The following is a 111,228-nucleotide window of genomic DNA, read 5'->3' on the forward strand; positions in this document are numbered from 1 at the left end:
GGTGCGCGCAGCACATCCGGGGTTGCCGATCGTCGCGCTCGGCTCGCTCGCGCAGCCGGAGAGCACGCTGGCCGCGCTGCGTGCGGGCGTGCGCGACTTCATCGACGTGTCGGGTACCGCCGAGGATGCGCTGCGGACCACACGCGGATTGCTGTCACACGTCAGCGAGCCGGCGAGTCGGCACGGCAAGGTCGTCGCGTTGCTCGGCGCGCGTGCCGGCATGGGAGTCAGCACGCTCGCCGCGAATCTCGCGGTCTGGCTGCAGAAGCGCGCGCTCGGGCCCGGCGCGACGGGCAACGCGAACGGCGGCGCGCCAGCCGGCCGGCAGACCGCTCTGATCGACCTCGGGCTCCCTGCCGGAGATGGCGCTTTGTTCCTGAATACGCGCTGCGAATTCCACTTTATCGATGCCGTGCAGAATCTGCGTCGCATCGATCGCACGTTCGTGAACACTGCGCTGACCCGCCATCACAGCGGCGTTGCGTTGACGACGTTGCCACCTGACCTCAGTGGGTTGCGCGACGTGTCATACGCGTCGTGCGTCGGTTTATTGAACCGCTTTCGCGCGTTCTTCGACCAGCAGGTCGTCGATCTCGGCGGGTTCTCGAATCGCGAGTTCGTCACGCAGATCGCCGCATCGGCCGACGAGGCGTGGCTTGTCTGCGATCAGGGCGTCGCGTCGATCGTTTCGGCCGCCGACCTGCTCACCGGGCTGCGCGATGCGGGTGTCGATACCGATCGCGTCAAGCTCGTGGTCAACCAGTACGATTCCGCGCTGGACCTGATGCCCGGGCAGATCGCCGAGCGTCTCGGGTTGTCGCTGGTCGGCACCTTGCCCGCACGTCGCGTCGCGATCGGCCATGCGGCGAACCAGGGACGACTCATCGTCGACGCGGCGGAGCGCGACCCGTATGTGCGCGCACTCGAATCCCTCGCCACGCGGCTGCCGGGTATCTCGGGCATGGCGGGCGCGTCGCGCGCGGCGCCCGGCCTGTCGGCGCTCAAACGTTTCATTCAACCCTCGTCCAAGCGGTCATAACCGATGGCACACGACATTCAATTCGCCGACGGCGCAGCGCCGTTCTCCCAGACGCAGCAATTCCACGACATCAAGAATGCCGCGCATGAACACCTGCTGACGCGGATCGAGGAACTGGGCGCCGAGTTCGGCCGATGGTCGCGCCAGGCGATCAATCAGTTCGTCGATCTCGAGATCGACAGCTTCGTCCGCCTGCGCCGCATTCCGCTCAACGAGAACGAGGTGCGCGCGATCGCCGAGGCGCTGACGAAGGAACTCGCGGGCTTCGGGCCGATCGAGGATCTGCTCGCGGATCCTGCGGTCGAGGACATCCTGATCAACGGCTACAACGACGTGTACGTGTCGCGGCACGGGATCCTCGCGAAACTGCCGGTGCGCTTTACCGACAATGCGCACTTGCTGCGAATCGTGCGCCGGATCCTCGCGCCGATCGGGCGCCGTCTCGACGAATCGAATCCCATGGTCGACGCGCGACTGCCCGATGGCGGACGCGTGAACGTCGTGATCGAGCCGTTGTCGATCGACGGCCCGATCGTGTCGATCCGGAAATTCCGCAAGGATCCGCTCAAGCCATCGGACCTGCTCGGCAACGGCACGTACAACGAAGAGATCGGCGCGCTGCTCGAGGCGGCGGTCGAGGCACGCTGCAACGTGCTCGTGTCGGGCGGCACGAGTTCGGGCAAGACGTCGCTGCTCAATGCGCTCGCATTCCACATTCCGGAGGCCGAGCGTGTCGTGACGATCGAGGATACGGCGGAGCTGTCGCTGAATCACCCGCACGTCGTGCGGCTCGAAAGCCGCCCGGGCGGATTCGACGGTAGCGGTGTCGTGACGATTCGCGACCTGTTGCGCAACACGCTGCGGATGCGTCCGGACCGGATCATCGTCGGCGAAGTGCGCGGCGGCGAGGTGCTCGAAATGCTGCAGGCCATGAACACGGGCCATGACGGCTCGATGGGCACCGTGCACGCGAGTTCGCCGCGCGAATGTCTGTACCGTCTCGAGATGCTCGCGGGCTTCGCCGGCTTCCAGGGGACCGAATCGAGCCTTCGTCGCCAGATCGCGAACGCAATCGACTTCATCGTGCAGATCGGGCGCCTGTCGAACGGGCGACGCCGGATTCTTTCGATCACCGAAGTGACCGGTCTGTCCGACAACATCATCGCGACGCAGGAACTGTATCGCTACGAAGCGCGCGTGACGCCGGAAGGCGAGGAAATCGATCACTGGGAATCGCTCGGCATCCATCCGCATTCGCCGAAGCTCGCGCGCTTCCGCCAGACGCTGACGAACAGCGGATCGGGTGGCAGCGGGTTCGGCGGCGGCTTCGGCGGCGGCGGATTCGGCCGCGGCGGGGGCTTCAATGTATAGCGCAATGATCGGGGTGCTCGCGGTCGCGATGCTGTGCGCGGCGTCGGCGCTGATGCTGTGGCGACATGCGGAAACCCGGCGCGTGCGTACCGATGCGAAGCGCTTCATCGACAGTCGGCTCGAACCGGGCGCACGCGGAGCGGCGCCGGCCGCCAGGCCGGCGGCGTCGACTGCGCCTCGCGCCTCGTCGTCGACCAGCGTGCGCAACGCGGCATCGAGTGCGTTCTGGATACACTGGTACGGGGCGGTAAAAGAGCATCTGACCAATCTCGTGAGCCGTGCCGGGATCGAGGGTGCGCGTGGCAAGGCTATCGGCGCGCTTGCCGTGCTCGTCGCAATCGCGGCGATGGCGGGTAGCCGCGGTGGCGCGCTCGCATCGTTCGCCGCGCTTCTCTGCGGGAGCACGATTTTCGGCATCTGGCTCACTTCGCGAATCCAGCGGCGGCGATTAAAGATCGTCCGGCAGATCCCTTCGTTTCTCGACGGAATCGTGCGGCTGGTGACGCTGGGCAACAGCGTGCCCGCGGCATTTCAGGCAGCGTTGCTGACGACGGAGGAGCCTTTGCGAGGGTGTCTCGATCATGTTTCCCGGATGTTGCGGACGGGTGTCGAGATCGATCGCGCGATGCTTCACATCGCGAAAATTTATCGGACCCAGGAATTCGAACTTCTCGGTTCGGTGCTGCGTTTGTCGGTCAAGTACGGCGGTCGGGCGGACGTGATGCTCGATCGCATGGCCGTGTTCATGCGCGACCTCGAGCAGGCGGAGCGTGAACTGGCAGCGATGTCGGCGGAGACGCGATTGTCGGCTTTCGTCCTCGTGATGCTACCTATCGCGATTGGCAGTTTTGTCGTGATGACCAACCCGAAGTATCTGGAAGGCATGTGGAACGATCCGAGCGGTCGAATGCTCCTCATGTTTGCGTTTCTCGCGCAAGTGGCCGGCAGCGTATGGTTGTATCGAATGGCTCGACTCAGGTGATGCGATGACGGCAACTCAGATCGGATCGGTTGCCCTGGCGCTCGGCGCGCTGGGCGTGCTGTTGTTCGGAATGGTCGCGTTGCTGCGTGCGAGCGCAGCCTCGCGTGCCGAACGTGCGCTTGTCGATGCGCTCGACCGGCGCATGGCGGCACTCGATGCGGCCAAGGTGTGGCCGGCGACCGACGGCAGTACTGACACGCAACCGGCTACGCGTAATCGCCAGCGCCTTGAACGTGTGCTTGCACGTGTGTCGGAGGCGGGGATGCGCTGGCTCGATACCGGTTTCGGCAAGCACATCGTCGCGGAAGAAGATCGCCGCCTTCTTGAGCAATGCGGCTACGTCGACACCCGCACGCGCGGACTGTTCCTGAGTGCGCGGATCGCATGCGGGGTCGGGCTGCCGCTTCTCTTCGCGATTTTCGCCAGTGGGCGAATGACGGGCGGATACTGGACGACCGGTATGTTCGCTGCGTTCGCGCTTGGCTTCATGCTGCCGAAGATATTCTTGCAGCGCCGTGCCGCGGCGCGTCGCCAAAGCGTGGTCGATGAACTGCCGTTGTTCGTCGACATGCTGCGGCTGTTGCAGGGCGTCGGACTGTCGCTGGATCAAAGCTTGCAGGTCGTGACGAACGATTTTCGAGGAATGATGCCGGTGCTGTCGTCGGAAGTTGGGATCGCGCAGCGCCAGTTTGCGGCCGGTCGCACGAGAGACCAGTCGATGCAACGGTTGTCAGGCGGATTCGACAACGAGGACTTGCGCGCGATTGTCCGTTTGATGGTGCAGGTCGACAAGCACGGTGGCGCAGTGCAGGAGCCGCTCAAGCAGTTCGGCGACAGGCTACGCGAGACGCGCCGTGCGATGCTTCGCGAACGCATCGGTCGACTGACGGTGAAGATGACGGGGGTCATGATCCTGACGCTGCTGCCCGCACTGCTGATCGTGACTGCTGGCCCCGGATTTCTGGCAGTGATGCATGCGCTGTCGGCGCATCATTGATAGGTGGAAGGAATGACGATGAATCGGATCAGCAGGGCAGCAAGGCGCGCAGGTATGGCGACAGCGGTGCTGCTGCTTGGCGCTTGTGCGACCAAGGAGAGCGGATACGGCGTCGGCGTGCAAACTGAACGCGCGGCACTGATTCAGGCGGCTGAGCAGAAACAGGCGGTGCCGGACACGCCCGCGATGTATCTCGGCTTGATCCAGCGAATGCAGGCCCAAGGTCTCTATTACGCGTCGCTTGCACACATCGACGCTTATGACAAGGCATACGGCATCTCGCCGGATACGATCTTGCTTCGCGCGGACGCGCTTCGCATGACGGATCAGCCCGCCGCGAGCGCTGCCGCCTACACGCAGTTGCTGAAGACGCCACTCGCCGCTCGCGGGTACCGCGGACTCGGATTGATCGCAGGCGCGGCTGGGGATTTCGATCAGGCGGTACGGGCTCTCACACAGGCGTCGGAGCTTGCGCCGACGGACGCGTCGTTGTTGTCCGATCTCGCCTATGCGAAATTGCGTAACGGCGACGTGGTCGGCGCGCGGGTGCCCTTGATGAAGGCCGCGGAACTGGACCAGCGCAATCCGAAGATCGTCAGCAACCTCGCTTTGTATCTGATCGCTGCCGGGCGTACACAGGACGCACAGCGGCTTATGAGCCAGCAGCGACTACCCGCAGATATCCGCAAGGACATCGCGAGCGATGCCGCGAAGATTGCGGCCGTAGGACGTGCGCGGCAGCGTGCAGTTGCGATGCCACCGGTGGTGTCGCGGCACGCGCCGAACGCGCCCATCACACCGATGGCAAACAATTTCGGCTATGACCAGACCGTGCCGCTGCTGCAACGGTTTGCACAATGAACAAGGATGCGGGGATCGACATGAACAACAAACATTATCGAAACGCGCGTGCGAGTCGCATCATGATGCTCGCCGCGATCATGACGATGACGATGGGCACCGCAGTCGCGCAGGTACGACAGGAAATAACGCCGGCAGCTTCCGATGTTGACCGTTCGACAAAGGAATGGCTCTCGATCCAGCGAGACAACCGTGCTGCGGCACCAGCGCAACCGATGCTTGGTGACGTCGCGTCGCTGGTCTATCAGCGCTATCTCGATTCATTCAAGAACAAGATTCCGGTATCGATGAGCACGCAGCTGGGCAGTTCGTCGGGCGGCATGTCGGGTAGCGGGCAGAGTGCGCAGTAGGCGAGATGACGATGCGCGTAGATCAGACACATGAGTTCCCGCAGCGCGGCGCTCGCTGGTTGGGCAAGCGGCGTCAACGTGGCTCCATTGCGGTCATGGCAGCGATCTGGGTCATGGTAGCGATCGTGGTGCTCGGCGTGATCGACGTCGCGAATCTGTATTTGCAGAAGCGCGATCTGCAAAGGGTTGCGGACCTGGCTGCGTTGGCGGCAGTGCAGCCGATGACGAGTGATCCGACCAATTGCCTGAGCGATGCAAAGAACAATGTGACGACGAGCGCGAATATCAATGACAAGGGTTATGCTTTCACGCTGATAAGCGCCACGGCGACCGCAAGTCCGACCGTGGGAAACGACCAGATCGCCGTTAGCTGCGGGAAGTGGGACTCCTCGACCGCTTACGTGACGCCGGCGCCGACTGCTGCGAATGCGGCTCAGGTTACGGCGTACCGGCAGGTGAACTACTTCTTCCTGGGGCTGCTGAACCAGTTGAGCGGACGGCGGGCGGTGATCTCCGCGACGGCGACCGCACGTGCGGCCGCAATCGATACGTTTAGCGTGGGTTCGACGCTTGCGAACCTGAATACCTCTTCGTCCGCAATACTTGATCCCCTGTTGACCGGATTGCTGGGCGCTTCGACCAATGTCAATGTGGGCTTGGCCAATTACCAGGCGTTGGCCGGGGCCAACGTCACGCTGGGACAATTGGCGAGCGTCGCGACTCAACTCGGCACGGCAGGCATGTCGGGTCCAGCCAGCGTCGGGAAGTTGCTTGGTCTTAACCTGACTGTATCGGATATCCTGAACCTCGCCGCTACGGCGGTGGGCAGCAATACCACGGTCGGCACGGTCCTCACCGTACTGAAGAACAGCGTTGGCGCCAACGTCAATGTGAACAAGATCGCTTTGGGCAGCCTCCTGCAATACTCGGGCAGTAATCCGGAGGCGGCGGCGAATGCGAGCATCAACGTGCTTCAGTTGCTGCTGACGACGGCGCAGATCGGCGCATACAACAGCGCGCTGACTGTATCGATTGGGCAGGCCAACTGCCCCGGCAGTGCATTCTGTCCGCTTATTTCAGCGGTGTCGTCGCTGGTTCGAGTCAATAGCCTGCAATTGCAGGTGCTCGCGCCGCCGTCGATCGGAATTGGCGAAGCCGGACAGGTGAACGGCATCTGGCGCACGCAGGCGTCGCAAGCGGAGATCGGGCTCTACGTTGATGTGCAAGCGCTGTCGGATCCGCCGCCGCTGGGTATTCCCGGTCTGTTGACGCTTCAACTGACGGGACCGCATTTGCCCCTCTATATCATCCTTGGTGGCCCCGGTCGGGCATGGCTGGCCAACACGAGTTGCCAATCGACTCCGGCGGCGAGCACTGCGACGTTCGGTGCGTTGCCGGGTGTGGCTATGATTTGCGCCGGACAGAATACCGGCGGCACGGTGAATCTCAATTCCCCGAGCTGTGCGTCTAGTTCTGCCACGATTCCTGTTGCGAAATTGTCGGCGTCCGGAATACTCGGAAACTTTACCGCCCTGCAAGTTGCCTTGTCGCTGTCGAACCCCGTCGCGTACGTAGGGAGCAGTACCAGCACGCCTATCTATAGCGGGCCGCCATTGCCTTCGACTCCGGGGGCACTGAACGCCAGCCTGCCATTGACCGGGACGGGGATCGTTTATCCGAACAATTCGCAATACTCGTTCTGCAATACCAAGCCGAGCAATGGTGCGTGCGCGTCATCCGCATGGTCTCCGGGGCCTAACTGGACCACGTCGTCGACAGCAACCAACTCGCTCAACGTACAACTGACCAATCTGTTGAACGGAACGTTGCTCCAGCTCAATGTTTTAGGGATGGATCTATCAATTTTGACCCAGATTCTTCAGCCGCTCACGGGGCAGCTCATTCCTTTGCTGCTCGGGCTCGTCAATCCGTTGATCAACGTGTTAGTGACGCCATTGCTGACGGCACTAGGATTGCAAATCGGGCAACTGACCGTCATACAACACAGCCTGACTTGCAACGCCCCGCAAATCGTTCATTGAAAGCATCAACAATGAGAACCACTTCCGCAATCGCAGAACTCGACCTGTACGTCTGGGAAGGCAAGGCGGACATCGTCGACCGCGTTGCCCGCTGCATGGCGAGCTTCGACGTCGAAGTGATCCGCGCCGACAATGCGGAAATCTCGCCGGAGCGCGCCGCATTGCGGCCGTCGCTCGCGATCATCAGCGTGACGATGATCGAAACCGGCGCGGCATTCCTGCGCGACTGGCAGGCCAACATCGGCATGCCGGTCGTCTGGGTCGGCGCGGCGCGCGACCACGACGCGTCGCAGTATCCGCCCGACTATTCGCACATCCTGCCGCTCGACTTCACCTGTGCGGAACTGCGCGGGATGATCGGCAAGCTCGTCACGCAGCTGCGCGCGCATGCGGCCGATACGCTGCAACCTTCCGAACTCGTCGCGCACTCGGAGTCGATGCAGGCGCTGCTGCGCGAGGTCGATACGTTCGCCGACTGCGACACCAACGTGCTGCTGCACGGCGAAACCGGCGTCGGTAAGGAACGTATCGCGCAATTGCTTCACGAAAAGCATTCGCGCTACCGGAACGGCGAATTCGTTCCGGTCAACTGCGGCGCGATTCCGGATGGCCTGTTCGAATCGCTGTTCTTCGGGCACGCGAAAGGTTCGTTCACCGGCGCGGTTGTTGCGCATAAAGGCTATTTCGAACAGGCGGCGGGCGGCACGTTGTTCCTCGACGAAGTCGGCGACCTGCCGTTGTACCAGCAGGTCAAGCTGCTGCGCGTGCTCGAGGACGGCACCGTGCTGCGGGTCGGCGCGACGACGCCGATCAAGGTCGATTTCCGTCTCGTCGCGGCCAGCAACAAGAAGCTGCCGCAACTCGTGAAGGACGGCCTGTTCCGCGCGGATCTCTACTATCGGCTCGCGGTGATCGAGCTGAGCATTCCGTCGCTGGAAGAACGGGGCGCGGTCGACAAGATCGCGCTGTTCAAGTCGTTCGTCGCGGAGGTGGTAGGCGACGAGCGGCTCGCGCAGTTGTCTGACCTGCCTTACTGGCTCGCGGACGCGGTAGCGGACAGCTATTTCCCCGGCAACGTGCGCGAACTGCGCAACCTTGCGGAGCGGGTCGGGGTGACGGTGCGGCAAACGGGCGGCTGGGATGCCGCTCGACTGCAGCGGCTGATCGCCCATGCGCGCAATTCGGCGCAGCCCGTGCCGGTGGAGAGTGCGGCAGAGGTCTTCGTCGACCGCAGCAAGTGGGACATGAACGAGCGCAGCCGCGTGATCGCTGCCCTCGACGCAAACGGTTGGCGGCGCCAGGATACGGCTCAGCAGCTCGGCATCAGCCGGAAGGTCCTGTGGGAAAAGATGCGCAAATATCAGATATTCGACGAAGAGCCCGAGACCCGCGAAAGCGAGTAATTAATGAGATAAAATCGCGCTGAATTACAACGACACGGGCGGGGAATTGATATTCATGAGCCATATGACGGGGTTGGGGCGGGCGTGTGTGTTGCTCGCCATGATGGGAGGCATGCAGGGCGCGTTCGCGCAGGGGTTGGCCGGCAATGCATCGCCGGCGGTACAGCAGGCGTCGGCACCGGTGGCGGCGATTCCGGTGATCGACCAGCAGGTTCAGACGTCGGTGCAGCCGCAGGCGGGCGAGACGACCGGGCAGAGCACGGTCGACGAACTTCAGCGCCAGATCCAGGCGCATTCGCTGACGGAAATGCGCACCAGCTATAACGGCAGCTACGGCGCGAGCCTGCTGTTCAGCGTGAAGGACGGTTCCTATTTCGTCGCGCTGTTCCAGCAGAAGGCGTTCTGGCGTGTGATCAAGACTTACGACGAGACGCGGGCGGAAACGATCTATCGCGATTTCTCGCGTCAGGCGGAACGGCTGGCCGTCAACGAGCTGCGTGCGGCGAAGCTGGAATCGCAGAAGGCGCAGATGGACCGGCAGATCGAAGTCACGCAGGAGCGGGCGCGGCGTCTGCAGGCAGACATCTCGATCGCACGCGAGCAGCAGGCAACGGTTGCGGATCGCCAGAAGAGCGTCCGCGCCGAAACGGCGGCGTTGCAGGCGCAACAAGCGCAGCTTCAGTCGCAATTGCGCGCATTGCAGCAGCAGGTGCGTTCGCTGCAGCGCGAGGCCGACGCAGGCTTGCCGACGACGGCACACTGAGCGATCACGGCACGGCCGGTGCGGCGACATGCCGCGCCGACCCACCAGAAAAAAGGGCAAGCCATTTGGCTTGCCCTTTCGTTTTACTGGCCGTCCGGCACGATTCGCCGGCGGCGCGTAACGATCACCGGCCCATTGCCGCCGCGTGTGTCGGACGGCGACGTGTTGCCCGATGCGTCGCCGGCGTCGCGCGGTGTGCTGTAGCTTTCGCGCGGGGCGCCATAGCCTTCGCGGGGCTCGCGCGGCGCGCCATAACCGTCACGCGGTTCGCGCGGGGCGTAGCCTTCGCGCGGTTCACGGGAACCATAACCTTCACGCGGTTCGCGCGAGCCGTAGCCGCCGCCGTCGCCGCGCGATTCGCGGGCGCCGCCGTGCGAGCCGTACGGGCTGTGGCCGCCGCCTTCGCGGCCGCCCGGCCGACCACCGGTACGCGGGCCGCGGGGGCCGCCGCCGCCCGGGCGCGAGCCGCCGGTGTCGAGCTGGATCGTGGAAATCGCACGCTTGTAGATGCCTTGCAGACCCACGGGGGTGCGCAGCATCACCAGGTACTGGTCGAACGACTCGATACACCCCGTCAGACGAATGCCGTTGACGAGATAGATTTCAACACGCTTACGTTCCTTGCGCGCCGAATTGATGAAGTCGTTTTGCGGATGGGATTCTGCGGGATTGGCCATTGAGGTGCGGCAGGAGCCTGCGTCAGAGAATATGTTGTGCGTGTGTGGCGTGGTCGCCCACCAAGTGTTTGGCGGGATTTTACCCTGTTCGTTCCACCAGTGCGCAGTCGCGATTGTGTCGAACCGTAACCCACTATAGACGTTCCCGTGCATTTGCGCGATTCGGTCGAATGGCTAGTGCCGTTTCGTTACGTCGCGTTACGACTCTCGCAACGGCGTAGCACCTGGCGGTGCGCGGCGCGATTACATTCGACGCGCATGCCGGGCTGGCCGGCGGATCCGGGAAGGGGAACATGAACAAGCAGGGATTGGCGGTGTGGATCGGGAGTGTGGCGTTGCTCGCTTCCGGCAGTGCAATGGCGGGACACGTCGACCTGTCGGTGGGCATCGGCGTGCCGGTCGCACCGGTCTATGCCGAACCGGCGCCGGTCTATGTGGCGCCGCAGCCGGCGGTGGTCGCCTATCCGGGTTACGGATACGGCTACTACGGCGACGAGGACGACGACGGTTACCGGAGATGGCGCAGGCACGATCACAGGCATTGGCACAAGCATCACGACGATGACGACGATTGAGCGCGACCCGCGCGGCGCCGGTGACGATCAGAACGCGTAATCCGGATTCTTCGGGTCGAACGCGGATTCGTCGAGCGTCGCCGGCGCGATCTTCTCGATGATGATCCGTTCGAAGATCTTGCCGTCGTTGTCATAGGATTCGACAGTCCTGAAGTACGGCGCGTGCAGGTCGAGCCCGAGGGTTTCCTTCTTCGCATAGAACTGCGGGCGGCCGGTCGGCGTCTCATAGGTGAGCGCGACGACGCGCACCCCGCCGATCGTCTTCGCTTCCACCTGCGTCGGCCGCTGCACGCCGGCTTCCTGGTATTTCTTCCCTTCGGTCAGGTACAGGTTCGTGATGAACTCGGTGCCGAGATCCTTCACCTGGTGATTCGACTGCGCGCGTGCGAGTGCGCCGTCGAGCGCCGTCCACAGCGGAATCTTGCCCAGCAGGCCGCCGAGATGGCCGTACATCTCGTCCTTGCGCCGGGTCGTGTCGTAGATCGTCTCCTGTCCCGCATGCGCGCCGTCCGGCAGCCATTTCGCATACACCCGCAACGGTTCGCGGGTCGTCTTCACGAGCATGCGGTCGGGTGTGTCGGACCATTTCCCGCTGATGCGCTCCTGGCGCACCATCGTGAACTGGTACGACGGATAGCCGTTGGGACCATTGCGGATATAGAGCGGAACGGTGAGCGGATCGAGTGTCTTGAACAGCGCCGTGAGCGTCGCGTCGTCAAGTTGTGCGAGCGTGCCGCGCTGGGCGGCCGTGCGCAGCCAGCGCGCCGGCTGCGCGACCGGCTCGCGCGTGACCTTCGCCAGGTCCGCCGGCAGTGCGTCCTCCTGGACCGCGCTCGCGGCAGCGGCGGTTTCCTGCGCATGCAGGCCGGCTTGCGCGAGCGACAGCATGCACACAATGGCCGCGGCGGCGTGCCGCGTGCGGCGCTTCGTTCCTTCGTTCATCGACAGCGTCTCCCGGGGCGATGGATCGTTCAGCCTCGCTTCGCGGCGTTGAGCTTGGCGAGTTCCTCGTCGCGCAGCGCTCGGCGCAGGATCTTGCCGACATTCGTCTGCGGCAGCGCGTCGCGGAACTCGACGAACTTCGGCATCTTGTAGCCGGTCAGGTTCTTGCGGCAGTGCGCGAGCACGTCGTCGACCGTCAGCGTCGGGTCGCGGCGCACGACGAAGACCTTGATCCGTTCGCCCTGGACTTCGTCCGGGATGCCGATCGCGGCGGCTTCGCTGATGCCCGGATGCATGACCAGCACTTCCTCGATCTCGTTCGGATACACGTTGAAGCCCGAGACGAGGATCATGTCCTTCTTGCGGTCGATGAGGCGGATGAAGCCGTGTTCGTCCATCACGCCAATGTCGCCGGTGCCGAGCCAGCCGTCGGCGTCGATCACCTTCGCGGTCTCGTCGGGCCGCTGCCAGTAGCCGCGCATCACCTGCGGGCCGTGCACGCACAGCTCGCCGGGCTCGCCGATGCCGGCCCAGGTGCCGTCCTCGCGCCGGAAGCGCACGAGCGTCGACGGCGCGGGCAGGCCGATCGAGCCGCTGAATGCGGCCATGTCGTTCAGGTTCACTGGATTCATCGTGACGATCGGCGAGCATTCGGTGAGCCCGTAGCCTTCGACGACCGGCCGCCCCGTGACCTCGTGAAAGCGCTCCGCGACCGCGCGCTGCATCGCCATGCCGCCCGCCATCGCGAGCTTGAGCTTCGAGAAGTCGCGCTTGCGGAATTCCTCGTTGTCGAGGAACGCGTTGTACAGCGTGTTGATCCCGGTGATTCCGGTGAACGTTTCGTTGCGGATGATCTTCATCACCATCTTCATGTCGCGCGGGTTCGCGATCAGGATGTTGCGACCGCCGAGCCCCATGAAGATGAACGCGTTTACCGTCAGCGAATAGATGTGATAGAGCGGCAGCGGCGTCAGCACGGTCTCGACGTCGCCCGAGACCTGGTCGGCGATCCACGCCTTGGCCTGCAGCAGGTTCGCGATCAGGTTGCCGTGCGTGAGCATCGCGCCTTTCGCGACGCCTGTCGTGCCGCCCGTATATTGCAGGAACGCGAGATCGTCGCGCGTCGTCTTCACCGGTTGCGGTTTGCCGCGTGCGCCGAGCGCGAGGGCGGCGCGCAGCCGGATCGCCTGCGGCAGGGTGTAGGGCGGCACGAGCTTTTTCACGTGCTTCAGCACGAAATTGATCAGGCGCCCCTTTGCATTGAAGCCGTCTGCGAGCAGGTCGCCGAGCGCGGTGACGACGATGTTCTTCACCTGGGTTTCCGGCAACGCGTCCTGCAGCGTGCGTGCGAAGTTCTCGAACACGACGATCGTCTGCGCGCCGCTGTCCTTCAACTGGTGCGCGAGTTCGCGCGCGGTATAGAGCGGGTTGACGTTGACGACGATCGCGCCGGTTTTCAGCGTCCCGAACAGCGCGACCGGGTACTGGAACGTATTCGGCAGCATGATCGCGACGCGGTCGCCCGGTTTCACGCCGGTGCTTTGCAGATACGACGCGAACGCCTCGACTTTCTGCGCGAGCGTGCGGTAGGTCATCGATGCGCCTGCGCTCACGTAGGCGACCCGCTCGGCGAAGCGTGTCGTGCATTCGTCGAAGAATTGCACGAGCGATGCGTATTGCGTGACGTCGATCTCGTGCGGCACGCCGGGCGGATACGACGCGTACCAGATGCCATCGGTGTTCGGCGGGAGCTGGGCCGCTGCGGTTGCTGCGGATGATGACATGATGTGTCTCCGTTGTCGGTGAGAGTTGGCGCTTCAGCGCCTACTCTCACCCCATGCTTTGCGGTCGGTGAGAGTTGGCGCTTCGGCGCTTACGCTCACCCCATGCTTTACGTTCGGCGAGAGTTGACGCTTCTGCGCGATGTTCTCGCCATGCCTTCTTGTCGACGAGCGCAAGCCAGCGTCGGCTCCCGCCGCATGACATTCGTTCGGCCCGGGCCAGCGCATCAACGCCGGTCCGGGCCGCCAAAATCGTGAATCGCCGCCTGAGCGGCTCGGCGCGATCAGCTCGCCGAATGCACCGTCGCTGGATCGGCAGCCGACGCGCTCGAGGACAGCCCGAACGCCTCGCTCGCACCCGCATCGTCGAGCACGGCCGCGAAGATCGACAACTGCGCGCAGTCGGGCATCGGCGCCTTCAGTGCGGCGACGATCAGCGACGACAGCCGCGCGATCATCTGCACGTCGTTCATCGTGCGGCCTTGCGAGAATTCGTCGATCAGGCTTTCGGTTTCGGCGCCTGCCAGCGCGCCGGACAGCGCACCGATCGCGAAATGCAGCCGCCAGCCGAGCTCCGTGCGCGGCAGATGCGGCAGCGCGCGCTGGAACGCGTCGAAGAAGCGGCCGGCGACGCTCGCGTAGTGCGCGGTCAGGAAGTTGCGCACGAACGGCGACGGGTCGGTGTACGCGCGGCCGATCAGCCGCAGGAATGCGGGGCCGCCGCGGTCGGGGTCGCGCGACGCCTTCAGCGCGGGAATGAACATCGCGCCGAGCACGTGTTCGCAGGTGATATGCGCACCGAGCTGCGCATCGAAGCGGTCGAGGATGCCGAGGCGCTCCTGGTTGAGCTGGTCGAGCCGACGCGACAGCATCGCGTGGATCAGCGCTTCCTTGCTGCCGAAGTGGTAGTTGACCGCGGCGAGGTTCACCGCCGCGCGCGACGTGATCTGCCGCATCGACATCGCTTCGAAGCCGTGCTCGATGAACAGGTCCTCGGCCGCATCGAGAATGCGCGCCTTCGTCCCGCCGGTCTGCCGATTGCCGGATGACCGCGTCCCGGACGGCCGTCCCGCCGACGGTCGCCCCTCCTGACTGACTGCCATGTCCCGCCTCCCAATGCCGGTCGCCCGGCCGCGAACAGGTGATTTGATTATCTGATTCAAACAGCCGTTTTTATTAAGATAAAAAAACGCGGGCGGCACGGGCAAGCGAGGAATCTGGACAAATTCCTCTAGTTCGATGTGCAGATGCGGAAAGTATGTCGCGTGGCCCCGGCGGGACGGGGCACGCGTGATGGTGCGATGCGGCAATATGCAGGCTCACCCGACGGTGGTACGCGTATTGACCGATTGCGTCATGTCGATACCGCGCCGTTCGCGGCTGAACAGGATCAGCACGGCGATCACGACGGCTACGATGCCGGCCACGAGCGCCAGGGCGAAACCGTAGTTGTTGCCCTGGGAAACCGCGAGCGACGCCTGCATCGTCGCGTTGCCGGACGCGAGCAGGTTGCCGAGCTGGTAGACGACACCGGGGAAGGTCGCGCGAATCTCGTCGGGCGAGATCTCGTTCAGGTGAACCGGTATCACGCCCCACGCGCCCTGTACCGAGATCTGCATCAGGAACGCGCCGGCGGCGAGCGCGACCGGGCCGCTCGAGAACGCCCACAGCGGCAGAATCGGCAGCGCGATCAGCACGGCGATGAAGATCGCGCGACGGCGGCCGATCTTCTCCGAGATCGCGCCGAACGACAGGCCGCCGACGATCGCGCCGATGTTCAGCACGATCGTGATCCACGACACGGTATGCGGATCGAAGTGATGCTGTTCGCGCAGGAAGGTGGGGTAGAGGTCCTGCGTGCCGTGCGAGAAGAAGTTGAACGCGGTCATCAGCACGATCGCGTAGATCGTGAGTTTCCAGTTCTGCTGGATCGTGGTTACGAGACTCGGCCGCGCACGTTTTTCCATCTGCTTCCAGGCCGGCGATTCGGGCACGTGCGTGCGCACATACAGCACGAGCAGCGCGGGCAGCACGCCGACCATGAACATGCCGCGCCAGCCGATGTACTGGTAGAAGAGGCCGAACACGACAGACGCGAGCAGGTAGCCGCTCGGATAGCCAGCCTGCAGCAAGCCCGACACGAAGCCGCGCGCGTGGGTCGGCACGGTTTCCATCGTCAGCGCGGAGCCGACGCCCCATTCACCGCCCATCGCGATGCCGAACAGCGCGCGCAGCGCCAGCAGCGCGGCGAGGCTCGGCGCGAAGCCCGACGCGAGTTCGAGCAGCGAATAGCACGCGATGTTGACCATCAGCGTCGGACGGCGGCCGAAGCGGTCGGCGAGCCGGCCGAAGATCAGCGCGCCGATCGGGCGCATCGCGAGCGTGAGCGTCAGCGCAAATGCGACGGCGGGGATCGTCGACGCGAATTCGGTGGCGATGTCCTTCAGCACGAAGACCATCAGGAAAAAATCGAACGCGTCGAGTGTCCAGCCCAGGTAGGCGGCGATCGTGACGTTGCGTTGTTCGCGGGTCCAGCTCATGTCCGTGGTCTCCTCGTTGGCTTGCGCGCTCGCGATCCGCAGGCGGATGCCGGCCCGGCTTGCGCGCGGTGCGGGGGCATCTATCGAGTGTAGGCCGCGGCACCGTACGATGTGGGGTGCGATAACCGCGAATCGGGAATAATCCCTATGAAATGGGCTGTTGAGAAAACCGAAATGAACGTGCACGAGACAGGCGACAGGCGCCTGTATCATGCCGGAAGGCTTTTTGTATCACTTATGTAATGTGCGCGATGCGCATCGCCACCGAATCAGGAGTCCCGATGACCCACCCCTCCGTTGCCGCATTGCCCGTCCTGGAGACCGGGCGGCTGTGGCTGCGCCCGCGCGTGCTGGCAGATCTCGACGCGAGCATCGAGATGGATCGCGATCCGGAGGTCACGCGCTACATCTCGGGCCCGTGGCACGACCCGGACGAACATCGCCGCTTCGTCACGCACCGGATCACACGCGCGTATCCGCCCGGCCTCGGCTACTGGTCGATCTTCGAGAAAGCCGCGCCCGACGCCTTCATCGGATGGATCCTGTTGATTCCCGACTATGCGGGCGGCGCGCGCGACGTCGAGATCGGCTGGCGGCTCGTGCGCGCGGCGTGGGGGCGCGGCATCGCATGCGAGGCCGCCACGGCCGTCGCGCGTCATGCGTTCGACACCGTGCGGCTGCCGCGCGTGATCGCCGACATTGCCGAGGCGAACATGGGTTCGCTGAACGTCGCACGCAAGCTCGGGATGCGGCGCGTGAGCGTCGTTCATGACGGAATTCCCTACGTTCGTCATCGTCTCGAGCGCGACGACCTGCGTGCATAGTGTTGCGTTCCGTTGTCAGAGATAGTCAAGCGCATGCGTATCGAGGCCGCGACGTATTAACGGCTCGCAAGATCCGGAGTATCGTTGCCGGAAATTCGTAACATGGGGTACGGCCATGGCACTCGGCAACGACGTTCATCTCATTCCCGTCCGGCTCGACGCACTGCGTCCGACGCAAATGACGGTCGGCTATCGCGAAGTGAAAGCGAAGCGCAAGCACTGGAAGACGCTCGACAAGCGCGCACGCAAGGCCGCGATCGAGTCGCACTGGTTTCCGGCCGTCCTCGGCCCGGACGGGCTGCACTACATCACCGACCATCACCATCTCGGCCTCGCGCTGATCGAGGAAGGGGAGACGCGTGTGAACGCGATGCTGCTGAAGGATCTGTCCTGGCTCGACAACACGATCTTCTGGCGGATGATGGAACACAACCAGTGGGTGCATCCGTTCGGCGCGGATGGTTCGCGTCGCGAATACGCACATCTGCCGAAGGCGCTGACGGGGCTCGAGGACGATCCGTACCGGAGCCTTGCGGGCGAACTGCGCACGGCCGGCGGCTACGCGAAGGATGCGACGCCGTTCAGCGAATTCCTGTGGGCCGACTACCTGCGCCAGCACGTGACGCTCGACCAGATCCGCAAGAACTTCTCGAAGGCGCTCGACCTCTCGCTGCGCCGTGCGCATGAGCAAGACGCCCGCTATCTGCCCGGCTGGTCGGGTGTCATCGCCGTCAAACCCTGATACGCGCCCGGCGCCTGCCACTACATGACGACCGTCCCCCCCCATCCGGATGCCGGCCCGCAGCATCCCGGGCATTTCGCTGCACTCGATGCGGCAACGCCGTCGGCCACGCAGCGCATCGGTCTCGATGCGCTGGCCGGCCTGTCGATCGCCGGGCTGCTGATTCCCGAGGCGGTCGCGTACGCGGGTCTCGCCAACCTGCCGCCGCAAGCCGGCCTCATCGCACTGCTGTCGGGTCTCGTCGTCTATGCGCTGACCGGCAGCAGTCGCTTTGCGATCGTGTCGTCGACGTCGTCGTCGGCGGCCGTGCTCGCCGCGACCGTGCTGGCCGAGTCCGGGATGGCGCTTGCCGCGCAGCTCGCGCTGGCGGCCGCGCTCGTCACGATGACGGGCGTGCTGTTCATCCTGGCGGGCGCCGCGCGACTGGGCGGCATGTCGGATTTCGTCGCGCGTCCGGTCCTGCGCGGTTTCACGTTCGGCCTGGCGCTGACGATCGTCATCAAGCAACTGCCGAAGATTCTCGCGATCTCCGCGCAGCACGGTGACGCGCCGCATGTCGCGCTCGACCTCGTCACCGGCGCATCGCACGCGAACCTCGCGAGCGTCGCGCTCGGCACGACCGCGCTCGCGTTGCTGTTCGTGCTCGGCCGGCGCTCGCGCGTGCCCGCGACACTGGTCGTGATCGTGCTGTCGATCGCGGCCGGGTATATGGTCGACTGGCAGCAATACGGGATCGCCATCGTCGGACACATCGATTTCCGCCACATCGAATTCGGGCTGCCGCATCTCGACCGCAATGCATGGATGCAGACGGTCGAACTTGCTTTCGCGCTGATGCTGATCCTGTATGCGGAATCGTACGGATCGATTCGCAACTTCGCGCTGAAGCACGGTGACAGCGTGTCGGCGAACCGGGACCTCGTCGCGCTCGGCTGCGCGAACCTCGTGTCGGGGCTGCTGCACGGGATGCCGGTCGGCGCCGGCTATTCGGCGACGGCCGCGAACGAGGCGGCCGGTGCGCGGTCGCGTTTCGCGGGCTTGTGGGCGGCCGGCGTGGTCGCGCTGATCGTGTGGCTGCTGCTGCCGCAGCTTGCGCGCACGCCGGAGCCCGTGCTCGCGGCGATCGTGATCTTCGCGGTCAGCCACTCGCTGCATCCGTCGGTGTTCCGGCCGTACTGGGTCTGGCATCGCGACCGGCTCGTCGTGATCGCCGCGCTGCTCGCGGTGCTCGTGCTCGGCGTGCTGCACGGACTGCTCGCGGCCATCGGCGTGAACCTGCTGCTGACGCTGCGCAAGTTGTCGGAGCCGAACGTGAGCGTGCTCGGCCGGCTGCGCGACGGGCACGACTTCGTCGACGTCGCGAATCACGCCGATGCGAAGCCGGTACCCGGAGTGCTGATCGTGCGGCCCGAGGCGCAGCTATTCTTCGCGAACGCGGACCGGATGCTCAATCGCGTGCGTGTGCTGATGAAGGCCGCGCCCGATGCGCGTACCGTGCTGCTGAGTCTCGAGGAAACGCCGGACGTGGACGGCACGACGATCGAGTCGTTGCGCACGTTCGCGGCCGAATGCGCGGCCCGCGGGCTGCAGTTCGCGATCGTGCGGCTCAAGGAGCACGCGCTGCATGCGCTGCGCCGTGCGGCCGACGAGACGCTGCGCGACGACGCGATGTCCGAACTGAGTGTCGACGAGAGCCTGCAATTGCTGCAGGCGCGCGGCAATGGTGGCAATGGTGGGAAGGGCGCTCAGGGCGATGCGTGACGATGCGAGGCGAACGCGCCGTCCAGCGCGTTCCGGTGCTGCCTAGTGCGATAGCGCGGCGTCGGCCGATTCGGCGGTCGCCGGATTCGCGATGACCTCTGCCATCTCGGCAGCCGTGGGCGCATACGCGCCCGCATGCGCACAGGCGACTGCCGCGCAGGCTGCCGCGTAGCGCAGATGATCGGCGGCCGATGCGCCGGGGTGCACGAGCTGGCTGGCGAGCCAGCCACCGATGCTGGCGTCGCCGCAGCCGACGGTATCGACGATCTCGGTCGTGAACGCCGGCTGGAACAGTGCGGTATCGCGATGCAGAAGCTGCATGCCGGCCGCGCCGCGCGTGACGAGCAGGCTCGCATCGGGCGCCCACGCGCGCAATTGCGCGAGCGCGGCGGCTTCGTCGAGTTCGGGGAACAGGCCGCGCAGATCTTCGTCGGAGACCTTGATCCAGTCGGCGAGACTTGCCAGCCAGCGCAGTGTGTCGCGATACGACGGCGCGGCCATCGGTGCGCGATAGTTCGGATCGAACGAGATTCGCCTGCCGGCGGCGCGTGCCGCCTGCACGACTTCGATCAGGCGCGACGCAAGCGGCTCGCGCACGACGCCGAGCGAGCCGACGTGCACGATCTCGGCCGCGTCGAGCGCGCCGTCGGGCAAGTCGGCCGGATCGAACGCGAGATCGGCGCTGTTGTCGCCGATGAAGAAATAGTCGGGCGGCTGTTTCGACACGACCAGGTTGAGGCGAGGGGACGGGCAGGGCCGGGCGCCGCGCGCGGCGAGGCGGCCCGGCACCGCCGGGGATCGCGGTTGGTGTCGCGCGATCAGCGCGGGCTGCTCCAGCCCTTGTAGCCCTTCACGTTGTCGCGCGTGACGAGCATCGGCTCGATCAGGATCATCGGGTTGGCCGGCTTCTGGCCGTTCATGATCCCGTAGCCGACGTTGACGGCCTGCTGCGCCATCGCCCATGGGTCCTGGCTCGACGACGCCTGCACGAGCGTGTTGGACTTCAGCGCCACCTCGATGTCCGGCGCGCCGTCGACCGACGTGATCACGATGTTCGGGCGATTCAGCTGCTTCGCCGCGAGATCGCTGCCGATCGCCTGCGGGTCGTTGATCGTGAACACGCCGTCGAGCTTCGGAAAGCGCGTCAGGTAGCCCTGCATCGCGTTCATCCCGCCTTCGCGCGAGCCTTTGCCGTCCTGGTCGCTCGACAGCAGCTTGATGCCCGGGTTTTTCGCGAGCACGGCCTTGCAGCCGTTCACGCGATCGATCACGGCCGATACCTGCGGGCCGTTCTCGATGATCACGTTCCCCTTGCCGCCGAGTTTCTTCGCAAGGTAGTCGCACGCCAGCTCTCCGGCTTTCACGTTGTTGGTCTGCACGGTCGCGTTCGCGCCGGCAGCCGCGACGTCGACCGCGACGACCGTGATGCCGGCCGCCTGCGCCTTCTTCACCGCCGGCTCGATCGCCTTCGGATCAGTCGCGTTGAGCAGGATGATGTCGACGTGCGCGGAGATGAAGTTGTCGATCTGCGTGAATTGCTTGTTCAGGTCGTAGTCGGCAGAAACCGCGGTGACCTTCGCGTTCGGGTTGAGCTGTTTGGCGCGTGCTTCGGCACCTTTCACGATCGTGACGAAATAAGGGTTGCCGAGCGACCCGACCGTGACGCCGATCGATTTCAGCGGCTTGTCGGCTGCGTGGGCGGTGGCGGCGCCGAAGGCGAGCGCGCAGGCGACGGCGGTCAGGGCGGCTTTGTGCTTGAACATGTCGTTGTGTCTCCGGAAGGTCCGTTGGCGGACGGGCGCAGGAGGACCTGCCTGCGCCCTGATGGTTGAATGGTGAGAAATGCGCGGTGAGGAATGCGTGTCAGGTGCGGGCCGAATCGCGCTGGCGATAGCGGTCGAGCGCGACGGCGCCGATGATCACGAGCCCCTTGATGATGTATTGCCAGATGTCGGACACGCCGAGCAGCACGAGACCGTTGGTCAGCACCGCGATGATCAGCGCACCGATCAGCGTGCCGACGATCGAGCCGACGCCGCCGACGAAGCTCGTGCCGCCGAGGATCACCGCGGCAATCGCATCGAGTTCGTACGACTGGCCGAGCTGCAGGCCGTTGGCCGCATAAAGCCGCGCGGCCGACATCACCGCGCCGAGGCCCGCGAGCAGACCCGACGCGGCATACACGAACAGCTGGATCGCCCGCACGTTGATGCCCGACAGGCGTGCGGCTTCCGGGTTGCCGCCGACCGAATAGATCCGCATCCCGAGCACCGTGCGGCGCAGGATGAACCAGGACAGCGCGATCACCGCGCATGCGATCACGACGAGCCACGGCACGCCGAGGATCGTGCCGTTGCCGATGAACGCGAACGGCAGTTGCGGGTTGAAGACGGTCGTATCGTTGCCGATCAGGCGGGCGACGCCGCGCACGGCCGTCATCGCGCCGAGCGTGACGATGAACGGCGGCAGACGCAGGAACGAGATCAGGCCGCCGTTGATCGCGCCGAACACGAGGCCGACGGCGAGCGCGCTCGGCACGCCGAGCCAGCCCCAGCCGGGAATGGTCGACGCGAGCAGCGCGGCGACGGCCGATGCGGCGAGCACCGAGCCGACCGACAGGTCGATGCCGCCCGTCAGGATCACGAAGGTCATGCCGGCGGCGAGCACGATGTTGATTGAGGCCTGCTGCGTGACGATCGACAGGTTCTGCAGCGTGAAGAAGCCGTCGGTCAGGAATCCGAAGCCGATGCACAGAACCAGCAGCACCGGCAGCATGCCGGCGGTGCGCATCAGCGATTGCACGCGCGCGCGATGATCGGCGCCGCGCATCACGGGCGTACGGTTGGCCACCGGATGGGCCGTCGCGGAAGCGAGGTTCCGCTGCTTGGTCGGGTTGATCATGTCGGTACCTGGACGTAAGAGGGAGATGAAGGGGCCGTGGTCAGTGCGCGTCGGCGAGTTCGGCCTGCGAGCCGGTGGCGAGCGCGATGATCGCTTCCTGCGTAATGGGTGTGTGCATGTGGCCGCCGAGTTGGCCGGCGATCTCGCCTTCGCGCATCACGAGCACGCGATCGGCGACGCCGATGATTTCCGGCAGCTCGCTCGAGATCACGATCACGCCGACGCCCGCACGGGCCAGTTCGTTGATGATCCGGTAGATCTCGGATTTCGCGCCGATGTCGACGCCGCGGGTCGGTTCGTCGAGAATCAGCACGCGCGGCTTCGTCTCGAGCAGGCGCGACAGCAGCACTTTCTGCTGGTTGCCGCCCGACAGCGCGCCGACGTTTACGTTCGCGTTCGGCACGCGGATCGACAGCGAGGCGATCGCGTCGCGCGCGCGTTCGGTGCCGCGTGCGAGATCGAGCGCACCGAGCCGCGCGTCGCGGTTGCAGACGGAGATGTTGATGTTGTCGCGCACGCTCATGTCCAGGAACAGGCCCTGGCGCTTGCGGTCCTCCGTCAGGTAGACGAGGCCCGCGTCGATCGCGTCGCGTGGCGAATGTGCGCCGAACGTACGATCGCCCAGCTTCACGTCGCCGCGCGTGCGGGGTTCCGCGCCGAAGATCAGCCGCGCGAGCTCGGTGCGGCCCGCGCCGACGAGCCCGGCGATGCCGAGCACCTCGCCCGCATGCAGGTCGAGGCTGCAGCCGCGCACGCGGTTGTCGTCGGCAATGTCGCGTACCGACAGCAGCAGATGGCCGGGGTCGTACGGCGCATGTTCCTTCTTGTAGAAGCCGGAGATGTCGCGCCCCACCATCATCGCGACGAGCCGTTCGGCCGACAGCGATTCGCGCTCGAGCGTGCCGACGTACGATCCGTCGCGCAGCACCGACACGCGGTCGGACAGCTCGTAGATCTCGGCCATCCGGTGGCTGATGTAGATGATTGCGAGACCTTCCTCGCGCAGTTGGCGGATCAGGCCGAACAGGTGCTCGGTCTCGCGCGATGACAGCGGTGTCGTCGGTTCGTCCATCACGAGGATGCGGGCGCGGGTGTGCACGGCGCGCGCGATCTCGACGAGTTGCTGCTCGGCGATCGACAGCGTGCCGACGAGCGTGTCGGGCCCGAACGGGGCGCCGAGACGCGTGAGCACGTCCTGGCAGCCGCGCGCCATCGCCGCGCGGTCGATGGTGCCCCAGCGCCGGTTGCCGCGCCGCAGTTCGCGGCCGACGTAGATGTTTTCCGCCACGGTCAGGTTCGGCGCGAGGCACAGCTCCTGGTAGATCACCGCGACGCCCGCATCGCGCGCGGCGAGCGGGCCGTCGACGTCGATGCGCTCGCCGTCGATCAGGATTTCGCCGCCGGCGTCGGCGCGGTACGCACCCGACAGGATCTTCATCAGCGTCGATTTGCCCGCACCGTTCTCGCCCATCAGGGCGTGGATCTCGCCCGGATAGACGGTCAGGCTGACGTTGTCGAGCGCGCGTACGGCCGGGAACGTCTTGCTGATCCGGCGCATCTCGAGCAGCGGCCGGGGCGACTCAGAATGCGACATGATTGACCTCCTGCGATTCGGTGCGGGCGCCCTTGAGGATGCCGGCCCGCGGGGAGAAGTTGAAGAACATCGGCAGCGTCGCGGCGCCGATCGCACCGGCGTCGGCGCCGAACGTGCCGCGCACGAGCGTCGGCGTGCCGCGCGCTTCCGGCGCGGTGGCGACGAGCGCCGCGCGCAGGCGGGTCATCAGCGCATCGAGCAGGCCCGCGTCGGTATCGGCATCGAGCACGACCACCGGCGCATCGACGACGCACAGCACCGCGCGCAATGCCGGGGCGAGTGCATCGACGCAGTCGTCGATCCATTCGTCCACCGCCGGCAGGCCGCGCGCGATGCAGGCCTCGAGGTCGGCGCGGTTCTCGACCGTCTCGCCGTGATGGCGCAGGTGGCGTACGAGCGCGTGCAGCGATGCGCGGGCGAGGAGGATGTCCCACGGGCCGCGAGGCGGCGGCGCGGAGGCCAGCCGGCTCGGCGGCACAGGAATCACGGCGATGTCGCCGGCATTGCCGGTCACGCCGCGCAGGCAGTCGCCGTCGATCGCGATGCCGCCGCCGATCGCGGGACCGATGAACAGGTACACGAAGTCGTCGCACTGCCGGCCGTACCCGTAGAACAGTTCGGCGATCGCGGCCGCGTTGCCGTCGTTTTCGCCGAACACGGGCAGCGACAGCGTGCGCCCGAGGTCGCTCGCGAAGTCGACGTCTTCCCATGCGCGGAACGTGTCGGGCGCGAGGCCGAGCTCGCGCATCCATGCGCCGAGGTTATACGGCTGCGCGACGCCGACGCCCGTCAGGCGCGCGCGCTCATGCGCGGGGAGCAGATCCTGCATCGCATCGATGTCGTGCCGTACGATTTCAAGCACGTCGGCCGGCGGGGGGAGCAACGTGTCATGGGAGCGGCGGCCGAGCACGTCGCCCGCGAAATTGACGAGCGCCGTCTCGATGCGCATCCGGTCGAGATGGACGCCGATGCCGAACGCGCCACGCGGATCGAGGCGGATCAGTGAGGCCGGCTGGCCGCGCTGGCCTTCGGTGCGGCCGGCGAATGCGATCAGCTTTGCATCGGCGAGCGACGCGATGATGCTGCCGACCGCCGTGCCCGTCATGTTCGCGAGACGGGCGAGGTCGGCCTTCGACGCGCTACCCGCACGGCGCAGCGTCTTCAACAGCAGGCGCTCGTTGTAACGGCGCACGTTGGCCGAGTTGCTTCCCTGGCCGATGTGCGGGCTTCTCATGGCGTCTCCTTCCATGGGCGCGTCGGTTGCGACGCATTAAATAAATCACGTTGATTTATTTAACCGCGTGAGCGGCGGCGTGTCAGCCTAGGGAAATCCCGGTTTCGTTCTGGGGCGACGATGGAGGCGGCGGGGAGGCGGCAAGAGCGGAGCGAATCACCGAAGTGAGGCGATCCGCGTGCAGGAGGGCCGGCGTGGAACCCGCCCGGCACTCGGTTCGGATTGGCGGGCTGGTGCGAGTCGCGCTGCGGCTGCGGTGTATCCGCAAGGGCACCCGCAGTGATTCCGGAGCCGGAAATGAAAAAAGGCCGGCATAAAGCCGACCTTTTCAAAAACATATGGTGCCCAGGAGAGGACTCGAACCTCCACGATGTTGCCACCGCTAGGACCTGAACCTAGTGCGTCTACCAATTCCGCCACCTGGGCACGTTTCGCTTTGCTGCATCGCGAAAGAACGCAATTATAGCGTGCCCGAAGGGCGTGTCAACAGATTTTTGTACGATCGTTTGGATGGGTGTAAAAAAGGGCGCGCCTGGGTTGTCGCGTCTGAATGCCGTGGTCGGTCGATGCGGGTGTGAGGGAATCATTGCCGGAAAGGATCGAGCGAATTTCCCGAATGCACACTTACGTGTGTCGCCAGGGAAATTGTTGTCGATGGCATCCTGTCGTGCGCGCTGTCCTGCGGTTATGGGATGCGATCGCAGCGATTGTCCGCTCGCCTGGCGGGCCGTGTGCATGTAGATGTCGGCATGCAATGGCGCGTGCGACGCATGTGGGCGAAGTCGGTTGTATTTCGATCTTTTCTGTTACTATCGCGGTAACGCTTATTGCGGAACGATCCGCGCCGAGGAGTTCGTCATGTCAGAAATCGCAGTGGTTTTTCATAGCGGCTACGGCCACGCAGCCGTTATTGCCGACGCAGTTGCGCGCGGCGTCGAGAAAGTCGACGGCGCGTCGGTCAAGTTGATCCCCGTCGACGCGATCGACGAACACTGGGAGTACCTGGAGCGCGATGCGAAGGCGATCATCTTTGGCTCGCCGACCTACATGGGCAGTGCGTCCGCTCAGTTCAAGGGCTTCATGGACGCATCGTCGAAACATTGGGGCAAGTGGCGTGACAAGCTGGCGGCCGGTTTCACGGTGTCGGCTTCGCAAAGCGGCGACAAACTGTCGACGTTGCAACAACTGGCGGTCTTCGCCGCCCAGCATCAGATGCTGTGGGTCAGCCTCGGTCTGATGCCCGGCAACAACAGTAGTGCGGGTTCAGTCAACGATCTGAATCGGCTCGGGTCCTTCCTCGGTGCGATGGCGCAGGCAAATGCAGACGAGGGCGGCGATGCGATCCTGGAGAGCGATCGCAAGACGGCGGAAGTGCTGGGCGAGCGTGTCGCGATTGCCGCGAAACGCTGGAACGGCGCCTGAGGTCGGCGGCAGGGCGCTCTTGATGGCCGTTCGGCTGCCGGATCGATGAAGAGGCGAAGTGTTTGTCGCGTGTCCACCGAATTCGCTGGGCATCTCGAAATTCGCACCCTCCGATTCCGCTTCGTTGCTTGAGTCGGAAATGACGAAAGGCCGGGATAAGCCGCTCGCTTTTGGAAAGCGGATGGAGCACGGGAGGGGGGGGGCTTGGTAACGCGGGCGCGCCCCCGAGTTGCGCTTGAAAATGCAGCTTTTCGAGCCCTCACGCAAAGTGCGCAGCGCTTTGCCTCCTGAGGCTGATGTCAAGTCCTGGAATAAGTTGACAGTATCCAGGCGCTAGAACGCCCGATGCACCGCATCGGGCGTTTTGTATTTCAGCGCGGCATGTGGCCGTTCATAGTTGTAGATGTGTACCGACTGTTCGACCATCTTGGCGGCCTGTTCAAGGTCCGCAGGACGTTGCAACAGGAACTCCCCCTTGAGAATGCCGTTGACCCGCTCAGCCAGCGCATTCTGATAGCAGTCGTAGCCGTCCGTCATTGAACAGCGCAGGCCGTGATGCCGATGGATGTCCTGATAGTAGGTCGAACAGTACTGGACCCCGCGATCGGAGTGATGGATCAACGGCTGCCGGCTCCGGCGCTTGCGCAACGCCTTCTTGAGCGCCTGACTGACCTGCTCGGTTTGCAGGCTGTCGTGAACGTGATGACCGACGATCTTGCGCGAGAACGCATCCGTGACGAGACTCAAATACACAAACGGGCCAGCCGTCGGCAGATACGTGATGTCGGCCACCCACACTTGTTCGGGGCCGGTCGGCACGATTTGATCCGGCCCGGGTTTCAGTAGATTCGGATGACGCCGGAAGCGGTGATGGCTATGGGTGGTCTTGTGATACGCCCGGTGCGGTACGACCAGTAGGCGCGCGGCACGCAGCACGTCGAACAGCCGATCTCGCCCCAGCTTGATGCCGCGCTCGACCAATGCTGGCCCGAGCAGATGATGTAGCTTGCGTGTGCCCAGCCTCGGCTGGCGAAGCCGCACGTCTCGCACCAGCGCAGTGACGGTCTCGCTCTGCGAGCAACGGTGTTCCTCGCTGCGGCATCGCTTGTAATACGCTTGGCGGCTGATACCCATGTATCGGCAGGCCCGCTCGACGCTCAGCTTTTCGATCCGCTTTTGCGCGACGACCTGCCTGAAGGCTTTTTTACGGTGATCCCGTAATCCTTGCGCATCACGTCGATCACGGCTTCGAATAGCGCGGCTTTCTCCTGCGCCTGTCGCAACTGCGTCTCCAACTCCTTGATGCGCTGCTCCGGTGTGAGCGGCTTTGAGTCTTGCTTTGACATGGTGGAACCCGATCGCGCACGGCCGGATGGATCGGCCCAATCCTGCAAGCCGTGCTTACGTAACCATACCAGCACGGTCGAGCGCCCCTGGATGCCGTAGCGTCGCTGTGCCTCTTTGTACGTCAGTTCGCCTTTTTCGACCTGCACCACCACCGACAGTTTAAAAGCCAGGCTGTAGTCCCGCTGCGTCCGCTTGATCCCTTGCTCCATTTGGCACCTCTTCGTTTCGGCGAAAAAGTGTCAACCTATTTCAGGACGGGTCACTGAAAAAGAAAAAGGCCGGCTAAAAGCCGGCCTTTCTTAAATAAGTGGTGCCCAGGAGAGGACTCGAACCTCCACGGTGTTGCCACCGCTAGGACCTGAACCTAGTGCGTCTACCAATTCCGCCACCTGGGCACGTTTCGCTTGCTGCGATGCGAAGACCGCTATTTTAGCGTGTCTCGAGAGCCTGTCAATACAATTCGAGCGACGGCGATAAAAATTTCTTCGCCCGTCGCATGGTCGGAGCATCACGCGCCGATCGGAACCGCACGCTTTGCCGCGAAATTCCAGCGCCGCGATTCAGCCGTGTTGACGCGGGCAGGCAACGAAGCTACTGCGCGGAACGTATCGGCGATGTTCTGATGCCCACCGAAGTTCTGAGAGGCTGCGGAATCGGCACATCGGGATTCGCGTCGACCGATGCGACGTACGGATCCCGCGTGATCCATGCATCGACGCTTCCGCGTTCGAACGTCGCGCGGCCGTCCGCCGGCGTCAGGTAGTGGAATGCCGCGTCGTTGGGGGGGGCGAGCTTTATGTGTGCGAGGGCGGCAAGCACCCGGTAGCGGCTGCCGACAGCCTTCGTGATGGCGATGCGCTTGCTCTTGAGATCGGCCAAGCGTGGGCAGCGCGCTGTCGCGTTTGGCGATGATGGCCTGCGCTTTCGGTGACGGCGCTTGCTGCGCGACGTACACGAAGACGAAGCGCGCATGCGCGGCTTGCGCGAAGACGGGAGCCGTGTCGGGCACGTCGGCGCTGAAATCGACCGCGCCGACGTTGAGCGGTTCGGTCAGTGGCAAGCCGCTTGTGAATTCATGGCGCGACACGCGCAGGCCGAGCGGCGCGAGCGACTGCTCGAGCGTGCCGCGCGTCTTGAGCGTCGACGATTTTTGATGTCCGATGCGCAGCGTGGATGGGGTGTTCTCGGCGTGCACCGGGATGCGGGCCCGGCATCGCGCGTGCGAACGCGCGGCGGGTCATCGACGTCATGGGCCGTGTTCCTCGCTGGATTCGTTGAAAGCAAGGCGGCTGACGTACCAGCGGGGAGGGCAATCGATAACCGATCAATGCTGCTATCGATCGGTGCGATGGGCATATGGCGCGGCCAGAGCGCGTAATGCAACGCTTGAAATGAAAAAAGGCCGGCATGAAGCCGACCTTTTCAAAAACAGATGGTGCCCAGGAGAGGACTCGAACCTCCACGGTGTTGCCACCGCTAGGACCTGAACCTAGTGCGTCTACCAATTCCGCCACCTGGGCACGTTTTGCAGTAGCTGCTTGCTGCAAAGAAGTGGAATTATAGCGCCCCAATTAATTGTGTCAACATTTTTTTGCAATGCACTGCAAACCCGCCGCTGCGGCGCCTGCACGCGGCATTCGCGTCTTTTGGCAACACAGGCGGGTGATAGAATGATCCGCCGCCGTCACTATAGAACTGTCTGACGGACACTTCTATGTTGATGCCGTGCACCATCAGTCAACGCAACGAGAACAATCATCGACAAACCCTTGAGCAAATATCCGTACCCCATTCCGAGCCGTGAAGAAATTCTCGGCGTGCTGCGTACGAGCGACGCGCCGCTGGCAGCCAACGACATCGCCGAAGCGTTGTCGATCAAACGCCAGGAACGCGAAGGGTTCTTCCGGCGTGTCGCCGCGATGGAACGCGACGGCCAGATCCGCCTCGACAAGCGCGGCCACTATCAGCTCACCCATCCGTCGAATTTCGTCGCCGGCCGCGTGCAGGGGCATCGCGACGGCTACGGGTTCGTGATCCGCGACGACGGCCAGGACGACCTGTTCTTGCCGAACGGCGAAATGCAAAAGGTCATGCACAACGACCGCGTGCTCGCGCGGATCGTCGGCTACGATCGCCGCGGCCGTCCGGAAGGCCATGTCGTCGAAGTGACCGAGCGCGCCAACAAGCGCGTGATCGGCCGCCTGCTCAACGAGAACGGCGCGCTGATCGTCGCACCCGAAGACAAGCGCATCGGCCACGACATCCTGATCACGCAGAACGTGAAGAAGGCGAAGGTCGGGCAGGTCGTCGTCGTCGAACTGACCGACTTCCCGAGCCGCCATTCGCAACCGCTCGGCCGCGTCGTCGAGGTGCTCGGCGACATCGACGATCCAGGCATGGAAATCGAGATCGCCGTGCGCAAATACGGCGTGCCGCACGAATTCGGCCAGCGGGCGCTCGACGATGCCGCCGCGCTGCCCGACGCGGTCCGTCCGGCCGACCTGCGCTTCCGCGTCGATTTGCGCGACGTGCCGCTCGTGACGATCGACGGCGAGGACGCCCGCGACTTCGACGATGCCGTCTACTGCGAGCCGACCAAGGTCGGGCGCGGCGACGGCTACCGCCTGATCGTCGCGATCGCCGACGTGTCGCACTACGTGCAGCCGGGCAGCGGCCTCGACGCCGACGCGCTGGAGCGCAGCACGTCGGTCTATTTCCCGCGCCGCGTGATCCCGATGCTGCCGGAGAAGCTGTCGAACGGGCTGTGCTCGCTGAATCCGCAGGTCGACCGCTGCGTGCTCGTGTGCGACATGGTGATTACTGCGCGCGGCGAGATCAAGGCGTACCAGTTCTATCCGGCGGTCATCCATTCGGCCGCGCGCCTGACGTACACCGAAGTCGCGGCCGTGCTGTCGAACACGAAGGGGCCGGAGGCCGCGCGCCGCGCGGACCTGCTGCCGCACCTGCAGGATCTGTACGGCGTCTACAAGTCGCTGTTCGCCGCACGCCAGAAGCGCGGCGCGATCGACTTCGACACGACCGAGACGTACATCGTCTGCAACTCGCAGGGCAAGATCGAACAGATCGTGCCGCGTCAGCGCAACGATGCGCACAAGCTGATCGAGGAATGCATGCTGGCCGCGAACGTCTGCGCGGCCGATTTCCTTAAGCGCAACAAGCATGCGGGCCTGTACCGCGTGCACGCGGGGCCGACGCCGGAAAAGCTCGAGAACCTGCGCGCGTTCCTGCGCGGCATGGGCCTGTCGCTCGGCGGCGGCGAGAAGCCGCATGCGAGCGACTATGCGGCGCTGATGGCGCAGATTCGCGACCGGCCCGACGCGCAGATGCTGCAGCCGATGCTGCTGCGCTCGATGCAGCAGGCCGTCTACAGCCCGGACAACATCGGCCACTTCGGTCTCGCGTATGAGGCGTACGCGCACTTCACGAGCCCGATCCGCCGCTATCCCGACCTGCTCACGCACCGCGCGATCTACGCGATCCTGTCGGGCAAGAAGTACACGCCGAAGGCACCGGACGGCTTCGAGCTGAACACCGCGCTGTCGCCACGCGCCCGCGCGATGCAGCAGGCCGACGACGAAGCGCGCGGCCGTTCGCGCGTGAACACCGCGATCTGGGAAGAGCTCGGCCTGCATTGCTCGGCGAACGAGCGGCGTGCCGACGAAGCGTCGCGCGACGTCGAGGCCTGGCTCAAGTGCTACTTCATGCGCGACAAGCTCGGCGAGGAATACGGCGGGATGGTGAACGGCGTCACGTCGTTCGGCATCTTCGTGCAGCTCGACACGCTGTTCATCGAAGGGCTCGTGCACGTCACGGAACTCGGCTCGGACTACTTCCAGTACGACGAGATCAAGAACGAGCTGCGCGGCGAGCGCACGGGCATCCGTTATCGCCTGTCGGATCGCGTGCGCGTGCAGGTGAGCCGCGTCGATCTCGATGCGCGCAAGATCGACTTCCGCCTCGTGCGCGACACGCCGGTGAAGGCGCCGCGTCCCGCATCGGCGCCGGTTGCTGTCGGCAACGGCAACGATCGCGGCGGCCCGCGCGTGCGCTCGTTGCCGCCGGTGGAGGAAGCCGCGCCGCGTCGCAAGCGGACGGCCAGCGCACCGGCCGCCGCGGTAAACGACACGCGTGCGGCGAAGAAGAAGGGCGGCGCGCCGGCGAAGACGGCCGCGAAGAAGGTACACGCCCACAAAAAGTATTGAGCGTTTGGGGCAGCGCACGCGCGTGCCCCTGCAGTATCGAGAGACGCCGCGTTCTACCGGTCACCGGCCGGCAACGCGGCGCTTTCCTTTTCCATGGATCGCGGCTGCGCCCATCGCGCGGCCGCACGTTTGATCGAAGGTTGTTCCAGTCATGTCACGTCTGAAGGTTCTTTACGGTTTTCATGCGGTGACCGCACGTTTGCGGCACGATGCGTCGACGGTTGCGGAGGTGCTGTACGACCAGACGCGCCGCGACCGCCGCATGCAGGACTTCCTGCACGCCGCGAAGGAAGCGGGCGTGCGGCTGATCGCAGCCGATGAAACCCGCCTGTGGGGTCTCGCGCATACCGAGCGCCACCAGGGCGTCGTCGCGCGCGTCGAGGACGTTCCGCTCGCACAGAACCTGTCCGAACTGCTCGACGGCATCCAGGGTCCGGCGCTGCTGCTGGTGCTCGACGGCGTCACCGATCCGCACAACCTCGGCGCATGCCTGCGTGTCGCCGATTCGGCCGGTGCGCATGCGGTGATCGCTCCGCGTGACCGCGCGGTCGGCCTGAACGCGACCGCGGCGAAGGTCGCGAGCGGCGCGGCCGACACGGTGCCGTACATCACGGTCACGAACCTCGCCCGCGCGCTGCGCGAGCTGAAGGAGGCCGGCGTGTGGATCATCGGCACGTCGGACGAGGCGCCGGGGACGCTGTACGACACGAAGCTCGATGGTCCTGTCGCCATCGTCATGGGTGCGGAGGGCGAAGGCATGCGTCGGCTCACGCGCGACACCTGCGACGAAGTGATGAGTATCCCGATGGCCGGCAGCGTCGAAAGTCTGAACGTGTCGGTCGCGAGCGGCGTGTGCCTTTACGAAGCGGTGCGGCAGCGGCGCGTGAAGGGCTGATACACGGGCTGATATACGGGCTGACCCACGCGGCCTCGCGCGATGCGCGGGCCGTTACGCCCCGAACGACGCGTGCCGCCACTGCGCGCGGCACGCGGCTCCCGGAACTCGCGGACCATGACCCTGTTTCGCCTCGGCGCATTGTGCGCCATCCTCGGCCTGCTGGCCGCCTGTACATCGCCGTCGCTGGTCGAGCGCGGTGCCTACTACGCCGATACGCGCCTGCATGCGCGCGGCGCCGATTCGCGGATCCGCTTTCTCGTGATGCATTACACCGAAAGCGACGAAGCGAGATCGCTGAGCACGCTGACGGGCGATTCAGTCAGCGCGCACTACGTCGTGCCGCCGCAACCACGCGTCGAATACGGGATGCCAGTCGTCTACCAGCTCGTTCCCGAATCGAAACGCGCATGGCATGCGGGTATCAGCGAATGGCAGGGCACGACCGAGCTCAACGCGGCGTCGATCGGCATCGAGAACGTGAACCGCGGCCCGCTCGATCCGCAAGACCGCACGTGGCAGCCGTATCCGCCCGAACAGGTCGATGCGCTGATCCGCCTGTCGAAGGACATCGTCGCGCGCTACGGAATTTTGCCGACGCGCGTGGTCGGGCACAGCGACATCGCGCCACAACGCAAGATCGATCCGGGGCCGCTGTTCCCGTGGCACGCGCTTGCGCAAGCCGGCGTCGGCGCGTGGCCGGACGACGCGACCGTAGCCGCGCGACTAGGCGGTCGTGATCCGCACGCGCTCGTCGACGTGCGGGAATTGCAGCTGAAGCTTGCACGCTACGGCTATGACGTGCCAACCGACGGCGTGCTCGACGCGCGCACGCAACGCGTATTCTCGGCGTTTCAGATGCATTTCCGGCCATCCGACTATGCGGGCAACCCGGACGCCGGGACCGATGCGATCGCGCAAGCGCTGCTCGACAAGTATTTCCCCGCCACGCCACCTGCGGAGGACGGTGCCGCAACGGGCGCGCCCTGACGATCGATCAGGGCGCGCGGTGCCGCAACACGCACCGAAAAAGCCCGGGTCGTCATCCGAGTCCGGTAAACTGCCGGTTTTCCGCAATCCCGCTGTATTCCCACCCCATGACTCAAGACGAACTCAAACGCCTGGTCGGCCAGGCAGCCGCCGATTATGTGATCCAGAACGTGCCGGAAGGCGCCGTGATCGGCGTCGGCACCGGCTCGACCGCCAACTGCTTCATCGACGCGCTCGCGGCCGTCAAATCGCGCTACCGCGGCGCCGTGTCGAGTTCCATCGCGACGACCGAACGCCTCAAATCGCACGGCATCAAGGTGTTCGACCTGAACGAGGTCGAATCGCTGCAGGTGTACGTCGACGGTGCCGACGAGATCGACGCAAGCGGCGCAATGATCAAGGGCGGCGGCGGTGCGCTGACGCGCGAGAAGATCGTCGCGTCGGTGGCCGATACGTTCGTCTGCATCGCGGATGGCAGCAAGCGCGTGCCGGTGCTCGGCGCATTCCCGCTGCCGATCGAGGTCGTACCGATGGCGCGCACGGCGATCGGCCGGCGCTTGGCCGCGCTGGGCGGCGTGCCGGTGTTGCGCGTGACGAAGGACGGCGAGCCGTACATCACTGACAACGGCAACGAAATCATCGATGTGAAGGGGCTGCAGATCACCGACCCGCGCGGTTTCGAAGCGCAGGTGAACGCATGGCCGGGCGTCGTGACGGTCGGCCTGTTCGCCGAGCGCGGCGCGAATCTGTGCCTGCTCGGCACGGCAAACGGCGTTGAAACGATCGTTTATCCCGATTAATCGAAACTGAATGAGAAGCAGTCCGTAATGGCGTCAGGATGCCGTAATGGATTGCATGTTTAAATTCGACGGAAAGCCCGGCCCGGCAAGCGCAGCGCGCTTTCCGGGCTTTTTTTGAAGCCTTATAAATCACCACATCAGAAAGAGGGATAACCCTGTCAGGTGTTTACCAGATAGCGAAATATCCCCGAACTCATCAACTTATAGATCATAAGAACAGTAGTAACCAGGGCCGGCGGAACTGCGGAGCAGGTGTTCGCAAATCGACGCACGGGGAGGTGTCATGGAGCAGGGCAAAGACCGGTCACTGGTCGCCAAAGTGATGGATGGGCTTGTCTCGGGTATCGTCGAGGACAAGTACGGCGGCATCTTGCCGCCGCAGGACGTGCTGTCGAAAGAGTTCGACGTGAGCCGTACGGTGATGCGCGAAGCATTGTCGATGTTGCTTGCGCGCGACATGCTCGACGTGCGTCCGAAAGTCGGTACGCGCGTTCGACCGATGCGCGACTGGCGCATGATCGATGAAGACGTGGTGAGCTGGCGGTTCCGTGCAAAGCCGGATCCGCAGTTCATGCGCGACGTCATCGAATTCCGGATGCTGATCGAACCGCGCGCGACCGCGCAGGCGGCCGTTCGTGCGACGGCGGTCGACATCGCGGGCATTCGTGAGGCATTCGAAGCGTTCAAGGTGTTGCAGCCGGGCGACCCTGGATACGACACGGCGGACGAACTGCTGCACACGCGGATCGTTCAGGCGAGCGGCAACCAGTTTTTCCAGCAGATGGCGGCCATCGTGCGCGGCGCGGTTCGCCTGGTGAATCCGCGCGTTGCGCAGAAGGAGGGGGCGCACGACGTCGCGGTGAAGGCGCATGCGCGCGTCGTCGATGCGATCGAACGCCGCGACCCGCGCGAAGCCGAAGCGGCTTCGCTCGCGTTGATCGATTTCAGCGCCGACGAGATTTCGCGCGATTTCTCCGTCGACGTGCCCGTGCGCGCCTGAATCGACACGCGTCGCTTATCCGTGCGCCGGCGAGCCGTTTATCATGACGGCCGACCGGCAGCGTGCCGGCCACCGTCATACGACCGACACGGAAGATCCGGATGAACGACCTCGACAACCGCCCGGTGCGCTTCGGCATCGTCGGCGCAGGCAGCATCGCACGCCGATTCGCGCAAAGCCTCGCTCACGTGCCGGTTGCCACGCTCGCCGGCGTATGGGCACGCCGCGCCGACGCGGCAACCGCCTTTTGCGACAGCTGCGGCGGCGCGCCTGCCGCCAGCCTCGACGCGCTCCTCGCGAGCGACATCGACGCGATCTACATCGCGACACTCCACGACAGTCACGCGCACTACGCGCAAGCGGCGCTGGCCGCCGGCAAGGCCGTTCTGTGCGAAAAACCCGCGACGCTGAACGCGACGCAACTCGACGCCGTGCTGGATGCGGCACGCGTTGCCGGACGGCTCTTCATGGAAGCGATGAAGCCGCCGTTCTTTCCGCTGTATCGTCAGTTGCGCGCGCACCTGCACGACGACCCGATCGGCGAAATCCGGCTCGTGCGCGCGGGCTGCGCGTCGTCGTCGGTGCCGGGCGACCATTCCGTCTATCGACTCGACCGCGCCGGCGGCGCGCTGCTCGACATCGGGATCTACGAAGCGTTTCTCGCGGTCGACTGGCTTGGCGAGGCAGTCGACGTGCAGACGCTCGGCCGCATCGGCGCCACGGGCGTCGACGTGTTCGCGAGCCTGAACAGCCGTCACGCGAACGGCGGCATCGCACAGCTCTTTTGCGGGCTCGACGTGATGGGACGCGGTGACGCGCTGATCGCCGCGGCAGGCGGGCACGTGACGATTCACGAGAAGTGGTGGAACCCCGCGCGGGCGACGATTCGCTATGCGGATGGGCGCACGGTCGAACTCGATGCGCCGATCGATGGCGGTGGCCTGAACTACGAGACCGCGCATTTCTGCGACCTGCTGCGCGCCGGCGAACTCGAGAGCCCGATCATGACGCACGACCATTCGCGGCGAATGATTGCGATGACCGACGCGGCACGCGCGGCGCTCGGCGTGCGCTATTCGGGCGAGTAGGCGGGAAGGAAGGGAAGGCGGGAGCCGGGCGCGCAATCGCGGCCCGGCGGGAGGTGTTTCGTGATCAGTGCCGCGCGGGCAGCGACAGGCGCTTTTCGTACCAGCGCTGGACCCATTCGAGAATCTGGCACAGCACCCAGTAGACAGCGGCGGCGGCCAGGTACAGCGGCAGCGGCTGGTAGGTCGCCGCGATCACTTCCTGTGCGCTGCGCAGCAGTTCGGTCACGGTGATCACCGATACGAGCGACGTGTCCTTGATCAGGCTGATCAGGCTGTTCGACAGGCTCGGCACCGCGATGCGCAGTGCCTGCGGGCCGATCACGTAGCGCACCGTCTGCCCCCACGACAGCCCGAGGCTGTAGGACGCGAGCCACTGGCCGCGGTGAATGCCGTTGATCGCGCCGCGCATGCTTTCGGACATGTAGGCGGCGACGTTCGCAGACAGTGCGATCACGCCGGCCGGCGTCGGGTCGAGCGAGATGCCGAGGCTTGGCAGCCCGTAATAGATGACGAAGATCTGCACGAGCAGCGGCGTGCCGCGCATCAGGCTCACGTACGCGCGCGCGAGCCCCGCGAGCGCGTTGACCCAGATGCGTTCGAAGCCGTCGAGCGGCTCGCTTTGCCGGATGCCCATCATCGCGAGCACGACGGCGCCGAGCATGCCGAACACCATCGACAGCACGGCGAACTTGACGGTCAGCACGGCACCCTGGGCGAGCACCGGCAGCGATTGGACGAGCAGGGACGTTGTCGACATGGAATACGAAGCGAATGCGTGCGCGAAAGCGCAATCATAAACCGGACCGATAAAACAAAGGGCGGCATCGTTTCGGATGCCGCCCTTTCCGGCCCGCCGTCAGGCGGGAAACAGAGGCGTGCTTACTTGATCGGCTTCGTCACGTCGATGCCGAACCACTTGTCCGAGATCTTCGTGAACGTGCCGTCGGCTTCGAGTTGCGCCATCGCGTCGCCGATCGCCTTCTGGAACTTCGGGTTGCCCTTCTTGAACGGGATGCCCGACGGGTTCGCCGAGCCGACGTTCGCGCCCGGGCGCAGCGGCAGTTGCGAGTTCTTCGTCAGGTACGCGAGCATCAGGCGGTCGTTGAGCGCCGCATCGAGACGGCCGGCGGCGAGGTCGCGCAGGTACTCCGGCGCGCCCGGGTACGTCTTCACGTCGACGCCGGGCACCGACTTCGCCATGTCCATGTAGTTCGTGCCGAGCGCGACGCCGAGCTTCTTGCCCTTCAGGTCGTCGAGCGACTTGAACTGGCGCGTGTCGTCCTTGCGCTGGATCAGCTGAGCGGACGAGTACGTGTACGCGGGCGAGAAGTCGAGCGTTTCCTTGCGCTTGTCGGTGATGCCGACCTGATTGGCGATCACGTCGAACTTGCCGGCCTGCAGGCCCGCGATGATGCCGCTCCATTCGGTCGTGACGAACTCGGTCTTCACGCCGAGCTTCGCGGCGACGGCCTTCGCGATGTCGACGTCGAAGCCGACGAGTTCGCCTTGCGGATTCTTCGAGTTGAACGGCGGGAACGTACCTTCGAGGCCGACGCGCAGCGTGCCGCGTTGCTTCACCTCGTCGAGGAGGTCGGCCGCATGCGCGGTGGCGGCAGCGAACGACGTACCGATCAGGCCGGCGACCAGCAGCTTCTTCAGCAGCGAAATTTTCATCGTGTGGGCTTCCTTGCCCCAGCGGGGCGCTTGATTCTGAATGTGAGGCCGATCATAGCAAAAATGCAATCGGACTCTAAATATCGTTTGATTATGGCTATATTACGCGGCGCGTTCGTGCGCGATCGCCTTCACGCATTCGGCGACGAGCGCAGGGCCGCGATAGATGAAGCCCGTGTACAGCTGGACGAGCGACGCGCCGGCCGCGAGCTTCGCGCGTGCGTCCTCGCCCGAGAAGATGCCGCCGACGCCGATGATCGGCACCGCGCTGCCGACTTCGGCATGCAGCTTGCGGATCACTTCGTTCGATGCGTCGAACACCGGGCGGCCCGACAGGCCGCCGGCCTCGTCCGCGTGCGGCAGGCCCTGCACGGCTGCGCGCGACAGCGTCGTGTTGGTGGCGATGACCGCTTCGATCTTGTGGCGCAGCAGCGTATCGGCGATTTCCTTGACCTGCTCGTCGTCGAGATCGGGTGCAATCTTCAGCGCGAGCGGCACGAGCTTGCCGTGCAGGTCGGCGAGGCGCTGCTGCTTGTCCTTCAGCGCGGCGAGCAGCGCGTCGAGCTCGCCCGCGCCCTGCAGCTGGCGCAGGTTCTTCGTGTTCGGCGACGAAATGTTGATCGTCACGTAGCTCGCGAACGGATACACGCGCTCGAGGCAGTACAGGTAATCCTCTGCGGCGCGTTCGATCGGCGTATCGGCATTCTTGCCGATGTTCAGGCCGAGGATGCCGCGATAGCGGGCGGCCTGGACGTTCTTCACGAACTGGTCGACGCCGTGGTTGTTGAAGCCCATCCGGTTGATCAGCGCTTCGGCCTGCGGCAGGCGGAACATCCGCGGGCGCGGGTTGCCCGGCTGCGGGCGCGGCGTGACCGTGCCGACCTCGATGAAGCCGAAGCCGAGCGCCGCGAGGCCGTCGATGGCCGCGCCGTCCTTGTCGAGGCCGGCGGCGAGGCCGACCGGGTTGCGGAACGTGAGCCCCATCACCGTGCGCGGCGCATCGGGCACGCGGGCCGACAGCGCGCAGGCGAGGCCGGTGCGGCCGGCCGCGCCGAGCGCGCGCAGCGTGAGGTGGTGAGCGTCTTCCGCATCCATCTTGAACAGGGATGCGCGGGCCAGCGGATAGAGGGAACTGAACACGGGAATTGGGCGGACGGCCGGAATGAATGACAACCCGCTATTTTACCGGGAGTTGTGCGGCAAGGGCGGGCTTCGCTTCGTGGCGGCCCGCGGCGACGGTCGCCGTGCCGCGCGTCAGCCGCTTCATGACCGGGACGGACGCGCGCCGCTCTCGTGCAACCACGCCGGTGTCGCTCACGTCAGCCCGACCCGGAATGTCCACCGGGCAGCGGCGCGCGGGCGAGTGCCGCGTCGACCGGCGGCAGGTCGACCCGATCCGGATCGAGCACTTTCCAGCGGCCGTCGAGCAACCCTTCGAGCGGATGGAAGTTTGCCTTGTAGGCCATCTTCGGGCTCTCGCGGATCCAGTATCCGAGATACACGTACGGCAGGCCGAGGCTTTTCGCCTGTTCGATCTGCCACAGGATGTTGTACGTGCCGTAGCTCGTGTGCTGGTCGTCCGGCTCGAAGAATGTATAGACCGACGACAGTCCGTCGCCGAGGATGTCGATCATGCTGACCATGCGCAGCTTGCCGGGCTCGCCGCCCGGCGCGTCGAGGTCGCGGAATTCGACGAGGCGCGAATTGATCCGGCTCTGCAGCAGGAATTGCTCGTACTGGTCGCGGCTGTCGCGATCCATGCCGCCGCCCGCGTGGCGCGCCGACTGGTAGCGCATGTAGAGCGCGTAGTGCTCCTCGTCGTAGTGCAGCGGCGAGACCGTCGCGACGAGCGCGCGGTGCCGCTTCCACATCCGGCGTTGCGTGCGCGACGGCTTGAACGCGCTGACCGGCACGCGCACCGGCACGCAGGCGCGGCAGCCGTCGCAGTATGGACGATAGGTGAACACGCCCGAGCGCCGGAAACCGGCCTTCACGAGCTCGGTATAAATGTCGGAATTGATCAGGTGGCTCGGCGTCGCGACTTGCGAGCGCGCGACGCGGCCGTCCAGATAGCTGCACGGATAGGGCGCCGTTGCATAGAATTGCAGCGCCGAAAGCGGTGAAAGCGGCAGCTCAGTCGGGTGAGTCATGGGCAGCTCTCGATGCAGGGAGGGAGTGCCGCGCTAGCGCTCGATCCCGGAGGGGGCGGCCGGTTCTGCGGGGCCCGTCAGTGCGGCGAGCGCGCGCTTGTCGAACTGCCACGGAATCGGCGGTTCGGCTACCGCGCGGCGCACGTGAGCGACAAAGGCTTTGCGTGCGATCTCGCGGCCGCCGAGCGACGCTAGATGCGACGTATTCTGCTGGCAGTCTATCATCTCCAGCCCCTGCTCGCGAAGATGGGCGACGAGCGTTGCCAGTGCGATCTTCGACGCATCGGTGGCATCCGCGTACATCGATTCGCCGAAAAACATCCGTCCGAACGCGACGCCGTAGAGGCCGCCGACGCGGCGCCCGTCATGCCACGTCTCGATGCTGTGCGCGTTGCCGGAACGATAGAGCGATGTATACGCGTCGATGATTTCGGCCGTGATCCAGGTGCCGCGCTGCCCGCGACGCGGCGCCTGCGCGCACGCGCGCATCACGCCCGGAAAGTCGTGGTCGACGCGCACTTCCCACGCGGGGTCGCGCAGCACGCGCCTGAGCGTCTTGCGCAGCGACGGGGACACCTTGAATTCGGCTGGCACGAGGACCATCCGCGGGTCGGGGCTCCACCACAGCACGGGTTGACCGTCCGAATACCACGGGAAGATGCCGCGCAGGTAGGCCTCGATCAGGCGCGACGGTAGCAGGTCGGCGCTCGCGGCGAGCAGCCCCGGCGCGCCGGTCGCCGGACCGAGCGCGCGTTCGATGGGCGGAAACGGATCGTCCGGGCCGAGCCAGGGGACCATGGGGCGCGGGCTCAGCCGTTGCGCAGCGAGCGGAAGATATCGCCGGTATGCACGCCGTAGTCGCCGGCGGCGCGATCGGCGAAGAAGAAGCGCAGCGTCTGGCTGACGGTCGGGAACGCGATTTCGTCCCACGGAATGTCGGCTTCGTCGAACAGCTTGACTTCGAGGCTTTCCTCGCCGGCCTCGTAAGCCGGATCGGTGAGCCGCGCCAGATAGAACAGGTGGACCTGGTGCACATGCGGCACGTTGAGGAGCGTGAACAGGTTCTGCACCTCGACGCGTGCGCCGGCTTCCTCGAGCGTTTCGCGCGCGGCGGCCTCGGCCGTCGTCTCGCCCATCTCCATGAAGCCCGCCGGCAGCGTCCAGAAACCGTAGCGCGGTTCGATCGCGCGGCGGCACAGCAGCACCTGTTCGCCCCAGACCGGCACCGTGCCGACCACGTTACGCGGATTCTGGTAATGGATCGTGCCGCAGTGATCGCAGACGAAGCGCTCACGGTTGTCGCCCTGAGGAATGCGCGCGATGACTTCGTGACCGCAGACGGAGCAGAATTTCATGTCGAGTGGGAGGGACGAGGTGATGCGAGTGTATCACCGGGGCGGGGCATTCTTGAACGCGAGCGCATGCGCGCGGCGTGCGGTGCGAAGCACAACGTGTGATGCGCGGAATCGGGCGCCGAAAAACAAAAAGCCCGGCATTGAGCCGGGCTTTTTGCATGAATCGGGACGTTGGTTGCGGGGGTAGGATTTGAACCTACGACCTTCGGGTTATGAGCCCGACGAGCTGCCAGACTGCTCCACCCCGCGTCCGTCGAAGAAATGAATTATATGGTCTATCCGGAACGCTTGCAAGCACTTTCTGACAATCGCGTTGCAATCGCCGGCGGGGCGCTTGCAGGGCCGGTACGGCAGGCGCGTGAGCTAGAATCGAGCGGTTTGCTTGTGTCGTTCATTCCTGCAGCGGGGTCGCGCGCGAATTGCGTCGGTGCCGTTGCAACACTTGACTACTGCATCGACGGATTCATGGACATCGCTCACGATCTGCAATCGATCGGCGCGCAGGAACAGGCGCTTGTGTTTCCCCATTTCGACCCGGCTCGCGCCTGGGCGCTCGGCAACCGGATGCATGCGCTCGCGACGTCGCGCGGTCATGCAATCGCGATCGACATCGTCACGTTCGGCCAGCCGCTGTTTTATGCGGCGCTCGCCGGTGCGACCCCCGACAACGCCGACTGGGTGCGCCGCAAGCGCAACGTCGTCGCGCATTTCCGCCGCAGCTCGTATGCGATCGGCCTGCGCATGCAGCAGGCCGGCGTCACGCTCGCCGAGAAGCACGGACTGCCGATCTCGGAATATTCGCCGCACGGCGGCGCGTTTCCGCTGACTGTCGCGGGGGCCGGCGTGATCGGCTCGATCACCGCATCGGGGCTGCCGCAGCGCGCGGATCACGAGTTCGTCGTCGAAGCGCTGTGCGCCGAGCTTGGGCAGGACTACGCCGTGCTGGCACTTGCAAGGAGCTGAGCGATGCAGCTTCCGGGTTACGCATGGCTCGCGATCGCGATCGTCGCGGAAGTGGTCGGCACGTCCGCGCTGCGCGCGGCGGACGGTTTCACGCGCTTCTGGCCGTCGGCGCTCGTCGTGGCCGGTTACGGCATCGCGTTCTACTGTCTGTCCCTCACGTTGCGCACGATGCCCGTCGGCATCATCTATGCCGTGTGGTCGGGTGCCGGCATTGTGCTGATCACGCTCGTCGCGATGCTGCTCTATCGCCAGGTGCCGGACCTGCCGGCCGTGATCGGCCTCGGGCTGATCATCTCGGGCGTCGTGGTGCTGAACCTGTTCTCGAAGATGCAGGCGCACTGAGCGTGCGCCCGCGATACGCCGGATGACACACATGACCGATTCCACTTCCGCTTCCGCGGAATCCGCCCAGCCCGATGTCCGCGCGTATGTCGCGAACCGCATCGGCTATCTCGAACTGAACCGGCCGAAGGCGCTGAATGCGCTGTCGGTCGGGATGATCCGGCTGATGCAGCAGGCACTCGACGCGTGGCGCGACGACGCCGACGTGGTCGCCGTCGTCGTGCACAGCCCGCATCCTCGCGCGTTCTGCGCGGGCGGCGACGTGCGTTTCTTCCACGACGCCTGGCAGCGTGGCGACCGCGATGCGGTCGATACGTTCTTCATCGAGGAATACACGCTCAACCATACGATCTTCACCTATCCGAAACCGTACATCGCGTTGATGCACGGCGTCGTGATGGGCGGCGGCATGGGCATTTCGCAGGCGGCACGGCATACGGGCGGCCTGCGTGTGGTCACCGACTCGACGAAGATGGCGATGCCCGAAACGCGCATCGGCCTGTTCCCCGATGTCGGGATGAGCTGGTTCCTCGCGCGCACGCCGGGCGCGATCGGCGCCTATCTCGCGGTGACCGGCGCGACGCTCGACGCGGCCGGCGCACTGTATGCGCAGCTTGCCGACGCATACCTGCCCGACGCCGCGCTGCCGGCGCTGTTCGATACGCTGCGCAGCGCGCGCATCGACAGCGGCGCGCAGGCGGTCGCGTGCGTGGCCGACGCGGCCGCATCGCACAAGGTCGTGCCGACGCCCGACACGTCGGCGCTGGCCGACGCGCACGCCAGGATCGACCGGCATTTCGCGCAAGCCGATATCGGTGCGATCCTCGCATCGCTCGACGCCGAGCAGGATTGCGCTGCGGTCGACGGATGGGTCGGAAAGGCGACCGATGCGATGCGCAGCCAGCTGTCGCCGCTGTCGATGGCCGTATCGCTCGAAGTCGTCGAACGGGCGCGCGGGGCGACGATGGCCGATTGCCTGCGGCGCGACCTCGACCTCACGCGTTCGACGTTCGCGCACGGCGACGTGATCGAAGGCGTGCGCGCGCTGATCGTCGACAAGGACCATCAGCCGGCCTGGCGTTTCAAGTCGATCGCCGATATCGACCGCACCGACGTCCTCGCGATGTTCGACAGCCCGTGGACGCCCGACACGCATCCGCTGCGCAACCTGAAGGACTGACGCACCGCGGTATCGACGCGGAAAGCAAAAAGGCCGCCTGCATCGTGTGCAGGCGGCCTTTTCATTTGGGGATGCCGACCCGGCCTGGCGGCAGTGGGCCGGGGGCCTTGCCGCAAGACGTGCGTTATTCGTCGCCGGCGTCGTCCGACATGAACGCGCGCATGAACACGAGCGCGCCGAAGCCCCAGACCGCGTTCGCTGCGAAACCGGCGGCGAGCACCGGCATCATGTTGCCCGACGGCCAGATCCCGCGCAGCGGATCGATCGCGAATACGCGGGCGGCCGTCAGCACGATGCCGCCGAACACCAGCGCGCCGATCCACGGCGCCTCACGATCCGGCGTCACGCGCAGCAGCCACGCCATCGGAATCGCGCAGCACGCGCTGATCAATGCGTTCGCAACAAATTCAGGAATGCCGAGCGGCGCGAAAGGTTGCGTGGAGAACCCGGTGGCGGCGATCAGGTCGGCCGTATGCAGGAGCGCGAGCGTCGCTTCGCGAAAGAAGAGGGCGGCCAGGAAGCCGGACAGGAACGGCAGGATGACTTTCTGCATCGGTGAGTGCATTGCACGCGCGGCCGGCCGGGGCCGTCCGGGCGAAGTTATTCGGATAGGTGCGTCATTATAGGGCCCGGCCGACGCGATATTCGCTGGAGCGTCGTGCTAATCACGAAAGCGGAAAACCTAAGCTCAAAAAAATCGTTCCAAAGCCCTGCAGCGATCCATAGACTGATTTCCCAGAAACAGCCGTGCAATAGCGTACTCGCCCGCGGCACGGCCTGACCGGCGAGCCATCCCGATTCGAACGCACACCATGCATGCGTCGCTCATCCGCGACGCGAGCAGGGGCTCGTTTTATCCAGATTCCGGCAAGAACAGTCAAGCAGGAGCAGCAGATGAATGTTTTTTGGTTTATTCCCACACACGGCGACAGCCGTTATCTCGGCACCGCTGAAGGCGCGCGCGCCGCGGATTACGATTATTTCAAGCAGATCGCCGTCGCGGCCGACACGCTCGGCTATGAAGGCGTGCTGCTGCCGACTGGCCGTTCCTGCGAGGATGCGTGGGTCGTCGCGTCGAGCCTGATTCCGGCGACGCAGCGCCTGAAGTTCCTGGTCGCCGTGCGTCCCGGCATCGCATCGCCCGGCCTGGCGGCGCGGATGGCCGCGACGTTCGACCGTCTGTCGGGCGGCCGCCTGCTGATCAACGTCGTAACGGGTGGCGATGCCGCCGAGCTCGAAGGCGACGGACTGTTCGCCGACCACGACACGCGCTACGAAATCACCGACGACTTCCTGAACATCTGGCGCGGGCTGCTGTCCGCATCGCACGACAACGGCGGGTTCGACTACATCGGCAAGCACCTTCAATCGAAGGGCGGCAAGGCGCTTTATCCGCCCGTGCAGCGCCCGCATCCGCCGTTGTGGTTCGGCGGATCGTCGCCGGCCGCGCACGCGATCGCCGCCGATCACATCGACACCTATCTGACCTGGGGCGAGCCGCCCGAGGCCGTCGCGAAGAAGATCGCCGATATTCGCGCCCGCGCCGAGGCGCGCGGCCGCAAGATCAGGTTCGGCATCCGCCTGCACGTGATCGTGCGCGAGACCGAGGACGAAGCCTGGCGCGATGCCGAGCGCCTGATCAGCCGTCTCGACGACGAGACGATCGCTCGCGCGCAGAAGGCATTCGCGAACATGGATTCGGAAGGCCAGCGCCGGATGGCCGCGCTGCACGGCGGCAAGCGCGGCGGCCGCGAGGCGCTCGAGGTGTATCCCAACCTGTGGGCCGGTGTCGGTCTCGTGCGCGGCGGCGCGGGTACCGCGCTCGTCGGCAACCCCGAGCAGGTCGCGCAACGCATGCGCGAATATGCGGATCTCGGCATCGAGACGTTCATCCTGTCCGGCTATCCGCACCTCGAGGAGTCGTACCGTTTCGCCGAGCTCGTGTTCCCGCTGATCAAGGGTAAGGATGCGGCGCGGCCGTCCGGTCCGCTGTCGGGTCCGTTCGGCGAGATCGTCGGCAACAACTACCTGCCGAAGGCGAGCCAGAGCTGAACGAAGGAGGCCTGAGATGACAACGAAGACGTCGACGACGCGCGCGGCCGTGGCCGCCCGCGCCTGGCGCGGCATCGCACCGTGGCTCGTGCCGCTCGTGCTGCTGGTCGCATGGGAGGTCGGCGCGCGCGTCGGCTGGCTGTCGACCCGCGTGCTGCCCGAGCCGGTGGCGGTCGTGCGTGCCGCGTGGTCGCTCGTGACATCGGGCGAGCTGTGGGCGAACGTGAAGGTCAGTACCTGGCGCGCGCTGTTCGGTTTCGCGATCGGCGGTGGCGTCGGCCTGGCGCTCGGGCTCGCGACCGGCCTGTCGAAAGCAGCGGAGGTCGCGCTCGATTCGACCATCCAGATGATCCGCAACATCCCCGCGCTCGCGATGATTCCGCTCGTGATCCTGTGGTTCGGCATCGACGAGAAGGCGAAGCTGTTTCTCGTCGCGCTCGGCGTGTTCTTTCCCGTCTACATCAACACATATCACGGGATCCGCTCGGTCGACGCGAACCTGATCGAGATGGCGAAGAGTTACGGCGTGCGCGGCTTCGCGCTGTATCGCGACGTGATCCTGCCCGGTGCATTGCCGTCGATTCTCGTCGGCGTGCGCTTCGCGCTCGGGCTGATGTGGGTGATGCTGATCGTCGCGGAAACGATCTCCGCGCAGTCGGGCATCGGCTACATGACGATGAACGCGCGGGAATTCCTGCAAACCGATGTGGTGGTGGTCGGCATCCTGCTGTATGCGGTGCTTGGCAAGTTGGCCGACGTGCTCGCGAAATCGATCGAGCGCGTGACGCTGCGCTGGCACCCCGCTTATCAATCTGGAGCAAAGGCATGAATGCGACGACTTCGGCGGTCTCCTACGGCCCGCTCGCCGGTGCAGACCTTGAGGCCGAGCTGGCGCACGCACGCGTGACGGACGACGACGCACGCAATGCGGCGATCGTCGACCGGAACGGCGGTGCATCCGTCGTTCCGCTTGCGCGGCGGCGGACGGGCGGCCCGGCACAGGACGACGCGGTGACGCTGTCGGGCGTCAGCAAGCGCTTCGGCGCGCGCACCGTGCTCGACAACGTCGAACTCGGTATCGCGCGCGGCAGCTTCGTCGCTATCGTCGGCCGCAGCGGCTGCGGGAAATCCACGCTGCTGCGTCTCGTCGCGGGGCTCGAGGAACCCAGCAGCGGCGCGCTCATGACGCGCGGCGACGGCGGTGGCGCGCTCGACACGCGGATCATGTACCAGGATGCACGGCTGCTGCCGTGGAAGACCGTGCTGCAGAACGTGATGCTGGGCCTCGGCCGCGGCGCACGCGATCAGGCGCGTGCGGTACTCGACGAAGTCGGTCTGATCGAGCGTGCGAACGACTGGCCTGCGCAGCTGTCCGGCGGCCAGCGGCAGCGCGTCGCGCTCGCCCGTGCACTCGTGCACCGGCCGCAATTGCTGTTGCTCGACGAGCCGCTCGGTGCGCTCGACGCGCTGACCCGCATCGAGATGCACGCGCTCATCGAACGGTTGTGGCGCGAGCATCGGTTCACCGCGCTGCTCGTCACGCACGACGTGCAGGAAGCCGTGGCGCTCGGCGACCGGATCCTGCTGATCGAGCAGGGACGTGTCGCGCTCGACCAGCCGGTGCCGCTCGACCGGCCGCGTGCGCGCGCGTCGGCCGCGTTCGCGGCGCTCGAGGACCGCGTGCTGCAGCGTGTGCTCGCGGGCGGGCCCGGCGGTGCCGGGCAGCACGTCGCGGCTGAAGCCGATCACGTACGGCCGGCCGGGCAGATTCGCTGGGCCGTTTAAATCCGGGCGGCACCGGCCGCCCGTTCTCAGACTTTTTATGTTCGGAGCGATCAACTCGATGAGCATCACTGCAATCAACGTGCGCAACCAGTTCAAAGGCAAGGTGAAGGAGATCATTCGCGGGCCCGTGGTCTCCGAGGTCGACGTCGAGACGCCGTTCGGCATCGTCACGTCGGTGATCACGACGCGCTCGGTCGACGAACTCGAACTGAAGGTGGGTGCGGAAGTCGTCGCGCTCGTGAAATCCACCGAAGTGTCGATCGCGCGACTCTGAGCGTGTTTCCGATGCCGGGCGCCGCGGACGGGCCATCTGGCCATCCGTCGCGCCTGGTATTTTGGTTGTGCGTTTGCCTCGGTATTCGCCGTCCGGACGAAGTGCTAGGATGGAACGACACCGACGCCGGAGGGCAACGCATGACCCCCATCCTTTCCCCCGAAGCCATCGAGGCGCTGAAGTGGGTCGACCAGTTCGGCGACACCCGTCCGGTCCCCGCCGCGTTCGACGATGTCGTCTATGCGTTGCTGAACGAAGGGCTGATCTATCAGGCGGCGGCCGACCGTGTCGACCTGACCGCCGACGGCAAGTCCGTTTTGTCTAACGAATACGATTGAGCGCACGGCGCCGGCCGCCGAGGCGGCCCGGCGTTGCGTCGCCACGGAGCGAGCGATGGAACCGAGAGGCAGCGATCTCGGCGATTTCAGCGAGCCGTACCGCGGCTACGAGATCGAAGTGAAGACCGAGCAGGTGTGGGACGGCGAGCATGCGCACTACCGCGTGCTGCAAGGCGCGGCCGTGCGGATCGACTGGCGGCTCGTGAAAGTCGACGGGATGCTGCTGACCGAACGGCGCGTGATCGAGCGCGTACTCGAAGAGGCGCGGCGGGCCGTCGACGCCGAACTGGGCGAGGGCGGGCCGGTCTAGTCAGGCTGCCGGGCCGGCCTGGTCGCGTTGCGGTAAAATATCGGGTTGTTTCCCGCGCCGCTTGCTGCCCCGAATTCCATGTCCGCATCGTCCTCGCTTCCCCCCCGCCGCGTTTCCGTCGCGCCCATGCTCGACTGGACCGACCGTCATTGCCGGTCGTTCCATCGCACGTTGACGCGCGACACGTGGCTGTATACGGAAATGATCACGACGGGCGCGCTGCTGTTCGGCGACGCCCAGCGGCATCTCGCGTTCACGCCGAACGAATCGCCGGTCGCGCTGCAGCTGGGCGGCAGCGAACGGGACGATCTCGCGCGCGCCGCGAAACTCGGCGAGCAGTGGGGCTATGACGAGATCAACCTGAATTGCGGTTGTCCGTCCGAGCGCGTGCAGCGCGGTGCGTTCGGCGCGTGTCTGATGAACGAGCCGCAACTCGTTGCCGATTGCGTGAAGGCGATGCGCGATGCGGTGTCGGTGCCGGTCACGGTCAAGCATCGGATCGGGGTCGACGCGGTCGAGGACTATGCGTTCGTGCGGGACTTCGTCGGCACGGTGGCTGAGGCGGGCTGCGAGACGTTCGTGGTGCACGCGCGCAATGCGATCCTGAAGGGGCTGTCGCCGAAGGAGAACCGCGAGATCCCGCCGCTCAAGTACGACTACGCCTATCAGCTGAAGCGCGATTTCCCGTCTCTGGAGATCGTGATCAATGGCGGGATCAAGACGCTCGACGAAGTCGCGCAGCATCTCGAACATGTGGACGGCGTGATGCTCGGCCGCGAGGCGTATCACAACCCGTATGTGCTCGCGGGCGTCGATGCGCGCTTCTATGGGTCGACTGCGGCGATGCCCACGCGCGAGGAGGCCGAGGCGAAACTGATCGAATACTGTGCGGCGGAACTGAAGCGCGGCACGTATCTCGGTGCGATCGTCCGGCACGCACTCGGGCTGTATCGCGGCGTCGCGGGCGCGCGCGGCTGGCGTCGCGTGCTGTCGGACAACAAGAAGCTCGCACGTGGCGATCTGGCCGTGTTCGACGAGGCACGCACGCATCTGAACGACGCTCTCGAAAATTTTGAAAAAAATGCTTTGCAAGACGGAAAAGTCTTCGTATAATCTTGTTCTTCGCTGCTGAACACGAAGCGAAACAGCGAAGAAACAAAGCAGTATCAGTGGTGGCTGTAGCTCAGTTGGTAGAGTCCAGGATTGTGATTCCTGTTGTCGTGGGTTCGAGTCCCATCAGCCACCCCAAAGAATTCCAAGCGGTATCCAGTAGTTAGAAACGGCACTGTCCAAAAAGACAGTGCCGTTTTTGTTTTGGAATTCCCTAATTGGGAATTCCATACCTCCCCGCTTCACCATCTTCGTTCGATCGTAGACGCGCGCCGTCGTTGCCGGATCCGCATGCGAATCCGGCAACTTGCAACGTTCCGCCTTGTGCCGAGTCACGTAATACGCGCGCAGGTCGTGGAACGTGAAGCGCCTCCCGATCTTCTTCAGTTCCAACGCATTGTTCATCAGCTTCGACCACTCGGTCTTGGAGCCGGCCGGCGAGTAGTGGGTCGCGTAGCGATTGGAGAACACGTACAGACAGTCGTCCTGCCGAGCGGCGCGCAGGCGCGCAACGAGTTCCGACAGGGTGGGCGTGATCTCGATGTGCTCGATGACTTCGCCGCGGTTCTTTCCGCGCTGCTTCGCCCGCTTCACTCGAATCACGCCTGCCGCCTCGTCAATATGCGGCCACGAAAGGTCGAGGAATTCCACTTTCCGATTGCCCGCGAGCGCCGCGTACTCTGCTGCCATGCCGATCACCGCCTTCTGGCTGCCGAGCGACGCGACCAAGGCGGCGAACGCCTGTAAGTCTTCCGGCTCGGGGGCCTCGGTGCGCGGCTGCTCTTCGTTGCGCCGAACCTCGCGGCAGGGGTTGTGCTTCGCCTCGCCGCGGTCGATCGCCAGGCCGATCAGGTTCGAAAGCAGCGCGACTTCGCGGTTGGCGCGCACCGGCGCAGCCGCGCGCTCGATGCGCAGGCAGCGCGAGACGTGAGTCGCATCGATGTCGGTGGTGGTCATGGTGTGGTCCTCAGGACGTCGGAAGGTTGTATTGCATTCGTGCTAGGCTCCCAGTCATATTGTGGAGGTTGTCATGCAGCGAACAATCCAGTACCGCGGCTTTGAAATTGATGTCCAACTGACCTCATCCGCTCCGGACATGTACGACGTCACCTTCCAGATAAAGGGTCACGATAATCTCGGTATCCTCGGTGCGCGTGGACATCGGATACAGATTCGAAACGGCCCATTTACCCGACGCTGGGCATACCTCGTGGCCGAGATCGCGGGTCAGGCGGCGATTGATGTATTGCTTGGTCCCTCCGAGTGATCTGCGTCCTCGGCCGTCAATTCGAGAGCTAGGCCCTTTCCTTGCCTAAGGTTCTAGGCCGGCGTGCCGTTATCTCCTGAGGACAGTCCTCGTGCCTCGATTGCTGTTCTGTTTTCTTGCCCGCTCGCGTTCAGCGTGAGCGGGCTATTTTCGTTTGGGGTGGTCATAGTGTGGTCCTCGGTGGTCAGGCCGCGACGTCGGGACACACACTGTTGCCGATCATGCGCACCTGCGCCGATTTCGACAGCGGCTCGCCCGCCGTTGACGACCGGGTCGAGCATGTAGCTGTCGGGGAGCCCCTGCGCGCGGGCCAACTCGCGCGGTGTGAGCATGCGCATGCCGATGTCGACGATCGCGTCGTCTTTGCCGTGGATCGTGATCAAGCCGATGCGATCGCGCGTCGGGAACGTGTGCAGCGGCGCGCGCGTCTTGCCACTGGCCGCCCTCGCTGTAGTACTTGATCAGGCGCGCGCGCACCTCGGCAGGATGCGTGCCGCCGGCGCTGACCGTGTGCAGCGGGTCGTCGACCGGCGCGCCTTCGCGGCTCGTGCCGCGCGACTTCACAAGGTTCGATGTCACCTGGTGATGATGGTCCTGCGTCGTGATCGTGTCGATCGACGCGTCGAGCGTCGAGCGTCGAGCCGGGCGATTCGTGTCCACCGTAGGAGTTGCATGAGCGCGACAAGGACGAGTACAAAAAGATGAAGGCCGGTCAGAGCAAAGGCCATCGATGGACCTATTCAGGTATTTGTTATGCCGATCACATTCTCCGAAACTAAGTGGTGGTTGTGTGCAGCGGCACTTTCGATTGCCGCAAGCGCGTTCGCAGAGACTGCAGCACCCAATTCGATCCGGCTATCGAATGGCCGTGAGATGCAACTAGACGGTAAGCACTTGGTTGAGGTCGATGCTGGACACCATCGCTCAGCGACGGTGCAATTGCCGCTCGCACTTCGTCGGGCCGTAGCTTCTGCGTCGAGTATCGGATTCCCATCGGCGAGCTCGAAGGTCGTCGACGGGAAGGAATTCGTATTGGTTGTTGTGAATCAGTCGTCCAGCAACAATCCGTTGGGCTTCTGCGGCTCAGGAGAGGAGGGTACCCTCTACGTCCTCCAAATGAAGGGAAATGTCGCCGCCTCGAAGTATGCGGTGCCCGTGCAAAGCTGTTTGAATAGCGTGTCGCTCGACACCGACGTGAACAATCGCTCACCGTACCTCGCGATCGAATGGCTAGACGGCTCCCCGGGTTTCAAGATTGCATGGACCAATATCGACGATGCTGGTCCCGCAACCCGTGAGTATCGCTACAACGGCAGTACATTCGTCGAAAGCAAGAAGTAGTTTTTGTCGAGACCGGCTTGCAAAAATTCTGCGACTTCGTCGGCAGTGGGCCGAGTAGCTCGGTCTGGTCGACGAGCGTACTTGCGATCAGGTGTCGTACCTCTGAAATTGAAGTTGTGCGATTTCCTGCGGGTAACCGAGGTTTCCATTGGAATCCGCACTTGCAGGATATCGATGTGCTCCTTCGCTTAAGCCAAAGCGTCTATCATATGCATAACACAACAATTGGAGGAATGCATGGCGACCTACAAGGAACTGAAAGCCCAAGCGGAGGCATTGGCCGAGAAAGCCGAGGCTGCGCGCCGGGCTGAGATGCAATCCACTATTGATGACATTCGTGCCAAGGTCGCGGAGTACGGCATCACCGAAAAGGACATCTTCGGAGTGCGTCGTGGCAAGTCGGCAAAGCAACCGAAGGCTCCGGCGGAGGCGAAATATCGCGATCCGAAGACTGGCGCGACCTGGTCGGGCCGCGGTCGTGCGCCGGCTTGGATTAAGGATGTCAAGAATCGGAATCGATTCCTGATCCAGGAGTAAATCGACTTTGGGGCTGTAAACTCGCTCGCGTTTCGTTGTATTGACGACGTCGGGCGCGATGTGCGTCCAAGCGAAGCCCGCAAGCGAAAGCAAGCGGGCTTTTTTGATTGCACTGATGCGCCAGTTCGCCTACAATCTCGGCCGCGGGGTGGAGCAGTCTGGCAGCTCGTCGGGCTCATAACCCGAAGGTCATAGGTTCAAATCCTATCCCCGCAACCAATACCGAAGCCCGCTCTGCGACAGCAAGCGGGCTTTTTGCTTTGTGCCATCATGTGATCGAGTAGCATTTGAGGCTGGGTGTAAGTTAGAGGCCGAAGACGACTCGAGAGGCTTGCCTGATTGGCTGGGCACTGGCTCGGATTGGAGCGGCCGCCTGGCCCTGTCGGCTGGAGTGGGTAGTTCGAATCTCATCACCCGACCATTTGTTGAAGCCCGCAAGGTGAAAGCCTCGCGGGTTTTTTTCGTTTACGCGTCCAATCCGCATGAGGTACGTCTATGCCCGCCCGACAGACGAAGCCCTGCAAGCACCGGGGATGCGGTGCGCTTGTTGCGGATGGTAAGACGCACTGCGATCAGCACGCGCACAAGGCCGTCAAGTGGAAGCCAGATACCGTTCGCGGCAATTGGAGCAGCCCCCTGAAACACCGGACATAGCCTCTCACCTAAACTAGCGGGCAGGCATAAGACTGTGCTTTTGACTAACACCAGGTAGGAAGTGATGGAAGTGTTGACGGGCCCGGAGCGTCGGCCGCGCTGGACGGCGGAGCAGAAGCTGGCGATGGTTCGCGAGCGTTTCGAGCCGGGGAAGTCGGTTTCGCTGGTTGCGCGCCAGCACGGCGCGAACCAAACCAGTTGTTCCACTGGCGCAAGCTGTACCAGGGCGGGAGCCTGTCAGCGTTCAAAGCTGGTGAGGAAATGTTCCCGGCATCGGAGCTGGCCGATGCACTCAAGCAGATTCGCGAGCTGCAGCGGATGCTCGGCAAGAAGACAATGGAGATCCCCATAGCGCACTGAAGTATCGCTCGCCTCGCGAGTTCCGGCGCTCAATGGATTCGGCAACCTTAGTGTGATGCTTTGTCCGGGATTACAGGGGCAACTCCAGAGGCGGTGCTTCCGCATTGTGCGGTGCATGCTGATGACGTAGTAGTCGCGCGGGGTGTCGCTGGGCCACGGCGCGGGCGCCATGATCGGCAGGATAAATGCGGCGTCGCGCACGGCGGCCCCGGCCTCGCGCTCATAGCCCCATACGTTATCTCCCGCGTCGTCGCCCATCTACGGCGTAGCAATTACGTCGCGCGGCAGTTGCCAGCCGGTGGTGACGTAGTCGCGCATGCGATCAACCAGACCACGCAGCGTGCCGCCGTGCGTGAAGCTGCGCTAGCGGCCACGGGTGTCGTGCGTACAGACGCGCTTATCGGTGTAATCGTCGACGAACCGCACGCGTCCTCGGCTGTCGAGCTCGATGCGTGCGTAACGGTCGTGCTGCGGGTTATAGAAGAAGTGCCGCCCGTCCGACCCGATGGCCTTGATTAACTGGTTGGCGTGCTCGGTGCGTTCGGCCTTGGCGGTTAAGGGGCTCGGTACCGACGGAGGTCAGCCAGCAACAGACGTTGGCCCACACTTTCACGGGGCGTTCGAACGTCGGCTTCGCCCAAAAACGGACCTTTGTCCTTGGATCATGTGGTTCTCGTTACCGACGTCCCCGCGCAGCCGATGGTCGGTGGCTACATTGCGCCCGAGCTATTCGGGAAGATGGGAGTGCGCGGCGTGGTCGGAACGCTGGGCCGCGAACCACGCATGAACAGCGGCAATCACGTCCGGGTCGTTGCTTGCATAAGTCAGGCTCGCTCCGGAGGGCAGACTCCTGTATTCAATATGAAGTTTCTCACCCGCCCTTGTCAGGATGGCGAGCCCTGCCATATCGTGGCCGTGAATCGCCGCAGGATCGGCGAAGTCGCCGCGGCGGAAACGTTGAGCTTCGATTGCCAGATGAGAACGAATAAGCGCGACCTGTCTGGTGTCGTGTTTGTCGTTCGCCGTGATTGTCTCAATCCCACCGCTTCCGGTATCGTCGAAAAAATGGGTGGTCCGCGCCAGATCAAACGGCATCACAGTCGCACCCTTGCGGGCCACCTCCGCCCGGTGCGACGTCATGTCGTGGTTCGACATCATGTCCTCGTGCGACGTGGTCTGCTCCGGCTCCCCTGCAACCGCGATCGATACACCGATCAGCGCGCCTGCCGCCGCTGTCATGATTTTTTTCATTGCTTCGCTCCTCCCTGGAAACCGTAAAAGCTGATGCAAGTTTCCCATACGTCAGTGCGTGGATCACCCTGGTCAATTTGTGTGGCCAGCGGTTCCCGGATCGAAACCCATAGTCTGCGATCGTTGCTCATGCGCAGACAGACATTTGCGTGCTGGAATCACGAGTCGGACAACCTCCAAGTGGTCCGACCGCACGAGGGTGATCGATTTCGAATCCAGCAATGCATCACTGAGCGGTCGAACGTCGATCAATTCCCCCGGTGTCGCACGGGGTATTGCCATAAAAGTCTCGCAGCGTCAGGTTGCGTCACTCAGATCGTCCGGCGCGCGAGCATGGTGCGGATCTTCCCGATCGCCTTGGCCGGATTCAGGCCTTTGGGACAGACGTCCGTGCAGTTCAGTATCGTCCGACACCGGAAGAGGCGATACGGATCGTCAAGATTGTCCAGCCGCTCACTCGTACCCTCGTCACGGGAATCGACCAGAAAGCGATAGGCCTGCAGGAGCCCGGCAGGACCGACATATTTATCGGGATTCCACCAGTACGAGGGACATGCGCTGGAACAGCACGCGCACAAGATGCACTCGTACAGACCGTCCAGTTGATCGCGTTCCTCAGGCGTCTGGCGCCTTTCCCGCTCCGGCGGGGGCGTGTCGTTGATCAGGTAGGGCTTGATCGAGTGGTATTGCTTGAAGAATGCGGTCATGTCCACGATCAGGTCGCGAATGACCGGCAACCCAGGCAGCGGACGCAGGACCGTGTGGCGGGGAAGGTCGTTGAGGTTGGTGATGCAGGCGAGCCCGTTCTTGCGGTTAATGTTCATTGCATCCGAGCCGCACACGCCTTCACGGCACGAACGCCGAAAGCTGAGCGTCTCGTCCCGTGCCTTGAGCCGGACAAGGACATCCAGCAACATCCTGTCAGTCGAGGGCACCTCGATCTCGTACGTTTGCATGTACGGCCTGGCATCCCGGTCTGGATCGTAGCGGAAGATTTCAAACGTCCTTGTTCTACTCACGATGTTCCTCCTTTGTGGAACGGATCGCGTATCCGGCGCGCGTTATCTCCCCGTCACTTCGTTCCTGTCGATTGCAGACCGACGGTATCCCAGACGGAGCATCCGGTCGCCCGCGCCCTAAATTCCTTGTTCGCCTTGATCGGACGCCCCAACCACTCGCAGCCACGGCCGTTCTGCGAAAAATTGGGAGCAATGTAGAAAACGGGTCGGGTCTATTTCGCCCGAGGTGCTACGACAGTCACATCGCGTCATAGATCACTCGCTCTCGCTTTATCGAGAGGAAGCCGCAGGGATTTGCTCCACGTCGATGTATCCATGTATATCACGCCATGATACAAAGAGATACTTACGATGATGGCTTGGAGCCGGCTGGGCCGCGTGCCTTGAACGTTGGAGTAGTCGACGGGTGCGGTAATGGCGTCGTTGCGAGTTTGTACCGGCTCGATATGGGAAAAATGCAGGCGTAGTGCTGCGCCCCGCATGACATTCACGAGGAGGACACGTGACATCACCGGAAAATTCCTCGCTTGCGAGTCCTTTAAGAACCGACGTGCTGATTGTCGGTGCAGGTCCCGTGGGCCTTTTCGCCGCGTTCGAGGCAGGCGTGATCGGCCTGTCGTGCCGGATCGTTGACGGGATCGAGCGCCCGGGTGGCCAGTGCATCGCACTGTATCCGGACAAGCCGATCTACGATATCCCTGGCATACCATCGTGCACTGCACGCGATCTTGTCGATCGCCTCGTCGAGCAATGCCGGCCCTTCGATCCTCCGATGCATCTCGGTCAGCGTATCGAGACGCTTGACCGGCTCGAGGGCGGTCGATGGCTCGCTCGCACCGACAAAGGGTATGCGTTTGACGCCGCGGCGATCTTGCTTGCTGCTGGCAACGGAGCGTTTGTGCCGCAACGGCTGGCACTCGACGAGGCGTCGTTCCTTGAAGGCCGATGCATCCATTACAGCGTTTCCGACGTGAACGGCTTCGCAGGAAAAAACGTCGTGGTCGCGGGCGGTGGCGACTCCGCGCTCGACTGGGCGCTGGCGCTGCGCTCGGTCGCGGGGCGCGTCACGCTCGTTCATCGGCGGAACGGCTTCAGCGCGACGGACTCGAGCATCGCCCGGTTGCAGCAGGCGGTCGCGGCGGGCGAGATGGATTTCGTGGTTGGCACGATTGCTGGGCTGAATGCGCCCGGGGGGACACTCGAATCGATCGAGGTTCGCCAGATCGGTGGCTCGGTGTGCCTCGACACAGATCAATTGCTCGTGCTCTACGGACTTGTCGCGGACCTTGGTCCGATCGCCAACTGGGGGATCGCCGTGCAGGCCGGACGGATCGTCGTCGATACGTCGTACTACGAAAGCTCACGGCCAGGTATCTTCGCGGCAGGCGACATCGCCGGTTATCCGAACAAGCAGAAGCTGATCCTGTCCGGGTTTCATGAGGCATCGCTCGCGCTGCGCAAAGCATACGTCTATGCGTTTCCCGACAAGAAACGCGTGCATGTGCACTCGAGCTACGATGCAAAGCTCGCCGAGCGCGTGGCCGCCGTTCATCCCTCGCGGGGCGCCCGGGATTTCTCCGCGCTTTAGAGACATGGACCGACCTGGGCGCGACGGGGAAGGCGAGGAATCAAGCATCGTGTCGACGTTGCTAAACGCGTCGTCATTCGTCCAAAGCAGGACGCAATAGGCCTCGAATGACAACAACGGTGTCAAACCGCCGCGGCTGCTTTGCTTGGTTGAGCGAAAGGCTGGAGTACCTCGGACGCTGCCGTTGAGGTTTCGCCGGGTCAAGGAACAGATGATGCATCTGATAAAGACCAGACAAATGCCAAGGAATCATTTGCCCTATAGTCGGTTGAAAGGGGCGCAGGCCGCCATCGGAACACATCCCGGTGATGATGCCCGCACAGATCGTTGATCTCCATCAACGCGGTGGTGTTGGTGCACTTTGATGTCGGGCGGCGGATGAGCAACATTGAAGTATCGAAACAGGCTTTCTCGCTCGCTGTCGGGGTGAGTCAGTAAGCTGATTCGCAAACAAACTTCACCTTCCGGTGCGGAGGTTGAGATGCCGTTGCTTAGGCCGCGTAGCGCTATAACCGTCATCCTCCAGGAGCACGACCAGTTGCTTACCGTGATCGGGGGCATGCAGCGCTTTGTCCATCTGCTTGTTGCAGGGGCACCCGTTCCGGGCCTCATGGTGTTTCGGGCGATGCTTTACTACATTCGGGAATACCCGCAACAGGTACACCATCCCAAAGAGGATCGCTACCTGTTCAGGCCATTGCGGGATCGAACCGACGAGTTCGACAGCGTCCTTGATGAACTGGAGTCACAGCACGATCGAGGCGAATTGAAGTTGAGAAATCTGGAGCACGCGCTGACCCGGTACGAGTTGAAGGGCGCGCCAGCGCTTCGTACGCTGGGCGCGCTGATGGACGATTATGCGGAGTTCTATGCGGACCACCGGTGTCTGGAAGAGACACTGATTCTGCCGGCCGCCAAACGTCTGTTGACAATGGATGATTGGGCAGAGATCGACGCCGCCTTTGGCGCCAATCGCGATCCATTCGACGGAGAAAAGCTTGAAGAAGATCTGGGCAAATTGTTCTCGATGATCGTCCAAACCATCCCGGATCAGGACGCTGGCTGTTCAGTCGCGTCGTTCGATGGACGGCCGGTCATGTGATGCACATGCGGATCAGCAGGATCTGCCACCACGAAATGCAGGAAGGCTTTTGAGTACCGGAAGCCGACGCAGGAGGAGATATGCAAGCCATTCACCACTTTCATCTGGAACTGCGGCACGCAAGTGTTCCCACCTACGTCGCCAGTTACGTCTTTCCGATCCTGTTGTTGGCATATGAAGTGCTCAGGGTGGGCAGGTCGGTCGCCGAATACGGCGTGAACTTCTCGAACTTCCGGTTCATGGGCTACGAGTTCCTGTTAATGCTCGTGTTTGTTGCGCTTCAGGTCGTCTTCGAAGGCGTTTTCCTGATTGGAGCCTGGATCAGCCGCCATCACGATTTCGAACATCGTGTCGGAAACGTCCTGGCCGGCCTCGGCTGCTCGCTGGTCGTAATCGGTTTCGACCTGGCATTGCAGTACGCGCTATAGCGCAAGCGGCGCGGGGCGAACTGTCGTTTGGCCGAAATCGCGAGCATCTCATTACGGATGTCGCGAGCGGCCATCCGACTACCGCCCGTCAACGAGGGGCGGCGAGGACTAATGGGACTCCAGCCACTCTGCGACGGCTTTCGCTTGATCGGCGTCCAGCGTATGCGCGACAGCGGTCATGACGGGCGCATTTGCGCGTGTTCCGTTCCTGAAGACTTCGATCTGACGAAGCAGATACTCCTTGTGCTGGCCGGCAAGGCGCGGAAACTGGCCGATTCCCTGGCCCTGTGCGCCGTGGCACGACGAGCACGCGGGAGTTCCGCGATCAGGCACGCCATGTTCGAAGATTTCCTGTCCCTTCGACATCGTTGCCGCGTCGCCCGATGCACCGCGCACCGGCTCCTGGTGCGAGTAATAGTCGGCCAGCGATGCGATCGTCGCATCGTCGAGTTGCGACGCGATTGCCCACATGTACGAACGGGCATCCGTTTCGCCGCGCGCATGTTCACGGAATCCTTTGAGCTGCGCAGTCAGATACTCCGGCGTCTGAGCGCTCAGCCGGGGAAAAATCGGCGATTCGCTATGTCCGTGTACGCCGTGGCAAGCAGCGCAAAGCTGGGTGGCGAGGCGCGCGCCATCTTCGGCGTGCGTGGTTGATGGCATCCCGATCAGGATCGCGAGGATGCCAAGAGCCGGCACCAGCGACATCGGCAAGTGAAGCAAGTTCGTCGGGACGGCTCCAGAGCGGCAGAAAATCGTGCGCATGAGTTACCTCGCGGGTCAGAAGACAAGCCAGGCGAGCAGATACAGCGTGTTGTTATCGCTGGCGTTCCGTCCGCTTCCGTCATAGTTGAATCGTGCGCCATTGAACTTGAGGAACCAGGTGTACTGCACGGACAGCTTCACTTGCGGCATCGGCAGGTAGTCGAGTTCGAGGATGATGCCTCGCGTATCGGGCAAGCCATTTGCACTCCCTGTCACTGGAACGGCGCCGTATAGCCCCGCATCCGCATTTCCTGTCGTCGAGAAGTACCCCAGCGTGGCACCGTACTTGCGCTGGTAGTAATACGACGCCTTGAGCTTGAGGGTATTCAGGTGGTCCGTCGGATTGGTGGGGGTCGGTCCTGCACCGATCCCTCCGCTTGGGAAACTTGCGCTCCAGTCCTGCTTTTCGTGAATGAACGCGATCTGGGCCGTGAATGCATTTGACAGCGTAATGTACTGGTACTGGGCGTCCAGGCCAAAATCGGTGAAACGGTCGGTTGGGGTCGTCGGGATCGTGTTATCCGGATAGACATCGGCGATCATGCCGAAGGTGCCCACCTCGAGAGAATGTGGCCCGAACTCGCGGTTGTAAGCGAGCCGCCAGTACGGATTGGCGCCTTTCAGGCGCTTGACACCGCCGGGTGTCGCGGAGTCCTGACCGGTCCGAAACACCGAAAACATCTGATCGGCCGTACGGTAAAAGCCGAACTCTGCATATATGGTCCGGTTCCAGAAGGCGTAGGCGGATACACCCGCAACCTGTTGAGCGAGACCGCCATCGATAAGCGTACTTGCGGTCGGCGTCAAAGAAATGCTGCTCGACGCATACGGAAAACCAAAGGCAGGGGTGGTATTCCAGACATCGGAAACGGTCGGATTGTTGTTGACCGTAACGCCGTAGATGAAATCGATATCGTCCCGCGTGAAATGCCCTGCGGCACGGATATCCGTATTGTCGATCCCGCTGTGGTGAGCGATCCCGTCGTACGTCCACTGCGCAAACGCACCGACCGGACCAGCAATGCGGCCGCCGTAGAATAAGCTCGCCTGCTGCAGCACAACGTCTTGATTGCGGGCGAAGTCGTAGTTGGCGTTGTTGATGCTGCGAGTGTTGGTCTGGGACATCTGGACCATCCCTGCGAGCGGAATAGTCCATTTGTTGGAAAGCGTGTAGGCGGTCAACTTGAAGAAGCGGCCAAAGGGCGTCAACTCAGGGAAGCTGACATGACACGCGACGCAGGCCAGCCCGGTTTGCCGCGCGAACGCAGGTACCGCCATGACCTTGGATGAAAATGACAGCACAGCCGCAGCCAGTACAAACACGGCAAGGGAATACTTTCTCGTCCGGTTGACCATGTCGTCCCCTTCGTCGTTCTTCTCGATGGACTTCACGCCCGATCTCGTTGGCGCTGAAACGGGCTGTCGCTGGCGGCGTCTTTTTAACAGTATTTAACAGAATACGACGGAATGCCGTTTCGTCAACTCTAACGTGCATCAGATACGTAGGTCCGCCGGCGGCCTGCGTCGAATCAGGCATATGTCTACAGGTGAAACCCCATGTTCGTGATGCGGGTTACGCCGAACTCAAGGTCAATATAGAGGCAGCCGGCTGAGGAAATATGATCGAAGTCAAAAACTCTAACTCCTGCATTGATCACGGCGCGTGGCATATGGAACACCCCTCGATGAGAGGGCGTGCTGGCCGATGATGTGGACGGTGCCGTGGCGGAACAGCAGCAGGCGCTCCTGCGGAATCGAATGGCCGGTAGAGACGGCGGATTCAGGCCAGCCTCGGGTTCCTACAAGATGCCGATGATTTGTTCTTCGGTGAATCGCTTTTTCATTGCCGTTCACTCTGGAACGGACTCTACACCGTCACCGTACTAAACGCGGGGAGCAGGTCACGAGTTGAGCCGCAACGAATATTTCACGGCCAACCGTGGAGCGTTGCATCTCGCTGGCCCGGCGTCGCTTGCATCGGCTGATCGGTCTCTGCTGCACGCGACAATACAGCGAAAACGCGGCTCGCTGAAGCACAACACCCGAAGGCGATACCAAGAAAAGTAAGATAGCCCCCATTTTTCTGTCAAACGAATCACTTTTCAGACATATCTAATATGAGTCGCGATTGTCGGCTGGTATACAGACTTATACCTATCGCCGCCAGCACCATAAAATGAAACATCGCGACCACAGCTACTACCTTCACGGTCAAACGGAATACATGAAGCAGGTGCTCCAGTATTTCGCAGCCCGATGCCACGGGAAGACCAGAATCCTCGATATACCGTCAGGTTCCGGCGTGTTCGCCGCATCATTGAATGCGCTCGGCCATGATGTAGTGCAGGCAGACATCCATGGCTACGACGATTCCGTCGTAGCCGACATGGAAGCTCCCCTCCCGTTCCAGAATGACGAGTTCGGTGCAGTCACCTGCCTTGAAGGGGGCGAACACGTACCGAATCCGGCGAATTTCATTTCGGAGTTGGTTCGCGTAACGCGGCAGAATGGCATCATCATCGATTCAACGCCGAATGTATCGAATCTGCATTCGCGCTTGCAGTTTCTCTTTACCGGTACTTTCTTCCAGTTCGATGCGCGTGGTGTGCGCCAGACTCACGGGGCGTCGCCTGGTCGTGGCCACGTGAGTCCGTTCACGCCGCTTCAACTGATCTATGTGTTTGGTGCGATGGGCTGCACGCTCAAGGATATCCGCATCGATCGCTGCGAGCGCATGGCGCTGCTCCCGTTCTACCTGCTCCTGAGGCACCTCTCGATCCTGTGGACCCGGAAAATCACGGGCGGAACTGCCGTCGGAACATACCCGGCGTTGCGCGTCTTAGCCGCCTCCTGACGGGATTCACGCTGATGTTCGGTCGATCGAAAATTTTGATCTTCGAAACAATGCAGTGACCGAGATGCGCCGATACAAAGGCCATGAAAAAAACCGTCGCGAACCATCTCCGGGAATCGTGGCTCTTCCAGTCCGACACATTCAGTTGAAATATGATTCAGAACTTCTGGCTCGAGTTACTCATAATTGCATGCGCAGCACCATTGGTAGCACATCATTTCCGGACGGAACAAATGGCAAAAATCTGCCGGAAAATCGGCCTGCCGTGCAACCTTACTTTCTGGACGATGGTGTTTCATCCGCGCTATTGGCACCTCTGGAGCTTGAGGCAGTGGGAGGTTCATCTTGCGCGTCAAGAGGAAGCAGAGGGCAAATTGAGACGCGAATAAACCGTCGCCGACTCATTGTGTGTTGACTCTTCGAACGTCGGCCGGTGATTCAGGCATCACATGATGCTGAGCTGAAACCTGCAGATTGGCGGAATAAGCCAGTGACTTGGCATAAACCACCAAAGATTCACAGTCTTACATTGGTGTAATATTTCGATTCCTCGTGCCCTCAGCTTTGCAGGGCCGTTCGGTCCCGACAACCCGGAAGGCGTCGGGACATTTTTTTGCCAGTGGTGCCCTCGTGCAGCATCTTGTGCGACTCGCGATTCAACCCACCGTCAAAAATATCGGTGCGGACAGGGTTAATCTTTCGGGGCTTGAGGGCAATGTCAGCGCGATTGGCTTCGACGAGCACAATGGATGCGATTGGCAGGCGCTGAAACGAGCTTCATTGGCTCGACGGAAGTCGCTGACCGGATCTACGTGATCGAAGCCTGCCGGCACCGGGTCCAGCGTTCGCACGTTGCACGACCGATTCCGCAAGAGACGGAAAAGATGGCGCATCGCGCCAGTCACTCGCCGCAATACCGCATGAGCAAATCCGCCTCCGTTTCATGTACCTCGACCGGCAGGCTCGTTGCCCCGGCATACGCCAGATATCGCGCGCGATGCTGACCGTTTCGGAACGACGCGACGCCGACTTTCGACAGCCCCGGAATGCCGAACAGCATCCGCGTTCTCGTCTCGCGAAAGGTGATGAAGGGCATCTCGGGAATCCGGGCTTGGGCCGGGTCGAGGAAGTCGCGGATGCCGGCGGCCTTGCCGGGCGCCCAGTACTGAACCGATGGCAACACATAGTCCGTCGTGTCGCGATCGGCGCAGGCGAGCAGTTTCGTCAGGTCGACCGTCACGACGCGATGTCGCGAGTCGTCGGATGCGAATACACGCTTGAGATGCGTGGAGGCATAGGCGGCATGCCCCGAAAGCTGGATGATCCAGACATTGACACCATCATGTTGTGCCCGAGCGAGTGACATTGTTTCCTTGGGGGCAAGCGATTTTTGTGGCGGGAGTGTAGCAGCACGGCCGCAGCCGCGGAGCAGTCGGATATCCGGAATCGACAGGGCGAAATCATGCGCGAACGACCGAGGCGCGGAATCGATCACGCAACGGATACCGGACGCGACGGCCATGTATTTTCAGTCGAGGTCGATAGCTCGCGAGAATATCGCGATACTGCCTGCACGGAATGACGTATAGCCCCGGATTCACACAAGATTCACGCAGCGCGTGAAGCCGGACCGGCGCAGCGCGTCATAGGAACCGAGCGGGCGGATCGGCCGGAGAAAGTCACGTCCCCGAAACTTGAGATCGAATATCTCGATTACCGCTTCACGTCGACACTCGAAACGCGGGAAACGGGGCGAGTCGCCGTGGTCGACTGGCAGCTGGATTCCATTTCGCGAGGCAAGACGTTCGCGTCGGTCATGTTCGAACGTTTTCTGAAACGGAATGACTTCGCCGACGAGGACGACGCGCGCGCCAATCTCGTCGACTGGCTGGCACAGCTGGTCAGCCCGCAGGGCGCGCCACTGATCGAAATCCCTGCGGCGCAGGCTGCTGCCGCCGATGCAGTCGACAATACGGTCGACGGCGATGCTTCAGCCGCGAAAATCGTCAGTGAGGTCGTCGTTGAAATCGTCAGCGATCTCGACCGGAACGAACTGAGCATGGACGGCGCGCTGAACGGTACGCGCTATCGGGCCGGCGGTTTTGAGCGGGGCAAGACGTGGTCGTTTTCCCATACCTGCAAGATTGAGGTCGACGATCGCCTCACGAAGGGCGGCAAGGCCCTGCGCGTGCTCGCGCCCCCGTCACGCTGGCGGCCGACGGCGTAATGATGATCGGGGCCATCGTGTCGCTTCCCGTGATCGCACCGGCCGCAGGCGTCCCGCTTGGACCGTGACGTGCTGCATGCTGCGCCAGGCACACGGACTCTCCGTATGAAAGGGTGAGTTGCCGCACAGACGGCTGCACGGGGCACGATCACAATCTGGCCGGTTGACCGTTCTACCCCGGCCCGGTCAACCATTTCCCCGCTCGCTCGCGCAGGAGCGGGGGCTTTTTCCCCGCACGACGCATGCAAGCCGCGTAGGCGGAAACGGACAGGCGTTCGGCAGGCGGCGTCTCGCGCCACGGCATCCGTTCGCCCGAGCCGCATGAATCGCTTTCCTCGTGCCTGAGCGGTTGCTTGGGCCCATTGCCGGTTACGGCCGGCGATGCCTTGGTCCCGGCGGCGCACAGTCGCGCTGCCGGAATGTTTTTTGTACCGAACCCGTCAAGGTCCGACACGCGCGCAACGCGCGTGTCGGCGGGATCAGCCCGCCTGCTCGACGCTGGTTTCCCAGCCGTCGTATTCGCCGCCGAGCGAGCGTACCTCGCGATTGATCTCGAGCGTATGGTGCGTGATGTCGGCCAGCACCATCGTGCCTTCGTGCGCAAACCTCACGGCCGATTTACCGTCCTCGGTCGGCGCGACCGATTCGACCAGATAGCCTTTCGACTCGGCCCAGTCGGCGAACTGGTGCGCGTCGCTCGGTTCAGGGAAGTAAGCCCAGTGCATCACGCGCCGGCTCGCGTCGCTCACGTCGCCTTTCTGCCGTAGCGCATCGAGCACGCGCATGTCGCGCATCAGTTGCCAGTCGTCGTCGGTCGGGTAGAGCGTGCGCCAGTACGTTTCCTTGTCCGGATCGTCCTGGTATGCGTACTGAAGCGCGTAGGTCGTGTGCTCGGCCAGCGAGTCGACGATCCCGGCCGCGGCTTCCTCGTCGAACGGCACGTAGAACAGGAAATCCTGGTTGCCTTCGACCGTGATGCGGCCGACTTGCACGCCGTTTTTCGCGGTCACTGCGGCGTCCAGCAGATCTTCGACTTTCGTGAGACCGGCGAACTCGTCGCTGCTCGGCAGGCCGTCGGGCGTCGGATGCGCGAACGTGACGCGCACGCTGAACAGCGACGTGCGCGGATCGCTTTCGGCGATTTCCGCAAAGCCGTGATTGAAGCTGATGAAGGCCTGATGGTCGCCCATTCTGGCAGGGAAGGTTCCCCAGGCGTCGGTCATGTGTTTCTCCCGTGCACGATTGTCTGTTGACGGTTGCAAAGCGTCCCAATGTATCATCGAAAATCGCGTTGGCCGAAGCCGCGTGCGGGGATGATCGTGCGTCAGGCTGGTCCGGCGGCGGTCAAATTCGCGTGCTGTCGCGCCATCGCCGGTTTCCATCGTCCGGCGTTCGTCCGGCCGCAATCGTTTCGAAGGAGATTCCGATGTCGATGTTCGCGGTGAATGGTGTCCGAATCGACGTGCTCAGCGCGCGTGTGACGCACGTGCGCTGGGCGGCCGTCAATCCGGCGGACCGGTCGTGGGCGGCGACGCCGAGCGAGGCGTTGGTGGCGGAAGTTGCGCGCGCGCTTGCAGCCGGCAACGACGTTCGCGCGGTGTTTGACGAAGCGGACGGGACGGCGGTGGGGCCGAGACTGAAGCGTGTGCTCTATCGCGACGCGTCGGAAGGGATCGAACTCGACATCGATGCGACTAACGAGTCGCGTACGCTGCGTGACCTACCGCAGATCTGAAAAAAAATGTCTGCAGGCGTGTCGATTTCCGTCGAGTCCGCCCGTCGTAGCATCGGAGGCGTGCGCATCGTGCGTCCGTCCCGATTTCCGCCACGATAACCGACTGAAGGAGCGACACCCATGGCCACGTCCGTCAAACCGATCCCGGAAGGGATGCGCACGCTGACACCGCATCTGATCTGCGCAGGCGCCGCCGCCGCCATCGACTTCTACAAGCGTGCGTTCAACGCGACCGAACGGTTTCGCCTGCCGACCCCGGACGGCCGGCTCGCGCACGCGTGCCTCGCAATCGGCGATTCGACACTGATGCTCGTCGATGAAATGCCGGAGCACGGCGCACTCGGGCCGAAGACGCTGAACGGCACGCCGGTCTGCCTCCACCTGTTCGTACCGGACACCGATGCGGCGATCGCGCAGGCCGTCGCGGCCGGCGCGACAGTCAGGATGCCGGCCGCCGACATGTTCTGGGGAGATCGCTATGGCCAGGTGGAGGATCCGTTCGGCCATCGCTGGTCGATTGCGACCCACAAGCGCGACCTGACGCCGGAGCAGATCGCGGAAGCGATGGCGAGCGCGCCCCCCTGCGGAAGCTGACCGAACGGCGCGTATCGGACCGAACGCGGCTTACGGCGGCGGCGGCGCGTATCGGCGAGCGGTTCATCCGTGCTCAGGCGCCGCCGGCTTTGCGGCGCTGCTTGTCGTCGTACATGTGGCGATCGGCCGATTCGAGCAGGTCGGCCACGGTGCGATGTTGCGCGGGATCGTATGCCACGTAGCCGACACTGAACCGGATCGCATAGCCGCGTGCGTCGGCCGCGTTGCGCAGCGCGAGTGCCTGCGTGACGCGCTCGATCGGCTCGCCGACGTTGGCCGGATCGCTGGCGCTCAACAGCACGACGAATTCGTCGCCGCCGAGTCGGGCGATCACGTCGCTGTCGCGCAGCGCACCGGTCAGCGTGTCCGCGAAGGCCACGAGCGCGCGGTCGCCTTCGGCATGGCCGAAGCGGTCGTTGATCGCCTTGAAGTCGTTCAGGTCGAAGAAGAGCAGTACCGCGTGCCGGCCTACGCGCTCGCACAGGCTCAGCACGTGGCGCGCGAGAATCTCGAAGCCGCGCCGGTTCGTCAGTTGGGTCAGCTCGTCGGTCGTCGCGAGATGCAGGGCCGCGATTTCGCGTTCGGTCATGTGCGCGAGATCACCGAGCAGCGCGAGTTCGTCGACGGAGAGTTCGCGTGGCCGCGTGTCGATCAGGCACAGCGTGCCGACGGGTGCGCCGTTCGGCGCGGCAAGCGGCCGGCCCGCGTAGAAGCGGATGCCGGGCTGGCCGGTGACCAGCGGATTGTCGTGGAAGCGATCGTCGTTGCGCGCGTCCCGGATCACCATCGTGTCGTCCGCGAGTAGCGCATGTGCGCAGAACGAGACGTCGCGCGAGGTCTGCGTGGCGTCGAGACCTGGATGACTCTTGAACCACTGGCGATTCTCGTCGACGAGGCTGACGAGTGCGATCGGAACGTCGAACAGCCGGCGCGCGAGGCGCGTGAGGCGGTCGAACCGTTCTTCCGGCGGCGTGTCGAGGATCGACAATGAATGAAGCGTCTCGAGCCGGGCCGCCTCGTCGACCGGTTTGGAAGCAATCTGCATTGGTTTTTGTCTCTGGTCCCGGCTGCGGAGCCGGTTATCGATCGTCTGTATGTCACTCGGCGCGTGCGCAAGCCCGTCGGCGCATTCGTGTCGATATCGCCGCGCACGCCGAACAGTATCGCGCATTCGCCATTGCGCTGCACGCCGTGTTGTGCGGAGTTGCCATGTCGATGCGACGCGAACGCTTCATATGTCGTGCGTCGCTGCCGGGCATGCAATTTGATGCCCGGCGGCTCAAGCTCTTCGGCGCGATGCCGTAAACAGGGCAAGATCAATCGCTCATCCACCGCACCATGGTTCGAATTCTGTACGCGGGGTATCTCGCGTTGGCGCTGTATCTGCTCTATCCGATGGTCCAGGACACGCTGACCTTCAGTGCGGACTGTGTGCTCGGCGCGCTGCCGGGCGGGACTCGCGATCGACCGAAGCCTTCGGCCAGCGATGCGCGTGCGCATGCGAGCCGGTGTGTCGCGACCACGCAGATCGCGGAGCGATCGCCCGACATCCACTGATTTCATCAACCGATTCCACCGATCGCGGCGCCGTCACGCCCGGTATGCAGGCCATTCGGCCAGATTGACCGGCGTGCTATGCGCACCGATCATCGACGACATCCCGGCGCGAATGCGCGCAACGATGCGCGTCGGCCGCGCCGCATGCGAACGGCGTCTGACGATCGCACGCGTACGAACGGTCAGTACGTCGAGCGGTACGGCGTACCCTGGTCGAAGCGGCTTTGCCAATGCGCAAGGTAGCGCGACGCGAGTTGCGGATTGTTCCAGACCACGACGACGTTTTCGGAATTGCGGCTGGCTGCCGAGGCGCTGTAGTTGAACGAGCCCGTCTCGACATGCTCGGCATCGACCACGACATACTTGTCGTGGTGGATTGCATAGGCGTCGATCGTGCGTGTCGGAATGCCCGCGTTGACGAGCAGGTTCAGTGCCTGCTTGCTGCTCTTCGCGCGATTGCCCTTGTCGTCCACGACGACCGCGACATTCACGCCGCGCCGTTTCGCGGCGAGCAGCGCGCGCGTGACGGGTGGCGACGTGAACGAGTAGGCGGCAACGCGAATCGAGGTGCGCGCGGCGCCGATTGCCTTCAGCACGAGCGCCTCGGCACCGCCATCGGGCGAGAACGCAGATTCGACAACCTGCGTGGCGGGCGCCTCATGTGTCGGGGCCGGCAGAAGTCGCCCGATGAAGTCGATCGCCTGCTGCAGCAGCGATTCATTTTGCGTCTTGCCGAAGGCGGCGAAGGGCGTGGCGAGCAGGGAGGCGGCGAGGCAGGCAGCGGCGAGGCGTTGGCGCGACAACATCTTGGACAGCGAATGATTTTGAGACAGCGGGCCGTGAGTGTAACGCAGACACGGCGGCGCGGTCACGCGCGGATGCGAATGCGCGACATCGTGTGACGGTCCGGCGCGGTCGACGTGATGACGTTCATCGTGCCGAGCGGTAACTGCATTGGCTCCGTGATCGTGCGGCGCTGCCATGCGGCACGACACCCGCTTCGCGCCATGCGTCAGGCATCGAGTGGTCCGGCCGCCTCGCGTGCGATCCATCCGGGCCCGGGCTCCGGCTGCACGTCGTGCGCGTCAAGCGGCTCGCCGCACGCCGAGCACACCGCGACCGCGTGCATCAGCTGACCACAGGTGCGATGGCGCAATTGCACCGGCGGGCCCTGGCCGTCGTCCTTCCAGCGATCGCCCCATGTCATCAGCGCGAGCAGGGCCGGGTAGAGGTCGAGGCCTTTTTCCGTCAACCGGTACTCGAAGCGCGGTGGGCGCGCCTGATACGCGCGCTTGACGAGCACGCCTTCGTCGACGAGGCGCGCGAGCCGCTCGGCCAGGACGTGGCGCGTGAGGCCCAGTTGCGTCTGGAACGCATCGAAGCGGCGGCAGCCGAGAAACGCGTTGCGCAGGATCAGCATGGTCCACCGATCGCCGAGCACGGCGAGCGTGCGCGCGACCGAACAGTTCAGCGTGCCGATGTCATCCCATTTCATGATCGATTCTCGTGCGGCGGTTCAGCGAAAGAGCGGGTTGGATTATAGAACTTGCCTTCGGTTGCAACGGGCGGTGGTTGCGTTGACAAGCCCGGTGCGGTTGTCAATAATAAGTTCCAATTTAGAACTTACTCGCGCGGCGACGCGCTTTCAATCAGGAGACAACCCGATGAATCCGCTTTCCCTGTCCGGTCTCGAACTGCTGCGCGCGGCCGCGGCGGGCGATCTGCCGCTCGCGTCGATCTCGGAAACGATCCCGATGCGGCCGCTGGGCGTCGAGCTCGGTTACGTGAAGATGTCCGCGCGTGCGGACGGCCGGCACCTGAATCCACTCGGCGGCGTGCACGGGGGGTTCGCCGCGACGGTGCTCGACTCGGTCACGGGCTGCGCGGTGCATTCGATGCTCGACGCGGGCGTCGGTTACGGCACGGTCGACCTCCACGTGAAAATGCTGCGCCCCGTGCCGCGCGACGTCGACCTGATCGCGGAGGGGCGTGTGATTCACCTGTCGCGTTCGCTCGGCGTCGCGGAAGGCACACTGAAGACGCCGGACGACAAGATCGTCGCGCACGCATCGGCGACTTGCTTCATTCAGCGGCCGCAATGACGCGGCGGGTGGCGTCCTGATACCAGCCCGGCCGTCCGGCATCATCGGGACCATGCACGCACACGCGAAGGCCGCCGTACCGCGAATGAGCGAGGGTCGGGCGCACATCGAAGGCGGCCTGTAAGCGAACGCATCGGCCGTCTGAAGCGCTCGCTTCAATGTGATAGCGTTCCTGCTTTCCACTGACGCGACAGGAACAGCATGGAATACCGCACACTCGGCGATTCAGGCATCGAGGTCAGCCTGATCGGTCTCGGCACGATGACGTGGGGCGAGCAGAATTCTGAACGCGACGCCCACGAGCAGATCGATTTCGCGCTCGGGCAGGGCGTCACGCTGATCGATGCCGCGGAAATGTACCCGGTGCCGCCGAAGCCCGATACCCAGGGACGCACGGAGCAGTACATCGGCACCTGGCTCGCGCAGCATCGTGCGCAGCGCGACCGGATCGTGCTCGCGACGAAGATCGCGGGCCCGGCGCGGCAGCCACACAATCCGCGTCATATTCGCGGCGAAGGCAACCAGTTCGACCGCAAGAACCTGACCGAGGCGCTCGACGGCAGTCTCAAGCGCCTGCAGACCGACTATGTCGACCTGTATCAGCTCCATTGGCCCGATCGCAGCACGACGACGTTCGGCCGCCCCGCGTATCCGTGGGTCGACGATGCGTACACTGTGCCGATCGAGGAAACGCTGGGCGTGCTCGCGGAATTCGTGAAGGCCGGTAAGGTCCGCGCGATCGGCGTGTCGAACGAAACGCCGTGGGGCGTCGCGCAGTTCCTGCGCGCGGCCGAGAAGCTCGGTTTGCCGCGCATCGCCAGCATCCAGAATCCGTACAGCCTGCTGAACCGCACGTTCGAGAACGGTCTGTCCGAGTTCACGCATCGCGATGGCGTCGGCCTGCTCGCGTATTCGCCGCTCGCGTTCGGCTGGCTGTCCGGTAAGTACGAGAACGGCGCGCGTCCGGCCGGCGCGCGCATCACGCTGTTCGAGCGCTTCCAGCGTTACAGCAAGCCGCAGGCCGTCGAGGCGACGTCGCGCTACGTCGCGCTCGCGAAACGACACGGGCTGTCGCCCGCGCAGCTCGCGCTCGCGTTCGTCAACAGCCGGCCGTTCGTGCGCAGCAATCTGGTCGGCGCGACGTCGCTCGCGCAACTGAAGGAGAACATCGGCAGCATCGACGTGACGTTGTCCGACGAGATCCTCGCCGAGATCGACGCGCTGCACGAACTGCAGCCGAACCCGGCGCCGTGAACGGCGAGCGGCCCGCGCGGCACGGTGCCGCGACGGACCGCGTCCGACGCGCATTGCCGCGCCGCGGTTTCCTTCGTGAGCGGGCTCAGCGCATCCCGAGCCGCGTGCGCGCGACCATCAGTGCGACGAGACTCAGCACCGCGCAACCCATCAGGTACAGCGCCGGCGACAGCCGGTTGCCGGTTGCGCTGATCAGCCACGTGATCACGAACGGCGCGAAGCCGCCGAACAGCGTGACGCCCGTGTTGTAGCTGACGGCGAGGCCGGTCGCGCGGGTCTGCGACGGAAACAGTTCGGCCATCAGCGCCGGCAGCGCGCCGCAGTACGTCGCCTTCAGCAGCCCGATCCAGATCAGCGCCGCGACCATCGTTGCGAACGACGCGTGATGCGTGAGCCACACGAACGTCGGCCATACGGTGGCGAGCATCAGCATGGCTGCCGCGGCCATCACGCGGATCCGCCCGGTGCGATCGGACAGATGGCCGACCAGCGGCGTGACGAGCGTCAGCACGAAGCCGGTCGCGAGCGTCGCCGCGAAGCCCGTCGACGCGGGCAGTCCGAGCTGTTTGATCGCATACGTCGGCATGTACAGCACCATGTAGTTGATCGCGGTCGAGATCACGAGCACCCCGATCGACAGCAGCACGCGCATCTTCTGGTCCGCGAACAGCTCGCGCACGGGTGCTTCGGAGCGCGCCTGCGTTTTGAACTCGATCCCCTCGTCGACGTAGCGGCGGATGTAGAGTCCCACCGGGCCGATCGCGAGACCGAACAGGAACGGCACGCGCCACCCCCAGCTTTCGAGTTGCGCGACGCTCAGCGTCGATGTCAGCAGCGCACCGAAGCCCGATGCCAGTAGTGTCGCGAGGCCCTGGCTCGCGAACTGCCAGCTCGACATGAAGCCGCGCCGCTGCGGCGCGTGTTCGACGAGGAACGCGGTCGAGCTCGCGAATTCGCCGCCGGCGGAAAAGCCCTGCATCAGCCGCGACAGCATGATCCCGAGCGGTGCGAGGATGCCGATCGATGCATAGGTCGGCATCAGCGCGATCAGCAGCGTGCCGGCCATCATCATCCCGATCGACAGCAGCAGCGACGCCTTGCGGCCCGCGCGGTCCGCGTAGGCGCCGAGCACGAAGCCGCCGATCGGCCGGATCAGGTAGGACAGCCCGAACGTGCCGAGCGTGAGCAGCAGCGACGTCGCCTCGCTCGTCGCGGGGAAGAACAGCTTGGCGATCGTCACCGCGAAAAAGCCGTAGACGATCAGGTCGAACCATTCGAGCGCATTGCCGATCGACGCGGCGAAGATGATGCGCCGGATCTTCGCGGCGCTGGGTCGCGCGGCGTCCTGCGAGGTCAGGGTGGTCGTATTCATCGTGTGAGCAGGTCCCGAGAAAGGGGCAAAGCGCGTTACAGGGCGGCGCCGGCTGCGGCGGGTGCCGCGTGGCGAACAGGCGGCGCGGCCTCGCCGAGATCCCAGAAGAGGCCGGCCATCATCTGCAGTCCCTCGCGCACGACGCTCGCGAGCAAGTGCTCGTCGGGCGCGTGCTGCGAGCACGCCGGATACGAGTGCGGCACCCACAGCGTCGGCAGCCCCAGCGTATCGGCGAATACTTCGTTTGGCAGCGTGCCGCCGAGGTTCGGCAGGATCGCGGGCTTCTTGCCGGTCGTGCGCGCGAGCGACGCGACAGCCCAACGGACCCACGGATCGTCCGGCGACAGGCGCGTCGCCGGCGCGCCACGTTCGACGTCGATCTCGATGTCGCTGAAGCCGTGCGCATCGAGATGCGCGCGCAGGTGCGCATGCAGCGCTTGCCAGTCAGTGCCGACCACGAAACGCAACTGGCAGTGCGCGTATGCGACGGGCGGAATCGCATTGACCGGATGGTCGGGATTGCCGGCCTTGAACGCGAGAATTTCGAACGTGTTCCAGCCGAACACGCGCTCGGCGGCGGAGAGGCCCGGCTCGCCCCAGTCCGCGTCGAGCGCCGGATCGCCGGGGCCGCCGCCGACGGACAGGTCGGCGAGCGCGGCGCGCACGGCGGCCGGGATCGGCGGCGGGCGCAGCCCGGCGACACGGATCGCGCCGCGCGCGTCGACGAGGCTCGCGAGCGCATTCGCGAGCACGGTCGCCGGGTTGCGCAGCAGGCCGCCCCAGTTGCCCGAGTGATGGCCGCCGTCGCGTGCGCGCAGGCTGAGCTTGAAGTTGACGGAGCCGCGCGAGCCGAGGAACACGGTCGGACGTTCGGCGGTGACGCGCGGTCCGTCGGACGCGATCAGCACGTCGGCCGCGAGCGCGTCGCGCTCCTGGCGGCACAGCGCGTCGAGGCCCGGAGACCCCGTTTCCTCGCCCATCTCGATCAGCAGCTTCGCGTTGAAGCCGAGCCGGCCGCCCCGCGCGTCGAGCACGCTCGCCAGCGCGGCCAGGTTGATCGTGTGCTGACCCTTGTTGTCGGCACTGCCGCGGCCGTACCAGCGATCGCCGTCGACGGTCAACGTCCACGGCGACAGCGGCGCGCGCCATTGCGCGTCGTAGCCGCGCACGACGTCGCCGTGACCATAGATGAGCACGGTCGGCAGCGCGTCGTCCTCGTGGCGCGACGCCAGCAGGAACGGGCCGCCGCCGTCGACGGGGTTCTCGACGATGCGCGACGTGAAACCCAGACGCGTGGCCTCCGGCGCGATCTCGTCGGTCAGGTAGGCGCGCAGCGCGGCGCTCGAGCCGCTGTCCTGGCTTTCGGTGCGCAGGCCGACGCGGCGGCTCAGGGTCGCGAAGACCGCGCCCGATTCGAACTGGCTCAGCGCGTGCTGGATGGCTGCGGTACGGCTCAAGACGTGTCTCCTGTATCGGTTTTCCGGCGGGCGCGGCGCGCAGGGCCGGGAGTGCGATCGATTCTAGAAAGCCGTTTTTTTTGTCACAATGATCGAATTTCGAACATTTCTTTGCCGAAAAGGCAAAGCGGAGCGGCCTGGACGACGGGCCCGGGGACGGAACGATGGCGGTTTTCCTGCATGGGCTTGCGTTGCGGTATTTCGTCGAAGTCGCGCGCACCGGGTCGATCAGCGACGCATCCACGAGGCTGCACGTGGCCGTCTCGGCGATCAGCCGGCAGATCGCGAAGCTCGAGAGCGAGCTCGGCGCGCCGCTGTTCGAGCGCCGGCCGCGCGGGATGGCGTTGTCGGAGGCCGGCGAACGGCTGCTGGGCTTCGCGCAGCGTAGCCTGCTGGAGGCCGAGCATGTGATGAAGGAAATCGGCGGGCTGGAGGCGCTGCACGGCAGCCTGTTGAAGGTCGCGTGCTCGGAGGGGTTCGCGATCGACTTCCTGCCAGGCGTGCTGGCAAGCTTCAAGGCGCGCCACCCGGGCGTCGATTTCTCGGTGTGGGTCGTGTCGCCGGCGGAGGCGACACGGCGCGTGCGCGACGGCGATGCAGACATCGGGCTGACGTTCAGCCTCGCGCCGGAGCAGGGCGTGCGCGTCGAACACACGGAGCGTGCGCCGGTCTTCGCGCTCGTGCGGCGCGACCATCCGCTCGCGGCGCGCGATTCGGTGTCGCTCGCCGACGTCGCGCGGCACCCGCATGTGCTGCCCGAGGCCGGCACGACGGTGCGCCAGCTGATCGACATCGCGTGCGTGCTCGACGGGCTCATGCTCGAGCCGGAACTCACCAGCAACAACACCGCGGTGATGTATCGCTACGCGCAGCGTACCGGCGCGGTGATGTTCACGGGGCTGCTGTCGGTGCGGGACCGTTTCGACGCGGACGGCTTCGTCGCCGTGCCCGTCACGAATCCCCAGTTGCGTGAGCGCAGCATCCAGGTGCAGACGATGGCGGGGCGCGATCTTCCCGCGTCGGTGCGCGCGTTTCGCGACCATCTGATCGACGTGATGAGCAGCGCATCGCCCCCGCCGGTTGCCGTGCGCGGCCCGAGACGCCCGGGCATGAGATAATCGCGAATCCGCCTTCCATTCCCGTGCGGCTCGCCGAGCCGCATCGCCCCTGTTCGACGCCAAATTGAAGAACCTGATTGTCACCCTCGATCGCGCTGGCGAGTTCGACGAGATCATCGACGTGCGCACGCCGCTCGAGTTCGCCGAGGACCATATTCCCGGCGCGATGAACGCGCCCGTGCTCAGCAACGAGGAGCGCGTGATCGTCGGCACGATGTACCGTCAGGTGTCGCCGTACGAAGCGACGCGCGTCGGCGCGGCGATGGTCGCGCGCAACATCGCGCGCCATCTCGACACCACGTTCGCCGACCGTCCGCGCAACTGGCGACCGTTGATCTACTGCTGGCGCGGCGGCAAGCGTTCGGGTTCGATGACGACCTGGTTCAACCTGATCGGCTGGCAGGCGCGCCAACTCGAGGGCGGGTACAAGGCGTACCGCCGCTCGGTGTGCGCGACGCTCGATACGTTGCCGACGCGGTTTCGCTACATCGTGCTCGTCGGTCACACGGGCTGCGGAAAGACGCGGCTCCTGAACGCGCTGCGCGACGAAGGGGCACAGACGCTCGATCTCGAGGCGCTCGCGTGTCACCGTGGCTCGCTGCTCGGTGCGCTGCCGGGTGTGCCGCAGCCGACGCAGAAGTCCTTCGATTCGGGGCTCGTCGGTACGCTCGAGCGTTTCGACCCCGCTTGGCCCGTGTTCGTCGAATCGGAAAGCCGCAAGATCGGGCTCGTGCAGCTGCCGCTCGCGTTGCTGGACGCGTTTCGCGCGGGGCCGTGGGTGCAGGTCGAGGCGGCGCATGACGAACGTATCGCTTTCCTGCTCGAAGACTACGCCCATCTGTTCGATGAACCGGCCACGTTCAAGTCGCAGCTCGATCGACTGATCGGCCTGCATAGCCGTGAAGAGGTCGCGCGCTGGAACGCACTGATCGACGCGAACGAGCGCACCGAGCTGTTCCGCACGCTGATCGACAAGCATTACGATCCTGCATATGCACGCACCTATCGTTCGTCGTACGACAAACCGAACCGCGTGCTGACGTTCACGTTCCGACCGAATGCGGCCGACGGGCGCCAGCAGGCGCGCGCGCTGCTCGACGCGCTCGCGCTGGCCGGGCTGCCGGCATCGCCCGCTGCCGGCATGGCGGCGCGAGCCGACACCGACAACAACCCTACGACCACCACACGATGACGACCACACGCCCTCAACCCAGTCCAGCGCTCGGCTGGATGACCTTCCTGCTGATCGCGGTCGCGGGACTGTTCTACGTGAAATGGTTCCCGTATTACAACAAGGCGTTCGTCGCCGCCGAGCATCATTCGATCGGCCAGTCGATCCTGATGGGCACGTCGGCGAGCGCTCCCGAGCCGTCGCTGAAGGCGGCGCTCGACTACGCGTGGGCGTACGGCAAGACGATCTGGCAGGCCATGGTGCTCGGCCTGCTGCTCGGTTCGGCCGTGCAGGCGCTGCTGCCGGCGCACTGGGTTGCGCGTGCGCTCGGCCGCACGGGCTTCGGCAGCGTCGCCGCGGGCGGCCTGCTTTCGCTGCCCGGCATGATGTGCACGTGCTGCGCGGCGCCGGTCGTCGCGGGCCTGCGCGCGCGGCACGCGTCGCCGGGCGGCGCGGTCGCGTTCTGGCTCGGCAACACGGTCCTGAATCCGGCCGCGCTGGTGTTCATGGGCTTCGTGCTCGGCTGGCACTGGAGCGCGCTGCGGCTCGTGCTCGGCGTCGCGATGGTATTCGGGATCGGCTATCTGCTGAACCGTGTCGCGCGCCCCGAGGACCGCAGCGTCGACGATGCGCAACTCGCCGCGCTGGCAGCCGAGCAGGCCGCCGCGGGCAATCCGTTCGTCCGCTGGATGAAGCTGCTCGCACGCATGGCCGTGCGGCTCGTGCCCGAATACATCGTGCTCGTGCTGCTGCTCGGCGCGGCGCGCGCGTGGCTGTTCCCGCATATCGGCCCGGACATCGGCAATCATCTCGGCTGGATCATCGCGTTCGCGGTCGCGGGCACCTTGTTCGTGATCCCGACGGCCGGCGAGGTGCCGATCATCCAGGCGATGCTGTCGCTCGGCATGGGCGTCGGCCCGGCTGCCGCGCTGCTGATGACGCTGCCGCCGATCAGCGTGCCGTCGCTCGCGATGCTCGCGCGTTCGTTCAAGCCCTACATGCTGGCGATCGTCACGGGCCTCGTCGTCGTGTTCGGGATCGTGAGCGGGCTGCTCGCGATCGCGTTCGGGTTCTGACGGATACGCGGGCGGGAAGGCGAGCGGGCCTGCGCGATGGCTGCCGTGCCGCGCGCCGACCGATTCCGCCGCGCGACGGCCGTATTCATCCGGCGCCGCCGCTTCACGCGTGCGGTGCCCTTTACAAGAAGCAAACAGGAAAACGCATGACCCAACCGAAGATTCATCCTCGACTCGAAAAGGCGCTGACGCGCGGCGATCTCGCGATCCGCCAGGCCAATTCCGCGCGGGCGACTGCCGTGCTGAACGCGCTCGGCACGATGATCATCGAAGCCTCCGCCACGATCGGCGTCGAGGCCAGTATCGACATTCCGCAAGGCGACCGCATTTACGATCCGGTGAACGGCCTGTGGCCGCAGAAGATGCTGGTGTCGTTCGACGGTCCGGTCGACGAGGCCGACGCGGAAGAGCTGCGCGCGGTCTATCTCGTCGCCGACGATCCGGGAACGCAGTTCCGCGTCGAATGGCACCGCGCTGACGGCAAGCTCGGCCGCCACGAAGGCGGCCCGCTGGCGACCGTCGCATTCCTGACCGACGTCGAGATCCCGTGGAGCGACGACGACGAGTAACGTCGTCGCCATTTCATCGCAGCATCGAGCGGGCGCCGTGCGCGCCGGCCGTCAGCGCATCATCCGCCGCCGGAACAGCCACGCGGAGACCACGAATCCGCCGACCGCATAGCCGGCGAGCACCGCGAGATGCAGGCCGACGTCCGTCGCCGGCCGGCCGAGCATCGCGGGGCGGATGAGTTCGACCGCGTTCGCGAGCGGCAGCATGTGTGCCGCGTGCTGCGCGACCGGCGGCAACTGCGTGATCGGGAAGAACACCCCCGACAGCAGCAGCATCGGCGTCAGCACGAGCGTCTGATAGAACATGAAGAAGTCGTAGGACGGCGCGAGCGCAGTGACGATCATCGCCGTGCTCGCGAACGCGAGGCCGGCGAGTGCGATCACGGGCAGTGCCGCGAGCATCGACGGAAACCGCGCATAGCCGAGCAGGCCCGCGACGAGCATGATCGCGACGCCCGACAGCAGCGCCTTGCTCGCGCCCCAGACAATCTCCCCGAGCACGATGTCGCCCAGCGCGAGCGGCGTATGCATGATCGCTTCCCAGGTGCGCTGCACGTGCATTCGCGAGAAGCCCGAATACATCGATTCGAAGCTCGCGGACATCATCACGCTCGAACTGACCGTGCCGGCCGCGAGGAACGCGATATACGACACGCCGTCGACGTGGCCGAGCATCAGGCCGAGCCCGAATCCCAGCCCGAACAGGTAGATCATCGGATCGGCGAGATTGCCGAACAGCGAGGCGAGCGCGAGCTTGCGCCACACGAGGTAGTTGCGTCGCCACACGGCAATCCAGTTGGTGGCATTTGCGGGCAGCGCGATCGCGAAGCGTGATTCGCGTGGCGGTGCGGACGGCGCGGCGGCGGAATAGTTGCGTACGTCCATGATCGATCAGTCCTGCATTTCGCGGCCCGTGAGCCGCAGGAACACGTCCTCCAGATTGGCCGGACGGTGCAGATAACGCAATCCCGTGCGACCCTTGAGTCGCGCACTGAGCGGCTCGGGATCGGTCACGTAGCAGAACAGCGTCTCACCGCTGATCTCGGTGTGCTTCGCGAACGGCGCCAGTTCGTCGCGCAGCGCGACCGGGTCGAGCCCGTAGATCTCGATCACGTCGCAGCCGATCTCCGATTCGATCAGCGCGTGCGGCGCGCCTTCGGCGATCTTGCGGCCTTCCTCGATCACGCACAGCCGGTCGCACAGGCGCTCCGCTTCTTCCATGAAATGCGTGGTGATCAGGATCGTCTTGCCGCGGGCGAGCAGCGACCGCAACCGCTCCCACATCAGGTGCCGCGCCTGCGGATCGAGGCCCGTCGTCGGCTCGTCGAGCACCAGCACGTCGGGATCGTTGACGAGCGCGCGTGCGAGCGTCAGACGGCGCTTCATGCCGCCCGACAATTCGCCGACCTTCGCATCCGCCTTGTTTTCCAGCTTCGCGAATTCGAGCAGTGGTTGCACGAGCGCGCGTGCGGCGTGTGCCGACATGCCGAAATAGCGGCTGAACACGAGCAGGTTCTCGCGGACCGTGAAGTCGGGGTCGAGGTTGTCGAACTGCGGGACGACACCGACGCGCTGGCGCGCATGCCGTGCGCGTGACGGAACCGGCTCGCCGCAAAGTGAAATGGTGCCGGCGTCGGGATACGCGAGGCCGAGCAGCATCTTCAGCGTCGTGGTCTTGCCGGCGCCGTTCGGCCCGAGCAGGCCATAGCATTCGCCGGCCTGCACGTGGAAGGACAGATCGTTGACGACGAGCTTGTCGCCATAGCGCTTTTCGACGTTCCGGAAATCGATCGGTGCAACGGACATGGGCAGGTTGTCGTTGTAAGCGGACGCGGACGCGTTTCGCGGCCGGTCGGACGGGCATGCCGGCCGGCGAACGGATCGGGTGAATGCGTGTCACATGGGCATGACCGAGGCGAACGCGCGTCGACGGCACGGACGGGCCATTCTAGTGCATCGGCTGCGTCTCTTCAGGGCAGGCTCGCGCGACACGGTGCATGCGCGCACGGATCGTGCACCGCATCATCGCCGACGCGCCCCGCGTGGCGAATCAGCGTTTTCCATCCCTTGCGTCCGGAATTGCGGCGCACCATGATGAGTGCATAGGGTACGAAGTCGCGATAGGGAGGTCTCATGGCTAGCTACAACAAGATTCTGCTGTGCTACGACGGCACGCTCGAAGGACGCAAGGCATTGCGGTGCGGTGCCAATCTTGCGCTGGACTTGAAGGCGGAAACGCATTTGCTGTCGGTCGTCGACATGCGCTCGAGCATCGCGCAAAGCGCAGGGCTGCTGACCGACGTCGCGTGCGGCCGCTTCGAGGAAACGGCGCGCGAGATACTGCAGGAAGGCGTGAACTGGCTGCGCGAGCGCGGCGTTCAGGCCGAAGGCCATTTCGCATTCGGCTATCCGATCGACGAAATCGCGAACCTCGCGACGGAACTGAAGGCCGACCTCGTCGTCGTCGGCCATCGGTGCCGCAGCGGGTTGTCGAGATGGTGGATGGGTTCGGGCAACACACAACTGCTCGATCGCGTGAACTGCAGCATTTTGGTCGCATGTTCGTCGGCGGAAGAGCAAAAGGCCGAGATCGCACGCGAACGCGAAGCGGCCACCGCGAGCGGCAAGTGACGCAACGATTGTGTGGCCGGCCGGGTCGTATCGCGATTCGCGCCGGTCACGCGCAGTGCCGCTAGCGGCATCCACGCCGATTGCGGCCGCTCAGGCGTGCAGGTCGATCGCGGACAGCTTCCACGAAAACAAGCCGAAGCGGTGGAAGATCGCCGCATAGCGCGTGCCGTCCGCGCTGCGCTGGTAGGTCACGACAAATTCATCGATATTCCGGTAGCCGGCGCTCGTTTGCCGCGGATGGGCCGCCTCGCCGGGGCTGGCCGGTGCGGGGGCGGTGGCTGGCGCAGATGCGGCGGAGGCGGTGGCATTGCTGGCCGGTACGGGGGCGCTCGCCGGATTGACCGGCGGCGCGGCCGGTGCATTGTCAGGCGTAGCGCCTGACGGCGGGCCCGACCATTCGGGCGGTCGTTCGCCCGGATTGCCGCGCGGGGGAATGCCGCTCATCAGCGCCGCTACACCTTCCGGTGTCGCATAGGCATCGACCAAGGGGCCGATCAACGCAGATCCGATCAGCGCGCCAATCACCGCGAACGGATTGTCTTTCTTCACTGCGTCGATTCGGCGCATCAACTCTTCCGTGACCTGCTGCTTCAGGCTGATGCGCAGCGACGGAAAATCGACATACTCGCTGACCGCTTGCGCATCGCGCGCATCGATCGCCGATTTCAGGCGACCGAGCGCGACGTACGGCGATGCGTACGCATAACCGATCGCCACCAGGACGGCGATGGCCAGCACAACGATCAGCAATGGCTTGAGCCGCCACGCGCGGCCCGAAGATCCAGTCACGATGCCTCCGGTGCGGACACGTTCCGCAATCAGAGACCGCCGTGCGTGGCCGATCGTTCCTCGGCGATGCAGCGATCGATCATCCGGCACACGGCATCGATCGTCCCGACCATGATCAGGCGCGACCGGCCGTGATAGACGCGCACGGGCGCACGGCGCGCCGGTTCCGCGTGATTCAGGCCGCCATTCAGCGAGACCCGCGCGAATGCGGGAAGTGCTGACGGCAGCAGCGACGCCTGCCGTTCAACTGCGACTTCTTGGCTCACCACGGGCGCCGCGGCGGACAGCGGCGCGCAGGGCGTGCGGCCGCGCAGGTGACGCAGGCGGCCGAATTGACGGAAAGGCAGCAGACGGGAAAGGCGTTCCATGATGTTCTCCTCAGCGAGACCGATTGTCAGAGTTCGCCCGAGCGGATCAGCCCGACGGCGATGCCTTCCAGCGCGAACTCCGCGCTGCCGGCCTTGACGAAGATATTTTCGTAATCCGGGTTCTCCGCGATCAGCTCGAGGCCGCCGGGCCGGCGCATCAGGCGCTTGACCGTGACGTCGTCGCCGAGACGCGCGACGATGATCTGGCCGTCCTTCGCTTCCGTGCGCTTCTGCACGGCGAGGAGGTCGCCGTCGAGAATGCCGGCGTCGCGCATCGACAGGCCGCGCACCTTCAGCAGGTAATCGGGCTTGCTGGTGAACAGCGCGGGATCGCACGCGTAATGATGCGAGATGTGCTCCTGCGCGAGGATCGGGCTACCGGCCGCGACGCGGCCGACGAGCGGCAGCGACAGTTGCATCAGGCCGGCGTGCGGCAGCGTGAACTGGTGCGGGGCGTCGTCGATGCCGAGCAGGCGGATGCCGCGCGACGCGCCGGCGGCCAGCTCGATCACGCCCTTGCGCGCCAGCGCACGGAGGTGTTCCTCGGCCGCGTTCGGCGAGCTGAAACCCAGCTCTGCCGCAATTTCGGCGCGCGTGGGCGGGAAACCGGAGCGCTCGATCGCGCGGCGGATCAAGTCGAACACTTGCTGCTGACGGGCGGTGAGTTTGGTCATGGCTGAACTGTATGGATAGACAGTGAGCTGTATTTTTATACAGTACTTCGCGAATTTCAAGTGTTACTTGAGGTTCGACGCGATCACGCCGGTTCCGGCGCGATTTCACGACGTCCGGACGCCGGTTTGTCTGCCGCAACCGTCCGTCCCGTCTGCGTTAGCACTTTTGAGTATTAAAAAATGAAGAACGATTATTTTTAATCATGTAACCCGTTCGTTAGACTGGCCCGACATCGCAATACAGGCAACACTGGAGAACCAAGGATGGGCAAGCGCAATACGGGGTTGGTGGGCGGAGCGGGCCGCCTGATCGCAACACTCGCGCTGGGCGCGGCGGCGGCGCTGGGCGTCGCGACGCACGCCCAGGCCGATGTGACGTTCCTGAACGTGTCCTACGACCCGACGCGTGAGCTGTATCAGGACTTCAATCAGGCGTTCGGCAAGGAGTGGAAGGCGAAGACGGGCGAGACCGTCAACTTCAAGCAGTCGCACGGCGGCTCGGGCGCGCAGGCGCGCTCGGTGCTCGACGGCCTGCAGGCCGACGTCGTGACGCTTGCGCTCGCCTACGACATCGACGCGCTCGCCAACAAGGGCCTTGTCAACAAGGGCTGGCAGAAGCGCCTGCCCGACAACGCATCGCCGTACACGTCGACGATCGTGTTCCTCGTGCGCAAGGGCAATCCGAAGGGGATCAAGGACTGGGACGACCTGACCAGGCCGGGCGTCTCGATCGTCACGCCGAACCCGAAGACGTCGGGCGGCGCGCGCTGGAACTACCTGGCCGCGTGGGCGTATGCGGTGCACAAGCCGGGCGGCAACGAGCAGACGGCGAAGGAATTCGTCACGAAGCTGTACAAGAACGCGGGCGTGCTCGATTCCGGCGCGCGAGGCGCGACGACGAGCTTCGTTCAGCGCGGAATCGGCGACGTGCTGATCGCATGGGAAAACGAGGCATTCCTGTCGGTCAAGGAATTCGGTACCGACAAGTTCGAGATCGTCGTGCCGTCGGTGAGCATCCTGGCCGAGCCGCCCGTCGCGGTGGTCGACAAGGTGGTGGACAAGAAGGGCACGCGCAAGCTGGCCGACGCATACCTGAACTTCCTGTACAGCCCGCAGGGCCAGGAGATCGCGGCGCGCAACTACTACCGGCCGCGTTCGAAGAACGTGCCGGCGGAGCTGACGAAGCAGTTCCCGAAGCTGAAGCTGTACACGGTCGACGACACGTTCGGCGGCTGGACGAATGCGCAGAAGACGCATTTCGCGGACGGCGGTGTGTTCGATTCGATCTACAAGCCGCAGTAACGCGACGCAGCAAGCCATAACGACAGTGGCGCGCCACGAGAGCGCGCCGCATCCCCGACGGGCCGCCGGCGCACTGCATCGCGCCGGCGGTTTGCGTCGGACCCATGAGCAGCATCGACCCAGCAAGAGCATCCGATGACGACGTACACCTTTCGCAAGCCGAGCGCGCTGCCCGGTTTCGGCGTGACGCTCGGCATCACGGTGGCTTATTTGAGCCTCGTGGTGCTGATTCCGCTCGCCGCCACGTTCATGAAGACCGCGACGCTGTCGTGGGACCAGTTCGTCACCGCCGTCACGTCGCCGCGCGTGCTCGCGTCGTACCGGCTGACGTTCTCCGCCGCGCTCGGCGGCGCGCTGATCAACGCCGTGTTCGGCTTTCTCGTCGCGTGGGTGCTCGTGCGCTACACGTTCCCGTTCAAGCGCCTCGTCGATGCGATCGTCGACCTGCCGTTCGCGCTGCCGACGTCGGTCGCCGGCATCTCGCTTGCCGCCGTCTATGCGACCAACGGCTGGGTCGGCCAGTATCTCGCGCCGTTCGGCATCAAGATCGCGTTCACGCCGGTCGGCGTGCTGGTGGCGCTGACCTTCATCGGGCTGCCGTTCGTCGTGCGCACCGTGCAGCCGGTGCTCGAGGATTTCGAGCGCGAGCAGGAAGAGGCCGCAGCGTGCCTCGGCGCATCGCGCTGGCTGACGTTCCGCCGCGTCGTGCTGCCGGCCGTGCTGCCGGCGCTGCTCACCGGCTTCGCGCTGGCGTTCGCTCGCGCGCTCGGCGAGTACGGGTCGGTCATCTTCATCGCCGGCAACGTGCCAATGAAATCCGAGATCACGTCGCTGCTGATCATCACGAAGCTCGAGCAGTACGACTATGCGGGCGCGACCGCGCTGGCGGTCGTGATGCTGGTCGCGTCGTTCCTGATGCTGCTGCTGATCAACTCGCTGCAGTGGTATCTGCAACGCCGCACGAGCAAGGGCGCGAGCGGCCCCGCGCCGGCGACCGTCACCGTCGCCGCCGGAGCAGGAGGCCAGCAATGAACGAGGAGGCCACCGTCGTGCTGAAAACCCCGCCGTCGGCCGCGCAAGGCCGTGCCGCGAATCGGCTCGACCCCGTCAGCGAGCCGCGCGCCGTGCGCTGGCTGCTGATCGGCGTCGCGCTGGCGTTCCTCGCGTTCTTCCTCGTCGTGCCGCTCGCCGCGGTGTTCTTCGAGGCGCTGCGCAAGGGCGTCGGCTTCTATCTCGAATCGCTCGCCGATCCCGACGCCTGGTCGGCGATCAAGCTGACGCTGACCGTCGCCGTGATCGCAGTGCCGTTGAACCTCGTGTTCGGCGTATGCGCATCGTGGGCGATCGCGAAGTTCGAATTCCGCGGCAAGGCGTTGCTGACCACGCTGATCGACCTGCCGTTCTCCGTGTCGCCGGTGATCTCGGGTCTCGTCTACGTGCTGCTGTTCGGCGCGCAGGGCTGGCTCGGGCCGTGGCTGCAGGATCACGACGTGCAGATCATCTTCGCGGTGCCGGGCATCGTGCTCGCGACGATCTTCGTCACGTTTCCGTTCGTCGCGCGCGAGCTGATCCCGCTGATGCAGGCGCAGGGCACCGACGAGGAAGAGGCCGCGCGCGTGCTCGGCGCGTCGGGCTGGCAGATCTTCCGGCGCGTGACGCTGCCGAACGTGAAGTGGGGCCTGCTGTACGGCGTGATCCTGTGCAATGCGCGGGCGATGGGCGAATTCGGTGCGGTGTCGGTCGTGTCCGGCCACATTCGCGGCGTGACCGACACGATGCCGCTACACGTCGAGATCCTGTACAACGAATACAACTTCGCGGCGGCGTTCGCGGTGGCGTCGGTGCTGGCGTTGCTCGCGCTCGTCACGCTCGCGCTGAAGCTGCTCGCCGAACGTCACCTCGCCGCCGAACTGGCCGGCGCACGCGACGACGTTCCCGCTCATGCCGGCCCCGTCGCCGCCATTTCGTCGAAATCGTAAAGAGGCAACCAGAATGGGTATCACCGTCCGTCACCTTCAGAAGCGCTTCGGCGATTTCACCGCGCTCGACAACGTATCGCTCGACTTTCCGCAGGGCGAGCTCGTCGCGCTGCTCGGGCCGTCCGGCTGCGGCAAGACCACGCTGCTGCGCGTGATCGCGGGCCTCGAGCACGCGGACGCCGGCCAGGTCGTGCTGCAGGGGCTCGACGTCGCGTCGGTCGGCGCGCGCGATCGCCAGGTCGGCTTCGTGTTCCAGCATTACGCGCTGTTCCGCCACATGACCGTGTTCGAGAACGTCGCGTTCGGGCTGCGCGTGAAGCCGCGCCGCGAGCGGCCGTCGGAAGCCCTGATCCGCGACAAGGTGCACGAACTGCTGAAGCTCGTGCAGCTCGACTGGCTCGCGCAGCGCTATCCGTCCGAGCTGTCGGGCGGCCAGCGCCAGCGGATCGCGCTGGCCCGCGCGCTCGCGGTCGAGCCGAAGGTGTTGCTGCTCGACGAGCCGTTCGGCGCGCTCGACGCGAAGGTGCGCAAGGAACTGCGCGGCTGGCTGCGCCGCCTGCACGACGACCTGCACATCTCGACGATCTTCGTCACGCACGACCAGGAGGAAGCGCTGGAAGTGGCCGACCGGATCGTCGTGCTGAACCGCGGTCACGTCGAGCAGGTCGGCAGCCCGCAGGATGTGTACGACCATCCGCAAAGCGCGTTCGTCTACGAGTTTCTCGGCGCGGCGAACCGGTTGCCGGGCACGGTCGCCGGGCGCGGCTTCGTCGCCGAGGGCGCCGCTGCGCCGATCGAGGTCGACGCCGACTTCGCGGGCCCCGCGAACGCGTACGTGCGGCCGCACGACCTGCAGCTTTGGCCGGCAGGCGAAGGGCATCGGGACGGCATCGCGGTGGACGTGCGCCGCGTGATCCCGCTCGGCGGCTCGGTGCGGGTCGAACTCGAGGCGCGCACGGGCGGCGCGCTCGAAGCGGAACTCGATCGCGATGCGTGGCGTGCGCTCGCGCTGCAGGTCGGCGACGGCGCGACGGCCGTGCCGCGCGCGGTTCGCGTATTTCCCGCACACTGACGCCCATACCCGGTAATGAGAAGAGGGCGGATACCGCTCCGGATCACATTCGAACAACGACAGCCCAAGAGGCATACCCATGAATTTTCAGCAATTGCGTTTCGTGCGCGAAGCCGTGCGCCAGAACATGAACCTGACGGAAGTCGCTAACGTGCTGTACACGTCGCAGTCGGGCGTGTCGAAGCAGATCAAGGATCTCGAGGATGAACTGGGTGTCGACATCTTCATCCGGCGCGGCAAGCGGCTCACGGGGCTCACGGAGCCGGGCAAGGCCGTGCACCAGCTGATCGAGCGGATGCTGCTCGATGCGGAGAACCTGCGCCGCGTCGCGCGCCAGTTCGCGGACCAGGACAGCGGCCACCTCGTCGTCGCGACGACCCACACGCAGGCGCGCTATGCGCTGCCGAAGGTGATCCGCCAGTTCACCGACGTGTTCCCGAAGGTGCATCTCGCGCTGCGCCAGGGCAGCCCGCAGCAGATCGCGCAAATGATCCTGAACGGCGAAGCCGACCTCGGCATCTCGACCGAGGCGCTCGATCGCTATCCGGATATCGTCACGTTCCCGTGCTATTCGTGGCACCACACGGTGGTCGTGCCGAAGGGGCATCCGCTCGTCGGCCGCGAAAACCTGACGCTCGACGAAATCGCCGAGTACCCGATCATCACGTATGACCAGGACTTCACGGGCCGCTCGCACATCGACCAGGCGTTCGCGCAGGCCGGCGCCGTGCCCGACGTCGTGCTGACCGCGATCGACGCGGACGTGATCAAGACCTACGTCGAGCTCGGGATGGGGATCGGCGTCGTCGCGGCGATGGCCTTCGATCCGCAACGCGACGCCGGGCTCGTCGCGCTCGACACGCAGCACCTGTTCGAGGCGAGCACGACGCGCGTCGGGTTGCGCAAGGGCGCGTTCCTGCGCGCGTATGCATACCGGCTGATCGAGATGTTCGCGCCACACCTGAACGAAGCCGAAATCGCCGGGCTGCTGCGCGAAGCGGTCTGATCGAGCAAGTGATGTTTCGGGGGCGCGGCAGGCCCCCGCTGGGCGGCCGCGACGAAGCGGCGCCGCCGCACCCGGTGTAACGCGCCGCAATCGGAGCGCGCAATCGCGCGCTCCGAATAAACCCTTAAATATTGATCAGACGGGTTGCGCGTCGACCCGAAACGGTACAGCATAGCCCTCACTCCGCCGGCGTCCCCGCCGGCGGTGGCGCGTCGACGACAGCACGCGCCAGGCAGTCGGCCGTCTGCCTCGCTTCCATTCCGTGGTACCGACAAGCAGCATCGATGGCCAATGCCCGGGTAGTGTGGCGCAAACGTTTGCTCGCATTAAAACAACAGTCCGGCCCGTCGGGCCAGTCGCCAGGAGATATGTATGAATGTCCGCTTTCGCCGTCGCTTCCTGACCGCCGCGCTTGCCGCCGTCGCGGTCGCTGCCGCACCGGCCGTCCATGCCCAATCGGCAGGCAAGCCGAAGGTGGCGCTCGTGATGAAGTCGCTCGCCAACGAGTTCTTCCTGACGATGGAAAACGGCGCGAAGGAATACCAGAAGCACAACGCCGGCCAGTTCGACCTGATCACGAACGGGATCAAGGACGAGACCGACACCGCGAACCAGATCCGCATCGTCGAGCAGATGATCGTGTCGAAGGTCGATGCGATCGTGCTCGCGCCGGCCGACTCCAAGGCACTCGTGCCGGTCGTGAAGAAGGCGGTCGACGCGGGCATCATCGTCGTGAACATCGACAACCGGCTCGATCCCGACGTGCTGAAGTCGAAGAACCTGAACGTGCCGTTCGTCGGCCCCGACAACCGCAAGGGCGCGCGCAAGATCGGCGACTACCTCGCCAAGCGGCTGAAGGCGGGCGACCAGGTCGGCATCATCGAAGGCGTGTCGACGACCACCAATGCGCAGCAGCGCACGGCCGGCTTCCAGGATGCGATGAAGGCGGGCGGGATGAAGGTCGTGTCGGTGCAGTCGGGCGAATGGGAGATCGACAAGGGCAATGCGGTCGCCTCCGCGATGCTGAACGAATACCCGAACCTGCGGGCGCTGCTGTGCGGCAACGACAACATGGCGATCGGTGCCGTGTCGGCCGTGCGGGCGGCGGGCAAGCAGGGCAAGGTGCTCGTGGTCGGTTACGACAACATCAACGCGATCAAGCCGATGCTGAAGGACGGCCGCGTGATCGCGACCGCCGACCAGTACGCGGCGAAGCAGGCCGTATTCGGCATCGACACGGCGCTCAAGGCGATCGCCGAGCATCGCAAGCAGGCCGACATGACCGGCGTGGTCGAGACGCCGGTGGATCTCGTGACGAAGTGACGCCGCGCCGGTGCGGCCGCCGCCCTCAAGAATCCGGCGCGGCGGCCGTTATCCGGTGTGAGCGCGATCACGGCCACTGCATGCACATGCACTAGTGAGCGTCATTCCCGCGCGCCGCGTGCGCGCGGCCGCAACCAGGATCGCGATGGAACCGACCTTCCAACCCTCCCGTTCAGCTGTTCCCGTGCTGTCCGTCTCCGGCGTGGGCAAGACCTACGCCGAACCCGTGCTCGCCGACGTCACGCTGATGCTCGCGCCGGGTGAGGCGCTCGCGCTGACGGGCGAGAACGGCGCAGGAAAGAGCACGCTGTCGAAGATCATCGGCGGGCTCGTCGACCCGACGACCGGCACGATGCAGCTCGGCGGCCAGGCCTATGCGCCGGCGAGCCGCACGCAGGCCGAGGCGCTCGGCGTGCGCATGGTGATGCAGGAGCTGAACCTGCTGCCGACGCTGACGGTTGCCGAAAACCTGTTTCTGAACCGTCTGCCGCGGCGCTTTGGCATCATCGATCGCGCGCGGCTGCGCGACGATGCGCGTGCCGCGATGGCGCAGGTCGGGCTCGACGCGGTCGACCCCGATACGCCGGTCGGCGCGCTCGGCATCGGCCACCAGCAGATGGTCGAGATCGCGCGCAACCTGATCGGCGACTGCCGCGTGCTGATCCTCGACGAGCCGACCGCGATGCTGACCGCGCGCGAGGTCGAACTGCTGTTCGAGCAGATCGACCGGCTGAAGGCGCGCGGCGTGGCGATCGTCTACATCTCGCACCGGCTCGAGGAGCTCGCGCGCGTCGCCGAGCGCGTCGCGGTGCTGCGCGACGGCCGGCTCGTGCATGTCGGCGACATGGCCGCGACGACGTCCGACGGGCTCGTCACACTGATGGTCGGGCGCGAACTCGGCGAGCACATCGATCTCGGCGCGCGCCATATCGGCGCGCCGAGACTCGTCGTGTCGGGCATGACGCGCGGCACGGCCGTGCAGGACGTGTCGCTCGAAGTGCGCTCGGGCGAGATCTTCGGCATTTCGGGGCTGATCGGGGCGGGGCGCACCGAGCTGCTGCGGCTGATCTACGGCGCGGATACGCCGGACGCCGGGATGATCGCAGTCGGCGATCCGCTGAAACCGGCGCACATCGGCTCGCCCGTCGACGCGGTGAGACACGGCATCGCGCTGATCACCGAGGACCGCAAGGGCGAAGGGCTGCTGCTGTCGCAGTCGGTCACGTCGAACGTGTCGCTCGGCCAGCTCGACCGGCTCGCGCGCGGCGGCATCGTTGATACGACGCGCGAGACGGCGCTCGCCGAGCAGCAGATCGACGCGTTGCGGATCCGCACGCACGGCGCCGCGCAGGCGGTCGGCGAACTGTCGGGCGGCAACCAGCAGAAGGTCGTGATCGGCCGCTGGCTCGCGCGCGACATGGGCGTGCTGCTGTTCGACGAACCGACCCGCGGGATCGACGTCGGCGCCAAGTTCGAGATCTACACGCTGATGGGCGCGCTCGCGCGCGAGGGCCGTGCGCTGGTGGTCGTATCGAGCGACCTGCGCGAGCTGATGCTGATCTGCGACCGGATCGGCGTGATGTCGGCCGGCCGCATGACCGCCGTGTTCGAACGCGGCAACTGGACCCAGGATGCGCTGCTGGCTGCGGCGTTCGCCGGCTTCGGCCGCGAAGCGCTGCCGGACGGCGCGCGGCATCCGGATGCGGAAGGCGCGCCGCGCGCGGCTTCCGGCACTTCGACCACAGGACGACAGCAATGACCCAGCCTCCCGTATCCCCGAGCGACGCAGGCGCGCAGCAGACCGTGACGGGGCGCCGCGCGCGTACGCTGTCCGGCACGCGGCTCGGCGTGTCGAACTATCTCGGGCTCGCCGGCGCGCTCGCCGCGATGATCGCGCTGTTCTCGGCGCTGAGTTCGCATTTTCTGACCTACGATACGTTCAGTACGATCGCGAACCAGATTCCCGATCTCGTCGTGATGTCGGTGGGGATGACCTTCGTGCTGATCATCGCCGGCATCGACCTGTCGGTCGGCTCGGTGCTCGCGCTGGCCGCGTCGATGGTCAGCGTGGCCGCGCTGAAATGGCAGTGGGGGCCGCTGCCGGCCGCGCTGATCGGGATCGCGGTCGCGACCGCGACGGGCTCGCTGACGGGCGCGATCACGGTCGGCTGGCGGATTCCGTCGTTCATCGTGTCGCTCGGCGTGCTCGAGGCCGCGCGCGGCGTCGCATACCAGCTGACGAATTCGCGCACGGCCTACATCGGCGACGCGTTCGATTTCCTGTCGAATCCGATCGCGCTCGGCATCTCGCCGGCGTTCCTGATCGCGGTCGCGGTGATGATCGCGGCACAGTTCGTCCTCACGCGCACCGTGTTCGGACGCTATCTCGTCGGGATCGGCACGAACGAAGAGGCGGTACGGCTTGCCGGGGTTAACCCGCGTCCGTATAAAATCCTCGTATTCGCATTGATGGGCGCGCTCGCCGGGCTCGCGTCGCTGTTCCAGATCTCGCGGCTCGAGGCCGCCGATCCGAACGCGGGCGCGGGCGTCGAGCTGCAGGTGATCGCAGCCGTCGTGATCGGCGGCACGAGTCTGATGGGCGGGCGCGGCTCGGTGATCAGCACGTTCTTCGGCGTGTTGATCATCTCCGTGCTGGCCGCAGGGCTGGCGCAGATCGGCGCGAACGAGCCGACCAAACGGATCATCACCGGGGCGGTGATCGTGGTCGCGGTCGTGCTCGACACGTATCGCAGCCGGCGCGCGCGCGCGCGATAGAACTACTACACGGAAAGCAGACCAGAGAGAAACGGGAAATGGCGACGATCAAGGATGTGGCAGCCATGGCGGGCGTGTCGTTTACGACCGTCTCGCACGTGGTGAACAATTCGCGGCCGGTGTCCGCGGATGTGCGTGCGAAGGTCGAGGGTGCGATCCGCGAGCTGAATTACGTGCCATCGGCCGTGGCGCGCTCGCTGAAGGCGCGCTCGACGGCGACCATCGGCCTCGTCGTGCCGAACAGCACGAATCCGTACTTCGCGGAGCTTGCGCGCGGCATCGAGGACCAGTGCGCGGCCAACGGCTATTGCGTGTTCTTCTGCAACTCGGACGACGATCCCGTGAAGCAGCGCAACTACCTGCGCGTGCTGCAGGAAAAGCGCATCGACGGGCTGATCGTCGCATCGGCCGGCGAGGACGCGGTGCTCGCGCAGACACTCGCGGACGCGCATGCGCCGCTCGTCGTCGTCGACCGCAACATCGAGGGGCTTGCGGCCGACCTCGTGCAGATCGACCACGAACGCGGTGCCTACCTGGCGACGCGTCACCTGCTCGAACTCGGGCACGCGAAGATCGGCTGCATCACCGGGCCGACCGACACGGCCGTCAGCGCGATGCGCGTGCACGGCTTCATCCGCGCGATGGCCGAGCGCGGGATCGACATCGTGCCGGGCGCGATCGCGGAAAGCGATTTTTCGTGCCTCGGCGGCTACCACGCGGCATCGCGGCTGTTCGAGTCGGTGCATCCCAGCGCGATTTTCGCGGGCAACGACCTGATGGGCGTCGGCGCGCTGCGCGCGGCGGCCGAGCGCGGCATGCGCGTGCCGGACGACTGCTCGATCATCGGCTTCGACGACATCGAATTCTCCCGTTACACGTACCCGGCGCTGTCGACGGTCGGCCAGTCGGTGCGCGCGCTCGGCGAAATGGCCGCGCAAACGCTGATCGAGCGCATCGGCGGCGGTTCGACGGCTGCGCCGAGCCGTCGTCGCGTCGTGTCGCCGCGTCTCGTGCTGCGCGAATCGACGGCGATCTACCGCGAGCCAGCCGCGCCGGGCGGCCGCCCATGACGGCGCGCACGGCGGGCGCCGGCCGCGTGACGGTGGTCGGCAGCCTCAACATGGATCTCGTCGTGCGTGCGCCGCGGCTGCCGATGCCGGGCGAAACGCTTGCCGGGCATGAATACGCGCAGGCGGCGGGCGGCAAGGGCGGCAACCAGGCCGTCGCGGCGGCGCGGCTCGGCGCGCAGGTCGTGATGATCGGCTGCGTCGGCGCGGATGCGCACGGTACCGCGCTGCGGGCCGGCCTAGAGGCCGAAGGCATCGACTGTTCGCGGCTCGCGACGAGCGCGTCGGCGTCGACCGGTGTCGCGCTGATCGTCGTCGACGACGCGAGCCAGAACGCGATCGTGATCGTCGCGGGCGGCAATGGCGAAGTGACGACCGATACGGTGGCGCGGCACGAGGCCGCGCTCGCCGCGACCGACGTGCTGATCTGCCAGCTCGAGACGCCGCCGGACGCAGTGTTCGCGGCGCTGTCGGCCGGGCGGCGGTTCGGCCGCATCGTGGTGCTCAATCCGGCGCCGGCCGTTGCGCCGCTGCCGGACGGCTGGCTGCCGCTGGTCGATTACCTGATTCCGAACGAAGTGGAGGCGGCCGCGCTGACCGGGCTACCGGTGCGCAATCCGGCCGAGGCGGAAGCCGCAGCGCGTGCGCTGCACGCGGCCGGCGCGCGCAACGTGCTGATCACGCTCGGCGCGCGCGGCGTGTGCGCGCTGACGGCCGACGGCGCGGCGCGCCATTATCCGGCACCCGTCGTCAAGGCCGTCGACACGACCGCGGCCGGCGATACCTTCATCGGCGGATTCGCCGCGCGGCTCGCGGCAGGTGAGGCCATCGACACGGCCATCCGCTTCGCGCAACGCGCGGCGGCGTTGTCGGTCACGCGCGCAGGCGCGCAGCCGTCGATTCCCACCCTCGCCGAGCTGGCCGAATAGGGCTGGATCGCGCTTCTCGGCCGGCGCGTGCGGAAGCAGGCGCCGGCCATCTCCCCCGATTGCACCATCACGATGCTTGCCACGCGATTTCGCGAGGCAGGCCTGCGATGCTTCGGCCCTATTGTTCGGAAATTTGTAATTAACCGACGAATTGATGAAAAAATTGACATGAATACCATCAAGCTGCGCAGCATCCGGTCGTAAATACATCAGGACGAAACACCGTTTCGAAAAAACGGGCCTTGCCCGTTCATGACGACGCAATACAGGAAGAATGATGGTGATCGGAAACCTGACGATACGTGCACGCATCGGTTTGACGATGGCGTTTCTCGCGGTACTGCTGGGCGTGATCGGCGTGCTGGGCGTGTACGGGATGACGCGCGCGAACGACGCGACGCGGGAGATTTTCACGAACCAGATGCCGAGCGCGGTCGACGTGGCCGTTGCCGACACGTACGCGGCGCGCGAGCGCCTGGCGCTCGATCGCGCCGCGCTGCTGGCGGGGACACCCGAATCGGCTGCTGCGGTGGAGCGGAGCCGCGCGATGCGCGCGCAGTCCGACGAGTGGTGGAAAAAGTACCTCGCGCTGCCGCGCGATGCGGAGGAGGACCGACTCGCGCAGGACGTGTCCGCGAAGCGGCAGGCGCTACAGCGCAGTTGCGACACGTTCGGAGGCATTGTCGCGACGGGCGACCACGATCGGATCGGCGATGGCGCCAAGCAGCTCCAGGTGCTTTACAACGATCTCGCGGTTGCGAGCGAGGCGCTGCGCAATTTTCAGTTCACCGCCGCGCAGTCGGGCTTCGATCATTCGGAATCGACGTTCGAAACGCTGCGCTTGCTGTCGATCGTCCTGCTGGCGGCTGGTCTGGTTGCCGCGGTGCTGTCTTGGTTGACGCTCAGTCGTGCGATCGGCCGTCCGCTTGCGGACGCACTCGCGCATTTCGACGCGATCGCCGCGGGCGACCTGCGCCGCTCGATCGTGGTGCATCGGCGCGACGAAATGGGCCAGCTCCTCGACGGTCTCGCGAAAATGCAGCGCGGGCTGGTCGACACGGTGCGCACCGTGCGCGGCGGCAGCGAATCGATCGCGACCGCGGCCCGCCAGATCGCCGCCGGCAACATCGACCTGTCGTCGCGCACGGAAGAGCAGGCGTCCGCGCTGCAGGAAACCGCATCGAGCATGGAGCAGTTGACCGGCACCGTGAAGCAGAACGCGGACAATGCACGGCAGGCAAGCGCGCTGGCCGCGAACGCGTCGGAGATTGCAAACAAGGGAAATACGGTGGTCGGCCAGGTGGTCGGCACGATGGGCGAGATCAACGACAGCTCGGCGAAGATCGCGGACATCATCGCGATCATCGAGGGCATCGCGTTCCAGACCAACATTCTGGCGCTGAACGCGGCCGTCGAAGCCGCGCGCGCCGGCGAGGAAGGCCGCGGCTTCGCGGTCGTCGCGGGTGAGGTGCGCAGCCTCGCGCAGCGCTCGTCGAGCGCGGCCAAGGAGATCAAGGCGCTGATCGACGCGTCGGTGGAGCGTATCCGGACGGGCTCGACGCTGGTCGACGAAGCGGGCCGCACGATGAGCGACGTGATCGGTGCGGTGCAGCGCGTGACGGACATCATGGGCGAGATCGCGGCGGCGTCCGAGGAGCAGAGCGGCGGCATCGACCAGGTCGCGCGCGCGGTCGCGCAGATGGACGAGGTCACGCAGCAGAACGCCGCGCTCGTCGAGGAGGCGGCGGCCGCCGCGCAATCGCTCGATGAGCAGGCCGCGCGCCTGCGCGAAACGGCGTCGGTGTTCCGGATCGATGATGACGCGGCCGGGCCGGTCGCCGCCGCTGCGCGCCAGGCACCGCGCGCGGTGGCCGCATCGGCTGTCGTGCAGGCTGTCGTGCCGGCTTCGCCGCCCGCACCATCCGGGGCGCGCAACGACCGCGATGCAGCACCGAAGCGCGCGGCGCCGGCTCGCAAGCCGGCGGCCGCGGCCGCTGCACCCGCACCGGTGGCTGCGTCTGCCGGCGCTGACGACTGGGAAACGTTCTGAGTCGCGCGCGCCGCGCATCTATCCCCATTTGGCAGCACACGAGGCAGCACCCGAGGCAGCACACGACGCCCGCGACATGCGGGCGTCGTCGTTTCGACGGCCGATGAAATGTGACAGCGCGCGTGAACGTGCGTGCGTCGCCACGCGCGTTGCATGTGCGCATCCGCGCTACGGGTATCTCCGGACGATGCGAAAAAATTTTGTAACGGTGCGCGCGGCGTGTCGTCGAAAACGTCTGCTCGAACGTATAGGGATGAAGGGGGGAGTGAAGGTCGAGGCGACGACGGCGGAGGCATCCAACGTACGAGATGTTCCGATGCTCGACGAGACGCGGCGGATGCAGTTTCTGCGGCTCGGGAGATCGATTGTAAAGCGTCGAAATGCGTTGTCCAAGCGGTGTTGTCGAGAATGACGAACTTCATACGAAGAGTTCGTGAAAAAAAATAAGAAAGGGTTTAGGATGAATTCGAACGCGCTTGCTTCTGCGCAGTCATAGAAGGCAGGCACGTCTTCAGACTCAGGCGAGGGAGGTAGCATGGATATTTACAGCAGCTTCGCGAACCGCTTCGAAAAAACGCGAGAGGAAGAGTTCTCGCTGGAGGAGTACCTCGCGCTCTGCAAGAACGATCCGTCAGCGTACGCCACGGCTGGCGAACGCATGCTGGCTGCAATCGGGGAACCGGAACAAGTCGATACCCGCAACGACCCGCGCCTGTCGCGGATCTTCGCGAACAAGGTTATCAAGGTCTATCCCGCGTTCCGTGAGTTCTACGGAATGGAGGAAGTGATCGAGCAGGTGGTCGCGTACTTCCGCCACGCTGCGCAAGGGCTCGAGGAAAAGAAGCAGATCCTCTACCTGCTCGGCCCGGTGGGCGGCGGGAAGTCGTCGATCGCCGAGCGCCTGAAGCAACTGATGGAGCGCGTGCCGTTCTATGCGCTGAAGGGTTCGCCCGTCAACGAATCGCCGCTCGGGCTGTTCGACTACGACGAGGACGGCCCGATCCTCGAAGAGCAATACGGCATTCCACGCCGCTACCTGAAGAGCATCCTGAGTCCGTGGGCCGTCAAGCGCCTGCACGAATACAACGGCGACATCCGCCAGTTCCGCGTGGTGCGCCGCTATCCGTCGATCCTTCGGCAGATCGGCATCGCAAAGACGGAGCCTGGCGACGAGAACAACCAGGACATCTCGTCGCTCGTCGGCAAGGTCGACATCCGCAAGCTCGAACAGTACGCGCAGGACGATGCCGATGCGTACAGCTATTCGGGCGGCCTGTGCCTGGCGAACCAGGGCCTGCTCGAATTCGTCGAAATGTTCAAGGCGCCGATCAAGGTGCTGCACCCGCTCCTGACCGCGACGCAGGAAGGCAATTTCAAGGGTACCGAAGGATTCGGCGCGATTCCGTTCGACGGCGTGATTCTCGCGCACTCGAACGAGTCGGAGTGGAAGGCATTCCGCAACAACCGCAACAACGAGGCACTGCTCGACCGGATCTTCGTCGTGAAGGTGCCTTACTGCCTGCGCGTGTCGGAAGAGACGAAGATCTACGAGAAGCTGATCCGCAATTCGTCGCTGGCCGAAGCCGTGTGCGCGCCGGGCACGCTGAAGATGATGTCGCAGTTCTCGGTGCTGTCGCGCCTGCACGAGCCGGAGAATTCGAGCCTGTTCTCGAAGATGCAGGTGTATGACGGCGAAAACCTGAAGGACACCGATCCGAAGGCGAAGTCGTACCAGGAGTATCGCGATTACGCGGGCGTGGACGAAGGGATGACGGGCGTGTCGACACGCTTCGCGTTCAAGATCCTGTCGCGCGTGTTCAACTTCGATTCGAGCGAGGTCGCGGCGAACCCCGTGCACCTGATGTACGTGCTCGAACAGCAGATCGAACGCGAGCAGTTCCCGCCGGAGACCGAGCAGAAATACCTGTCGTTCGTGAAGGACGTGCTCGCGTCGCGCTATGCGGACTTCATTGGCAAGGAGATCCAGACGGCTTATCTCGAATCGTATTCGGAGTACGGGCAGAACATCTTCGACCGCTACGTCACGTATGCGGACTTCTGGATCCAGGATCAGGAATTCCGCGATCACGACACGGGCGAGAGCTTCGACCGCGCCGCGCTGAATGCGGAACTGGAGAAGATCGAGAAGCCGGCCGGGATCAGCAATCCGAAGGATTACCGCAACGAGATCGTGAACTTCGTGTTGCGCGCGCGGGCGGCGAACGCCGGGAAGAACCCCGTGTGGACGAGCTACGAGAAGTTGCGCGTCGTGATCGAGAAGAAGATGTTCTCGAATACCGAGGAACTGTTGCCGGTCATTTCGTTCAACGCGAAGGGGTCGGCGGAGGAGCAACGCAAGCATGAGGACTTTGTGAACCGGATGGTCGCGAAGGGCTATACGCCGAAGCAGGTGAGGCTGCTTTGCGACTGGTACCTGCGCGTGCGCAAGTCGTCATGACGCGCGCGGTACCGCGCCCGTACGGCGAGTCCGTACGGGCACCTTCAGAGGCGCCGCCCGCATGACGGCAGACGGCATGCGCGGCGAGTGCCCCGGCAGATCGATTTTCGAGCGGGAGACCGGGAGTGCTTCATCAAATCATCGACCGCAGGCTGGCCGGCAAGAACAAGAGCATCGCCAACCGCGAACGCTTTCTGCGTCGCGTCAAGAACTACATTCGTCGTGCCGTGTCCGACGCGGTGCGCGACCGTAGCATCAAGGATATCCAGAGCACGCAAAGCATCACGATTCCGCGCAAGGACATCGCCGAGCCGAATTTCCGGCACGGGCCTGGCGGGCGTCGTGAATACGTGCACCCGGGCAACGAAGACTACGTGCGCGGTGACAAGATTCCGCGTCCGCAGGGCGGCTCGGGTGGCGGCGGCAGTCAGGCGAGCAACGAGGGCGAAGGGCAGGACGACTTCGTGTTCGAGTTGTCGCGCGACGAATTCATGCAGTATTTCTTCGACGATCTCGAACTGCCGCGCCTCGTGAAGACGCACCTGCTGACGGTGCCGAGCTGGAAGAACGTGCGCGCGGGCTGGTCGGCGGAAGGCACACCGAACAACATCGACGTCGTGCGCTCGCTGCGCAGCGCGCTCGGCCGGCGCATCGCGCTCGGCTCGCCGCTCGTCAACGAGTTGCGCGAGCTGGAAGCGCAGCTCGAGGCGATGAAGCTCGACCCGGAAGACCGCCGCGCGGAAATCGCGACGCTCGAGGCCGAGATCCATCACCTGAAGGGGCGCATCTGGCGGATCCCGTTCATCGATCCGTTCGACCTGCGCTACATCAACCGCGTGAAGCAGCCGCAGCCGTCGAGCCAGGCCGTGATGTTCTGCCTGATGGACGTGTCGGGCTCGATGGACGAGCAGCGCAAGGATCTCGCGAAGCGCTTCTTCATCCTCCTGTACCTGTTCCTGAAGCGCAACTACGAGCGCATCGAGGTCGTATTCATCCGACACCACACGCGTGCCGAGGAGGTCGACGAAGACACCTTCTTCCATTCGACCGAAAGCGGCGGCACGGTCGTGTCGAGCGCGCTCGAGCTGATGCGCAAGGTGATGAACGAGCGCTACTCGCCGACCGAGTGGAACATCTACGGCGCGCAGGCGTCCGACGGCGACAACTGGACCGACGATTCGCCGAAGTGTCGCAAAATCCTGGAAGAGGATATCCTCACCAAGACGCGTTACTTCGCGTATATCCAGGTCGCACCCGAAGAGCAGAACCTGTGGCTGGAGTATGCACAACTGGCGCTGTCGCAACCGCACCTCGCGATGAAAAAAGTCGAATCGGCTGCCGACATTTACCCGGTGTTTCGCGAATTGTTCGAAAAGCAGGTGGAAACGTCATGACGACCCGCCATCTGCACAACGAGTCGCGCGGCTACGCGCCGCGCCCTTCCGGCGACGACACGGCCGGCCCTGCCGCATCGCAGCAAAGCGGCCGGACCGAGCCGGCGGCGCCGGCCGCCGACTTGCCCGGTGCCGGGCAGAAGGAAGCGCGTATGAACGTTGCCGAACGCAAGCCGCTGCCGTGCCCGTCCGACTGGACCTTTGAACTGCTCGAGGAATACGACACGCACATCTCGCAGGTCGCCGAGCAGTACGAGCTCGACATCTATCCGATCCAGCTCGAACTGATCAGCGCCGAACAGATGATGGATGCTTATGCGTCGGTCGGGATGCCGGTCAACTATCGCCACTGGTCGTTCGGCAAGCACTTCCTCGCGACCGAGAAGAGCTATCGCCGCGGCCAGATGGGGCTTGCCTACGAGATCGTCATCAACTCGAATCCGTGCATCGCGTATCTGATGGAAGAGAACACGATGACGATGCAGGCGCTCGTCATCGCGCACGCGGCGTACGGCCACAACTCGTTCTTCAAGGGCAACTATCTGTTCCGGCTGTGGACCGACGCGCACGCGATCATCGACTATCTCGTGTACGCGAAGAACTACGTCGCCGAATGCGAGGAGCGCTACGGGCTCGACCGCGTCGAGGAACTGCTCGATTCGTGCCATGCGCTGATGAACTACGGCGTCGACCGCTACAAGCGGCCGCAGAAGCCGTCCCTGTCGAAGGAGGCTGCGCTGCGGCGCGAGCGCGAGGCGTATCTGCAGTCGCAGGTCAACGAGCTGTGGCGCACGCTGCCGGGCAAGAAGCCCGAGCAGATGGAGGAGCAGGAGGAGCGCTATCCGCCCGAGCCGCAGGAGAACCTGCTGTATTTCGCGGAGAAGAACGCGCCGCTGCTCGAGCCGTGGGAGCGCGAAGTGATCCGCATCGTGCGCAAGATCGGCCAGTATTTCTATCCGCAGCGGCAGACGCAGGTGATGAACGAAGGCTGGGCGACGTTCTGGCACTACACGCTGCTCAATACGCTGTACAACCAGGGCAAGCTGGAAGACGGCTTCATGATGGAGTTCCTGCATTCGCACAGCAACGTGGTCTATCAGCCGCCCGTCACGAAGCCGTACTACAGCGGGATCAACCCGTATGCGCTCGGCTTTTCGATGATGAGCGACATCCGGCGGATCTGCGAGGCGCCGACGGAAGAGGACTACAAGTGGTTTCCGGAGATCGCGGGCACACCGTGGCTGCCGGCGATGCACTACGCGATGCGCAACTTCAAGGACGAGAGCTTCATCGCGCAGTACCTGTCGCCGAACCTGATCCGCGAGATGCGGCTGTTCTCGGTGCTCGACGACGACATGCGCGATTCGCTCGAGGTATCGGCGATCCACGACGAGTCCGGCTACCAGTACGTGCGGCAGGCGTTGTCGCGGCAGTACGACATCCATCACCGCGAGCCGAACATCCAGGTGTGGGCGGTGAATACGCGCGGCGACCGCAGCCTCACGTTGCGCCACTTCATGACCGACAACCGCCATCTGTCGAACGACAGCGACGAAGTGCTCAAGCACATGGCGCGGCTCTGGCAGTTCGACGTGTTCCTGGAAAGCGTCGACGAGGCCGGCACCGTGCGCAAGCGCTACGAGTGCCGCTACGTGCCGCCGGAGGTGCGTGTCTGAGCATCGAGACCGGGAATAGTTTGCACCGGACGCCAGCCTCGCGGCTGGCGTTTTCATATGACGAACGCGTGGCGCGAGAAAATTTTTCTACATCCGGACGAACCCGGAAAGCCTGTTACTTTACATTTCGCTAAAATCCCGTAGCGCCGTGCGCCGGAACCGGTGCCACGTGCGACCGCACGCGGCGGCCCCCAGCCGTCTCGCCCAGAAAGCACTAAAAGGAACAGACCAACCCATGGACGTCCAGACCGACCAAGCTGCGCTGTCCGCGCAAGACACCCGGCGGCGCGTATTCGCCATCGTCGGCGCCTCGTCGGGCAACCTCGTCGAGTGGTTCGACTTCTACATCTACTCGTTCTGCGCGCTGTACTTCGCACCGGCGTTCTTCCCGAGCGGCAACACGACGACGCAACTGCTGAACACGGCCGGCGTGTTCGCGGCCGGCTTCCTGATGCGTCCGATCGGCGGCTGGCTGTTCGGCCGCATCGCCGACCGTCATGGCCGCCGCGCGGCGATGATGATCTCGGTGCTGATGATGTGCGGCGGCTCGCTCGTGATCGCGGTGCTGCCGACCTACGCGCAGATCGGCGCGCTCGCACCGGCGCTGCTGCTGGTCGCGCGTCTGTTCCAGGGCCTGTCGGTGGGCGGCGAATACGGGACGAGCGCGACCTACATGAGTGAGGTCGCGCTTAAAGGGCGGCGCGGCTTCTTCGCGTCGTTCCAGTACGTGACGCTGATCGGCGGCCAGCTGTGCGCGCTGCTGGTGCTGGTGATCCTGCAGCAGGCGCTGTCGAATGACGAACTGAAGGCGTGGGGCTGGCGCATTCCGTTCGTCTGCGGCGCGGCGGCCGCGCTGATCTCGCTGTACCTGCGCAAATCGCTCGACGAGACGTCGACGAGCGCATCGCGCGACAAGAAGGATGCGGGCACGATCCGCGGCGTGTGGCGTCACAAGGGCGCCTTCTTCACGGTGGTCGGCTTCACGGCCGGCGGCTCGCTGATCTTCTACACGTTCACCACGTACATGCAGAAGTACCTGGTGAACACGGCCGGCATGCACGCGAAGACGGCCAGCAACGTGATGACCGTCGCGCTGCTCGTCTACATGCTGATTCAGCCGGTGTTCGGCGCGCTGTCCGACAAGATCGGCCGCCGCACGTCGATGATCCTGTTCGGCGTGTTCGCGGTGATCGGCACGGTGCCGCTGATGCACGCGCTGAAGACCGTGACGAGCCCGACGGCCGCGTTCGTGCTGATCACGATCGCGCTCGCGATCGTCAGCTTCTACACGTCGATCAGCGGCCTCATCAAGGCCGAGATGTTCCCGCCCGAAGTGCGCGCGATGGGCGTCGGCCTGTCGTATGCGGTCGCGAACGCGATCTTCGGCGGCTCGGCCGAGTATGTCGCGCTGTGGTTCAAGTCGAAGGGCAGCGAGGAAACCTTCTACTGGTATGTGACCGCGCTGTGCGCGATCTCGCTGCTCGTGTCGTGGCGGATGCGCGATCCGAGCAGGGTAGGGTATCTGCGTCACGAGCCGTGATCGGCGGGGCAGCCTCGCGAGGCTGCCCGCATCGACCGGCAACGTGCAACGGGACGGCGCTCCGCCTCACAGGCGGCGCGCCGTTTTTTCATGCGCGACGGCTTCGCATGGACGCGTGCAAGCTCATCGCGGTACGCGCGATATCGATATCGGAATCGCTTCGTTGTTCGCCGCGGGCGGTGCTTTTATTCTGAACCCGTAGTTCGTGTGACACCTCCTTGACTGGGATTCGCGCCCGCTGCGTGCAGCGGGCGTCTTTTTTTTCGAAGCGTTCCGCGGTGCCCGCCGTCTGCAAGACTCATCACGAAAGCCGCAGAGCAAAGCACCATTTGTTGGTTCGGAATCGCCGCACGCGCTGATACGTTAGCGGCTTCGCGACGACACACAGCGTCGCGATGTTCCTCGAACCGGCCGCCGCGCGATCCGCGGCGGCCTTCAAAACAATTCAGGTCGTGCTCATGAAAATCCACACTCTCGCTACGTGGCTCGTCGGGGCCGCCCTCGTCACGGCCGGCACGGTCGCGCACGCGGACCGCCTCGACGACATCAGGAAGGCCGGCGTGCTGCGCGTCGCGACCTTCGACAGCAATCCGCCGTTCGGCTATGTCGACGGCAAGAGCAATCACATCGTCGGCCTCGACGTCGACTATGCGAAGGCATTGGCCGACAAGCTCGGCGTGAAGCTGCAACTGCAGCCGACCAATCCTGCGAACCGCATTCCGTTCCTGACTTCCGGCAAGGTCGACCTGGTGCTCGCGAACTTCACGATCACCGACGAGCGCGCGAAGCAGGTCGACTGCAGCATCCCGTATTTCTCGTCGGGCCAGCAGTTTCTCGCGAAGAAGGGCGTGCTGAAATCGGCCGACCAGTTGAACAGCCTGCGCGTCGGCGCGGACAAGGGCACGACGAACGAAATCACGCTGCGCGAGAAATTCCCGAAAGCGACGATCGTCGCGTACGACGACACGCCGTTCGCGTTCGCCGCGCTGCGCGCCGGCAACGTGCAGGCGATCACGCAGGACGGGCCGAAACTGATCGGCCTGCTCGCGAACGTGCCCGACAAGCAGAACTACGAGATCCCGGCGTTCACGATCTCGAACGACTACATGGGCGTCGGCGTGCCGAAGGGCGAGACGCGCCTGCTCGGCTTCGTCAACGACACGCTGAAGAGCCTCGAGGCGAACGGCCGCGCGGGGCAGATCTACGACGCGTGGTTCGGGCCGACGACGAAGACGCCGCTCACGCGCATCTTCCGCATCGGCGACAAGACCTGAGTCCCACGCCAGGTGCGCCGCGTTCCGCCGCCGGCCACGCCGGTGCGCAGGGGCCGCGGCGCTTTCCGTTTCTTTTCGATCGCGCGCTTCGCGCGCGCACCACGGCATGCTCGGGTTGGCTCCCAAATATCTGTCCTGGCTCTGGCAGGGCTTCCTGCTGACGCTCGGCCTCGCGGCCGCGTCGGCGCTCGCCGCGACCGTCGGCGGGCTGCTGCTCGCCGTCATGCGACATACGCGCGGCACCGTGCCGCGTACGCTGGCGGCCGGTTACGTCGTCGTGTTCCGCAACACGCCGCTGCTCGTGCAGTTGTTGTTCTGGTATTTCGGCGTCGCGTCGTTGCTGCCCGATACGTGGGTCGCGTGGCTGAACGCGCGCCATCAACTGTGTGCGGGCCCGTTCACGCTTGCGTGGCCGTCGTTCGAGTTCGTCGCGGGCTGGTTCGGGTTGAGCGCGTATACGGCCGCGTTCGTCGCCGAGGAATGCGAAGCCGGGCTGCGCGGCGTGCGCCGCGCGCAGCACGATGCGGCTGCGGCGCTCGGCCTCACGCCAATGCAGTCGCTGCGCTACGTCGTGCTGCCGCAGGCCGTGCGCATCGCGCTGCCGCCGTTGTTCGGCCAATACATGAATCTCGTGAAGAACTCGTCGCTCGCGATGGCGATCGGCGTCGCCGAGCTGTCGTATGCGTCGCGGCAGGTCGAGACCGAGACGTTCAAGACGTTCGCCGCGTTCGGTGTCGCGACCGTGCTGTACATCGCCGCGGTCGCCGCGATCGAGGCCGGCGCATACGCGGCCACGCAATGGCGCGACCGGCTCGGGGCGGGGCGCTGACGATGGACTTCTCGCTGCTGCTCGACAACCTGCCGTACCTGCTCGTCGGCGCGTTCCCGGACGGCGCGCTCGGCGGTGCCGCGCTGTCGCTCATGCTCGCGATCGCGTCGGCGCTCGCGTCCGCGGTGCTGGGCGTAGCGCTCGGCGTCGCGATGGCGCTCGCGCGCGGCCCGCTGCGCGTGCTGCTGCTCGCGTTCATCGGCTTCTTCCGCGCGATTCCGGTGCTGATGCTGATCTTCTGGACGTATTTCCTGATGCCGATGCTGCTGCACATGGACGTGCCGGGGCTCGCGACGGTCGTGTGTGCGCTGGCGCTGATCGGCGGTGCGTATCTCGCGCATGCCGTGCATGCAGGCATCGTCGCGGCAGGCGACGGGCAGTGGCAGGCGGGGCTGTCGCTCGGGCTCACGCGCTGGCAGACCGTGCGCTACGTGCTGCTGCCGCAGGCGATCCGGATCATGACGCCGTCGTTCGTCAACCAGTGGGTCGCGCTCGTGAAGGACACGTCGCTCGCGTACATCGTCGGCGTGCCGGAACTGTCGTTCGTCGCGACGCAGGTGAACAACCGGCTGATGGTCTATCCGGCGCCGATCTTCCTGTTCGTCGCGGCGATCTATCTGGTGCTGTGCACCTCGCTCGACGGCGCGGCGCGCTGGCTGCTGTCGCGTCGCCCGCGTGCGGAGCGTGTCGCGCGGGCGGCGGCCGAGCGCACGGAACCCGCGCGGTGACGGCGGGCGCGTGCGAGGCATGCGGCGCATGGCTGGCGATGAAGATCGGTCGCTTGCGGAGATCCGCCGCGGGCCGCGTCGCCGCTGCTCGAGCGGCGACGCGCGTGATGAGGCTCGTGGTGCGTCGGCGTCAGGACGCGCTGTAGTGCGTATCGAAGACCGCGCGCAGCGTCGACGGACCGGTCGCGAAGTCGCCCCACAGCGGGCCGTCGGTCTGCGCGAATGCGAACGGCGTCGTACTGATCGACGCGAGGCGGAAGCGCCATTGCGTCGCTTCCTGGCGGAACGCGGTGAGCTGCATGTCGGACAGCCCGGTCTGCGCGCTCGCGAGCGTGACGAGCGGATCGACCGGATCGTTCGCGACGCGTACTTCGAAGTGCAGATGCGGGCCGGTGGCCGCGCCGGTCATCCCGACCGAGCCGAGGCGTTGCCCCTGCTTCACGGTTTCGCCGGTCTTCAGTCCGCGCGCGTACGCGGACAGGTGTGCGTAGTAGGTCGAATAACCGTCCGCGTGATCGACGATCACGTAGTGGCCGTAGCCGCCCGGATCGGTGCCGACGAACGACACGACGCCATCGGCCGCCGCATTGACGGGCGTGCCGGACGGCGCGGCGAGGTCGACGCCAGTATGGAACGCCATCGCCTGCGACAGCGGGTGGATGCGTTCGCCGAAGAAGGAGCTGATGCGCGTCCACTTGACGGGCATCGTGAACGCGGCCGCCTCCAGCGGTGCGCCGTCGAGCGTGTAGTACGCGCCGTGGTCGGCGCCCGGCGCGCGGAACCAGATCGCGCCGAACGTGCGGCCCGCGACGCGCAGCTCGAGCGCGGTGAGGTGCGGCGTGCCGTTGTTGGTGTCGTACGCGAGGCGGTAGTAGTCGCCGCGCCGTGCGCCGGCGCGCATATCGACCTTGCCGGTGACGAGATCGCCGAGCTGGATGCGCACCTCGGGCGGTACGTCGAGACGGTTCAGCGTATCGGACAGCGTGAGTTCGATGTCGCCCGCGCGCATCCCGTGCTGCTGTTCGGGCGGCGCGAACTGGAACAGGCTCGTATAGCCGAGCATGTCGTTGCGGTGCGCGCTGAGCGGCGCGAACAGGCCCGGCTGCAGGCTGCGCTCGCCGCGTTCATTGAGTTCGTTGCGCTCGCCGATCGTGCGCGCGAGTTCGCTCGTTACGAAATGCTGCGCGGTGGGAAACGGCGTGTCGGACAGCACGCGCTGCGGCAGCGCGGCCGTGCCCGAATCGACGGCCCCCGGCAGTTGCGAGACGGCCGGCAGCGCGGCGGCGAGACCGAAGGCGGCGAGGGCGCCGAGGACGGCGGCCGGCACGAGCGCGCGCACGAGGCGCTGCGCGCGGCCGGGCGCGAAAGCATCAGGGGTTGCGGCAGGCTTGACCAAAGGTGTCCACATCCAGGAAAGCGGTTCAAAGAGGTGTGGGCGGGAGCCATCGGCGGCATGTCCGCCGGGTGGCGACGGGGGCAGGCGACGGGCGTGCAACAAAACAGGCCCCGCCAGGGGCCCGTGTCGTTTCCGTTCGACCCAACTCGCGGGCAGGCCCGCTTCGAACGGCGGCGTGAACTTTCCGGGTCGCACCCGGATTACCACGAAGACGCTAAAGAAAGATGACAGCGTCAGTCTACCGATGTTCCGCGAAACGTTAAAAATTTTAAAGAGGGTCAGCTCATTCGTTTCGCACTGCGGTAAATCGGGTTAAATCAGCATTTATTGCGCGGCTTTTCGTCAAGCAGGCAATTTTTGCGCACGCACGCGTAGCGCGCTGGACGTTCTGACCGCGTCGAAGCCGGCGTCGAGCATTGCTTCCGCGTCGTTCCACACATTGCCGCGCAACCGGTTGGTCCAGATCATCGACGCGAACACGCCTTCGAGCAGCGACACGAGATAGACGGCCGCGAGATGCACGTCGAGATCGGCGGCGAGTTCGCCGGCCGCGATCGCGCGGCGCAGCAGCGCCTTGGTGATGCGCAGTATCTGCAGCTCGAGCAGCATGCGGCGCCGCAGCAGCGCGCCGTTCTCCTCGCTCTGTTCGCACTTCGTATAGAGGATCACGAGCACGCGCTGCATCGAGCCCGGCTCGCCGCATCGCTGCAGGTAGTGCGACGCCGCGCGGCGCAGCGTGGCGAACGCGGGCAGGCTGTCGACCGTGTCGAATCCTTCCGACGTGCGTGCGAACGCGCGGTCGCACATCGCGAGACACACTTCCATCTTGTTGCGGTAGTGGCCGTACACGGCGCCCCGCGACATCCCGGCGGCCTCGGCGAGGTCCGCCATCGCGGTTTGCGCGACGCCTTTCTCGAGCAGGACGAGCTCGGCGGCGTCGAGGATCCGGTGCTTGATGGCGAGCGATTCTTCCCGGGTCTTGCGGGCCATGGCGTGAATTTCCTTACAGTTCGCTGTCGCTTAATTGACACAGTGACGCGGTCGGATTGCAACCACATGTATTTAATCAGTCGTGACTGATTATAATCGGCCACCCTGAGCCGCCGCATTGTATCGGCGGCGAACGATCCGAGGTCATACATGAACAACAAACGCTCCCTGGGGCGCCGCCTTCGGCTGGCGCCGTTCGCGCTCGCAGCCATGCTGCTCGTGACCGGATGCGGAAAGGGCGAACAGGACAAGGCGCCGGAGGCCATTCAGCACGCGACGGTCGTCACGGTGCGTCCGACGGCCGTGCCGATGACCGTCGAATTGCCCGGCCGGCTCGACGCGTATCGGCAAGCGCAAGTGCGCGCGCGGGTCGCCGGCATCGTCACCGCGCGGACTTACGAAGAAGGCCAGGAAGTGAAGCAGGGCGCGGTGCTGTTCCGCATCGACCCGGCACCGCTGAAGGCCGCACGCGACGCCGCACAGGGTGCGCTCGCGAAGGCGCAGGCCGCCGCGCTCGCGGCGAGCGACAAGCGCCGCCGTTACGACGACCTGGTGCGCGACCACGCGGTCAGCGAGCGCGATCACACGGAGGCCGTTGCCGACGACGCGCAGGCGAAGGCCGGCGTCGCTTCGGCGAAGGCCGAACTCGCCCGCGCGCAACTGCAGCTCGACTATGCAACCGTCACCGCGCCGATTTCGGGCCGCGCGCGGCGCGCGCTCGTGACCGAAGGCGCGCTCGTCGGCCAGGACCAGGCGACGCCGCTCACGACCGTCGAGCAGCTCGATCCGATCTACGTGAATTTCTCGCAGCCGGCGGCCGACGTCGATGCGTTGCGCCGCGCGGTGAAGAGCGGTCGCGCGACGGGCATCGCGCAGCACGACGTCACGGTGACGCTGTTGCGT

Annotated in this window: 105 protein-coding genes, 6 tRNA genes and 3 pseudogenes (2 of these 114 cut by a window edge); 70 read left to right on the plus strand and 44 right to left on the minus strand. The window is 64.9% G+C overall.

Going from position 1 to position 111,228, the window contains the following annotated elements; all coding sequences use genetic code 11:
- The 9 genes in view from ACT2FV_RS24290 to ACT2FV_RS24330 are tightly spaced (at most 55 nt apart) and all read left to right on the plus strand, a layout consistent with a single transcriptional unit that may run on beyond the window.
- Nucleotides 1–1,039, plus strand: partial view of a fimbrial protein gene (locus ACT2FV_RS24290; RefSeq protein WP_444504960.1) — the 3' portion only. 236 nt of this gene lie to the left of the window's left edge; the window shows 1,039 of its 1,275 coding nt (coding positions 237–1,275); its start codon lies off the left edge, out of view; its stop codon occupies nt 1,037–1,039.
- A 3-nt stretch (nt 1,040–1,042) separates the two neighbouring features.
- Complete coding sequence (locus ACT2FV_RS24295; protein WP_444504961.1) at nt 1,043–2,410, plus strand: CpaF family protein; 1,368 nt, start codon at nt 1,043–1,045, stop codon at nt 2,408–2,410.
- Complete coding sequence (locus tag ACT2FV_RS24300) at nt 2,403–3,392, plus strand: type II secretion system F family protein (protein ID WP_444504962.1); 990 nt, start codon at nt 2,403–2,405, stop codon at nt 3,390–3,392. The genes ACT2FV_RS24295 and ACT2FV_RS24300 overlap by 8 nt, the downstream gene beginning before the upstream one ends.
- Nucleotides 3,393–3,396: 4 nt before the next feature.
- The gene (locus ACT2FV_RS24305) at nt 3,397–4,389 is read left to right on the plus strand and encodes a type II secretion system F family protein (protein ID WP_444504963.1); all 993 of its coding nucleotides are present in this window, start codon (nt 3,397–3,399) and stop codon (nt 4,387–4,389) included.
- A gap of 18 nt (nt 4,390–4,407) precedes the next feature.
- A complete protein-coding gene (locus ACT2FV_RS24310) occupies nt 4,408–5,250 on the plus strand; it encodes a tetratricopeptide repeat protein (protein ID WP_444504964.1) in 843 nt (280 codons plus the stop codon).
- Nucleotides 5,251–5,270: 20 nt separating this feature from the next.
- Complete coding sequence (locus ACT2FV_RS24315) at nt 5,271–5,600, plus strand: DUF3613 domain-containing protein (RefSeq protein WP_444505446.1); 330 nt, start codon at nt 5,271–5,273, stop codon at nt 5,598–5,600.
- A gap of 11 nt (nt 5,601–5,611) precedes the next feature.
- Nucleotides 5,612–7,642, plus strand: coding sequence for a pilus assembly protein TadG-related protein (locus ACT2FV_RS24320; RefSeq protein ID WP_444504965.1), 2,031 nt, complete (start codon nt 5,612–5,614; stop codon nt 7,640–7,642).
- Nucleotides 7,643–7,653: 11 nt separating this feature from the next.
- A complete protein-coding gene (locus ACT2FV_RS24325; RefSeq protein ID WP_174911467.1) occupies nt 7,654–9,045 on the plus strand; it encodes a sigma 54-interacting transcriptional regulator in 1,392 nt (463 codons plus the stop codon).
- A gap of 55 nt (nt 9,046–9,100) precedes the next feature.
- Nucleotides 9,101–9,808, plus strand: a complete 708-nt coding sequence (locus ACT2FV_RS24330) for a DUF2968 domain-containing protein (RefSeq protein WP_059608536.1) — start codon at nt 9,101–9,103, stop codon at nt 9,806–9,808.
- Between the two features lie 83 nt (nt 9,809–9,891).
- Here the strand turns inward: ACT2FV_RS24330 and hfq are convergent, their stop codons facing one another.
- Nucleotides 9,892–10,485 (minus strand): RNA chaperone Hfq, encoded by a 594-nt coding sequence (gene hfq / locus ACT2FV_RS24335; RefSeq protein WP_124625986.1) that lies wholly within the window; start codon nt 10,483–10,485, stop codon nt 9,892–9,894.
- A gap of 293 nt (nt 10,486–10,778) precedes the next feature.
- Between hfq and ACT2FV_RS24340 the strand changes: the two genes are divergently transcribed.
- A complete protein-coding gene (locus ACT2FV_RS24340; protein WP_059608534.1) occupies nt 10,779–11,060 on the plus strand; it encodes a hypothetical protein in 282 nt (93 codons plus the stop codon).
- A gap of 27 nt (nt 11,061–11,087) precedes the next feature.
- On the opposite strand, the gene ACT2FV_RS24345 is transcribed toward ACT2FV_RS24340, so the two are convergent.
- The 4 genes from ACT2FV_RS24345 to ACT2FV_RS24360 all read right to left on the minus strand — a co-directional run bounded on the left by ACT2FV_RS24345 (nt 11,088) and on the right by ACT2FV_RS24360 (nt 16,323).
- Nucleotides 11,088–12,002 carry a DUF1571 domain-containing protein gene (locus ACT2FV_RS24345; protein ID WP_444504966.1) on the minus strand — a complete coding sequence of 305 codons (915 nt, stop codon included), beginning with the start codon at nt 12,000–12,002 and terminating at the stop codon, nt 11,088–11,090.
- Between the two features lie 29 nt (nt 12,003–12,031).
- Nucleotides 12,032–13,786, minus strand: a complete 1,755-nt coding sequence (locus ACT2FV_RS24350; RefSeq protein WP_151050883.1) for an AMP-binding protein — start codon at nt 13,784–13,786, stop codon at nt 12,032–12,034.
- A gap of 281 nt (nt 13,787–14,067) precedes the next feature.
- Nucleotides 14,068–14,886 carry a TetR/AcrR family transcriptional regulator gene (locus ACT2FV_RS24355; protein WP_151050881.1) on the minus strand — a complete coding sequence of 273 codons (819 nt, stop codon included), beginning with the start codon at nt 14,884–14,886 and terminating at the stop codon, nt 14,068–14,070.
- A 216-nt stretch (nt 14,887–15,102) separates the two neighbouring features.
- Entirely contained in the window at nt 15,103–16,323 is a 1,221-nt protein-coding gene (locus ACT2FV_RS24360) for an MFS transporter (protein WP_151050879.1), read from the minus strand.
- A gap of 281 nt (nt 16,324–16,604) precedes the next feature.
- Between ACT2FV_RS24360 and ACT2FV_RS24365 the strand changes: the two genes are divergently transcribed.
- From ACT2FV_RS24365 to ACT2FV_RS24375, 3 genes are all read left to right on the plus strand, one after another.
- The gene (locus tag ACT2FV_RS24365; RefSeq protein ID WP_151050877.1) at nt 16,605–17,147 is read left to right on the plus strand and encodes a GNAT family N-acetyltransferase; all 543 of its coding nucleotides are present in this window, start codon (nt 16,605–16,607) and stop codon (nt 17,145–17,147) included.
- A gap of 115 nt (nt 17,148–17,262) precedes the next feature.
- Nucleotides 17,263–17,889 carry a ParB-like protein gene (locus ACT2FV_RS24370; protein WP_124625718.1) on the plus strand — a complete coding sequence of 209 codons (627 nt, stop codon included), beginning with the start codon at nt 17,263–17,265 and terminating at the stop codon, nt 17,887–17,889.
- Between the two features lie 24 nt (nt 17,890–17,913).
- Nucleotides 17,914–19,650, plus strand: coding sequence for a SulP family inorganic anion transporter (locus ACT2FV_RS24375; protein ID WP_444504967.1), 1,737 nt, complete (start codon nt 17,914–17,916; stop codon nt 19,648–19,650).
- A 42-nt stretch (nt 19,651–19,692) separates the two neighbouring features.
- Here the strand turns inward: ACT2FV_RS24375 and ACT2FV_RS24380 are convergent.
- The 6 genes and pseudogenes from ACT2FV_RS24380 to ACT2FV_RS24405 all read right to left on the minus strand — a co-directional run.
- Nucleotides 19,693–20,397: pseudogene (locus tag ACT2FV_RS24380) on the minus strand (PfkB family carbohydrate kinase); the annotation flags it as partial.
- A 71-nt stretch (nt 20,398–20,468) separates the two neighbouring features.
- A complete protein-coding gene (locus ACT2FV_RS24385) occupies nt 20,469–21,413 on the minus strand; it encodes an ABC transporter substrate-binding protein (RefSeq protein ID WP_124625723.1) in 945 nt (314 codons plus the stop codon).
- Between the two features lie 100 nt (nt 21,414–21,513).
- On the minus strand, nt 21,514–22,551 hold the full coding sequence (locus ACT2FV_RS24390; RefSeq protein ID WP_444504968.1) for an ABC transporter permease subunit: 1,038 nt from the start codon (nt 22,549–22,551) through the stop codon (nt 21,514–21,516).
- A gap of 40 nt (nt 22,552–22,591) precedes the next feature.
- Nucleotides 22,592–24,145, minus strand: coding sequence for a sugar ABC transporter ATP-binding protein (locus ACT2FV_RS24395; protein ID WP_444504969.1), 1,554 nt, complete (start codon nt 24,143–24,145; stop codon nt 22,592–22,594).
- The gene (locus ACT2FV_RS24400) at nt 24,132–25,379 is read right to left on the minus strand and encodes an ROK family protein (protein WP_059608591.1); all 1,248 of its coding nucleotides are present in this window, start codon (nt 25,377–25,379) and stop codon (nt 24,132–24,134) included. The genes ACT2FV_RS24395 and ACT2FV_RS24400 overlap by 14 nt, the downstream gene beginning before the upstream one ends.
- Nucleotides 25,380–25,718: 339 nt before the next feature.
- Nucleotides 25,719–25,805 (minus strand) — tRNA-Leu (locus ACT2FV_RS24405).
- 432 nt (nt 25,806–26,237) lie between these two features.
- Between ACT2FV_RS24405 and ACT2FV_RS24410 the strand changes: the two genes are divergently transcribed.
- Entirely contained in the window at nt 26,238–26,801 is a 564-nt protein-coding gene (locus ACT2FV_RS24410) for a flavodoxin family protein (RefSeq protein ID WP_059532936.1), read from the plus strand.
- Nucleotides 26,802–27,134: 333 nt separating this feature from the next.
- On the opposite strand, the gene ACT2FV_RS24415 is transcribed toward ACT2FV_RS24410, so the two are convergent.
- The 4 genes and pseudogenes from ACT2FV_RS24415 to ACT2FV_RS24430 all read right to left on the minus strand — a co-directional run bounded on the left by ACT2FV_RS24415 (nt 27,135) and on the right by ACT2FV_RS24430 (nt 29,668).
- A protein-coding gene (locus tag ACT2FV_RS24415; RefSeq protein ID WP_151052758.1) for an IS3 family transposase occupies nt 27,135–28,357 on the minus strand; the annotation gives its coding sequence in 2 pieces (ribosomal slippage) (nt 27,135–27,989 and nt 27,992–28,357; 1,221 coding nt in all).
- A gap of 99 nt (nt 28,358–28,456) precedes the next feature.
- Nucleotides 28,457–28,543 (minus strand) — tRNA-Leu (locus tag ACT2FV_RS24420).
- 113 nt (nt 28,544–28,656) lie between these two features.
- Nucleotides 28,657–29,398 (minus strand): annotated as a pseudogene (locus ACT2FV_RS24425) (hypothetical protein).
- A gap of 183 nt (nt 29,399–29,581) precedes the next feature.
- Nucleotides 29,582–29,668, minus strand: a tRNA-Leu gene (locus ACT2FV_RS24430).
- Between the two features lie 249 nt (nt 29,669–29,917).
- Between ACT2FV_RS24430 and rnr the strand changes: the two genes are divergently transcribed.
- From rnr to ACT2FV_RS24460, 6 genes are all read left to right on the plus strand, one after another.
- Nucleotides 29,918–32,371 (plus strand): ribonuclease R, encoded by a 2,454-nt coding sequence (rnr, locus tag ACT2FV_RS24435; RefSeq protein ID WP_444504970.1) that lies wholly within the window; start codon nt 29,918–29,920, stop codon nt 32,369–32,371.
- 151 nt (nt 32,372–32,522) lie between these two features.
- Nucleotides 32,523–33,266: a 23S rRNA (guanosine(2251)-2'-O)-methyltransferase RlmB gene (rlmB, locus tag ACT2FV_RS24440; RefSeq protein ID WP_059467602.1), complete on the plus strand. Its 744-nt coding sequence runs from the start codon at nt 32,523–32,525 to the stop codon at nt 33,264–33,266.
- A gap of 117 nt (nt 33,267–33,383) precedes the next feature.
- Nucleotides 33,384–34,256: an N-acetylmuramoyl-L-alanine amidase gene (locus tag ACT2FV_RS24445; RefSeq protein WP_444504971.1), complete on the plus strand. Its 873-nt coding sequence runs from the start codon at nt 33,384–33,386 to the stop codon at nt 34,254–34,256.
- A 107-nt stretch (nt 34,257–34,363) separates the two neighbouring features.
- Nucleotides 34,364–35,056 carry a ribose-5-phosphate isomerase RpiA gene (gene rpiA, locus ACT2FV_RS24450; protein WP_059603305.1) on the plus strand — a complete coding sequence of 231 codons (693 nt, stop codon included), beginning with the start codon at nt 34,364–34,366 and terminating at the stop codon, nt 35,054–35,056.
- A 283-nt stretch (nt 35,057–35,339) separates the two neighbouring features.
- A complete protein-coding gene (locus ACT2FV_RS24455; protein ID WP_059603302.1) occupies nt 35,340–36,056 on the plus strand; it encodes a FadR/GntR family transcriptional regulator in 717 nt (238 codons plus the stop codon).
- Nucleotides 36,057–36,157: 101 nt separating this feature from the next.
- Nucleotides 36,158–37,144: a Gfo/Idh/MocA family protein gene (locus ACT2FV_RS24460; RefSeq protein ID WP_444504972.1), complete on the plus strand. Its 987-nt coding sequence runs from the start codon at nt 36,158–36,160 to the stop codon at nt 37,142–37,144.
- A 64-nt stretch (nt 37,145–37,208) separates the two neighbouring features.
- On the opposite strand, the gene ACT2FV_RS24465 is transcribed toward ACT2FV_RS24460, so the two are convergent.
- From ACT2FV_RS24465 to ACT2FV_RS24495, 7 genes are all read right to left on the minus strand, one after another.
- Nucleotides 37,209–37,901, minus strand: a complete 693-nt coding sequence (locus ACT2FV_RS24465) for an amino acid ABC transporter permease (RefSeq protein WP_444504973.1) — start codon at nt 37,899–37,901, stop codon at nt 37,209–37,211.
- A 122-nt stretch (nt 37,902–38,023) separates the two neighbouring features.
- Complete coding sequence (locus tag ACT2FV_RS24470) at nt 38,024–38,818, minus strand: cystine ABC transporter substrate-binding protein (RefSeq protein ID WP_059603294.1); 795 nt, start codon at nt 38,816–38,818, stop codon at nt 38,024–38,026.
- A gap of 102 nt (nt 38,819–38,920) precedes the next feature.
- Complete coding sequence (locus ACT2FV_RS24475; RefSeq protein ID WP_059603292.1) at nt 38,921–39,958, minus strand: quinone-dependent dihydroorotate dehydrogenase; 1,038 nt, start codon at nt 39,956–39,958, stop codon at nt 38,921–38,923.
- A gap of 179 nt (nt 39,959–40,137) precedes the next feature.
- Nucleotides 40,138–40,968 (minus strand): arginyltransferase, encoded by an 831-nt coding sequence (locus ACT2FV_RS24480; RefSeq protein ID WP_444504974.1) that lies wholly within the window; start codon nt 40,966–40,968, stop codon nt 40,138–40,140.
- 33 nt (nt 40,969–41,001) lie between these two features.
- A complete protein-coding gene (gene aat / locus ACT2FV_RS24485; RefSeq protein WP_059532910.1) occupies nt 41,002–41,766 on the minus strand; it encodes a leucyl/phenylalanyl-tRNA--protein transferase in 765 nt (254 codons plus the stop codon).
- An 11-nt stretch (nt 41,767–41,777) separates the two neighbouring features.
- Nucleotides 41,778–42,323, minus strand: a complete 546-nt coding sequence (locus ACT2FV_RS24490) for an NUDIX hydrolase (RefSeq protein WP_059603283.1) — start codon at nt 42,321–42,323, stop codon at nt 41,778–41,780.
- 172 nt (nt 42,324–42,495) lie between these two features.
- Nucleotides 42,496–42,572 (minus strand) — tRNA-Met (locus ACT2FV_RS24495).
- Nucleotides 42,573–42,788: 216 nt separating this feature from the next.
- Here ACT2FV_RS24495 and ACT2FV_RS24500 point away from each other — a divergent pair.
- From ACT2FV_RS24500 to ACT2FV_RS24510, 3 genes are read left to right on the plus strand one after another with little or no spacing between them, the layout of a single operon-like run.
- Nucleotides 42,789–43,286, plus strand: coding sequence for a heme-degrading domain-containing protein (locus tag ACT2FV_RS24500; RefSeq protein WP_124629673.1), 498 nt, complete (start codon nt 42,789–42,791; stop codon nt 43,284–43,286).
- Nucleotides 43,287–43,289: 3 nt separating this feature from the next.
- Nucleotides 43,290–43,628 (plus strand): DMT family transporter, encoded by a 339-nt coding sequence (locus ACT2FV_RS24505; protein WP_034186989.1) that lies wholly within the window; start codon nt 43,290–43,292, stop codon nt 43,626–43,628.
- 31 nt (nt 43,629–43,659) lie between these two features.
- Nucleotides 43,660–44,808: an enoyl-CoA hydratase/isomerase family protein gene (locus ACT2FV_RS24510; protein ID WP_444504975.1), complete on the plus strand. Its 1,149-nt coding sequence runs from the start codon at nt 43,660–43,662 to the stop codon at nt 44,806–44,808.
- Between the two features lie 124 nt (nt 44,809–44,932).
- Here ACT2FV_RS24510 and ACT2FV_RS24515 read toward each other — a convergent pair whose 3' ends face one another.
- Nucleotides 44,933–45,361 carry a hypothetical protein gene (locus ACT2FV_RS24515; RefSeq protein ID WP_124629676.1) on the minus strand — a complete coding sequence of 143 codons (429 nt, stop codon included), beginning with the start codon at nt 45,359–45,361 and terminating at the stop codon, nt 44,933–44,935.
- Nucleotides 45,362–45,702: 341 nt separating this feature from the next.
- Between ACT2FV_RS24515 and ssuD the strand changes: the two genes are divergently transcribed.
- The 8 genes from ssuD (at nt 45,703) to ACT2FV_RS24555 (ending at nt 50,815) form a co-directional block, all read left to right on the plus strand.
- Nucleotides 45,703–46,860 (plus strand): FMNH2-dependent alkanesulfonate monooxygenase, encoded by a 1,158-nt coding sequence (gene ssuD / locus ACT2FV_RS24520; protein WP_151048582.1) that lies wholly within the window; start codon nt 45,703–45,705, stop codon nt 46,858–46,860.
- Between the two features lie 16 nt (nt 46,861–46,876).
- On the plus strand, nt 46,877–47,689 hold the full coding sequence (gene ssuC / locus ACT2FV_RS24525) for an aliphatic sulfonate ABC transporter permease SsuC (protein ID WP_059603273.1): 813 nt from the start codon (nt 46,877–46,879) through the stop codon (nt 47,687–47,689).
- Entirely contained in the window at nt 47,686–48,645 is a 960-nt protein-coding gene (locus tag ACT2FV_RS24530) for an ATP-binding cassette domain-containing protein (protein ID WP_444504976.1), read from the plus strand. Before ssuC ends, ACT2FV_RS24530 begins: the two co-directional genes overlap by 4 nt.
- 58 nt (nt 48,646–48,703) lie before the next feature.
- The gene (locus tag ACT2FV_RS24535) at nt 48,704–48,919 is read left to right on the plus strand and encodes a TOBE domain-containing protein (RefSeq protein WP_006400187.1); all 216 of its coding nucleotides are present in this window, start codon (nt 48,704–48,706) and stop codon (nt 48,917–48,919) included.
- A gap of 140 nt (nt 48,920–49,059) precedes the next feature.
- On the plus strand, nt 49,060–49,257 hold the full coding sequence (locus ACT2FV_RS24540; protein WP_174908059.1) for a hypothetical protein: 198 nt from the start codon (nt 49,060–49,062) through the stop codon (nt 49,255–49,257).
- A 55-nt stretch (nt 49,258–49,312) separates the two neighbouring features.
- A complete protein-coding gene (locus tag ACT2FV_RS24545) occupies nt 49,313–49,567 on the plus strand; it encodes a hypothetical protein (RefSeq protein WP_059524526.1) in 255 nt (84 codons plus the stop codon).
- Nucleotides 49,568–49,693: 126 nt separating this feature from the next.
- Nucleotides 49,694–50,680, plus strand: a complete 987-nt coding sequence (dusA, locus tag ACT2FV_RS24550; protein ID WP_059603269.1) for a tRNA dihydrouridine(20/20a) synthase DusA — start codon at nt 49,694–49,696, stop codon at nt 50,678–50,680.
- Nucleotides 50,681–50,739: 59 nt separating this feature from the next.
- Nucleotides 50,740–50,815 (plus strand) — tRNA-His (locus tag ACT2FV_RS24555).
- Here the strand turns inward: ACT2FV_RS24555 and ACT2FV_RS24560 are convergent.
- Entirely contained in the window at nt 50,804–51,634 is an 831-nt protein-coding gene (locus ACT2FV_RS24560; RefSeq protein WP_444504977.1) for a tyrosine-type recombinase/integrase, read from the minus strand. The two genes, ACT2FV_RS24555 and ACT2FV_RS24560, sit on opposite strands and share 12 nt — an antisense overlap.
- Before the next feature lie 73 nt (nt 51,635–51,707).
- On the opposite strand from ACT2FV_RS24560, the gene ACT2FV_RS24565 reads away from it, so the two are divergent.
- Nucleotides 51,708–51,944 carry a hypothetical protein gene (locus tag ACT2FV_RS24565; protein WP_151048580.1) on the plus strand — a complete coding sequence of 79 codons (237 nt, stop codon included), beginning with the start codon at nt 51,708–51,710 and terminating at the stop codon, nt 51,942–51,944.
- A gap of 53 nt (nt 51,945–51,997) precedes the next feature.
- Here the strand turns inward: ACT2FV_RS24565 and ACT2FV_RS24570 are convergent, their stop codons facing one another.
- Nucleotides 51,998–52,327, minus strand: a complete 330-nt coding sequence (locus ACT2FV_RS24570) for a hypothetical protein (protein ID WP_239007075.1) — start codon at nt 52,325–52,327, stop codon at nt 51,998–52,000.
- Nucleotides 52,328–52,697: 370 nt separating this feature from the next.
- Here ACT2FV_RS24570 and ACT2FV_RS24575 point away from each other — a divergent pair, with 370 nt between their 5' ends.
- The 4 genes and pseudogenes from ACT2FV_RS24575 to ACT2FV_RS24590 form a co-directional block, all read left to right on the plus strand.
- A complete protein-coding gene (locus ACT2FV_RS24575; RefSeq protein ID WP_151048579.1) occupies nt 52,698–53,285 on the plus strand; it encodes a hypothetical protein in 588 nt (195 codons plus the stop codon).
- A 237-nt stretch (nt 53,286–53,522) separates the two neighbouring features.
- Nucleotides 53,523–53,822, plus strand: coding sequence for an H-NS histone family protein (locus ACT2FV_RS24580; protein ID WP_059603047.1), 300 nt, complete (start codon nt 53,523–53,525; stop codon nt 53,820–53,822).
- A gap of 142 nt (nt 53,823–53,964) precedes the next feature.
- Nucleotides 53,965–54,041 (plus strand) — tRNA-Met (locus tag ACT2FV_RS24585).
- Between the two features lie 499 nt (nt 54,042–54,540).
- A pseudogene (locus ACT2FV_RS24590) lies at nt 54,541–54,818 on the plus strand (transposase); the annotation flags it as partial.
- Here ACT2FV_RS24590 and ACT2FV_RS24595 read toward each other — a convergent pair.
- The 3 genes from ACT2FV_RS24595 to ACT2FV_RS24605 form a co-directional block, all read right to left on the minus strand.
- A complete protein-coding gene (locus ACT2FV_RS24595; RefSeq protein WP_444505460.1) occupies nt 54,714–55,094 on the minus strand; it encodes a hypothetical protein in 381 nt (126 codons plus the stop codon). The pseudogene ACT2FV_RS24590 and the gene ACT2FV_RS24595 sit on opposite strands and share 105 nt — an antisense overlap.
- A gap of 468 nt (nt 55,095–55,562) precedes the next feature.
- On the minus strand, nt 55,563–56,087 hold the full coding sequence (locus tag ACT2FV_RS24600; RefSeq protein ID WP_444504978.1) for an aspartate carbamoyltransferase: 525 nt from the start codon (nt 56,085–56,087) through the stop codon (nt 55,563–55,565).
- 311 nt (nt 56,088–56,398) lie between these two features.
- Complete coding sequence (locus tag ACT2FV_RS24605; RefSeq protein ID WP_444504979.1) at nt 56,399–57,106, minus strand: succinate dehydrogenase iron-sulfur subunit; 708 nt, start codon at nt 57,104–57,106, stop codon at nt 56,399–56,401.
- 502 nt (nt 57,107–57,608) lie between these two features.
- On the opposite strand from ACT2FV_RS24605, the gene ACT2FV_RS24610 reads away from it, so the two are divergent.
- The 3 genes from ACT2FV_RS24610 to ACT2FV_RS24620 all read left to right on the plus strand — a co-directional run bounded on the left by ACT2FV_RS24610 (nt 57,609) and on the right by ACT2FV_RS24620 (nt 60,224).
- Complete coding sequence (locus tag ACT2FV_RS24610) at nt 57,609–58,694, plus strand: NAD(P)/FAD-dependent oxidoreductase (RefSeq protein ID WP_151048577.1); 1,086 nt, start codon at nt 57,609–57,611, stop codon at nt 58,692–58,694.
- A 481-nt stretch (nt 58,695–59,175) separates the two neighbouring features.
- Nucleotides 59,176–59,796 (plus strand): hemerythrin domain-containing protein, encoded by a 621-nt coding sequence (locus ACT2FV_RS24615; RefSeq protein ID WP_151048576.1) that lies wholly within the window; start codon nt 59,176–59,178, stop codon nt 59,794–59,796.
- An 80-nt stretch (nt 59,797–59,876) separates the two neighbouring features.
- A complete protein-coding gene (locus tag ACT2FV_RS24620) occupies nt 59,877–60,224 on the plus strand; it encodes a hypothetical protein (protein ID WP_124626086.1) in 348 nt (115 codons plus the stop codon).
- A 108-nt stretch (nt 60,225–60,332) separates the two neighbouring features.
- Here the strand turns inward: ACT2FV_RS24620 and ACT2FV_RS24625 are convergent, their stop codons facing one another.
- Both ACT2FV_RS24625 and ACT2FV_RS24630 read right to left on the minus strand, forming a co-directional pair.
- Nucleotides 60,333–60,887, minus strand: a complete 555-nt coding sequence (locus tag ACT2FV_RS24625; protein WP_444505447.1) for a c-type cytochrome — start codon at nt 60,885–60,887, stop codon at nt 60,333–60,335.
- A gap of 117 nt (nt 60,888–61,004) precedes the next feature.
- Nucleotides 61,005–62,267, minus strand: coding sequence for a cytochrome C (locus ACT2FV_RS24630; RefSeq protein WP_174919805.1), 1,263 nt, complete (start codon nt 62,265–62,267; stop codon nt 61,005–61,007).
- Nucleotides 62,268–63,165: 898 nt separating this feature from the next.
- On the opposite strand from ACT2FV_RS24630, the gene ACT2FV_RS24635 reads away from it, so the two are divergent.
- Nucleotides 63,166–63,843, plus strand: coding sequence for a class I SAM-dependent methyltransferase (locus tag ACT2FV_RS24635; RefSeq protein ID WP_444504980.1), 678 nt, complete (start codon nt 63,166–63,168; stop codon nt 63,841–63,843).
- A gap of 901 nt (nt 63,844–64,744) precedes the next feature.
- Here ACT2FV_RS24635 and ACT2FV_RS24640 read toward each other — a convergent pair.
- Nucleotides 64,745–65,209, minus strand: a complete 465-nt coding sequence (locus ACT2FV_RS24640; protein ID WP_444505448.1) for a plasmid fertility inhibition factor family protein — start codon at nt 65,207–65,209, stop codon at nt 64,745–64,747.
- Nucleotides 65,210–65,605: 396 nt separating this feature from the next.
- Here ACT2FV_RS24640 and ACT2FV_RS24645 point away from each other — a divergent pair, with 396 nt between their 5' ends.
- Nucleotides 65,606–66,070 carry a hypothetical protein gene (locus ACT2FV_RS24645; RefSeq protein ID WP_444504981.1) on the plus strand — a complete coding sequence of 155 codons (465 nt, stop codon included), beginning with the start codon at nt 65,606–65,608 and terminating at the stop codon, nt 66,068–66,070.
- Between the two features lie 479 nt (nt 66,071–66,549).
- On the opposite strand, the gene ACT2FV_RS24650 is transcribed toward ACT2FV_RS24645, so the two are convergent.
- Nucleotides 66,550–67,293 carry a DUF695 domain-containing protein gene (locus tag ACT2FV_RS24650; RefSeq protein WP_059606615.1) on the minus strand — a complete coding sequence of 248 codons (744 nt, stop codon included), beginning with the start codon at nt 67,291–67,293 and terminating at the stop codon, nt 66,550–66,552.
- 203 nt (nt 67,294–67,496) lie between these two features.
- Between ACT2FV_RS24650 and ACT2FV_RS24655 the strand changes: the two genes are divergently transcribed.
- Nucleotides 67,497–67,805: a phosphatidylserine/phosphatidylglycerophosphate/cardiolipin synthase gene (locus ACT2FV_RS24655; protein WP_124906086.1), complete on the plus strand. Its 309-nt coding sequence runs from the start codon at nt 67,497–67,499 to the stop codon at nt 67,803–67,805.
- 120 nt (nt 67,806–67,925) lie between these two features.
- Nucleotides 67,926–68,399: a VOC family protein gene (locus ACT2FV_RS24660; protein WP_444504982.1), complete on the plus strand. Its 474-nt coding sequence runs from the start codon at nt 67,926–67,928 to the stop codon at nt 68,397–68,399.
- Nucleotides 68,400–68,472: 73 nt separating this feature from the next.
- On the opposite strand, the gene ACT2FV_RS24665 is transcribed toward ACT2FV_RS24660, so the two are convergent.
- Nucleotides 68,473–69,444 carry a diguanylate cyclase domain-containing protein gene (locus ACT2FV_RS24665; RefSeq protein WP_444504983.1) on the minus strand — a complete coding sequence of 324 codons (972 nt, stop codon included), beginning with the start codon at nt 69,442–69,444 and terminating at the stop codon, nt 68,473–68,475.
- 293 nt (nt 69,445–69,737) lie between these two features.
- On the opposite strand from ACT2FV_RS24665, the gene ACT2FV_RS24670 reads away from it, so the two are divergent.
- Nucleotides 69,738–69,956 (plus strand): hypothetical protein, encoded by a 219-nt coding sequence (locus ACT2FV_RS24670; protein ID WP_444504984.1) that lies wholly within the window; start codon nt 69,738–69,740, stop codon nt 69,954–69,956.
- Between the two features lie 182 nt (nt 69,957–70,138).
- Here ACT2FV_RS24670 and ACT2FV_RS24675 read toward each other — a convergent pair whose 3' ends face one another.
- Both ACT2FV_RS24675 and ACT2FV_RS24680 read right to left on the minus strand, forming a co-directional pair.
- Entirely contained in the window at nt 70,139–70,762 is a 624-nt protein-coding gene (locus ACT2FV_RS24675) for a phospholipase D family nuclease (RefSeq protein ID WP_059606624.1), read from the minus strand.
- Between the two features lie 206 nt (nt 70,763–70,968).
- Entirely contained in the window at nt 70,969–71,451 is a 483-nt protein-coding gene (locus ACT2FV_RS24680; RefSeq protein WP_059606626.1) for a winged helix-turn-helix transcriptional regulator, read from the minus strand.
- 169 nt (nt 71,452–71,620) lie between these two features.
- On the opposite strand from ACT2FV_RS24680, the gene ACT2FV_RS24685 reads away from it, so the two are divergent.
- Together ACT2FV_RS24685 and ACT2FV_RS24690 are read left to right on the plus strand one after the other, a co-directional pair.
- Nucleotides 71,621–72,058, plus strand: a complete 438-nt coding sequence (locus ACT2FV_RS24685) for a PaaI family thioesterase (RefSeq protein ID WP_059606628.1) — start codon at nt 71,621–71,623, stop codon at nt 72,056–72,058.
- A 201-nt stretch (nt 72,059–72,259) separates the two neighbouring features.
- Nucleotides 72,260–73,312: an NADP(H)-dependent aldo-keto reductase gene (locus ACT2FV_RS24690; RefSeq protein ID WP_151048569.1), complete on the plus strand. Its 1,053-nt coding sequence runs from the start codon at nt 72,260–72,262 to the stop codon at nt 73,310–73,312.
- 85 nt (nt 73,313–73,397) lie between these two features.
- Here the strand turns inward: ACT2FV_RS24690 and ACT2FV_RS24695 are convergent, their stop codons facing one another.
- Together ACT2FV_RS24695 and ACT2FV_RS24700 are read right to left on the minus strand one after the other, a co-directional pair.
- Nucleotides 73,398–74,684 carry an MFS transporter gene (locus ACT2FV_RS24695; protein WP_444504985.1) on the minus strand — a complete coding sequence of 429 codons (1,287 nt, stop codon included), beginning with the start codon at nt 74,682–74,684 and terminating at the stop codon, nt 73,398–73,400.
- Nucleotides 74,685–74,719: 35 nt separating this feature from the next.
- On the minus strand, nt 74,720–76,141 hold the full coding sequence (locus tag ACT2FV_RS24700; protein WP_444504986.1) for a M20 family metallopeptidase: 1,422 nt from the start codon (nt 76,139–76,141) through the stop codon (nt 74,720–74,722).
- A 164-nt stretch (nt 76,142–76,305) separates the two neighbouring features.
- Between ACT2FV_RS24700 and ACT2FV_RS24705 the strand changes: the two genes are divergently transcribed.
- The 4 genes from ACT2FV_RS24705 to ACT2FV_RS24720 all read left to right on the plus strand — a co-directional run bounded on the left by ACT2FV_RS24705 (nt 76,306) and on the right by ACT2FV_RS24720 (nt 80,075).
- The gene (locus tag ACT2FV_RS24705; protein WP_059606636.1) at nt 76,306–77,259 is read left to right on the plus strand and encodes a LysR family transcriptional regulator; all 954 of its coding nucleotides are present in this window, start codon (nt 76,306–76,308) and stop codon (nt 77,257–77,259) included.
- A gap of 64 nt (nt 77,260–77,323) precedes the next feature.
- On the plus strand, nt 77,324–78,451 hold the full coding sequence (gene mnmH / locus ACT2FV_RS24710) for a tRNA 2-selenouridine(34) synthase MnmH (protein WP_151050232.1): 1,128 nt from the start codon (nt 77,324–77,326) through the stop codon (nt 78,449–78,451).
- Nucleotides 78,448–79,506 (plus strand): permease, encoded by a 1,059-nt coding sequence (locus tag ACT2FV_RS24715; protein ID WP_444504987.1) that lies wholly within the window; start codon nt 78,448–78,450, stop codon nt 79,504–79,506. The genes mnmH and ACT2FV_RS24715 overlap by 4 nt, the downstream gene beginning before the upstream one ends.
- A 146-nt stretch (nt 79,507–79,652) precedes the next feature.
- Nucleotides 79,653–80,075: a hypothetical protein gene (locus ACT2FV_RS24720; protein ID WP_059449632.1), complete on the plus strand. Its 423-nt coding sequence runs from the start codon at nt 79,653–79,655 to the stop codon at nt 80,073–80,075.
- A gap of 51 nt (nt 80,076–80,126) precedes the next feature.
- Here the strand turns inward: ACT2FV_RS24720 and ACT2FV_RS24725 are convergent, their stop codons facing one another.
- Together ACT2FV_RS24725 and nodI are read right to left on the minus strand one after the other, a co-directional pair.
- Complete coding sequence (locus ACT2FV_RS24725) at nt 80,127–80,960, minus strand: ABC transporter permease (RefSeq protein WP_124906100.1); 834 nt, start codon at nt 80,958–80,960, stop codon at nt 80,127–80,129.
- A gap of 6 nt (nt 80,961–80,966) precedes the next feature.
- A complete protein-coding gene (gene nodI / locus ACT2FV_RS24730; RefSeq protein WP_059606650.1) occupies nt 80,967–81,881 on the minus strand; it encodes a nodulation factor ABC transporter ATP-binding protein NodI in 915 nt (304 codons plus the stop codon).
- A gap of 327 nt (nt 81,882–82,208) precedes the next feature.
- On the opposite strand from nodI, the gene ACT2FV_RS24735 reads away from it, so the two are divergent.
- The gene (locus ACT2FV_RS24735) at nt 82,209–82,706 is read left to right on the plus strand and encodes a universal stress protein (RefSeq protein WP_044843612.1); all 498 of its coding nucleotides are present in this window, start codon (nt 82,209–82,211) and stop codon (nt 82,704–82,706) included.
- A 90-nt stretch (nt 82,707–82,796) separates the two neighbouring features.
- Here the strand turns inward: ACT2FV_RS24735 and ACT2FV_RS24740 are convergent, their stop codons facing one another.
- From ACT2FV_RS24740 to lexA, 3 genes are read right to left on the minus strand one after another with little or no spacing between them, the layout of a single operon-like run.
- Nucleotides 82,797–83,495 carry a DUF2939 domain-containing protein gene (locus ACT2FV_RS24740; protein WP_059606651.1) on the minus strand — a complete coding sequence of 233 codons (699 nt, stop codon included), beginning with the start codon at nt 83,493–83,495 and terminating at the stop codon, nt 82,797–82,799.
- A gap of 29 nt (nt 83,496–83,524) precedes the next feature.
- A complete protein-coding gene (locus ACT2FV_RS24745; protein WP_124906104.1) occupies nt 83,525–83,863 on the minus strand; it encodes a hypothetical protein in 339 nt (112 codons plus the stop codon).
- A gap of 26 nt (nt 83,864–83,889) precedes the next feature.
- Entirely contained in the window at nt 83,890–84,537 is a 648-nt protein-coding gene (gene lexA, locus ACT2FV_RS24750; RefSeq protein ID WP_059606655.1) for a transcriptional repressor LexA, read from the minus strand.
- A 264-nt stretch (nt 84,538–84,801) separates the two neighbouring features.
- Between lexA and ACT2FV_RS24755 the strand changes: the two genes are divergently transcribed.
- The 18 genes from ACT2FV_RS24755 (at nt 84,802) to ACT2FV_RS24840 (ending at nt 107,939) form a co-directional block, all read left to right on the plus strand.
- Nucleotides 84,802–85,839: a sulfate ABC transporter substrate-binding protein gene (locus ACT2FV_RS24755; protein WP_059606657.1), complete on the plus strand. Its 1,038-nt coding sequence runs from the start codon at nt 84,802–84,804 to the stop codon at nt 85,837–85,839.
- A 135-nt stretch (nt 85,840–85,974) separates the two neighbouring features.
- Entirely contained in the window at nt 85,975–86,871 is an 897-nt protein-coding gene (cysT, locus tag ACT2FV_RS24760) for a sulfate ABC transporter permease subunit CysT (protein ID WP_444504988.1), read from the plus strand.
- Nucleotides 86,868–87,818, plus strand: coding sequence for a sulfate ABC transporter permease subunit CysW (gene cysW / locus ACT2FV_RS24765; protein ID WP_059606662.1), 951 nt, complete (start codon nt 86,868–86,870; stop codon nt 87,816–87,818). Before cysT ends, cysW begins: the two co-directional genes overlap by 4 nt.
- Before the next feature lie 13 nt (nt 87,819–87,831).
- Nucleotides 87,832–88,890, plus strand: coding sequence for a sulfate/molybdate ABC transporter ATP-binding protein (locus ACT2FV_RS24770; RefSeq protein WP_444504989.1), 1,059 nt, complete (start codon nt 87,832–87,834; stop codon nt 88,888–88,890).
- 79 nt (nt 88,891–88,969) lie between these two features.
- The gene (locus ACT2FV_RS24775; RefSeq protein ID WP_444504990.1) at nt 88,970–89,896 is read left to right on the plus strand and encodes a CysB family HTH-type transcriptional regulator; all 927 of its coding nucleotides are present in this window, start codon (nt 88,970–88,972) and stop codon (nt 89,894–89,896) included.
- Nucleotides 89,897–90,268: 372 nt separating this feature from the next.
- On the plus strand, nt 90,269–91,219 hold the full coding sequence (locus ACT2FV_RS24780; protein WP_059606671.1) for a sugar ABC transporter substrate-binding protein: 951 nt from the start codon (nt 90,269–90,271) through the stop codon (nt 91,217–91,219).
- Nucleotides 91,220–91,364: 145 nt separating this feature from the next.
- Nucleotides 91,365–92,978 (plus strand): sugar ABC transporter ATP-binding protein, encoded by a 1,614-nt coding sequence (locus tag ACT2FV_RS24785; protein WP_444504991.1) that lies wholly within the window; start codon nt 91,365–91,367, stop codon nt 92,976–92,978.
- Entirely contained in the window at nt 92,975–93,994 is a 1,020-nt protein-coding gene (locus ACT2FV_RS24790; RefSeq protein ID WP_124626120.1) for an ABC transporter permease, read from the plus strand. The genes ACT2FV_RS24785 and ACT2FV_RS24790 overlap by 4 nt, the downstream gene beginning before the upstream one ends.
- A gap of 38 nt (nt 93,995–94,032) precedes the next feature.
- Nucleotides 94,033–95,064, plus strand: coding sequence for a LacI family DNA-binding transcriptional regulator (locus ACT2FV_RS24795; protein WP_059606677.1), 1,032 nt, complete (start codon nt 94,033–94,035; stop codon nt 95,062–95,064).
- The gene (gene rbsK / locus ACT2FV_RS24800) at nt 95,061–95,990 is read left to right on the plus strand and encodes a ribokinase (RefSeq protein ID WP_444504992.1); all 930 of its coding nucleotides are present in this window, start codon (nt 95,061–95,063) and stop codon (nt 95,988–95,990) included. The genes ACT2FV_RS24795 and rbsK overlap by 4 nt, the downstream gene beginning before the upstream one ends.
- A gap of 277 nt (nt 95,991–96,267) precedes the next feature.
- Nucleotides 96,268–98,040: a methyl-accepting chemotaxis protein gene (locus ACT2FV_RS24805; protein WP_444504993.1), complete on the plus strand. Its 1,773-nt coding sequence runs from the start codon at nt 96,268–96,270 to the stop codon at nt 98,038–98,040.
- Between the two features lie 535 nt (nt 98,041–98,575).
- On the plus strand, nt 98,576–100,498 hold the full coding sequence (locus tag ACT2FV_RS24810; RefSeq protein WP_059606682.1) for a PrkA family serine protein kinase: 1,923 nt from the start codon (nt 98,576–98,578) through the stop codon (nt 100,496–100,498).
- 125 nt (nt 100,499–100,623) lie between these two features.
- Nucleotides 100,624–101,892: a YeaH/YhbH family protein gene (locus ACT2FV_RS24815; RefSeq protein WP_059606685.1), complete on the plus strand. Its 1,269-nt coding sequence runs from the start codon at nt 100,624–100,626 to the stop codon at nt 101,890–101,892.
- On the plus strand, nt 101,889–103,568 hold the full coding sequence (locus ACT2FV_RS24820) for a SpoVR family protein (protein ID WP_059683304.1): 1,680 nt from the start codon (nt 101,889–101,891) through the stop codon (nt 103,566–103,568). Before ACT2FV_RS24815 ends, ACT2FV_RS24820 begins: the two co-directional genes overlap by 4 nt.
- 235 nt (nt 103,569–103,803) lie before the next feature.
- Nucleotides 103,804–105,108, plus strand: coding sequence for an MFS family transporter (locus ACT2FV_RS24825; protein WP_444504994.1), 1,305 nt, complete (start codon nt 103,804–103,806; stop codon nt 105,106–105,108).
- A gap of 458 nt (nt 105,109–105,566) precedes the next feature.
- Nucleotides 105,567–106,382 carry an ABC transporter substrate-binding protein gene (locus ACT2FV_RS24830; protein WP_444504995.1) on the plus strand — a complete coding sequence of 272 codons (816 nt, stop codon included), beginning with the start codon at nt 105,567–105,569 and terminating at the stop codon, nt 106,380–106,382.
- A 106-nt stretch (nt 106,383–106,488) separates the two neighbouring features.
- Entirely contained in the window at nt 106,489–107,211 is a 723-nt protein-coding gene (locus tag ACT2FV_RS24835) for an amino acid ABC transporter permease (protein WP_444504996.1), read from the plus strand.
- 2 nt (nt 107,212–107,213) lie between these two features.
- Nucleotides 107,214–107,939, plus strand: a complete 726-nt coding sequence (locus ACT2FV_RS24840) for an amino acid ABC transporter permease (protein WP_124626130.1) — start codon at nt 107,214–107,216, stop codon at nt 107,937–107,939.
- 130 nt (nt 107,940–108,069) lie between these two features.
- Here the strand turns inward: ACT2FV_RS24840 and ACT2FV_RS24845 are convergent, their stop codons facing one another.
- The gene (locus ACT2FV_RS24845) at nt 108,070–109,347 is read right to left on the minus strand and encodes a M23 family metallopeptidase (RefSeq protein ID WP_444504997.1); all 1,278 of its coding nucleotides are present in this window, start codon (nt 109,345–109,347) and stop codon (nt 108,070–108,072) included.
- 330 nt (nt 109,348–109,677) lie between these two features.
- Nucleotides 109,678–110,325, minus strand: a complete 648-nt coding sequence (locus ACT2FV_RS24850; protein ID WP_444504998.1) for a TetR family transcriptional regulator — start codon at nt 110,323–110,325, stop codon at nt 109,678–109,680.
- Nucleotides 110,326–110,475: 150 nt separating this feature from the next.
- Here ACT2FV_RS24850 and ACT2FV_RS24855 point away from each other — a divergent pair, with 150 nt between their 5' ends.
- A protein-coding gene (locus ACT2FV_RS24855; protein WP_444504999.1) for a MexX/AxyX family multidrug efflux RND transporter periplasmic adaptor subunit crosses the window boundary here: on the plus strand, nt 110,476–111,228 show its 5' portion. The gene runs 435 nt beyond the window's last position; only the first 753 of its 1,188 coding nucleotides appear in the window; its start codon is at nt 110,476–110,478; its stop codon lies off the right edge, out of view.

The sequence above is a fragment of the Burkholderia sp. PR2 genome (assembly GCF_052372875.1).
Taxonomy (GTDB): Bacteria; Pseudomonadota; Gammaproteobacteria; order Burkholderiales; family Burkholderiaceae; genus Burkholderia; species Burkholderia diffusa.

What these genes read in the sequence shown, in the direction of transcription:
- ACT2FV_RS24295 (WP_444504961.1), top strand. Translation starts at nt 1,043, where the DNA reads ATGGCACACGACATTCAATTCGCCGACGGCGCAGCGCCGTTCTCCCAG.
- ACT2FV_RS24300 (WP_444504962.1), top strand. Translation starts at nt 2,403, where the DNA reads ATGTATAGCGCAATGATCGGGGTGCTCGCGGTCGCGATGCTGTGCGCG.
- ACT2FV_RS24305 (WP_444504963.1), top strand. Translation starts at nt 3,397, where the DNA reads ATGACGGCAACTCAGATCGGATCGGTTGCCCTGGCGCTCGGCGCGCTG.
- ACT2FV_RS24310 (WP_444504964.1), top strand. Translation starts at nt 4,408, where the DNA reads ATGAATCGGATCAGCAGGGCAGCAAGGCGCGCAGGTATGGCGACAGCG.
- ACT2FV_RS24315 (WP_444505446.1), top strand. Translation starts at nt 5,271, where the DNA reads ATGAACAACAAACATTATCGAAACGCGCGTGCGAGTCGCATCATGATG.
- ACT2FV_RS24320 (WP_444504965.1), top strand. Translation starts at nt 5,612, where the DNA reads ATGCGCGTAGATCAGACACATGAGTTCCCGCAGCGCGGCGCTCGCTGG.
- ACT2FV_RS24325 (WP_174911467.1), top strand. Translation starts at nt 7,654, where the DNA reads ATGAGAACCACTTCCGCAATCGCAGAACTCGACCTGTACGTCTGGGAA.
- ACT2FV_RS24330 (WP_059608536.1), top strand. Translation starts at nt 9,101, where the DNA reads ATGAGCCATATGACGGGGTTGGGGCGGGCGTGTGTGTTGCTCGCCATG.
- hfq (WP_124625986.1), bottom strand. Translation starts at nt 10,485, where the DNA reads ATGGCCAATCCCGCAGAATCCCATCCGCAAAACGACTTCATCAATTCG.
- ACT2FV_RS24340 (WP_059608534.1), top strand. Translation starts at nt 10,779, where the DNA reads ATGAACAAGCAGGGATTGGCGGTGTGGATCGGGAGTGTGGCGTTGCTC.
- ACT2FV_RS24345 (WP_444504966.1), bottom strand. Translation starts at nt 12,002, where the DNA reads ATGAACGAAGGAACGAAGCGCCGCACGCGGCACGCCGCCGCGGCCATT.
- ACT2FV_RS24350 (WP_151050883.1), bottom strand. Translation starts at nt 13,786, where the DNA reads ATGTCATCATCCGCAGCAACCGCAGCGGCCCAGCTCCCGCCGAACACC.
- ACT2FV_RS24355 (WP_151050881.1), bottom strand. Translation starts at nt 14,886, where the DNA reads ATGGCAGTCAGTCAGGAGGGGCGACCGTCGGCGGGACGGCCGTCCGGG.
- ACT2FV_RS24360 (WP_151050879.1), bottom strand. Translation starts at nt 16,323, where the DNA reads ATGAGCTGGACCCGCGAACAACGCAACGTCACGATCGCCGCCTACCTG.
- ACT2FV_RS24365 (WP_151050877.1), top strand. Translation starts at nt 16,605, where the DNA reads ATGACCCACCCCTCCGTTGCCGCATTGCCCGTCCTGGAGACCGGGCGG.
- ACT2FV_RS24370 (WP_124625718.1), top strand. Translation starts at nt 17,263, where the DNA reads ATGGCACTCGGCAACGACGTTCATCTCATTCCCGTCCGGCTCGACGCA.
- ACT2FV_RS24375 (WP_444504967.1), top strand. Translation starts at nt 17,914, where the DNA reads ATGACGACCGTCCCCCCCCATCCGGATGCCGGCCCGCAGCATCCCGGG.
- ACT2FV_RS24385 (WP_124625723.1), bottom strand. Translation starts at nt 21,413, where the DNA reads ATGTTCAAGCACAAAGCCGCCCTGACCGCCGTCGCCTGCGCGCTCGCC.
- ACT2FV_RS24390 (WP_444504968.1), bottom strand. Translation starts at nt 22,551, where the DNA reads ATGATCAACCCGACCAAGCAGCGGAACCTCGCTTCCGCGACGGCCCAT.
- ACT2FV_RS24395 (WP_444504969.1), bottom strand. Translation starts at nt 24,145, where the DNA reads ATGTCGCATTCTGAGTCGCCCCGGCCGCTGCTCGAGATGCGCCGGATC.
- ACT2FV_RS24400 (WP_059608591.1), bottom strand. Translation starts at nt 25,379, where the DNA reads ATGAGAAGCCCGCACATCGGCCAGGGAAGCAACTCGGCCAACGTGCGC.
- ACT2FV_RS24410 (WP_059532936.1), top strand. Translation starts at nt 26,238, where the DNA reads ATGTCAGAAATCGCAGTGGTTTTTCATAGCGGCTACGGCCACGCAGCC.
- rlmB (WP_059467602.1), top strand. Translation starts at nt 32,523, where the DNA reads ATGTCACGTCTGAAGGTTCTTTACGGTTTTCATGCGGTGACCGCACGT.
- ACT2FV_RS24445 (WP_444504971.1), top strand. Translation starts at nt 33,384, where the DNA reads ATGACCCTGTTTCGCCTCGGCGCATTGTGCGCCATCCTCGGCCTGCTG.
- rpiA (WP_059603305.1), top strand. Translation starts at nt 34,364, where the DNA reads ATGACTCAAGACGAACTCAAACGCCTGGTCGGCCAGGCAGCCGCCGAT.
- ACT2FV_RS24455 (WP_059603302.1), top strand. Translation starts at nt 35,340, where the DNA reads ATGGAGCAGGGCAAAGACCGGTCACTGGTCGCCAAAGTGATGGATGGG.
- ACT2FV_RS24460 (WP_444504972.1), top strand. Translation starts at nt 36,158, where the DNA reads ATGAACGACCTCGACAACCGCCCGGTGCGCTTCGGCATCGTCGGCGCA.
- ACT2FV_RS24465 (WP_444504973.1), bottom strand. Translation starts at nt 37,901, where the DNA reads ATGTCGACAACGTCCCTGCTCGTCCAATCGCTGCCGGTGCTCGCCCAG.
- ACT2FV_RS24470 (WP_059603294.1), bottom strand. Translation starts at nt 38,818, where the DNA reads ATGAAAATTTCGCTGCTGAAGAAGCTGCTGGTCGCCGGCCTGATCGGT.
- ACT2FV_RS24480 (WP_444504974.1), bottom strand. Translation starts at nt 40,968, where the DNA reads ATGACTCACCCGACTGAGCTGCCGCTTTCACCGCTTTCGGCGCTGCAA.
- aat (WP_059532910.1), bottom strand. Translation starts at nt 41,766, where the DNA reads ATGGTCCCCTGGCTCGGCCCGGACGATCCGTTTCCGCCCATCGAACGC.
- ACT2FV_RS24490 (WP_059603283.1), bottom strand. Translation starts at nt 42,323, where the DNA reads ATGAAATTCTGCTCCGTCTGCGGTCACGAAGTCATCGCGCGCATTCCT.
- ACT2FV_RS24500 (WP_124629673.1), top strand. Translation starts at nt 42,789, where the DNA reads ATGGACATCGCTCACGATCTGCAATCGATCGGCGCGCAGGAACAGGCG.
- ACT2FV_RS24505 (WP_034186989.1), top strand. Translation starts at nt 43,290, where the DNA reads ATGCAGCTTCCGGGTTACGCATGGCTCGCGATCGCGATCGTCGCGGAA.
- ACT2FV_RS24510 (WP_444504975.1), top strand. Translation starts at nt 43,660, where the DNA reads ATGACCGATTCCACTTCCGCTTCCGCGGAATCCGCCCAGCCCGATGTC.
- ACT2FV_RS24515 (WP_124629676.1), bottom strand. Translation starts at nt 45,361, where the DNA reads ATGCAGAAAGTCATCCTGCCGTTCCTGTCCGGCTTCCTGGCCGCCCTC.
- ssuD (WP_151048582.1), top strand. Translation starts at nt 45,703, where the DNA reads ATGAATGTTTTTTGGTTTATTCCCACACACGGCGACAGCCGTTATCTC.
- ssuC (WP_059603273.1), top strand. Translation starts at nt 46,877, where the DNA reads ATGACAACGAAGACGTCGACGACGCGCGCGGCCGTGGCCGCCCGCGCC.
- ACT2FV_RS24530 (WP_444504976.1), top strand. Translation starts at nt 47,686, where the DNA reads ATGAATGCGACGACTTCGGCGGTCTCCTACGGCCCGCTCGCCGGTGCA.
- ACT2FV_RS24535 (WP_006400187.1), top strand. Translation starts at nt 48,704, where the DNA reads ATGAGCATCACTGCAATCAACGTGCGCAACCAGTTCAAAGGCAAGGTG.
- ACT2FV_RS24540 (WP_174908059.1), top strand. Translation starts at nt 49,060, where the DNA reads ATGACCCCCATCCTTTCCCCCGAAGCCATCGAGGCGCTGAAGTGGGTC.
- ACT2FV_RS24545 (WP_059524526.1), top strand. Translation starts at nt 49,313, where the DNA reads ATGGAACCGAGAGGCAGCGATCTCGGCGATTTCAGCGAGCCGTACCGC.
- dusA (WP_059603269.1), top strand. Translation starts at nt 49,694, where the DNA reads ATGCTCGACTGGACCGACCGTCATTGCCGGTCGTTCCATCGCACGTTG.
- ACT2FV_RS24560 (WP_444504977.1), bottom strand. Translation starts at nt 51,634, where the DNA reads ATGACCACCACCGACATCGATGCGACTCACGTCTCGCGCTGCCTGCGC.
- ACT2FV_RS24565 (WP_151048580.1), top strand. Translation starts at nt 51,708, where the DNA reads ATGCAGCGAACAATCCAGTACCGCGGCTTTGAAATTGATGTCCAACTG.
- ACT2FV_RS24575 (WP_151048579.1), top strand. Translation starts at nt 52,698, where the DNA reads ATGCCGATCACATTCTCCGAAACTAAGTGGTGGTTGTGTGCAGCGGCA.
- ACT2FV_RS24580 (WP_059603047.1), top strand. Translation starts at nt 53,523, where the DNA reads ATGGCGACCTACAAGGAACTGAAAGCCCAAGCGGAGGCATTGGCCGAG.
- ACT2FV_RS24595 (WP_444505460.1), bottom strand. Translation starts at nt 55,094, where the DNA reads ATGGGCGACGACGCGGGAGATAACGTATGGGGCTATGAGCGCGAGGCC.
- ACT2FV_RS24600 (WP_444504978.1), bottom strand. Translation starts at nt 56,087, where the DNA reads ATGAAAAAAATCATGACAGCGGCGGCAGGCGCGCTGATCGGTGTATCG.
- ACT2FV_RS24615 (WP_151048576.1), top strand. Translation starts at nt 59,176, where the DNA reads ATGCCGTTGCTTAGGCCGCGTAGCGCTATAACCGTCATCCTCCAGGAG.
- ACT2FV_RS24620 (WP_124626086.1), top strand. Translation starts at nt 59,877, where the DNA reads ATGCAAGCCATTCACCACTTTCATCTGGAACTGCGGCACGCAAGTGTT.
- ACT2FV_RS24625 (WP_444505447.1), bottom strand. Translation starts at nt 60,887, where the DNA reads ATGCCATCAACCACGCACGCCGAAGATGGCGCGCGCCTCGCCACCCAG.
- ACT2FV_RS24630 (WP_174919805.1), bottom strand. Translation starts at nt 62,267, where the DNA reads ATGGCGGTACCTGCGTTCGCGCGGCAAACCGGGCTGGCCTGCGTCGCG.
- ACT2FV_RS24635 (WP_444504980.1), top strand. Translation starts at nt 63,166, where the DNA reads ATGAAACATCGCGACCACAGCTACTACCTTCACGGTCAAACGGAATAC.
- ACT2FV_RS24640 (WP_444505448.1), bottom strand. Translation starts at nt 65,209, where the DNA reads ATGTCACTCGCTCGGGCACAACATGATGGTGTCAATGTCTGGATCATC.
- ACT2FV_RS24650 (WP_059606615.1), bottom strand. Translation starts at nt 67,293, where the DNA reads ATGACCGACGCCTGGGGAACCTTCCCTGCCAGAATGGGCGACCATCAG.
- ACT2FV_RS24655 (WP_124906086.1), top strand. Translation starts at nt 67,497, where the DNA reads ATGTCGATGTTCGCGGTGAATGGTGTCCGAATCGACGTGCTCAGCGCG.
- ACT2FV_RS24660 (WP_444504982.1), top strand. Translation starts at nt 67,926, where the DNA reads ATGGCCACGTCCGTCAAACCGATCCCGGAAGGGATGCGCACGCTGACA.
- ACT2FV_RS24665 (WP_444504983.1), bottom strand. Translation starts at nt 69,444, where the DNA reads ATGCAGATTGCTTCCAAACCGGTCGACGAGGCGGCCCGGCTCGAGACG.
- ACT2FV_RS24670 (WP_444504984.1), top strand. Translation starts at nt 69,738, where the DNA reads ATGGTTCGAATTCTGTACGCGGGGTATCTCGCGTTGGCGCTGTATCTG.
- ACT2FV_RS24675 (WP_059606624.1), bottom strand. Translation starts at nt 70,762, where the DNA reads ATGTTGTCGCGCCAACGCCTCGCCGCTGCCTGCCTCGCCGCCTCCCTG.
- ACT2FV_RS24680 (WP_059606626.1), bottom strand. Translation starts at nt 71,451, where the DNA reads ATGAAATGGGATGACATCGGCACGCTGAACTGTTCGGTCGCGCGCACG.
- ACT2FV_RS24685 (WP_059606628.1), top strand. Translation starts at nt 71,621, where the DNA reads ATGAATCCGCTTTCCCTGTCCGGTCTCGAACTGCTGCGCGCGGCCGCG.
- ACT2FV_RS24690 (WP_151048569.1), top strand. Translation starts at nt 72,260, where the DNA reads ATGGAATACCGCACACTCGGCGATTCAGGCATCGAGGTCAGCCTGATC.
- ACT2FV_RS24695 (WP_444504985.1), bottom strand. Translation starts at nt 74,684, where the DNA reads ATGAATACGACCACCCTGACCTCGCAGGACGCCGCGCGACCCAGCGCC.
- ACT2FV_RS24705 (WP_059606636.1), top strand. Translation starts at nt 76,306, where the DNA reads ATGGCGGTTTTCCTGCATGGGCTTGCGTTGCGGTATTTCGTCGAAGTC.
- ACT2FV_RS24715 (WP_444504987.1), top strand. Translation starts at nt 78,448, where the DNA reads ATGACGACCACACGCCCTCAACCCAGTCCAGCGCTCGGCTGGATGACC.
- ACT2FV_RS24720 (WP_059449632.1), top strand. Translation starts at nt 79,653, where the DNA reads ATGACCCAACCGAAGATTCATCCTCGACTCGAAAAGGCGCTGACGCGC.
- ACT2FV_RS24725 (WP_124906100.1), bottom strand. Translation starts at nt 80,960, where the DNA reads ATGGACGTACGCAACTATTCCGCCGCCGCGCCGTCCGCACCGCCACGC.
- nodI (WP_059606650.1), bottom strand. Translation starts at nt 81,881, where the DNA reads ATGTCCGTTGCACCGATCGATTTCCGGAACGTCGAAAAGCGCTATGGC.
- ACT2FV_RS24735 (WP_044843612.1), top strand. Translation starts at nt 82,209, where the DNA reads ATGGCTAGCTACAACAAGATTCTGCTGTGCTACGACGGCACGCTCGAA.
- ACT2FV_RS24745 (WP_124906104.1), bottom strand. Translation starts at nt 83,863, where the DNA reads ATGGAACGCCTTTCCCGTCTGCTGCCTTTCCGTCAATTCGGCCGCCTG.
- lexA (WP_059606655.1), bottom strand. Translation starts at nt 84,537, where the DNA reads ATGACCAAACTCACCGCCCGTCAGCAGCAAGTGTTCGACTTGATCCGC.
- ACT2FV_RS24755 (WP_059606657.1), top strand. Translation starts at nt 84,802, where the DNA reads ATGGGCAAGCGCAATACGGGGTTGGTGGGCGGAGCGGGCCGCCTGATC.
- cysT (WP_444504988.1), top strand. Translation starts at nt 85,975, where the DNA reads ATGACGACGTACACCTTTCGCAAGCCGAGCGCGCTGCCCGGTTTCGGC.
- cysW (WP_059606662.1), top strand. Translation starts at nt 86,868, where the DNA reads ATGAACGAGGAGGCCACCGTCGTGCTGAAAACCCCGCCGTCGGCCGCG.
- ACT2FV_RS24770 (WP_444504989.1), top strand. Translation starts at nt 87,832, where the DNA reads ATGGGTATCACCGTCCGTCACCTTCAGAAGCGCTTCGGCGATTTCACC.
- ACT2FV_RS24775 (WP_444504990.1), top strand. Translation starts at nt 88,970, where the DNA reads ATGAATTTTCAGCAATTGCGTTTCGTGCGCGAAGCCGTGCGCCAGAAC.
- ACT2FV_RS24780 (WP_059606671.1), top strand. Translation starts at nt 90,269, where the DNA reads ATGAATGTCCGCTTTCGCCGTCGCTTCCTGACCGCCGCGCTTGCCGCC.
- ACT2FV_RS24785 (WP_444504991.1), top strand. Translation starts at nt 91,365, where the DNA reads ATGGAACCGACCTTCCAACCCTCCCGTTCAGCTGTTCCCGTGCTGTCC.
- ACT2FV_RS24790 (WP_124626120.1), top strand. Translation starts at nt 92,975, where the DNA reads ATGACCCAGCCTCCCGTATCCCCGAGCGACGCAGGCGCGCAGCAGACC.
- ACT2FV_RS24795 (WP_059606677.1), top strand. Translation starts at nt 94,033, where the DNA reads ATGGCGACGATCAAGGATGTGGCAGCCATGGCGGGCGTGTCGTTTACG.
- rbsK (WP_444504992.1), top strand. Translation starts at nt 95,061, where the DNA reads ATGACGGCGCGCACGGCGGGCGCCGGCCGCGTGACGGTGGTCGGCAGC.
- ACT2FV_RS24805 (WP_444504993.1), top strand. Translation starts at nt 96,268, where the DNA reads ATGGTGATCGGAAACCTGACGATACGTGCACGCATCGGTTTGACGATG.
- ACT2FV_RS24810 (WP_059606682.1), top strand. Translation starts at nt 98,576, where the DNA reads ATGGATATTTACAGCAGCTTCGCGAACCGCTTCGAAAAAACGCGAGAG.
- ACT2FV_RS24820 (WP_059683304.1), top strand. Translation starts at nt 101,889, where the DNA reads ATGACGACCCGCCATCTGCACAACGAGTCGCGCGGCTACGCGCCGCGC.
- ACT2FV_RS24825 (WP_444504994.1), top strand. Translation starts at nt 103,804, where the DNA reads ATGGACGTCCAGACCGACCAAGCTGCGCTGTCCGCGCAAGACACCCGG.
- ACT2FV_RS24830 (WP_444504995.1), top strand. Translation starts at nt 105,567, where the DNA reads ATGAAAATCCACACTCTCGCTACGTGGCTCGTCGGGGCCGCCCTCGTC.
- ACT2FV_RS24835 (WP_444504996.1), top strand. Translation starts at nt 106,489, where the DNA reads ATGCTCGGGTTGGCTCCCAAATATCTGTCCTGGCTCTGGCAGGGCTTC.
- ACT2FV_RS24840 (WP_124626130.1), top strand. Translation starts at nt 107,214, where the DNA reads ATGGACTTCTCGCTGCTGCTCGACAACCTGCCGTACCTGCTCGTCGGC.
- ACT2FV_RS24845 (WP_444504997.1), bottom strand. Translation starts at nt 109,347, where the DNA reads ATGTGGACACCTTTGGTCAAGCCTGCCGCAACCCCTGATGCTTTCGCG.
- ACT2FV_RS24850 (WP_444504998.1), bottom strand. Translation starts at nt 110,325, where the DNA reads ATGGCCCGCAAGACCCGGGAAGAATCGCTCGCCATCAAGCACCGGATC.